This is a genomic window from Arthrobacter sp. MAHUQ-56 (assembly GCF_019710585.1).
Taxonomy (GTDB): domain Bacteria; phylum Actinomycetota; class Actinomycetes; order Actinomycetales; family Micrococcaceae; genus Arthrobacter.
The window spans coordinates 226,393-340,748 of sequence record NZ_JAIFZQ010000020.1 but is presented as its reverse complement, the minus strand read 5'-3'; the positions used below and the strand labels follow the sequence as shown (position 1 = coordinate 340,748).

At 65.0% G+C, this 114,356-nt stretch carries 103 protein-coding genes and 3 pseudogenes (2 of these 106 only partly in view); 36 read left to right on the top strand and 70 right to left on the bottom strand.

The annotated features are described in order from the left end of the window. From K4G53_RS13930 to K4G53_RS13920, 3 genes are all read right to left on the bottom strand, one after another. A protein-coding gene (locus K4G53_RS13930) for a bacterial transcriptional activator domain-containing protein (RefSeq protein WP_308287888.1) crosses the window boundary here: on the bottom strand, positions 1-497 show its 5' portion. It extends 235 nt beyond the left edge of the window; the window shows 497 of its 732 coding nt (coding positions 1-497); it begins with the start codon at positions 495-497; its stop codon lies off the left edge, out of view. Between the two features lie 221 nt (positions 498-718). Then, positions 719-1,381, bottom strand: coding sequence for a hypothetical protein (locus tag K4G53_RS13925; RefSeq protein WP_221386279.1), 663 nt, complete (start codon positions 1,379-1,381; stop codon positions 719-721). A 2-nt stretch (positions 1,382-1,383) separates the two neighbouring features. Then, positions 1,384-2,352: a hypothetical protein gene (locus K4G53_RS13920; protein ID WP_221386278.1), complete on the bottom strand. Its 969-nt coding sequence runs from the start codon at positions 2,350-2,352 to the stop codon at positions 1,384-1,386. Between the two features lie 239 nt (positions 2,353-2,591). On the opposite strand from K4G53_RS13920, the gene K4G53_RS13915 reads away from it, so the two are divergent. Further along, positions 2,592-2,885 carry a hypothetical protein gene (locus tag K4G53_RS13915; RefSeq protein ID WP_221386277.1) on the top strand — a complete coding sequence of 98 codons (294 nt, stop codon included), beginning with the start codon at positions 2,592-2,594 and terminating at the stop codon, positions 2,883-2,885. Here K4G53_RS13915 and K4G53_RS13910 read toward each other — a convergent pair. The 5 genes from K4G53_RS13910 to K4G53_RS13890 form a co-directional block, all read right to left on the bottom strand. Beyond that, complete coding sequence (locus K4G53_RS13910) at positions 2,882-4,111, bottom strand: acyltransferase family protein (protein WP_221386276.1); 1,230 nt, start codon at positions 4,109-4,111, stop codon at positions 2,882-2,884. The genes K4G53_RS13915 and K4G53_RS13910 overlap by 4 nt on opposite strands. 240 nt (positions 4,112-4,351) lie before the next feature. Beyond that, positions 4,352-5,839: a dihydrolipoamide acetyltransferase family protein gene (locus tag K4G53_RS13905; protein WP_221386275.1), complete on the bottom strand. Its 1,488-nt coding sequence runs from the start codon at positions 5,837-5,839 to the stop codon at positions 4,352-4,354. A 2-nt stretch (positions 5,840-5,841) separates the two neighbouring features. Next, positions 5,842-6,969, bottom strand: a complete 1,128-nt coding sequence (locus tag K4G53_RS13900) for an alpha-ketoacid dehydrogenase subunit beta (protein WP_221386274.1) — start codon at positions 6,967-6,969, stop codon at positions 5,842-5,844. Next, positions 6,966-8,198, bottom strand: coding sequence for a pyruvate dehydrogenase (acetyl-transferring) E1 component subunit alpha (gene pdhA, locus K4G53_RS13895; protein ID WP_221386273.1), 1,233 nt, complete (start codon positions 8,196-8,198; stop codon positions 6,966-6,968). The genes K4G53_RS13900 and pdhA (K4G53_RS13895) overlap by 4 nt, the downstream gene beginning before the upstream one ends. A 192-nt stretch (positions 8,199-8,390) precedes the next feature. Further along, entirely contained in the window at positions 8,391-9,650 is a 1,260-nt protein-coding gene (locus K4G53_RS13890) for a polysaccharide deacetylase family protein (protein ID WP_221386272.1), read from the bottom strand. A gap of 419 nt (positions 9,651-10,069) precedes the next feature. On the opposite strand from K4G53_RS13890, the gene K4G53_RS13885 reads away from it, so the two are divergent. Further along, entirely contained in the window at positions 10,070-10,486 is a 417-nt protein-coding gene (locus K4G53_RS13885) for an Hpt domain-containing protein (protein ID WP_221386271.1), read from the top strand. 33 nt (positions 10,487-10,519) lie between these two features. On the opposite strand, the pseudogene K4G53_RS13880 reads toward K4G53_RS13885, so the two are convergent. Next, a pseudogene (locus K4G53_RS13880) lies at positions 10,520-10,888 on the bottom strand (response regulator transcription factor); the annotation flags it as partial. A 245-nt stretch (positions 10,889-11,133) separates the two neighbouring features. On the opposite strand from K4G53_RS13880, the gene K4G53_RS13875 reads away from it, so the two are divergent. Then, positions 11,134-11,598 (top strand): Lrp/AsnC family transcriptional regulator, encoded by a 465-nt coding sequence (locus K4G53_RS13875; RefSeq protein WP_221386269.1) that lies wholly within the window; start codon positions 11,134-11,136, stop codon positions 11,596-11,598. Between the two features lie 159 nt (positions 11,599-11,757). Here the strand turns inward: K4G53_RS13875 and K4G53_RS13870 are convergent, their stop codons facing one another. Continuing rightward, positions 11,758-11,904: a hypothetical protein gene (locus tag K4G53_RS13870; RefSeq protein ID WP_221386268.1), complete on the bottom strand. Its 147-nt coding sequence runs from the start codon at positions 11,902-11,904 to the stop codon at positions 11,758-11,760. A gap of 72 nt (positions 11,905-11,976) precedes the next feature. Then, positions 11,977-13,692 carry a cell wall metabolism sensor histidine kinase WalK gene (locus K4G53_RS13865; RefSeq protein WP_221386267.1) on the bottom strand — a complete coding sequence of 572 codons (1,716 nt, stop codon included), beginning with the start codon at positions 13,690-13,692 and terminating at the stop codon, positions 11,977-11,979. 152 nt (positions 13,693-13,844) lie between these two features. On the opposite strand from K4G53_RS13865, the gene K4G53_RS13860 reads away from it, so the two are divergent. Continuing rightward, the gene (locus K4G53_RS13860) at positions 13,845-14,573 is read left to right on the top strand and encodes a response regulator transcription factor (RefSeq protein ID WP_308287887.1); all 729 of its coding nucleotides are present in this window, start codon (positions 13,845-13,847) and stop codon (positions 14,571-14,573) included. Between the two features lie 245 nt (positions 14,574-14,818). Further along, a complete protein-coding gene (locus tag K4G53_RS13855; protein WP_221386265.1) occupies positions 14,819-16,147 on the top strand; it encodes an EAL domain-containing protein in 1,329 nt (442 codons plus the stop codon). A gap of 229 nt (positions 16,148-16,376) precedes the next feature. Here the strand turns inward: K4G53_RS13855 and K4G53_RS13850 are convergent, their stop codons facing one another. Beyond that, positions 16,377-17,309 (bottom strand): lipid kinase, encoded by a 933-nt coding sequence (locus K4G53_RS13850; RefSeq protein ID WP_221386264.1) that lies wholly within the window; start codon positions 17,307-17,309, stop codon positions 16,377-16,379. A gap of 136 nt (positions 17,310-17,445) precedes the next feature. Here K4G53_RS13850 and K4G53_RS13845 point away from each other — a divergent pair, with 136 nt between their 5' ends. Then, positions 17,446-18,027, top strand: coding sequence for an NADPH-dependent FMN reductase (locus K4G53_RS13845; RefSeq protein WP_221386263.1), 582 nt, complete (start codon positions 17,446-17,448; stop codon positions 18,025-18,027). Between the two features lie 31 nt (positions 18,028-18,058). Here the strand turns inward: K4G53_RS13845 and K4G53_RS13840 are convergent, their stop codons facing one another. The 7 genes from K4G53_RS13840 to K4G53_RS13810 form a co-directional block, all read right to left on the bottom strand. Further along, on the bottom strand, positions 18,059-20,542 hold the full coding sequence (locus tag K4G53_RS13840) for a hypothetical protein (RefSeq protein WP_221386262.1): 2,484 nt from the start codon (positions 20,540-20,542) through the stop codon (positions 18,059-18,061). Positions 20,543-20,548: 6 nt separating this feature from the next. Continuing rightward, a complete protein-coding gene (locus K4G53_RS13835; protein ID WP_221386261.1) occupies positions 20,549-21,232 on the bottom strand; it encodes a peptidoglycan-binding protein in 684 nt (227 codons plus the stop codon). A 177-nt stretch (positions 21,233-21,409) separates the two neighbouring features. Then, positions 21,410-21,808 (bottom strand): hypothetical protein, encoded by a 399-nt coding sequence (locus K4G53_RS13830; protein WP_221386260.1) that lies wholly within the window; start codon positions 21,806-21,808, stop codon positions 21,410-21,412. After that, positions 21,805-23,040 (bottom strand): serine/threonine-protein kinase, encoded by a 1,236-nt coding sequence (locus K4G53_RS13825; protein ID WP_221386924.1) that lies wholly within the window; start codon positions 23,038-23,040, stop codon positions 21,805-21,807. The genes K4G53_RS13830 and K4G53_RS13825 overlap by 4 nt, the downstream gene beginning before the upstream one ends. Before the next feature lie 86 nt (positions 23,041-23,126). After that, positions 23,127-24,476: a MinD/ParA family protein gene (locus K4G53_RS13820; protein ID WP_221386259.1), complete on the bottom strand. Its 1,350-nt coding sequence runs from the start codon at positions 24,474-24,476 to the stop codon at positions 23,127-23,129. Between the two features lie 535 nt (positions 24,477-25,011). Then, a complete protein-coding gene (locus K4G53_RS13815; RefSeq protein WP_221386258.1) occupies positions 25,012-25,839 on the bottom strand; it encodes an MBL fold metallo-hydrolase in 828 nt (275 codons plus the stop codon). 164 nt (positions 25,840-26,003) lie between these two features. Continuing rightward, on the bottom strand, positions 26,004-26,921 hold the full coding sequence (locus K4G53_RS13810; RefSeq protein ID WP_260323602.1) for a M23 family metallopeptidase: 918 nt from the start codon (positions 26,919-26,921) through the stop codon (positions 26,004-26,006). 253 nt (positions 26,922-27,174) lie between these two features. On the opposite strand from K4G53_RS13810, the pseudogene K4G53_RS21335 reads away from it, so the two are divergent. Then, a pseudogene (locus tag K4G53_RS21335) lies at positions 27,175-27,249 on the top strand (transcriptional regulator); the annotation flags it as partial. A gap of 138 nt (positions 27,250-27,387) precedes the next feature. Here the strand turns inward: K4G53_RS21335 and K4G53_RS13805 are convergent. The 10 genes and pseudogenes from K4G53_RS13805 to K4G53_RS13765 all read right to left on the bottom strand — a co-directional run bounded on the left by K4G53_RS13805 (position 27,388) and on the right by K4G53_RS13765 (position 39,212). Then, the gene (locus tag K4G53_RS13805) at positions 27,388-28,581 is read right to left on the bottom strand and encodes an acyltransferase (protein WP_221386257.1); all 1,194 of its coding nucleotides are present in this window, start codon (positions 28,579-28,581) and stop codon (positions 27,388-27,390) included. A gap of 80 nt (positions 28,582-28,661) precedes the next feature. Next, positions 28,662-28,893, bottom strand: a pseudogene (locus K4G53_RS21330) (IS3 family transposase); the annotation flags it as partial. Positions 28,894-29,986: 1,093 nt separating this feature from the next. Then, on the bottom strand, positions 29,987-30,223 hold the full coding sequence (locus tag K4G53_RS21535; RefSeq protein ID WP_374226174.1) for a serine O-acetyltransferase: 237 nt from the start codon (positions 30,221-30,223) through the stop codon (positions 29,987-29,989). Positions 30,224-30,521: 298 nt separating this feature from the next. Beyond that, positions 30,522-31,640 carry a hypothetical protein gene (locus tag K4G53_RS13795; protein ID WP_221386255.1) on the bottom strand — a complete coding sequence of 373 codons (1,119 nt, stop codon included), beginning with the start codon at positions 31,638-31,640 and terminating at the stop codon, positions 30,522-30,524. 181 nt (positions 31,641-31,821) lie between these two features. Then, positions 31,822-33,045 (bottom strand): glycosyltransferase family 4 protein, encoded by a 1,224-nt coding sequence (locus K4G53_RS13790; protein WP_221386254.1) that lies wholly within the window; start codon positions 33,043-33,045, stop codon positions 31,822-31,824. Beyond that, on the bottom strand, positions 33,045-33,857 hold the full coding sequence (locus K4G53_RS13785) for a glycosyltransferase (protein WP_221386253.1): 813 nt from the start codon (positions 33,855-33,857) through the stop codon (positions 33,045-33,047). The genes K4G53_RS13790 and K4G53_RS13785 overlap by 1 nt, the downstream gene beginning before the upstream one ends. Beyond that, positions 33,793-35,049 (bottom strand): hypothetical protein, encoded by a 1,257-nt coding sequence (locus K4G53_RS13780; protein WP_221386252.1) that lies wholly within the window; start codon positions 35,047-35,049, stop codon positions 33,793-33,795. The genes K4G53_RS13785 and K4G53_RS13780 overlap by 65 nt, the downstream gene beginning before the upstream one ends. Before the next feature lie 85 nt (positions 35,050-35,134). Next, complete coding sequence (locus K4G53_RS13775) at positions 35,135-36,625, bottom strand: polysaccharide biosynthesis tyrosine autokinase (RefSeq protein ID WP_221386251.1); 1,491 nt, start codon at positions 36,623-36,625, stop codon at positions 35,135-35,137. A 583-nt stretch (positions 36,626-37,208) separates the two neighbouring features. Further along, positions 37,209-38,354 (bottom strand): glycosyltransferase family 4 protein, encoded by a 1,146-nt coding sequence (locus K4G53_RS21470; RefSeq protein ID WP_221386250.1) that lies wholly within the window; start codon positions 38,352-38,354, stop codon positions 37,209-37,211. A 9-nt stretch (positions 38,355-38,363) separates the two neighbouring features. Next, positions 38,364-39,212 (bottom strand): glycosyltransferase family 2 protein, encoded by an 849-nt coding sequence (locus tag K4G53_RS13765; RefSeq protein WP_221386249.1) that lies wholly within the window; start codon positions 39,210-39,212, stop codon positions 38,364-38,366. Positions 39,213-39,676: 464 nt separating this feature from the next. Between K4G53_RS13765 and K4G53_RS13755 the strand changes: the two genes are divergently transcribed. The 8 genes from K4G53_RS13755 to K4G53_RS13720 all read left to right on the top strand — a co-directional run bounded on the left by K4G53_RS13755 (position 39,677) and on the right by K4G53_RS13720 (position 49,377). Beyond that, a complete protein-coding gene (locus K4G53_RS13755; RefSeq protein ID WP_221386247.1) occupies positions 39,677-41,137 on the top strand; it encodes a glycosyltransferase in 1,461 nt (486 codons plus the stop codon). Between the two features lie 42 nt (positions 41,138-41,179). Further along, positions 41,180-42,208 (top strand): GDP-mannose 4,6-dehydratase, encoded by a 1,029-nt coding sequence (gene gmd, locus K4G53_RS13750; RefSeq protein ID WP_221386246.1) that lies wholly within the window; start codon positions 41,180-41,182, stop codon positions 42,206-42,208. Then, entirely contained in the window at positions 42,208-43,182 is a 975-nt protein-coding gene (locus K4G53_RS13745; protein ID WP_221386245.1) for a GDP-L-fucose synthase, read from the top strand. The genes gmd and K4G53_RS13745 overlap by 1 nt, the downstream gene beginning before the upstream one ends. Positions 43,183-43,232: 50 nt before the next feature. Next, on the top strand, positions 43,233-44,669 hold the full coding sequence (locus K4G53_RS13740) for a sugar transferase (protein WP_221386922.1): 1,437 nt from the start codon (positions 43,233-43,235) through the stop codon (positions 44,667-44,669). 41 nt (positions 44,670-44,710) lie between these two features. After that, on the top strand, positions 44,711-46,024 hold the full coding sequence (locus K4G53_RS13735) for a UDP-glucose/GDP-mannose dehydrogenase family protein (protein WP_221386244.1): 1,314 nt from the start codon (positions 44,711-44,713) through the stop codon (positions 46,022-46,024). 154 nt (positions 46,025-46,178) lie between these two features. Continuing rightward, positions 46,179-47,903, top strand: coding sequence for a DUF4012 domain-containing protein (locus tag K4G53_RS13730; protein WP_308287886.1), 1,725 nt, complete (start codon positions 46,179-46,181; stop codon positions 47,901-47,903). A gap of 170 nt (positions 47,904-48,073) precedes the next feature. Further along, positions 48,074-48,664: an LPXTG cell wall anchor domain-containing protein gene (locus K4G53_RS13725; protein WP_221386243.1), complete on the top strand. Its 591-nt coding sequence runs from the start codon at positions 48,074-48,076 to the stop codon at positions 48,662-48,664. Positions 48,665-48,909: 245 nt separating this feature from the next. Beyond that, entirely contained in the window at positions 48,910-49,377 is a 468-nt protein-coding gene (locus K4G53_RS13720; RefSeq protein WP_221386242.1) for a VanZ family protein, read from the top strand. On the opposite strand, the gene galU is transcribed toward K4G53_RS13720, so the two are convergent. The 3 genes from galU to K4G53_RS13705 form a co-directional block, all read right to left on the bottom strand. After that, positions 49,374-50,264, bottom strand: coding sequence for a UTP--glucose-1-phosphate uridylyltransferase GalU (galU, locus tag K4G53_RS13715; protein ID WP_221386241.1), 891 nt, complete (start codon positions 50,262-50,264; stop codon positions 49,374-49,376). The two genes, K4G53_RS13720 and galU, sit on opposite strands and share 4 nt — an antisense overlap. Before the next feature lie 96 nt (positions 50,265-50,360). Continuing rightward, a complete protein-coding gene (locus tag K4G53_RS13710; protein WP_221386240.1) occupies positions 50,361-53,204 on the bottom strand; it encodes an FAD-binding and (Fe-S)-binding domain-containing protein in 2,844 nt (947 codons plus the stop codon). After that, positions 53,204-54,922 carry an L-lactate permease gene (locus K4G53_RS13705; protein WP_221386239.1) on the bottom strand — a complete coding sequence of 573 codons (1,719 nt, stop codon included), beginning with the start codon at positions 54,920-54,922 and terminating at the stop codon, positions 53,204-53,206. Before K4G53_RS13705 ends, K4G53_RS13710 begins: the two co-directional genes overlap by 1 nt. 163 nt (positions 54,923-55,085) lie before the next feature. Here K4G53_RS13705 and K4G53_RS13700 point away from each other — a divergent pair, with 163 nt between their 5' ends. Beyond that, positions 55,086-55,778, top strand: a complete 693-nt coding sequence (locus K4G53_RS13700) for a GntR family transcriptional regulator (RefSeq protein ID WP_221386238.1) — start codon at positions 55,086-55,088, stop codon at positions 55,776-55,778. Between the two features lie 5 nt (positions 55,779-55,783). Here the strand turns inward: K4G53_RS13700 and K4G53_RS13695 are convergent, their stop codons facing one another. The 3 genes from K4G53_RS13695 to K4G53_RS13685 all read right to left on the bottom strand — a co-directional run bounded on the left by K4G53_RS13695 (position 55,784) and on the right by K4G53_RS13685 (position 59,856). Beyond that, complete coding sequence (locus tag K4G53_RS13695; protein ID WP_221386237.1) at positions 55,784-56,509, bottom strand: FadR/GntR family transcriptional regulator; 726 nt, start codon at positions 56,507-56,509, stop codon at positions 55,784-55,786. A gap of 98 nt (positions 56,510-56,607) precedes the next feature. After that, on the bottom strand, positions 56,608-57,978 hold the full coding sequence (locus K4G53_RS13690) for an FAD-binding oxidoreductase (protein ID WP_221386236.1): 1,371 nt from the start codon (positions 57,976-57,978) through the stop codon (positions 56,608-56,610). Positions 57,979-58,080: 102 nt separating this feature from the next. Then, positions 58,081-59,856, bottom strand: a complete 1,776-nt coding sequence (locus tag K4G53_RS13685; protein WP_221386235.1) for an L-lactate permease — start codon at positions 59,854-59,856, stop codon at positions 58,081-58,083. Positions 59,857-60,086: 230 nt separating this feature from the next. On the opposite strand from K4G53_RS13685, the gene aceB reads away from it, so the two are divergent. Next, positions 60,087-61,703: a malate synthase A gene (gene aceB / locus K4G53_RS13680; RefSeq protein WP_221386234.1), complete on the top strand. Its 1,617-nt coding sequence runs from the start codon at positions 60,087-60,089 to the stop codon at positions 61,701-61,703. Between the two features lie 139 nt (positions 61,704-61,842). Here aceB and K4G53_RS13675 read toward each other — a convergent pair whose 3' ends face one another. From K4G53_RS13675 to paaA, 6 genes are read right to left on the bottom strand one after another with little or no spacing between them, the layout of a single operon-like run. Next, a complete protein-coding gene (locus tag K4G53_RS13675) occupies positions 61,843-62,631 on the bottom strand; it encodes an enoyl-CoA hydratase/isomerase family protein (protein WP_221386233.1) in 789 nt (262 codons plus the stop codon). Positions 62,632-62,655: 24 nt separating this feature from the next. After that, positions 62,656-63,882 (bottom strand): 1,2-phenylacetyl-CoA epoxidase subunit PaaE, encoded by a 1,227-nt coding sequence (gene paaE / locus K4G53_RS13670; RefSeq protein WP_221386232.1) that lies wholly within the window; start codon positions 63,880-63,882, stop codon positions 62,656-62,658. A 9-nt stretch (positions 63,883-63,891) separates the two neighbouring features. Further along, positions 63,892-64,437 (bottom strand): 1,2-phenylacetyl-CoA epoxidase subunit PaaD, encoded by a 546-nt coding sequence (paaD, locus tag K4G53_RS13665; RefSeq protein WP_221386920.1) that lies wholly within the window; start codon positions 64,435-64,437, stop codon positions 63,892-63,894. 5 nt (positions 64,438-64,442) lie between these two features. Continuing rightward, positions 64,443-65,345, bottom strand: a complete 903-nt coding sequence (gene paaC / locus K4G53_RS13660) for a 1,2-phenylacetyl-CoA epoxidase subunit PaaC (protein ID WP_221386231.1) — start codon at positions 65,343-65,345, stop codon at positions 64,443-64,445. Further along, entirely contained in the window at positions 65,342-65,749 is a 408-nt protein-coding gene (gene paaB / locus K4G53_RS13655; protein WP_221386230.1) for a 1,2-phenylacetyl-CoA epoxidase subunit PaaB, read from the bottom strand. Before paaB ends, paaC begins: the two co-directional genes overlap by 4 nt. Next, positions 65,746-66,753 carry a 1,2-phenylacetyl-CoA epoxidase subunit PaaA gene (gene paaA / locus K4G53_RS13650; protein ID WP_221386229.1) on the bottom strand — a complete coding sequence of 336 codons (1,008 nt, stop codon included), beginning with the start codon at positions 66,751-66,753 and terminating at the stop codon, positions 65,746-65,748. Before paaA ends, paaB begins: the two co-directional genes overlap by 4 nt. A gap of 445 nt (positions 66,754-67,198) precedes the next feature. Here paaA and K4G53_RS13645 point away from each other — a divergent pair, with 445 nt between their 5' ends. From K4G53_RS13645 to K4G53_RS13610, 8 genes are all read left to right on the top strand, one after another. After that, positions 67,199-67,882 carry an SGNH/GDSL hydrolase family protein gene (locus K4G53_RS13645; protein ID WP_221386228.1) on the top strand — a complete coding sequence of 228 codons (684 nt, stop codon included), beginning with the start codon at positions 67,199-67,201 and terminating at the stop codon, positions 67,880-67,882. Positions 67,883-68,048: 166 nt separating this feature from the next. Then, positions 68,049-69,017 (top strand): metallophosphoesterase, encoded by a 969-nt coding sequence (locus K4G53_RS13640; protein WP_260323600.1) that lies wholly within the window; start codon positions 68,049-68,051, stop codon positions 69,015-69,017. Between the two features lie 212 nt (positions 69,018-69,229). After that, positions 69,230-70,120 carry an aldo/keto reductase gene (locus tag K4G53_RS13635; protein WP_221386918.1) on the top strand — a complete coding sequence of 297 codons (891 nt, stop codon included), beginning with the start codon at positions 69,230-69,232 and terminating at the stop codon, positions 70,118-70,120. A gap of 2 nt (positions 70,121-70,122) precedes the next feature. Beyond that, positions 70,123-71,151, top strand: a complete 1,029-nt coding sequence (locus K4G53_RS13630) for an aldo/keto reductase (protein ID WP_221386227.1) — start codon at positions 70,123-70,125, stop codon at positions 71,149-71,151. A 32-nt stretch (positions 71,152-71,183) separates the two neighbouring features. Next, positions 71,184-72,014 (top strand): oxidoreductase, encoded by an 831-nt coding sequence (locus K4G53_RS13625; RefSeq protein ID WP_221386226.1) that lies wholly within the window; start codon positions 71,184-71,186, stop codon positions 72,012-72,014. Positions 72,015-72,208: 194 nt separating this feature from the next. Continuing rightward, positions 72,209-72,466 carry an SHOCT domain-containing protein gene (locus tag K4G53_RS13620; RefSeq protein WP_221386225.1) on the top strand — a complete coding sequence of 86 codons (258 nt, stop codon included), beginning with the start codon at positions 72,209-72,211 and terminating at the stop codon, positions 72,464-72,466. Continuing rightward, positions 72,466-73,947 carry a multicopper oxidase family protein gene (locus K4G53_RS13615; RefSeq protein WP_221386224.1) on the top strand — a complete coding sequence of 494 codons (1,482 nt, stop codon included), beginning with the start codon at positions 72,466-72,468 and terminating at the stop codon, positions 73,945-73,947. The genes K4G53_RS13620 and K4G53_RS13615 overlap by 1 nt, the downstream gene beginning before the upstream one ends. A 122-nt stretch (positions 73,948-74,069) precedes the next feature. Continuing rightward, positions 74,070-74,504 carry a hypothetical protein gene (locus K4G53_RS13610; protein WP_221386223.1) on the top strand — a complete coding sequence of 145 codons (435 nt, stop codon included), beginning with the start codon at positions 74,070-74,072 and terminating at the stop codon, positions 74,502-74,504. Between the two features lie 153 nt (positions 74,505-74,657). Here K4G53_RS13610 and K4G53_RS13605 read toward each other — a convergent pair whose 3' ends face one another. The 5 genes from K4G53_RS13605 to K4G53_RS13585 are packed head-to-tail and all read right to left on the bottom strand — an operon-like array spanning position 74,658 to position 78,060. Continuing rightward, a complete protein-coding gene (locus K4G53_RS13605; RefSeq protein ID WP_221386222.1) occupies positions 74,658-75,191 on the bottom strand; it encodes a DinB family protein in 534 nt (177 codons plus the stop codon). Between the two features lie 35 nt (positions 75,192-75,226). Continuing rightward, positions 75,227-76,591, bottom strand: a complete 1,365-nt coding sequence (locus tag K4G53_RS13600) for an FAD-dependent oxidoreductase (protein WP_221386221.1) — start codon at positions 76,589-76,591, stop codon at positions 75,227-75,229. A 13-nt stretch (positions 76,592-76,604) separates the two neighbouring features. Then, entirely contained in the window at positions 76,605-77,015 is a 411-nt protein-coding gene (locus tag K4G53_RS13595; protein WP_221386220.1) for an arsenate reductase ArsC, read from the bottom strand. Beyond that, entirely contained in the window at positions 77,012-77,713 is a 702-nt protein-coding gene (locus K4G53_RS13590) for an aquaporin (protein ID WP_221386219.1), read from the bottom strand. The genes K4G53_RS13595 and K4G53_RS13590 overlap by 4 nt, the downstream gene beginning before the upstream one ends. Next, positions 77,710-78,060, bottom strand: coding sequence for a metalloregulator ArsR/SmtB family transcription factor (locus tag K4G53_RS13585; RefSeq protein ID WP_221386917.1), 351 nt, complete (start codon positions 78,058-78,060; stop codon positions 77,710-77,712). The genes K4G53_RS13590 and K4G53_RS13585 overlap by 4 nt, the downstream gene beginning before the upstream one ends. Positions 78,061-78,179: 119 nt before the next feature. Between K4G53_RS13585 and map the strand changes: the two genes are divergently transcribed. Beyond that, entirely contained in the window at positions 78,180-78,953 is a 774-nt protein-coding gene (map, locus tag K4G53_RS13580; RefSeq protein ID WP_221386218.1) for a type I methionyl aminopeptidase, read from the top strand. Here the strand turns inward: map and K4G53_RS13575 are convergent, their stop codons facing one another. Further along, entirely contained in the window at positions 78,954-79,472 is a 519-nt protein-coding gene (locus K4G53_RS13575; RefSeq protein WP_221386217.1) for a GNAT family N-acetyltransferase, read from the bottom strand. A 134-nt stretch (positions 79,473-79,606) separates the two neighbouring features. On the opposite strand from K4G53_RS13575, the gene K4G53_RS13570 reads away from it, so the two are divergent. Then, entirely contained in the window at positions 79,607-80,056 is a 450-nt protein-coding gene (locus K4G53_RS13570) for a hypothetical protein (protein ID WP_260323599.1), read from the top strand. On the opposite strand, the gene K4G53_RS13565 is transcribed toward K4G53_RS13570, so the two are convergent. The 4 genes from K4G53_RS13565 to K4G53_RS13550 all read right to left on the bottom strand — a co-directional run bounded on the left by K4G53_RS13565 (position 80,025) and on the right by K4G53_RS13550 (position 86,313). Next, on the bottom strand, positions 80,025-82,001 hold the full coding sequence (locus K4G53_RS13565; RefSeq protein ID WP_221386216.1) for an amino acid transporter: 1,977 nt from the start codon (positions 81,999-82,001) through the stop codon (positions 80,025-80,027). The two genes, K4G53_RS13570 and K4G53_RS13565, sit on opposite strands and share 32 nt — an antisense overlap. A 141-nt stretch (positions 82,002-82,142) precedes the next feature. Further along, complete coding sequence (locus K4G53_RS13560) at positions 82,143-82,826, bottom strand: response regulator (protein WP_221386215.1); 684 nt, start codon at positions 82,824-82,826, stop codon at positions 82,143-82,145. Beyond that, the gene (locus K4G53_RS13555; RefSeq protein ID WP_221386214.1) at positions 82,823-85,396 is read right to left on the bottom strand and encodes a DUF4118 domain-containing protein; all 2,574 of its coding nucleotides are present in this window, start codon (positions 85,394-85,396) and stop codon (positions 82,823-82,825) included. The genes K4G53_RS13560 and K4G53_RS13555 overlap by 4 nt, the downstream gene beginning before the upstream one ends. Before the next feature lie 461 nt (positions 85,397-85,857). Continuing rightward, positions 85,858-86,313 carry a universal stress protein gene (locus K4G53_RS13550; protein WP_221386213.1) on the bottom strand — a complete coding sequence of 152 codons (456 nt, stop codon included), beginning with the start codon at positions 86,311-86,313 and terminating at the stop codon, positions 85,858-85,860. Positions 86,314-86,531: 218 nt separating this feature from the next. On the opposite strand from K4G53_RS13550, the gene K4G53_RS13545 reads away from it, so the two are divergent. Beyond that, complete coding sequence (locus K4G53_RS13545; RefSeq protein ID WP_221386212.1) at positions 86,532-86,999, top strand: Hsp20/alpha crystallin family protein; 468 nt, start codon at positions 86,532-86,534, stop codon at positions 86,997-86,999. An 80-nt stretch (positions 87,000-87,079) separates the two neighbouring features. Next, complete coding sequence (locus tag K4G53_RS13540) at positions 87,080-88,465, top strand: MBL fold metallo-hydrolase RNA specificity domain-containing protein (protein ID WP_221386211.1); 1,386 nt, start codon at positions 87,080-87,082, stop codon at positions 88,463-88,465. 29 nt (positions 88,466-88,494) lie between these two features. Here the strand turns inward: K4G53_RS13540 and K4G53_RS13535 are convergent, their stop codons facing one another. Then, positions 88,495-90,717, bottom strand: coding sequence for a PKD domain-containing protein (locus K4G53_RS13535; protein ID WP_221386210.1), 2,223 nt, complete (start codon positions 90,715-90,717; stop codon positions 88,495-88,497). Positions 90,718-91,013: 296 nt separating this feature from the next. On the opposite strand from K4G53_RS13535, the gene K4G53_RS13530 reads away from it, so the two are divergent. Further along, positions 91,014-92,336 (top strand): TrkH family potassium uptake protein, encoded by a 1,323-nt coding sequence (locus K4G53_RS13530; protein WP_374226173.1) that lies wholly within the window; start codon positions 91,014-91,016, stop codon positions 92,334-92,336. A gap of 84 nt (positions 92,337-92,420) precedes the next feature. Here K4G53_RS13530 and K4G53_RS13525 read toward each other — a convergent pair whose 3' ends face one another. Further along, positions 92,421-92,966: a YceI family protein gene (locus K4G53_RS13525; protein WP_221386209.1), complete on the bottom strand. Its 546-nt coding sequence runs from the start codon at positions 92,964-92,966 to the stop codon at positions 92,421-92,423. A gap of 145 nt (positions 92,967-93,111) precedes the next feature. Here K4G53_RS13525 and K4G53_RS13520 point away from each other — a divergent pair, with 145 nt between their 5' ends. The 3 genes from K4G53_RS13520 to K4G53_RS13510 all read left to right on the top strand — a co-directional run bounded on the left by K4G53_RS13520 (position 93,112) and on the right by K4G53_RS13510 (position 95,507). Beyond that, a complete protein-coding gene (locus K4G53_RS13520) occupies positions 93,112-93,537 on the top strand; it encodes a hypothetical protein (RefSeq protein ID WP_308287885.1) in 426 nt (141 codons plus the stop codon). A 77-nt stretch (positions 93,538-93,614) separates the two neighbouring features. Next, a complete protein-coding gene (locus K4G53_RS13515; protein WP_221386208.1) occupies positions 93,615-94,361 on the top strand; it encodes a CDP-alcohol phosphatidyltransferase family protein in 747 nt (248 codons plus the stop codon). A gap of 18 nt (positions 94,362-94,379) precedes the next feature. Next, the gene (locus K4G53_RS13510) at positions 94,380-95,507 is read left to right on the top strand and encodes an FAD-dependent monooxygenase (RefSeq protein WP_221386207.1); all 1,128 of its coding nucleotides are present in this window, start codon (positions 94,380-94,382) and stop codon (positions 95,505-95,507) included. A 204-nt stretch (positions 95,508-95,711) separates the two neighbouring features. Here K4G53_RS13510 and crcB (K4G53_RS13505) read toward each other — a convergent pair whose 3' ends face one another. The 14 genes from crcB (K4G53_RS13505) to K4G53_RS13440 all read right to left on the bottom strand — a co-directional run bounded on the left by crcB (K4G53_RS13505) (position 95,712) and on the right by K4G53_RS13440 (position 108,165). Beyond that, positions 95,712-96,089 carry a fluoride efflux transporter CrcB gene (gene crcB, locus K4G53_RS13505; protein WP_221386206.1) on the bottom strand — a complete coding sequence of 126 codons (378 nt, stop codon included), beginning with the start codon at positions 96,087-96,089 and terminating at the stop codon, positions 95,712-95,714. Further along, a complete protein-coding gene (gene crcB / locus K4G53_RS13500) occupies positions 96,086-96,586 on the bottom strand; it encodes a fluoride efflux transporter CrcB (RefSeq protein WP_221386205.1) in 501 nt (166 codons plus the stop codon). Before crcB (K4G53_RS13500) ends, crcB (K4G53_RS13505) begins: the two co-directional genes overlap by 4 nt. Next, positions 96,586-97,134 (bottom strand): universal stress protein, encoded by a 549-nt coding sequence (locus tag K4G53_RS13495; protein ID WP_221386204.1) that lies wholly within the window; start codon positions 97,132-97,134, stop codon positions 96,586-96,588. The genes crcB (K4G53_RS13500) and K4G53_RS13495 overlap by 1 nt, the downstream gene beginning before the upstream one ends. An 82-nt stretch (positions 97,135-97,216) precedes the next feature. Then, on the bottom strand, positions 97,217-97,888 hold the full coding sequence (locus K4G53_RS13490) for a haloacid dehalogenase type II (protein ID WP_221386203.1): 672 nt from the start codon (positions 97,886-97,888) through the stop codon (positions 97,217-97,219). 181 nt (positions 97,889-98,069) lie between these two features. Beyond that, positions 98,070-99,107 (bottom strand): alpha/beta hydrolase, encoded by a 1,038-nt coding sequence (locus tag K4G53_RS13485; RefSeq protein WP_308287884.1) that lies wholly within the window; start codon positions 99,105-99,107, stop codon positions 98,070-98,072. Between the two features lie 9 nt (positions 99,108-99,116). Continuing rightward, complete coding sequence (locus tag K4G53_RS13480; protein WP_221386202.1) at positions 99,117-99,359, bottom strand: acyl carrier protein; 243 nt, start codon at positions 99,357-99,359, stop codon at positions 99,117-99,119. A 46-nt stretch (positions 99,360-99,405) separates the two neighbouring features. Continuing rightward, positions 99,406-100,815: a dihydrolipoamide acetyltransferase family protein gene (locus tag K4G53_RS13475; protein ID WP_221386201.1), complete on the bottom strand. Its 1,410-nt coding sequence runs from the start codon at positions 100,813-100,815 to the stop codon at positions 99,406-99,408. Next, the gene (locus K4G53_RS13470; RefSeq protein WP_221386200.1) at positions 100,812-101,789 is read right to left on the bottom strand and encodes an alpha-ketoacid dehydrogenase subunit beta; all 978 of its coding nucleotides are present in this window, start codon (positions 101,787-101,789) and stop codon (positions 100,812-100,814) included. The genes K4G53_RS13475 and K4G53_RS13470 overlap by 4 nt, the downstream gene beginning before the upstream one ends. Next, a complete protein-coding gene (gene pdhA / locus K4G53_RS13465; RefSeq protein WP_221386199.1) occupies positions 101,786-102,856 on the bottom strand; it encodes a pyruvate dehydrogenase (acetyl-transferring) E1 component subunit alpha in 1,071 nt (356 codons plus the stop codon). Before pdhA (K4G53_RS13465) ends, K4G53_RS13470 begins: the two co-directional genes overlap by 4 nt. Further along, complete coding sequence (acsA, locus tag K4G53_RS13460; RefSeq protein WP_221386198.1) at positions 102,853-104,709, bottom strand: acetate--CoA ligase; 1,857 nt, start codon at positions 104,707-104,709, stop codon at positions 102,853-102,855. Before acsA ends, pdhA (K4G53_RS13465) begins: the two co-directional genes overlap by 4 nt. Before the next feature lie 36 nt (positions 104,710-104,745). Further along, a complete protein-coding gene (locus K4G53_RS13455; protein ID WP_308287913.1) occupies positions 104,746-106,017 on the bottom strand; it encodes an erythromycin esterase family protein in 1,272 nt (423 codons plus the stop codon). Positions 106,018-106,100: 83 nt separating this feature from the next. Then, positions 106,101-107,441 (bottom strand): phosphoribosyltransferase, encoded by a 1,341-nt coding sequence (locus K4G53_RS13450; protein WP_221386913.1) that lies wholly within the window; start codon positions 107,439-107,441, stop codon positions 106,101-106,103. 5 nt (positions 107,442-107,446) lie between these two features. Then, a complete protein-coding gene (locus tag K4G53_RS13445) occupies positions 107,447-107,794 on the bottom strand; it encodes a CU044_2847 family protein (protein ID WP_221386196.1) in 348 nt (115 codons plus the stop codon). Positions 107,795-107,808: 14 nt separating this feature from the next. Next, positions 107,809-108,165 (bottom strand): SPW repeat protein, encoded by a 357-nt coding sequence (locus tag K4G53_RS13440; protein WP_221386195.1) that lies wholly within the window; start codon positions 108,163-108,165, stop codon positions 107,809-107,811. Between the two features lie 243 nt (positions 108,166-108,408). Here K4G53_RS13440 and K4G53_RS13435 point away from each other — a divergent pair, with 243 nt between their 5' ends. Further along, positions 108,409-109,557 (top strand): alkaline phosphatase family protein, encoded by a 1,149-nt coding sequence (locus tag K4G53_RS13435; protein WP_221386194.1) that lies wholly within the window; start codon positions 108,409-108,411, stop codon positions 109,555-109,557. A 77-nt stretch (positions 109,558-109,634) separates the two neighbouring features. Continuing rightward, positions 109,635-111,263 carry an alkaline phosphatase family protein gene (locus K4G53_RS13430; protein WP_221386193.1) on the top strand — a complete coding sequence of 543 codons (1,629 nt, stop codon included), beginning with the start codon at positions 109,635-109,637 and terminating at the stop codon, positions 111,261-111,263. 6 nt (positions 111,264-111,269) lie between these two features. Here the strand turns inward: K4G53_RS13430 and K4G53_RS13425 are convergent, their stop codons facing one another. After that, a complete protein-coding gene (locus K4G53_RS13425) occupies positions 111,270-112,418 on the bottom strand; it encodes a glutamate--cysteine ligase (protein WP_221386192.1) in 1,149 nt (382 codons plus the stop codon). Further along, on the bottom strand, positions 112,399-112,635 hold the full coding sequence (locus K4G53_RS13420) for a hypothetical protein (RefSeq protein WP_221386191.1): 237 nt from the start codon (positions 112,633-112,635) through the stop codon (positions 112,399-112,401). Before K4G53_RS13420 ends, K4G53_RS13425 begins: the two co-directional genes overlap by 20 nt. 249 nt (positions 112,636-112,884) lie before the next feature. Here K4G53_RS13420 and K4G53_RS13415 point away from each other — a divergent pair, with 249 nt between their 5' ends. Further along, on the top strand, positions 112,885-113,142 hold the full coding sequence (locus tag K4G53_RS13415) for a hypothetical protein (RefSeq protein ID WP_221386190.1): 258 nt from the start codon (positions 112,885-112,887) through the stop codon (positions 113,140-113,142). Between the two features lie 126 nt (positions 113,143-113,268). Here K4G53_RS13415 and K4G53_RS13410 read toward each other — a convergent pair whose 3' ends face one another. Continuing rightward, positions 113,269-114,356, bottom strand: the 3' portion of a protein-coding gene (locus tag K4G53_RS13410; protein ID WP_221386189.1) for a phenylacetate--CoA ligase family protein. 295 nt of this gene lie beyond the right edge of the window; 1,088 of the gene's 1,383 nt are visible here — the last part of the coding sequence; its start codon lies beyond the right edge, outside the window — the gene reads right to left on this strand; the stop codon is at positions 113,269-113,271.

Here is a 114,356-nt window from a genome sequence, read left to right as displayed (position 1 = left end):
GACACTCCGCCCTCGTACAGCGGCTCGATTTCCAAGGTGGCGCGTGCAGCCTCCGTCGCTGTTTCGGGGTCACCGGCGGCAAGGGACTTCCGTGCCACCATGGCGAGGGCCTGGAGGCGGTCCTCCGTCAGGCGGTTCTGGGCGAAAACCACCCAGTCCTCGTACCAGCCCGGAAGCAGTTCAGCGTCGCGCAGCTCACGCAGCAGGGAGGCGGCGCTTCCGCTGTACCGGTCGTCCTGCAGCGCCTGGATCTGGGACCGGATCCGCTGCACGTCCACCTCAACCCGCTCGTCAAGCGACAGCGTTGCCCCGCCGTTGACGATCAGCCCGGGCACCTCGCGGGAAATGAGGTGGACACTGACCCGCAGGCTTTCTAGGGCCCTGGCGTCCGGGTACTCCGGCCACAACAGACCACTGAGATGGGCCCGCAGGCTCGGTCCCCGGATAGCCAGGGATGCAATGAGCCGCTGCTGCCGTGTCGCAACGTGGAGAGTCACATCGTCCCGGCGGAGCCGCCAGGACCGAAGTAAGTCCAGTTTCAGTTCCCCATAATCGACCGTGCCCATCGAAACCTGATTTCCGATTTGTCAAAAAGATGGAGGAGGTATGAATGAGGATCCACAGTACGAACGGTACTGTCAATAAGCTATTTCTTCTTTTCCAAAGGAGAGAGCGCGCTCTCCTATAGCGGTAAAAAGTGTCATAGGGGGCCCGGGGTTTACTTCACCGTTGGGACCAGGGGTTTCAGGGGTGTGCCAACAGCAGGTCCGGGCAGGGGTTTGAGGGTAGACGGCGTCGGAAGTGGCGGTGTTGCGGTCCCGGAAGTTCCCGACGGAGTGGGTGGGGGCGGCGTCGTCGAGGTCGACGGCGAGGGCTCCGCCGTCGAGCGTGTGGTGGGTGGCAGGGTTGCTTCGGGGGCGACGCCGGCAGCCATTCCCAGCGGGACTGAAATGCCCTTTTTGGGGGATGCCGTAGCAGCACCCGGCGCGGCGACGGACACTTCCAGGTTTGCCTCCCGCACCTTGGTGGCGGTCCATTCACCGCGGACAATACAGGCTTCGCCCGGCTTCAGGATGCCGGTGCAGCCGTTGAAGATGACGCGGAAGGCGGTGTTGTTGATGCCGGCGTCGGGCACGGTCACGTCGGCATCGGTGCCGTTGGTGATTTCTATCGACTCGACCGTGCCGGCTTCAGCGAGGGCGCCTGCCTGTCCGGGCTGGACGATCCAGTTCTCCTCGCCGATCCGCACGCGGTTCTCAACGACTGGTTGGGTGTCCCCGGTCTTGGCGCTCCCCGTGCCGCCCGGAGTCCCTGTGCAGGATGACAGCACTCCCAGGCCAAGCAGGCAGGCAATGCATTTTCCTATTGCTGGATTTCCCATTTTCAGCCTCCCGGAAGGAATTCCACCCTGTATTCCGGATTGTCGTCCAGAATAATGGCCACCCCGGTATCGCGCCGCCAGCCTTCGGGAAGGAGAAAGAACTTGTCGGCGCTCCTGGTGACGAATTTCAGCCCTGTGTATTTGAAGTGGTACTTCGCATCCGGGTCGGAAATCCTGTCCTCGCGGACCGGGCTCGCGAGAGCCAGCGACTGGACGCTGTAGACCACCACGGAGGGGCGTTTTGCCAGCTCACGGGCATATTCCCGGGATCTGCCGGTGCCCAAAGCCCCTGCGTACAGGGAGCAGGCCCAGAACAGTGCCAGGACCACCAGCAGCACAGCGCACACGTAGCCGAGCTTTTCCCACAGGGGCAGGCGCCTGGGCCTGTCGCCGTCGGACGTGGCCAGCCTGCGGAGCACCCAGAAAGCGTAGGCGCTGACCGCAATGCCGCTGCCCAAAGCCGCCGGTTCGAAGAGGAACGGGGTTGCGAAAGGCGGTTCCTCGAACATCACCCACACGGCAAGCGCGGTGATGAGGACGCCGGCGCAGAGGATGGTCCACGCACCGAAAAGAAGGTACCGGTAAAGGCTGGAACGGCCGATGATGCTGGCCGTCAACGCGTGGATGCCGATGCACGCCAAGGTGATGAGAAGGATGGATATCGCAGGGACGATGATCGCGTCGGCGCTGCGCAGCAGGTAGTCGACGGTGGAGTATTCGAGAATGCTTTGGTCTATCCCGAAATAGGCGGTGCGGGTGGCCGTCATGGTCCAGCCGAACCAGAACGCCAGCGCCGTGGCCACAGTGCTCAGGGGCGCGATGATCGCGAACCACTGCACTATGGAGTGGCTCAGGTCCGCCCCCGTGGTGGCTGTCGCACGCCCCTTCCGCCGGGCAGCGCCGGACCGCGCGGTCCATGCGCGGCTGCGGCGCGCGTCCGGCCGGCGTGCCGGACGCCTGCCCGGGTTCACTGCTGCTCCTCGTGCCTGGTGGGCATCTCGCATTTGCGCACATCGGCCGTTACTGCGGCGTTACTGCCCTGTGCCCCCTCAGAAAGGAGGCGTACGACGGCGGCGCGCGGCCGCCGTCGTACGCCCTAGTTTGGGAGGTGAGAGAAGGGTTGCAGAAACGTAACCAAAGGGTCGTTCCTTGCCCGCACTCCAGCCACTACTGTCAGGTGCACCATCCGGGGAACAACGGAAGAGGCACGATGAGCATCGACATCGAAATTGGTAGCGGCCTCAGCGACGGGGACGCGGCGCATTTTGCGGCCAAGACTGAAGTAATCACCACTGCGATGCAACGAGTACAGGAAAGCCACCCCGCCTACAGCTGGGTGTGGACGGACGAGATCCGCTGCCGGGGCTGCAATGCCAGCCTGGACATACCGTTTATCGCCAGCACGAACGCCAACGCGGACAGGGCCTTCAAGGCACATCAGTCAGCGCAGCTGGACTACCTGCTGGGAGTGGACGGGTTGCCGGGCGGGAGAAGCCTGCCCTAGGCGGGATGCGGCGCAGAAGTACCGCCGGCTGCCGGGGGCCGCTCCCTTCGCGTACCCAGCACCAGGCCCAGCCCGGGCACGGTGCGCGAAAAGTGGCCGATGCCGAACGAGAGGGCCACGCCCGCCACTGCCACCGCGAGGAACTTCACCCCTGCGGGCCATGGGTACTGGAGGACGGCAACCTGCAATCCCACCACTATGTAGACGTGGAGAATGTAAGCCGCATAGCTGGCTGTCGCCATGGCTGCCAGCAGCCGCGAGCCCCGGTGCCACACCTCGCGGAACAGCACGATCAGTCCCACGGACAGGCCGATGCACACCAGCGTCTCCAGCGAGACACGCACCAGAGAGGGCCAGCCGAACCCGCCGGTTGCCGTCAGGGTGAACCAGAGGTTGAAGGCCTGGAGCGAGAAAATGGCCACGGTGGCAAGGAACCCCACAGCCAGCCAGAGCAGGCCCACGGCTCTGGGGATGCGCGTGAACCAGTGGTTCCGGTAGGCCAGGATGCCCAGCGCGAACAGGCTCACGTACTGCGCGAAATTCGCGGGCTCTGCGGGCACCACAAAGAAAAGCGGCAGCCAGGAGTCAACGGGAAACCACCACCTGATAATCCAGGTGACCAGGATCAGGACCACCGCGAAACCCAGGAGTGCAGCATGGCCCGGTGGCGGCAACAACCCCCGGCTCTCCCCTCCCCCGGCAGCAGGTACCGCCGCGGCGCGTGATCTCCTCCGCCCGGCCCACAATGCATAAACGGCCGTGTAGATCAGGAGGTGTCCCAGGAACCACAGGTGGAAGTAGGCGCCCTGCCATGCATCCCCGTAAAGCCCTTTGATGAATGTCCATGGTTCCGGGCGCCCGGAGGCCAGGTAGGCGAGCGGAATGTTCACAAACACCACAAAGACCACCAGCGGGATCCCGATCCGGGTCCACCGCTCCCGCAGGAACCGGCGCGGACCCTTCCGCCCGTAGGAGGCTGGCGTGAAGTAACCGGCGATCAGGAACAGCATCCCCAGGCCGACGGCGGCGTTCACCGTATAGAACGGACGGAACCATTCGCTCGTGGCAGCATCCTCCACCGGCCAAAAGCCGCCAGTCGGCCCATAGGCCTGCGCGGCGTGGTGGATGATCACCATGGAGATGATCAGGATCCTCAGGACATCCAGGAAAACCAGGCGCCCCTCACCGGTCGCTGCCGGCAGTCCTGGCCTTGCTGCATGGGGCATTTCAGGGCCTCCTTGCGGTGCTGGTGGTCACCCCTTTGTTTGATCGTCTTGTTTGATCGTCGTCCGGACCCGGCCCGCCCTCCAGAGCCGAAAGACCCGCCTGAAACGGGTCAGGCGACCGCCGTTCTGGATTTTCGACGCGCAAAGTGGATGACGCTACCGATATATGGGTGGCGCCATCCACTATGCGCGTCGGGAATGGATTTGCGCGTCGAAATGACGGCAGCCCGACGCCCCGGGCTAGATGTCCGTGAGGAGGCTGGTGGGGTTTTCGATGGCGTCGGCCACGAAGCGGAGGAAGCCGCCTGCCGTGCCGCCGTCGCAGACGCGGTGGTCGAACGTCAGGGTGAGCTCGGTGACCTTGCGGACGGCCAGCTCGCCGTTCACCACCCACGGCTTGTCGATGATCCGGCCCACCCCCAGGATCCCCACCTCAGGGTGGTTGATGATCGCCGCGGATCCGTCGACGCCGAACACGCCGTAGTTGTTCAGCGTGAACGTTCCGCTGCCCAGCTCAGCCGGGGTCGCCTTGCCGTCCCGGGCCACATTCGTGAGGCGGCGGATCTCCCTGTCGAGTTCGCGGGCACTGAGCTTCTCGGCGCCGCGCACGGAGGGCACCACCAGGCCGCGGTCGGTCTGGGCGGCGAAGCCGAGGTTGATGCCGTCGAACGCCACGATCTCCTGGGACCCGTCCTCCGCTGTTTCAATCCGCGTGTTGAGTTCCGGGTATTTCTTCAGGCCCGCAGTGACGAACCGGGCAATGAACGCCAGCAGGCCGGGCACCTCAGCGCCGGTGGCCTTGAGCCCTTCGCGCAGCTCCACGAGCGCCGTGGCATCGACGTCCACCCACACCGTTGCCTCCGGGATCTCCGAGCGGCTGCGCGCCATGTTCGCGGCCACAGCCTTGCGGACTCCCCGGACTGGGGTACGGGCGGAGACTGCGAGGCCGGTGCGGGAGTCGCGTCCCTGGGCTTCGACAGGCTCAACCACCGGACTTGGCTTGGCTTCGACAGGTTCTACCACCGGGGCAGAGATGGCAGCCTCGACGTCGCGGCGCATGATCAGTCCGCTGTCGCCGGAGCCGGAGATGTCGCCCAGGTCCACGCCGTGCTCCCGCGCCATTCGACGGACCAGCGGCGAGATGACGGCCCCCAGTTTGCCGGGCACCCGGGTGCGCAGGAGCGCGAGCTCGTCCTCCTTGGACTCAACAGGCTTGGTTTCCTGCGGCTCCAGCACCGATACCGAAGCTTTGGGAGCACGGGTCCGCCGCGCCTGGCCATGCCCGCCCGGAGTTCCATAACCGATCAGAACATTTCCAGATCCGGCCTTCTCTTCTTCCCGGTAGGCCTCGGCCTCAGGGTGCGAAGCAGGCTCGGCCCCTGACTCGCCAAGCTCGGTCTCGGTGGGCTCAACCTCGGGCTGGTCCGGCGAAGGGGCGGGGGCGGCATCATCCGCGGCAGCCACGGGAGCGGCGGCGCCAGTAGAGAGAGGCATCACCGAGATCAGCGGTTTCCCCACGTCCAGGGTCTCCCCCGGCTTTCCGTGCAGCTCGGCCACAATCCCGGCATAGGGAGACGGCACCTCCACCGCGGACTTGGCGGTCTCAACCTCGGCGATCGGCTGGTCGACAGCGATCTCGTCACCAACGGAGACATGCCAGGCCACCAGTTCGGCTTCGGTCAGGCCCTCGCCCAGGTCGGGCAACAAAAACACGCGTGGTTCGCTCATGGTCAGTTCTCCCACTGAAGGTCGTCAACGGCGTCGAGGATGCGGTCCACGCCGGGCAGGTAGTACTTCTCGAGTTTGGGCGCCGGGTACGGGACGTCGAACCCGGTCACGCGGCGGATCGGCGCGGCCAGGTAGTGGAAGCAGCGCTCCTGCACCCGGGCCACGATCTCGGAGGACACGGACGCGAACCCGTGCGCCTCGGCGATCACCACGGCCCGCCCGGTCTTCCGCACGGACTCGCAAACAGTAACGTCGTCGAACGGCACGATGGTCCGCACGTCGATCACCTCCAGCGACCGTCCCTCCAGGGCAGCCGCCTCCGCGGCAGCCAAAGCGGTGGGGACGGACGGACCGTAGGCAATCAGGGTGGCGTCGGTGCCGGGACGCGCGACGGCGGCACGCCCCTCGGAGCCAAGTCCCGCCGTCGTGCCTTCCGCACGAAGCCCTTCCTCATGAAGGCGCCGCAGCTCCGAAAGGTCCACGGAGTCCTTGGTCCAGTACATCTTCTTGGGTTCCATGAAGATGATGGGGTCGTCCGAGTCGATGGCTTCGCGGAGCATCCGGTAGCCGTCCGCCACGGTGGCCGGGGTGTAGACCTTCAGGCCGGCGGTGTGGGCGTAGTAGGACTCGGAGGAGTCGCAGTGGTGCTCCACTCCCCCGATGCCGCCGCCGTACGGGATGCGGATCACCAGGGGCAGCTTCACGGCGCCCTTGGTCCGGTTGTGCATCTTGGCCACGTGGCTGACGATCTGCTCGAAGGCCGGGTAGGCGAACGCGTCGAACTGCATTTCGATCACCGGGCGCATGCCGTTGATGGCCATGCCCACTGCCATGCCCACGATGCCGGATTCGGCCAGCGGCGTGTCGAAGCAGCGCTGCTCGCCGAAGGTGGCGGTGAGGCCGTCGGTGATGCGGAAGACGCCGCCCAGGGTGCCCACGTCCTCGCCGAAGACCAGGACGGAGGAGTCGGCGGACATGGCGTCGGCGAGGGCGGTGTTGAGGGCCTTGGCCATGGTGACCGGCTGGGGTCCGGCGGCCTCGGCGGACGCTGCGGCTGAGGCGGCGGCCCGGGCGGTGGCGGCGGACACGTTGCCGTTGGCCTCGGACGAGGTGGTGATGGTAGGGCTCACTGGCCGGCCTCCTTCGAAGCTGGGTTCTGCCCAGACGAGGCGTCGCGGGCGAGCTCGTCGGCGAGCATGGCGGACTGTTCCTTCAACTGCGGTGTCTGGCGGGCGAAGACGTGGCGGAAGAGGTCCTGCGGGTCCACGGGCACGTCCTCGCCGAGGCCTTCGCGCAGCTGCGCGGCAACCGCTTCCGCGTGCTCACGGATCCGGGCCTCGCCGTCGTCGTCCAGCAACCCGCGGTCGGTGAGGTAGGTGCGCATCCTGTTGACGGGGTCCTTGGCCCGCCACTCGGCAACTTCGGCGCTTTCCCGGTAGCGGGTGTCGTCGTCGGCGTTGGTGTGGGCCTGCATGCGGTAGGTGTTGGCTTCCACCAGCAGCGGGCCGGAGCCTTCGCGGGCGAGTTTCACGGCGCGGTCCAGGACGGCGAGGAGCGCCACCACGTCGTTGCCGTCCACGCGTTCGCCGGCCATGCCGTAGCCCACGGCTTTGTGGGCGAGCGACGGCGCCACGGACTGGTGTGCCAGCGGCACCGAGATGGCGTACTTGTTGTTCTGGACGAAGAAGATGACGGGCAGGTGGAAGACGGCGGCGAAGTTGAGGGCTTCGTGGAAGTCGCCTTCGCTGGTGGCGCCGTCGCCGCACATGGCCAGCACCACGGTGTCCTCGCCGCGCAGCTTCGCGGCGTGGGCAACGCCGACGGCGTGCAGCAGCTGGGTGGTGAGCGGGGTGCACTGGATGCCCACCTTGTATTTCAGGGGATCGTAGCCGCCGTGCCAGTCGCCGCGGAAGATGGTCATCACCTGCACGGGGTCCACGCCGCGGGTCATCACGGCGACGGCGTCGCGGTAGGTGGGGAACATCCAGTCGCCCTCGGACAGGCAGAGGGCGGCGGCCACCTGGCAGGCTTCCTGGCCGTGGCTGGAGGGGTAGACGGCCATGCGGCCCTGCCGGACCAGGGCGGAGTTCTGGTCATTCACGCGGCGGCCGACGACGAGCTGTACGTACGCTGCCAGCAGTTCGGCGTCGCCGGGCACGGGGTATTCGTGGCCGGGCTGGGTGCCCTGCTCAGCCTCGGGCTTGAGCCTGCCGTCCGGGTCCACCATCTGGATCTGGTGCCGGGCGGGGAGCATGTAGTCCTCCACCGTGATGCCGAACTTCTTCACAGCTTCCGTGAGCGCATCCTCTGCGGGCGCGGGGCTGGTGTGCGGCGCGGTGTGGTCTGCGGAGATCGTCATTGGTCCGTCCTTCGGTAGCCACTATTCCCTCCCAGTATTGTCCCGGGGCTGGTTTCGTATCCAGCTTCTGCGCAAATCGTGGAGAAGCTGTTCCGATCTGCCCAGGATGGGAGACGAATTGTCACTGTGATGTGGATTACCGACGGGAGCCGTGGACGAAATGGCGGGCACGCATGCTGCAGCCGCAGGCCGTTACCTACGTTCTGGCCGTGACCGGTAGACGTGGCCTGCCACTAACGGTGTTCCCTCGAAGATCTGCGGGACTGTCACGAGTGTGTAGCCCTGTGTCTGCAGGTTGGTGATTAGTTCCTGCTGGCCTGCGATGGTGGTGGGGTCAACATCGTGCATGAGCACCACGGCGCCGGGTGTGATTTCCTTCAGCACCTTGGGCACGAACACCGCTGGATTCTTGCTTTGCCAGTCCAGCGAATCGACAGCCCAGAGGATCAAGGGTTTGCCCACGGCCCTCTGCACGGCAGCGTCGGCTGCCCCGTAGGGCGGGCGCATGAATGACGGGGCCGAACCGACGGCGGCACGGATGGCGGCATCGGTCCGGTCCATTTCGCTCCTGACCCCGGCCGCGGACAGCTTGGTCAGGTACGGGTGGCTGAAGGTGTGGTTGCCGATGGCGTGACCGGCCTCGGCGACCTGCCTCGCGATGGCTGGATTGGATGCGGCGTTGGACCCGGTCATGAAGAACGTTGCGTGGACGTTCTTCTCTTTCAGAATGGCCAGCAGTTGTGGTGTTGTCCTGGCGTCCGGACCGTCATCGTAAGTAAGTGCCGCACACGGGACGAGGTCGCAGTTGACGTGCCTGAGGGGCGAGGCCGCCGCCGTGGCAGGGGCAGGCGACTCAGCAGCCTGTAGCTGACCCAGCATTTTGCGTCCCATGTCACTCAGCATGGCTTCGGCGTCGCCGGCGGAGATGGTTGCTTTCTCCTGATCTGACCGGCCGCCTCCAGCAGGGCGGTGTGCGGTGATGTGAAGCTCTCCCGAGGGGGTCAGAACAACGTCTGACAGCGCAGGCTGCTGCGCGGCAGGCCCTGCGATCCCGGCCGGAACACCAGCAGCCCGTGCCGGGAGGGCATCCAAGGCCTCAGGCCTCAGCAACTCTGCAGCACGGTGCACCTCTCCTGAAACCGTGTCGGCATAGATCGTCTCCGAACTCGCGGCACTGGTTCCGTCCGCGCCGGTACCGCTCACTTTTTCCCTGACCACAATCACCGTCCCGGCAGCCTGCACAGGCTGGGCCGAGACCGTGAGGCCGGGATTCGCAGACTGTGAAGCGTTCACCGCCATTGCCGGGCGGTAGCGGCCGCCGGAAGGGGTGGCCGCCGCATCCAGGATGCCCAGCAGCCAGGAATCCAGGTGGGAGTTCAACCCTGGCAGGCCGTCCACGTAGGTCCAGGAAGCCTTCACCTGGTGCGCCCCGACAACGGCGGTCAATGACATGGGGTACCCGCCCGGCACTTGAACCGGAGTCCAACGCGCATCGGACAGCGGCGGCCGCAACACAGGCACGTCGACGTTATTGACGGCCGCGGCTGCCCGGGGTTGCTGCAGGGACACAGTGGACCCATTCAATCCATCGCCGGCGCAGATGAGTACGAGCACACAGAACCAGCCCAGGACGATCCGCAAGATCACACCGGTCCTCCCGCCCCCCGGGAATAGGGATTGCCTGGTCAACGAAAACAAACTCCTCGAGGCATCATAATCAAAGGGCAGGAACGCGGAACAATGCCACGACGGAGCACTACTGTGCTGGGAAGGGTTCCCCGAATCCCAGTAACCGCAGGGAAAGCCTTGGATTGTGAAAGGATCCGCCCAAGCCTGGGCCCACCCGGGAGGACGTGGCATAGCGTTGAAGCATGCCTCCTGTACCTCCTCCGAACGCTGACGTAGCTGCCGCGGCCGCCCATGGCCATGCGGGTCCGCTTCCCTTGCTGGACTTGGCTGTTCTTCGTGATCTCGAGGACCATCTTGACGTGCCGTTGGTCCGGAATTTCGCGAGCGATTACGTGGGCATGTGGGAGTACCGCTGCCGGCGCCTGGCGGAGGCAGTGGCCCGCCCTAATGGCAAGGATGAGGCGTTGGACGCTGTCATCAGCCTCAAGGTCACCTCCCACATGATCGGAGGCCTGCGCCTTGCCGGTCTTGCCGGGACACTGGAAGCCCAAATCCGGAAAGGGGCCCTGCGGGAATCCGGGGTGCTGCTGAGTGAAATACGGGAATGCGGGCAAGGGACCGTTCAGGCGATCAGGCGGCGCTATTCCGGCCAGGCCTGAAAGCCATTGTCAGTTGGCCACCGGCCGGGCGCTCCTCGGCACTTGCATCATCGCTTCGATCCGTGCGCGCATCTCTTTGGGCCGGAAGGGCTTCGTGATGTATTCATCCGCTCCAGCCGTCAAAGCCTTCAACAGATCAGATTCGGCAGTCCGCCCCGTCAGCATGACGATGTAGGCATCACTGAGCCCGCGGATGCGGCGCAGGAGCTCATACCCGTCGATGTCCGGCAGCCCCACGTCCAGGGTGACGAGGGCAGGCTGCGTGGCCCGTACCGCCTGAAGTCCGGAGCGGCCGTCGACGGCGGTGCATACGTCGAACCCGGCCTGGGACAGCACACCCTCAAGAAGGTTCCGCACGTCCTGATCGTCTTCGACAACCAAAGCGAGGCCTAAAGTGCTCATGGCTCCCCCAGAGAATCCATAGTTCCGTGGACCCAGCGCCCACGGCCATTCACACCCCCGCCCCAACCGTATAGCGTGTCGGCAATTTTTGCATTCCATTTACTGGATTCAACGCCATCCAGGTCAGCTGCCTGCTATTCCGTATGGGGATTCGGCGAAACCAGCGGGAAGTTGCTTCGGTCCACCCTAGGATGGGAGACAAATTGTCGTTCTGATGGGCATTACCGGCAGGAGGCGTACACGAAATGGCTGGCAAAGATGCCGGCACTGGAGAAGTGCCATTGGACGAGATCGACCGCGCCATCATCGCCGAGCTCACCCGGGACGGCCGGATGTCCGTGACTCAGGTGGCCGAAAACGTCCATATCTCCCGCGCGCACGCCTACACACGGATCGCCCGGCTGACCGGCGACGGGGTGCTGACCCGGTTCACGGCGCTGGTGGACCCGATCAAGGCGGGACTGAAATCCTCGGCCTACGTGACGCTGAAACTGAAGCAGGACTCCTGGCGGGAACTGCGCGACCAGCTGGGCGCGATCCCGGAGGTGCACCACATTGCCCTGGTGGGCGGGGACTTCGACGTGATCCTGCTGGTCCGCGCGGTGGACAACATCGACCTGCGCCGGGTCATCTTCGACCAGCTGCAGACCATGCCGGGGGTGCTGGACACCCAGACGTTCCTGGTGTTTGAGGATGTGGATACGCGGTAGGCGCCGGCGCCGCGGCAAGCCAGAATCCATCAACTGCTCAGTAGCGCAGAAGCGCGGCAACAACAACGGCCACTGTGAGGACCAGGAGGACGGCGAGGATGGCGTACCCCTGCCACTTGGGGCGGCCTTTGTGGGGATTAATGTCTACGTAGGGCATGTTCAGTGCTCGATGCTGTGAGGGGTGGGGCGGGCAGGGAACCGGAGTGCACGGCGCTTCCGGCGCAGCAACTGGCAAAGGACAACGAAAGGAACCAGCAGCGTGCCCATCAAGGCGCACAGCGCCAAGACGTAATCGGTAATAGCCAAACCTGCCTCCATTGGTACCGCGGATCTCACCGCCACGACCTAATCACGCAAAAGTTTAATTGACAAACTATGTCAAATGGTTGTCAAGGCATCAGTTTCCGCTGCATCGTGGTCCGTCCCCTTCGGCAGAATTACGGTAAAGGTGCTTCCCACGTCGATCCTGCTGCTCGCGGTAATCGATCCTCCGTGGTTTTCCACGATCCGCTTCACGATGCCAAGTCCCAGGCCTACCCCGGGTATTGCCGATTCGCGCACAGCGTTGGACCGGAAATACCGCGTGAAAATCTTTGGCAGGTCTTCCTGACTGATCCCGATCCCGGTATCGGTAACAGATAGCGTGATTTCGCGTCCTGTGTCCCACGCGCGGATCGTCACGGTGCCTCCGGGCCCCGAGTACTTGATCGCATTGGACAGCAGGTTGTCCAAAACCTGGCCAACACGGAACGGATCCGCTGTCAGCCAGAGCGGTTGTGCTGCTTCATTGATGATCTCCACACCGCGGCTTCCTGCCCTCGGTGAAGCGGAAACCACGGAAATGCGGATCAGGTCCAGGAGGTCCATTTTCTGGGGATGGACTCCCATGGAATCGGATGAGGCCGAGAGGAGATCTGAAACCAGATTGAGGAGCTTCTCGGCGTTGCTTTGGGCAACCCTCAGGAACTCCCTGTGCTGGCCTGCCCGGTCTTCGGGAGTGTCCAAAACGAGATCCAGGTATCCGATGATAGACATCAGCGGACTCCTGAATTCATGGGAGATATTGGCAACGAAGTCGTCCTTTATTGCCAGGGCGTTCACAAGTTCCGTTACATCGCTGAAAGCCAGGACAGATCCGGCAAAATTCCCGTCCTTGTCCGTCATTGCCCTGGCCGTGGACGAAAGTACCCGGTTGTTCGTGGGGCTGCCCAGCCGGACGATGTAGTCCGAGAAGGACTGCCCCCGGGCCGCACGGGCAACCGGACCATGTTCAGGAGGAAGCGGGGTACTGCCATCACTCGCCAAAAGGTTCAGATCCTGTTCCTTCCCCGAGGGGTGGGACAGCGCACGGTTGCGGCGGTGTTGCCGGTTGACCAGGATGTCATTGCCGGCGGCGTCCACGGCGTGGACTCCGACGCCCACGACGTCCAGCATTGTGTCCAGCAGGCGCTGCCGTGCCAGGCTTTCCTCATAGGCCTTCCTGAGTTCCTCGTCCTGGCGTTTGAGCTTGGCATCCTGGCTGCCAAGGCTGCTTACCAGGATGTGCACGGCCAAGGCGATCACCGTCATGATCAACGGAAGCAGGAAGGGGCGCGCTATATCGGACGGCGTGGCCGATGCGCCGGCAAAGAGCGGCACCGCAGCGGTCAGGAGGCTTGCCGAAAAAGACAGGACCACGCCCATCTTGCCTTCCCGGGCAGCAAGCCAGATGACGGGAAAGACCAGCAACAGGCCAAGGCTGCTAAAAGAAGAGGCAGTAGCCTCACGTGCCAGCCCGACAACCACAAAGTCCAGCAGTGGAACCGAAAGGTATGTCTTCGCGGGCAGGAGGTTCCAAGGAAGCAGCACGCACAGGACAGTGATGACCAACGCCAACATGAGCGAGAGCTGCAGGCCGGTATCTCGTAGCGCTGCCGGGCGAACAAAAGCCAGCATGACAGCAACCGTCAGCAGGGAACCTGTTAACGGAAGTTGGCTAACGAGCATGCTCCGCCGTTGCGTCGCATCGCTGAAGAATCTGCTTTTGACCTGGTGGGCCAGGTCCTCAACGTCTTCCTTGATGGCCCTGTGGGCTGACGTGGCCGTTGTCTGCATTATTTCCCCCAGTTTCGGATAATAGACGCGGCTTTGAAGGCGTACCCAAAGAATCGCACCTCAATCGTGCGTTTATTGCTAATCCGGATGGGGAACAGTTCTTGTACTGGGTAAAGAACAGGGGGAAATCCGTGGAACGGTCTCGCGTTGCTGTGATTATTGAGGACGAGGAAGACGTCCGGGAGCTCATCGCGGTGGTATTTCGGCAAGCCGGGTTTGTGACGCACGGCGCGCCAAGCGGGGAAAAGGGCGTGGAACTGGTCCGCCAGCATGATCCGATGATTGTCACTCTCGATATTGAGATGGCAGATATGGACGGGTTCGAAGCGGCGCGGCGCATTCGCCTGTTCAGCGACAGTTACGTCATCATGCTGACGGGTCGGGACGATGAGGCGGACGCGATGATGGGGCTGGACAACGGCGCGGATGATTACATAGTCAAACCCTTTCGTCCGCGTGAATTGCGCTCCCGGATCAACGCACTGCTTCGGCGTCCCCGTTGGCAGGAGAGCCCAACGCCCGCGCTCAAGCATCGCGCGGGAGGCAGCGGCCGCCGTTCTGCCGAGCGGCTGGAGCACAACGGCTTGGTACTAAATGTCCGGACGCGGAAGGTGGAGGCGGACGGAATTGAACTGGATCTCACGGGCCGGGAATTCGACCTCCTCCACACGCTCATGGAAAGCACTTGGGTTTACCGCAGCAAGGCCGATTTGGCGCAGAAGCTCCGTTCCGTCCACTACGAAACCGGAGAGCCTGTGACGCGCAGGGAGGAGTGGGCAGTCGATTCCCTGATAGCCAGCCTGCGCGAGAAGATGGGTGACACCGAGCGGCCGTACCGTTGGCTTCGCGCGGACCCCGGGGGTTACTCCTTGGTGCTTTAGCGACCCGACCGGGGCGTCCGTGCATTTATCCCGGGGACGGCCAACTTGTTGCAACGCCGCTTCATTGATCAGTTTGCGTGGCAATATGGATGACGTTACTAGTCAAGTTTAGTAACTGATGTTCGGGGGAATCATGGTTCGACCTGGAGTAAATGCGTGCCCTTCGTTTTCGACGCTGTGGCGCCTTTGCGATTTCAAAGAGAATGCAGCCCGGCCCACAAGGGGCATGCGGAAGCGCTCCATCCATGACGCCGAAAGATAGGCAGAGCGGCTCACGCCGCACGCCGGAGGACGACTCTTCCCGGCACGACATGACCCGCGGCCACTGGTCCTGGCCCATCCTGTCGCGGTGGTGGGCACTGCTGCGCAGGCAGCGCCGTCAATCCCCCCAAGCAACTGAGGCGTCCGGCCTTCTGGACGTGGTGCTGGCCACCAGCCGGGAATGGTTGTGGACGATCGGACCGGAGGGCACGTTCACTTTCTCGGGTCCGATGTCCCAGGAACTTGTCGGGTATCACCCATCCGAACTGATAGGGCAGCACTACAGCCAGGTCATCGGGCCCGAGGACCTGGCTGAAGCACTCCGCAATCGGGCAAAAAGGGAAGGTGCTGACGCTTCCTGGTCCGGCCTGGTGACCACGTGCCGGCACCGGGACGGCAGCCGGGTCCTCGTTGAGGTGTCCGGCCGCCCAGTCCTCGACGGACAGGGCCGTGTCCGCGGCTTCGAGGGAACCACCCGCGCCTTGGACGTACCCACAGCCAGCGACCTTGCAGAGCAGGAAACCCGTGCCGGGGTTGAGGCGATGCTTACCTCCCGCACGCTGTTGACAGCTTTCCAGCCCATCCGCGCCCTGGATACTGGCACCGTGATCGGGGCGGAAGCGCTAACCAGGTTTTTGAGCACCGATGATGGCCGCATGTCCCCCGACGCATGGTTTGCCGGGGCCGCGGCCGTGGGTCTTGGGGAGGACCTGGAACTGCTGGCGCTTGAGGCCGCCCTGTCCGCTGCGGCGCACCTGCCGGAAGACCTGTACGTGGCCCTCAACCTTTCCCCCAGGACGTGCCTGAGCGGCCGGGTGGCCCCTCTCCTTCGGAATTCCTCCATTCCGCCCGAACGCATTGTGCTGGAGCTGACGGAGCACCATGAAGTGGGCGACTACGGCCACCTGGAAAGGGCACTCGCACCGTTGCGGCGAGAGGGTTTGAGGATTGCTATAGACGACGCCGGCGCCGGCTTCGCTTCCATGCGCCACATCGTCGAGCTTAGGCCGGACGTGATCAAGCTCGACCGGAAAGTCATCACCGGCATCAATGCCAACACTGGCCTGCGGGCCCTTGGCGCAGCAATGGTCCGGTTCGCCCGGGACATCGGGGCTTCGCTGGTCGCTGAAGGGATTGAAACCGAGGCTGAACTCGATGCGTTGCGAGCGCTGGGGATGGACGCCGGCCAGGGCTACTTGCTCGGCCGCCCCACTGTCTCCATGGAGGAATGGAAGCTTTGGTCCGGCACAATCCACCTGGAAAACCCGTCCGCCGCTACACCAAAGCCGAACCACGGGCCCGCGTCGCATTAGCGGGGGCCGGGCCGCGTCTGCGACGACGAAGATGCCGGCACCTCAAGTGGGAGTGACTTCCACTGGCCGTGACAAAACGAACTATCGGCTCCGTGCACGTCGTGGTAGTCCGTCATCTTTATGGCTAGGGAAACCGCAGCAGGGCGAAGTGTCTGCAGCGTCCACTTGGCAGGATCGGTCTAGGCGGGGTGGATACGCGGTAGAAAAGGCTCCCGAAGAGGGGAAGGCGTTAGCCGTCGAGCGAGGCAGCTGTGCTGTACCGCGGCACCACGACGTGCACCGCGTTGCGGTCGACGGTGAAGTCCGCGGGCGTGACCGTGGCGATCTCGCCGTCGAGGTTCACCGGCATCGGCGGCTCGGTCACCAGCCGGACACGTTGGGTGGTCAGGTGGTACACGCCGTCGCGCTCAACGAAGCTGCCGTCTTTGAGGAGCCGGGCGATCCTCACGTGCTCCCGCAGCGGCGCCCCGGGAATGGCATAGATATCGAGGGTGTGGTCATCGATTCCGGCCGTGGGCGAAACCGCGTTGCCGCCCCCGTAATGCCGGCCGTTGCCTACCGCGACCTGCAGCATGTCCTCCAGCTCCAGCACTTCATGGTCCCCTTCCGGGAACTCGAGCCGGGCACGGAAAGGCTTGTGTTTGGCATACGCGCGGACGGCGGCGACTCCATACGCCAGCGGCCCCAGACGCCGCTTCAGCCGCGGGCTCAGGCTTTCGGTAACACCGACCGACAGGCCAACGGACGCGACGTTGAGGAACGGCTGGCCATTCGCCCGCCCCAGATCGATGTCCACCACCTTCCCGTCGGCGAGCGCAGCACACGCCGCGTCAAGGTTGCTGGGGATTTCCAGCGTGCGGGCAAGGTCATTGGCTGTCCCCAGCGGAAGGACCCCCAGCACGATCCGGGTTCCGGCGAGCCTGCCGGCCGCAAAGGACACGGTGCCGTCGCCGCCGCCCACTACCACCAGGTCATGCCCGTCGGCAGCCACCCGGTCGAGGGTCCCGGCCAGTTCCGCGCCCGACCGGATGTGGTGCACGGCGGAGACAGGAAGGCCGGCCCTTTCCAGCTTGTCCAGAACGAGGTCCGGCGCTGCCGCTGCCCGGCGCGCGCCCGCATTGATCACCAGGGCAGCAGAGTCCGCGTCTCGGGCAGCTTTCATGGTGACCATCCTAGGTGGATGAACCTGCGAGAACCCCGGGGCCGACGGCGGCAGGCCGCCGGAGACGGTGAAATAACGGCGGCGGTGGGTGCGTTTTTCCATCAAGGGTTTAGCGGTTCACCTGCAGGAGGACTCCATGACCAGGATCCAGGTCATCATGGGAACAACCAGGACCGGACGCTTCAATGAACGGGTGGTCCCCTGGGTGCTCAAGCGGCTGCAGGACTACGGGTTCGAGGTGGAGCTGGTGGACCTGCGCGACTACCCGTTGCCCTTCTTCGACCAGAAGCCGCCGTCCGTGACGAAACGCAACTACCCCAATGAGGACGTGGCACGGCTGGGCCGCAAACTCGATGAGGCCGAGGGGTTCGTCATCCTGACCGGCGAGTACAACCACGGCTACCCGGCTGTACTGAAGAACGCCATCGACCACACGTTCGTGGAATGGCAGCGCAAACCGGTGGCTTTCGTCGGCTGGGGCGGTGTGGGCGGGGCCCGCGCCATAGAGCAGCTGCGGATGGTGGCTGTGGAACTCGAGATGGCTCCGGTGCGCCATGCCGTGCACATTCTTCCGGAGATCATCCGCCCTGCCATGCAGTCGAAGGATCCCTCCGACTTCAGCGTGTTCGAGCCGATCGAGCCGAAACTCCAGGCCCTCGCGGAAGGGCTTGCATGGTGGGCGCAAACCCTTTCCAAGGGGCGGGCGGCTTCGGATTAGGCGGATTGTTCCCGTGGTCCGGAGTGACAGATCAGCCGGCACCTGACGTTGGCGCGGGAGCAAGGGTTTCCCCGTCCCCGGAAGCAGCAGTGGGCGCGGGCGTCGCCCCGTCAACGGACGACGACGGCTGGCCGCCTTCCGGATATTGGCCTGCCGGTGCGGTGGCTTCTTCGGTAGCAGCTGGGGAAGTCACGATGGTTCCGGTGGGTGGGGCGGCAGGGGCGGACGGGCCGTCCACCTCGGATGACGCGGTCGGCTGCGGGGAAGCAGCGCCGCTGGGACCCGCCGTCGCGGCAGAACTTGCCGGGGACGTCGCGGCTGAACCGGCCGAGACCGAGGTGCCTTTGACGATGGCCGTGATCTGCTCCTTGAATCCGTTGAGGGCGGCCTGGATGTCGGAGAGCGGCACGTCCTGGATGTTCCGGCCGTATTCCGCGATCCGGGCCCACAGCGCCTCGAGCTGCTGCTTGCTGTCCCCGTCCAGCGGCCCGTCGAGGGTGAGGACCAGCTGGCTCGCCACCGCGTAGGCGAGGCAGTCCAGGCAGTTGTAGTTCGCGGCCGCGGAGAGGTTCTGCGGGACAATCACATCTGTCTGCCCGACTATCAGGACCACCTGGAAACCAACGGCCACCGCGGCGCAGCCCGTGCAGTTGGCGAAGGCGTAGGCCTCGTTGGTGCTGGTCACCGGTTCCCCGTCCTCGGCCCACACCAGCGCAAAGGCCACACTGTAGGCCACCGAACCGTCGGTGGTGTTGACGGCGAGCGCCTGGTTTCCGTCCGCCTCCGGGGCGGCAGGCCGGTCGAACGGGAACACCCAGGACGGCGCCGTGCCAGCAGAGGTGCCAGCAGGAGCAGCATCACCGCCGGTTGGGGTAGCACCGGATGCAGCCTTCTCCACCGGTACCAGCACCATGCTCAGCTGCGGGTTGTCCCGGGTGGGCTTGGTGGCTCCGGCCGGCCACAGCGCAACAGTCTGGCCGGTGGCGCCCTCCCGCAGGACACCGGTCTTCCGCTGCGGAAGGATGGCCCGGGTGGCGTCACCCAGCGTCCCGCGTTCGTACGCCTGCACCGGACGGTACGTCCCGCCGTCGGGCCACCATGCCCAGGCGAGCCCTGCCAGCAGGGCCGCAACGGCGCCCATGGCAACGGTCCGCTGCAGCGCCTTGCCGCGGGTCTTCTGCCACAGGCCTGCCACCAGTTGCCGGAGGAGCCGGACCACGATGTAGACGATGCCGAGCAGCGGCACGGCCACCACAACAATCGCCAGTGTCCGCACGGCCGCGCCCGCAAGATCCCCGGCGGAGAGCGAGGCCGAGAGCATCTCCTGCTGTTTCCCTGCGCTGGCCCAGCCCGTCGCGAGCAGCCGAGGGAGGGACAGCACCATCATCACCATGCTGAACAGCAGCACAGGCACCGTGACCAGGACCCAGGCGGTGACCACGGCGCGCGCCCAAGGTTTGAGGACCTTGCTTTCAGGGTTGCCCCAGCGCCACGGCAGGATGCCCAGCAGGGTGGGCTTGATGCGCTGGAAGAGGTCCGGCACGCCGGTGGCGTCGGCCAGGATGTGGTAGCCGTCGTACTTCACCAGCGGGATGAGCTGGCGGACCATCTGCAGGATCTGCGTGACCACCACCAGCAGGAGCGCATCGAAGCCGGTGGCCCACCACAGGCCCATGATGGCCACCGCCACGATGGCGTTGAAGTACAGGCCGCCCAGGTCGGTGCGGATCCTGCCGCCGCGGCCCAGCCGGTAGGAGTCGGTCACGTCGGTAAAGAAAGCCGGCCACAGCAGGTACAGCCCGGCGCCCATGGCCCCCGGCGTGGCCCCTCCCCTGCGGGTGGCGGCGGCATGGCCGAATTCGTGGAAGCCGGCGGAGAGGATGGTGACGGCGAGGATCAGCAGCAGGAGGGCCGGCTGCGCGAATGCCTCGTGCGTGGCAGAGCCGAGGCCCTTGACCATGAGCACCCACCAGCAGGCGGCCAGGAACGTGGCCGTCACGGCCACCACGATCAGCGGGTTGAAGAGTACGGCGAACGGTGCCGTGATCCTGCGGGTCCGCTCGGGGTCGGACACGATGTACCGGAACCGCAGGCCCAGCAGCGGGTTGGACTTCTTCACCTCTGGCTGGGTGCCGTGGGCGAGCCGGAGCACGCCCATCGGCAGCAACTGCGAATCCATCAGGGTGCGGACGTTGTCCGGGCTGACCAGCCGGCCGGACCCCTCGCTGGCGTGCCGGGCGATGCCTTCGAGGTCCCGCGTCCCGTCGGCGGCCTCCAGCACCAGGTACAGGAGGCGGGTCAGCTGGAGGGTCTGGCCGTCGGCCCGGCGCACCAGGGCGGGCGGCTCGCGGTAGCCGGACCCCTCGGCGGTGCCCAGGAGCTGGACACCGTCGGCGCGCGCGGGAAGGTGGGCACCCGGCGTCGTGCTTTCCTGTGCACGGGGATCCTGGGCGGGGGTGGCGCGTGACGACGGCGGGGCCGCCTCGGGAGGCGGCCCACCGTGGGTTTGGGTCATCTGTGGTTACTGCTGCAGGTCGGACTGCTGATCGGCCGTGGCGTTGGCCTCGCCGTCGATGTGCTGCGAGATGGTGGCGCTCTGGTCCGAGATGGCGTACGCCTGGCTGTCGATGGAGCCGATGTTCGCGGCCACGGCGGCATCGATGGGCGCGGCCACGTTGGCGTTGGCGGCAACGGCGCCGTTGATGGGGGCGGCGATGGCGGCGTCGGCGTCCAGGTTCACGTCGACGTTCAGGAGGTTGCCGTTCAGTGCGCCGCCGACGGTGTCCGTGAGCCCTCCGGTGCTGGTGGGATCGGTGACCGTCCCTGCCGTTCCGTCCGTGGTTCCGGAATCGGTGGTGCCTGCGTCGTTGGTGCCGTCCGTGCCGTCGGCCTGGCCGATCACGCTGTCCTGGGTGGAGTCGGCGTTGGCGTCGGCGGTAATGCCCTGGTCGATCGTGGCGTCCTGGCTGGACAATGCCTGCGCGTCCGAGCCGAAGGAGAGGATGTTGGCCGAAGCGGCGGCATCGATGGGCGCGGCCACGTTGGCGTTGGCGGCGACGGCCAGGTCGATGGGTGCTGCGGCGTTGATGCCCAGGTCCAGGTCCGCGTTCAGGTCCAGGACGGACGCCACTTCCTTGTCCGGCAGGGCGGTGGCCTGCTCCGCCATCAGTTCTTCATCGGTGAGAGGACGCATTTCGTTGTCCATGCTTGAGAAACCTCCGGTGCGGCGCGGGTGCTCTGCCCCCAGCGGACAGCCCGCGCCCCACAATAGTAAGCATGATTAGTAGTTCTGCGTAGCCCTTGGCCAATGTGGCAGTGTCCTAAGGAGGCATTTTTGAGCCGCTGCTGCAGGCTCCCCGCTGCGGGGCGCTGGTTCCGACGTTCAGTCGTCCTTGTCTTTTCCCTTGCCCCTGGCAGGCGGCTTGGGTGCTGCGGGGGCGGGCGTCTGAACAGTCGGCGTGGGGCTGGGGGGCTGGGTCATGGCGGCCAGGTCGGCGTTGACGAGGTCGATCGCCGTCTCGATGTCCTGGCGGCGTGCCGGTGAGATGTCCCCGTTTGCGGCGGCAGCGGAAACGTCACTGGCGAGCAGGTCCAGTTCGGCCTTGGCGGCAGCCAGGTTGTTGTCGGCGGCGGCCTGGGCCACTGACTGGAGCCGGGCATTGAGCTTCTCCGCGGCACCGGGCTGCAGATCAGGAGGAGTGTTCGCGCACCCGGTCAGGATGCCCGCCGTCAACAGGGCCGCGGCCGCGATGCTGGAGAACCTGGCTGGTGTCTTGATCATGGTGTGATGCTTCGCTTCAGCTGCTCGATGTGCAGGCCCAGGTCCCCTGGGATGCTTGGCAAGGGTTGCGGCGCCTGCGGCGACGGGGCCTGGACATTGAGAACGGCAACAACCACGAGCGCAAGCACAGCCAGTGCGACGCCTCCGGCGGCGAACACTTTTACCTTGCGGGATATGCGGTTCAACAGCTTCCGTACCCGCTGGCCCCCGGCCGACAGACCTGGCGCTGCCGCCACGCTCGCGTATTCATCGGTGTCGCCGGGGAGGCTGGGGATCAGGACCCGTGTCCGGCCCGGGGATGCTCCGATACGGGGCGGACGGTCCGGCATGCCAGGCATTCTCTGTGTCCCCTGCCCGGGGGTGACGGGCAGCACCCCGGGCGTGCCGGATCCGGCTGCGGCCCGAAGCGCTGTTTCGACTTCGCTCGCAGTGGGGCGGGCGGAGGGTACGGTTGCGGTCATGGCGGTGAGGAGGGCACCCCACCGGGGGCCGAGACTGGCCGGAACCCGGGGCGGGCGGTTCATGCGTGCAACGGCTGATTCGATGCCGGTCCCGGGGTACTCAACCGCCCCGGTGAGGCACTCGAGCAGGACGAGTCCGAGAGAGTAGATGTCGCTTTCCACCCCGAGACGGGTCCCGGAGACTTGTTCCGGGCTCAGGTAGGCGGCGGTGCCGACAGTAGTTCCTGTGGCAGTAAGCCGGGAGCCTTCGAGCAGGCGGGCGATCCCGAAATCCGTGAGTTTGGCGTGGGCAGGGCCGCCTTGCATGGACCCTGGCAAGAGAATGTTGGCCGGTTTGATATCCCGGTGGACTACCCCGCGCCCGTGGATGTAGTCCAGGGCCGAGGCCAGCTCGGCCCCGATCCTCGCAACATCGGCGGCGGGCAGCGGGCCACGGCCCAGCCTGGTGTGCAGGTCGGGTCCGTCGATCAACTCCATGGACAGGAAGGTCCGGGGCATGCCCGGCGCCGTGGTGTCCGTCCCGGCGTCGTACAGCGTTACCAGGGCCGGGTGGTTGAAAGTGGCCAGGAGGCGCATTTCCGACTCGACCCGTTCCCGGCCGCCGACGGCGCCGGGCTGGGCCTGGAACAGTTTGAGCGCCACCTCACGGCCCAACTGCTCATCCCGCGCCCGGTACACCGCTGCTGTTGCCCCCTGCTCGATCAGGTCAAGGAGCCGATACCTTCCAGCAATTGGAAGATCCGCTTGTCCAGGAAAGGAATGCTCCGGCACCGCCACTCTCACCTCCTGTTCCTGGACCCGGGCAAAAACATAGGCACGGCTTCGCCCAGGTTTTCACAGCTTCTGCTTTGCGCGGTCTATTGGTACCCGTCCACAATAGCGGCGGCGATCTCCTTGTAGGCCCGCCGCGTCTCCGGCTTCAGCACATCAAGGGTCACCAGGTCCCCGTCGGCCACGCCCCGGTCGTGCGGCACGGCGATGAGTTCGCGGCAGATCCCCGACAGGTGCTCCTGGATCGCATCCTTGTCCACCCGGGAGGACACCTCGTCCTTGTCCGTGATCACCACAATGGCGTTCCGGGCCAGGTCCTCGTAGCCGTGGCTGGCCAGCCAGTGCAGGGTGCTGCGGGCACGCTTGGCGCCGGACACCGCGTAGCCGGCAGCGATCACCAGGTTGTCGGCCGACTGCAAAATCCCGCTCATCGCGTTATGGGTCACGCCGGTGCCGCAGTCGGTCAGCGCCACGGAGTAGTAGCTGGAAATGAGCTTCCGGATGCGCAGGTACTCCTCCGCGGTCAGCGAGTCCGAGACCTCCGGGTCCTGCTCCCCCGCGATCAAGTGCAGCCGGCCAGCGTGGTGCATATAGCGCGCCAGGGCCGTCAGCGAATCGATGGATTCGATGTTCCTGAGCAGGTCCGTGATGGTCCGCGGGCTGGACTGCTGGTAGATCCCCTCGCCCAGCGCGCGCTCCACCAGGTCCCCCGAGTCCGGGTTGGCGTCGATGGCGCAGGGCGCATCGCCACGGTATTCGGCCAGGGTCAGGCCCACGCCCACCGTGGTGGAGGTCTTGCCGATCCCGCCCTTGAGGCTCAGGATGGCGGTGTTGTAGCTGCCCTGCAGCTGCCGCGAAATCCTGCGCCCCAGCTCGTCCTCCTGGCGCTGCTTGGGACCGGGCCCCAGGTTCCACGCGCCGCCGGTCAGGTTGTACAGCGCACCGCGGAAGCCGCCCACGGGACGTGGCTTCTGCTCCTTGACGAACAGTCCGGGCGAGCTGATGAAGTCCGGCATGGGGCTTTCGGAGATCGGCTCGGCCACGGTGGGCCGGCTGCGGCGGAAGGAAGGCTCCTGGGCGGGGGCCTCCGGGACCACCGGGTCCCTGGAACCAGATTGATCGCCAAAGGCAACAGGCACAGGCACGCCATCAGCCGGAGCGGCATCCACGGCAGGGGCAGCGGATGCAGACGCAGGTGCGTGCGACGGCTTGGTGGCATCGGCTGCCGCGGCCGCTTCCGCCCAGGACGTGCGGCGCGTGACAGGCCCTCCGGCCGCGGTGGAACTTGAAGGGGAAGGGTTTACGGTTGACATGGTTCCTGTCCAGGCGTCCTGAACTGAACCGTCGGCGCGACGAAGGTCGCGGCGTCGGCGCAGCTCGGGCTGCCCTGCATCCTCTGCGTGGGCGCCTGCATTCTGCTCCGCCGGATCTGGCATGTTTGTCCCCCCGGACGCTCGGCAAACTGTTTCTGCGGCACTTGGTTCAAACAGTAAGTCTAAGTGCTGGAGCCGGGTTGCTCAGCCGGGCTGTCTATTCAGCGGTGGGTAAGTGCGGCCGCGACCACCGCAACCGTTAGCACCATGAGGACGGCAAGCACCGTGTAGCCCACCCACTTGGGGCGGCTTCTGTGGGGGTTGATATCGATGTACGGCATACTAGGAGTTGGTACCTCGGGGTGCGGAACGGACTGGAATCCGGAGCGCGCGGCGCTTGAGCCGCAGCATCTGGTAAAGGACCACAAAGGGAAACAACAGGGTGCCGAGCAACGCGCAGAGCGCAAAAGCATAGTCTGAAAACGCCACAACAGCCTCCGTTGGTGATAGTGGACCCCTCATACCAAACCACGCGTCAACGAAATTGACAAATTTGGTCAAGTACCCTGCAGCCTGCAGCCTGCAACGCCAATGTTACAAACACAAGGGCCTCCCAGCAGTGGTTTTAGCCTGCGGCTTTCCCTGGCGCAGGCTCCTGTTACTGAACGCCTTGGCTTGCGCGCCAGTTCTCCTGCAGGCGCTTAATGAACCAGCGCGATTGTTCCGGACCGTACGGCAAGACAGGGATGGCCTTCGTGGCATCGCTGGGCATGTCGCGGATGGACTGCCGGGCCTGTCGGACGGCAGTGGTCATGGTGTTGGCCATGGTCTTAACGAATTGGTCGCTGCAGGGCGTCCCGTGACCCGGGATCAGGAACTCATAGCGGTGGCGCAGAGCGGAGATGTGCCGGAGCACGTCCGCCCACTCCTCCGGGTAGGAGTCCTCGAAGGATGGGTGTGCGCCCTGCTCCACCAAGTCGCCCACGTAAAGAGTGGTGGAGGTACCCACCAGGAGGTCGCCATCTGTATGGCCCCTGCCAAGGTAGAAAAGGGTTGCGGTGAGTCCGCCCAAGTCAACCAGGACGGGCTGGTCCTTGACTATGGCGTTGGGCACCACGAGTTCCACGTTGCGCCCCTCCCCGGCGGACATCTCCGGTTCAAGCGTTCCCACAAAGCGCCGCTGCAGGTCACCGCGCTCGTCGATCTCGGTGGCACAGTTCCGGTGGGCCCAGAATTCGGTGACACCAGCCTCTGCAAACACCGCATTACCGAAAAAGTGGTCGTAGTGGGCATGGGTGTTGACGACGACGAGCGGCAGCTGGGTTTTTGCCCTCACCGCGTCCAGGATTTCGCGTCCCTGCCGAGGGCCGCAGCCCGTATCGATGACCATTGCCCGCTCCGCACCGATAACCAAACCGGTGTTCAGCAGCGAACCCTCCGTAACCAGAACGTGGTTGTCTTCACCGACTTCGAGCCATTCCGACATTGTTTCTCCATACCTCCGACAAGCAGTGCGTTCCGACTGGGCTCGATTGTACCTGCGCGGTGTTGGAGTTCCGTGGACGCAGGCGGGCGTGGGGCATGGATGTGGCGGCTGTACGGCCGAGACAGACCCTGCTCGGACGGTCCCGCGCTCGATGGGGGTACGGGCTACTTGTTTGCCTTGCCCTGTTCCTTGGCGGCACCCGTTGCTTTGCTCTGTGCGTCCGCCGCGGCTGCGTTGCTGTTCAGCGGGGAGGCGCTCGGCACGGTCCAAGAGACCGAATTCGCGGCCGGGTTTTCCTTCTGGTAGTCCGTCATCTTTGTGTCGCTGGAGATCGAAGCGGGGTGGAGGGGCTGCAGCATCCATTTGGCTGGGTCGGTGTAGGTGCCGTTGAGGATCGTTTCGAAGTGGAGGTGGCACCCTGTTGACGCACCCGTAGTCCCTACTTGGGCGATAAGTTCCGAGGCCTGCACGGTCTGTCCGCGACGGACCGCGATTCCCGCAAGGTGGTTGTAGGTGGTGATCAGCCCATTGCCGTGGTCGATTTCCACCCTGTTGCCGCCGCCCCAGGGGTGCCAGCCCACTGCCCGCACCACTCCGGCGTCCGCGGCGTAGACCCCCGTTCCGCAGGCTGCGGAGAAGTCAAGTCCCCAGTGGAACTCTCCCGCAGATCCGGTGATGGGACTGGTCCGGAGACCGAAAGGCGAACTTGGCGCAAGCGATTCCAGCGGCGCCTCCAAAGTCCCAGCAGCCGGCCGCACCGGGGTGGAGGACACTTTGATTTTGGCGGTCTCTTTCCTGGCTTCGGTGCGCACCATCGGACGGGTGTAAGCCAGCCGCGCCTCCGCCGAAGCGGACAGGGCAGCGGAGGTTGATTCGGGATTCTGTCCAATCCCCGTGGCGGCGGCTGGTGCGGTCCCAGTGCTGCCGGGCGCGTGGCCGGAAGCGGAGACGGAGCCGTCCGCCTGGAGCCCGACGGCAAGGACGGCGAGAACAGCGGTGCCTGTGCTGATAACCAGGCGTGCGGCACGGCGACGGTGCTGCTCCTTACGGCGGACAGCAGCCCGCGCCAAATGTTTTGCCAATATGAATCCCCCAATAGTGGCCGCCCGAGTGCCAGGAACTCGGCAGCGTTTTAACCATGGGAACATGGCCGGCAAGCAGGGAATCCGGATCTGCGGATAACCTATGTAAACCCTCGCGTGGGTCTTGCCGAACTGCGCCAGTCCTTGCGGAAAGTTGGGGTCAGTCGAGGGAGAGCGGTGAGCGCCTTCATGCCCGGCACGGCGGGGTCCACGCCGGAGGTCCTGACGACCGCCACGGCGTCGCGGTAGGTGGGTGGGCGGCGACTTCGACGTGATGCTGCTGGTCCGCTCCGTGGACAACATCGACCTGCGCCGGGTCAACTTCGACTAGCTGCAGCTCCATGCCCGACTGCCGGGAGTGACATGGCCTACCCGTTCGCTGCCGCTTACCTGCCGGCGGGGGGCGGAATCAACCTCGCCTGGGCGATCACGAATGTGTAATTCCTGGTCCCGTACGACCTGCCCATTACCGGCCGCTGATGGTGGTGGCGATAGCCTTGCTGGCGCTAAGCCGTTTGATCAGACCATCTCGCAAACGTTTAGTGTGCGTCTCGGTAACTAAGGACATTCCGTATGCGGAGGCCGCGACTACGGAAAGGACCGCGACAAATCCCACAGCAGAGGCGCCCGTGACCTGCCAGCGCGCCTCGGAAGCTGGAACAATGAAGGAAGCTAGGAAGGCTAGCACCGGAACGTGGATCGCGTACAAGGAGTACGACCACTCGGCTGCCGACGAGAGCGGCTTCAGCACGAAACTGCGGGATGGCTTCACAGAGAACAGGGCCACCATAGCAGCGGCAGGCAGTGCGACGATAAGCTCCAACCCGTGGACACGGCTGCCAAAGGCAACGACCGCGATACTGGTAAAAACCACAGAGGACACTGACGCCATACGAGCCAGGGCCAGGGACCGAAGTTTTATGGCAAAGACACGGGCTGCGACCCGTTCCTGCTGCCATCCAACGCCGGCGCCCAGCAGCCAGGCGGGGAACATCAGCAGAACGTCCGGTCCAGCGACGATTCCGCCAACCACGACGAAGATTCCAGAAGCAATTCGGCTCCTAGTCTCAAACCTTCGGGAGAGCGCGACGAGTATAGCGGGGAACAGGGCATAGTACCAGAACTCATATGCGAGCGACCAGAGCGGTGAGTTGGTGCCAAGCGTGGGCACGTGGATCGACTGCACGAAGAACAAGTTTCCGAGTGTTTCGGCTACACCCAGCGTTGGAACCGGCCCGTCTGCCGGGATAACCGTGTGGTAATCGGGTGATCCGGAGTAAACCATGCTAGACCCGTTGACCTCCGAGCCGAGCCTGTCCAGCAGTTGGGTAAGGATGATGGCCGGGGCCAAGACCAGCCACAAGCGGCTCAGTCGCGCAATGCCATATCTGGACCAACTGAACGAACCAGCTGAGACGCTCCTGGTCGTTGCTCCGCCAACCCAGTATCCGCTGAGAACGAAGAAGACAATCACCGCCGGATGCCCCAGGGATCCGGCCAAGTACACCGCTTGCACTAGGACTGATTTGGACTCGGCGTCGCTGAAATCCACGAAGAACAACGCCCGCAAATGACTGATCACGACGAGAAAAGCGGCGATTGTTCTGACGGCGTTCAGCGAAATATTGACACGCTGGCGCGCCCGATCCCCCATTATCATGCGAACAGTATCCCACGCTTAGGTTCGGGACTGCCGCGGCTTTTGTTGACTCTGGGTTTCAGGCCGCTGTAAGCGCGGTCAGTCCGGTTGATTGTTTCATATTTCGATATGGATGGTTTCCCCAGCGGTTTTTGCCTACGCTGGCGGTGGTAGGTCCGCTCGGTCCAAGTCGTGATGGCCCGTCCGAGGTATGTATGGTGAGCCACCAGTGACGGTCCCAGACGTTCTTTTGCAGCAGCGAGAAGAAGGACTCCATCGCGGCGTTGTCCCGCACGCGCCAACCATTCCCATCGATCCTGTTAGCCGGGAGCGATTCGAGGAAGCCGTGGGATCGGAACTCCGCGCTGATCCCCACCATGTGGAGCTGCATCCTAGCGTCGCGTTGCTAGGACTTGCATATAAGTTCGTTTGATATAGAGGCATACGGGATGCAGCCGCTTGCACCAGCAACAGAACCGGCAACGAGGAAATGGGGCATCCTCTGGGCGAGCGACATCGGAAATGCAGACTGCGCTAGAAGCTTACAATAAGGAAGTCCAGAAGAGTGAGCACTACCAACCGACCGGGCCCGTAGCCGGCCACTAAAAGAGCGTCGGCAGCGCGTCTTGAAGAAAAAGTGTCCCCCCAACACAATGAGGTAACCCGCGAGGTTCTTGCTAGCGGACGGCCCATTGCCGTAGTTTCGTCACCGACAGCCCCAGCAGCTTCAGTATTGTGGTCGGAGCCTTGGGGCGGAATGCGACAGGTGTTATAACGGCGACTTTCCTTACAGGGCCAGCCTCACAGATGAGTGCGAGGATGTCTTGGATATCCTCGTCCGTAACTCTGCCAACCTCTTTCTCAAACCGTCTATTTCGTTGCGCCATCCTCCGAGGTTAGGAAGAACTGGCATTCGGCACACGGGTACCCGATACCTGTATTTCCGCTCATGGACCACTTGGTATCGTTACAACGGCTGATTGAGCGGAGCGGAATAGAAGCCTCAGCCACATCCACCCACAATCGCTGCGATGATCTCCTTCTATGCCCACCGAGTCTCCGACTTTGACACGTCTAGAGATACTAATTCACCTCGACACTGCCAGAGCACGCGGAGCAGCGATGACATCGCGGCAGATCCCGGCTAGGTTCTTCTCAATAGCATCCCTGTCCACTCGCGAGGACACTTCATCCTTGTCCGTAGTCACTACGACGGCCTCCCGAGCTTAGTCCTCATAACCACCTCTCTCAGTACCTCGAGCGAGAAAACCTTGCGCTCGTTTTGGACCTAAAGTCCACCTATTGAAGTCAGGCCGGCTCCAACAGACAACAAACCACTGCCGTAATAATGGTCCTAGGGGCAATTTCAGGACGTCGATGTGCGTGCCGCTTTCAACATGAAAGTTAACGCCAACACGACAACCCGTCAAAATCCTTGAGGTCCAACAATTCTCGCTGGAGCACCCACAGCAGTAACTCCAGAGGGAAGATCCGAAATGACCAATGTATGGGCGCCGATTTGCACATCATTTCCAACGGTGATGGGTCCCAATAGGGTCGCCCCGGTCCCGATCGTGCAGTCATCTCCGACGGAAGGGTAGCGATTCCCGCTCTCAGCACACCTTGGCCGCAGCTCACCCAGGGTCACCTTTCCAAGGATCATGCAACGAGAGCCGATCCGGCTCCCGCCCCCGATAACGACCCCCAGAGGATGTTTGACTACAAGACCAGGACCAACAGTGCACCCGTGGCCGACTTCGCCGCCAGTAATCCGAAGGTTGGCTAAATGAATAAGCCGTGCAATTAAGAAGATCCCCCGCGACTCCAACTCGGCTTGAACCCGCATCAGCAGAACAAAGATAAGCCCCGGCTCGGAGAGAACCTTGCTAGCAAGGCGAAAACCCGAAGGACGTTGTCCTACCCCAATGAACTGTTCTACATCAGCTAAAAAACTTTCCCGATTAGACATCATACGAGCGACTCTTCCTACTTTGGATAGATACGAAGACTAACAGCGCTAGGCTTTGCAAAGAGGTAACAACGGGAAATGTTTCAATAGAGAATGGGGACGAGAAATACAAGACCAGAACAGTTATAAGAGCGACAGACGCATAAAAAACAGAATATTCAAAATGACAATTTTGCGAAAGAAGCTTGACTGCGATGAGAACCCATAAGGAATCGAGTAACACCTGAAGAATCATAAGCGCCAAAAATGCATGAGAGGGGGCGATAGCGCCGAGGGTCCAGACGGAGATAATCCACTGTCCACCGAGGAGTAGGGCAATAGAAGCCGCACAAAATACCACAGAAGAAGCGAGAACGACCCGGCGCAGAAAGCGATCGGCCTGGCGTTCAAGCCCAAGTGCATACTGCTGCGTCATATGTGGCATTATGCCATTCGAAACGACATTGCTAAGTTGTCGAACAGTGCTAACCATCGTGCGTGTTGTCGAATAAAGGGCAACTGCATTCGCGCCCAAGGAGGCGTGAACTGCGAGAACCACTCCCTGGTTCAAGACGGCATTACCTAAAGGCAGGGCCGCAGATCCGATTGTCGGTTGCAACATCCCCCGCATTCCGGAAGAAGTAGGCCTAAGCGGCAAGAAACTTGTCCACGGCGCACGTCTTCTAGTCGTTCGGTATAAGAAGAAAACCCCCGTCAAGCGACAAACTAGCATTCCAGAGACCGCAAGAGCCACTGACCGAGTCAAATACAGAAACGTCACTCCAGCCGCAAAATCCAGAATTCTCAATGCCGCAAGCCTAATCCACGCATCGGCATACGCATTCGAAGCCCTCATTGCAGCCTCCAGCGCAGAGGAAACGATGAATAATAAAGAATAGCACGTATATTGAATGACAATAAACTTTGTCTGGACCTGATCAAAGGGCGCAAATTGCAGTGAGGTCAGCCCGATAAAGATGATCACCGTGACTAAAATGAAGACTACAAGTGAACCAACAATAAAGACGCCCATGCGAAACAACTGAACCGCCTCTCGCACCTCACCGGCCGCAATCAATCTTGTGAGCCGTGTTGAGAGTGCACTGAGGAGACCAAAATCTGCCAGGGTCAAGGCGCTAGGTATAGCAATAAGAACCAGAAACGATCCATATTCCTCCGCAGTTAACACATTTAGATAAGTGGGTACCTGAAGTAGTTGGACACCCATCACGGAGAAAAGCGTAAACCCCTGTCCTAAAAGTCCCCGCCCGGGACCACTGCGAAAAAAACCGCGAAACCGCACGTCACGGCTCCTAGATCTGGCGAGCCGAGTAAGCACTAGCTACGCTGGATGAATAAGCGGCCTCATTTAGGCGGCTCCGCGCATACACCTTTGTGGATTCTGCTCTTCTAGCCCGTTCTTCTATTCCAAGAGCCAGATACTCCGCTATGGCCATCTCAATGCCGTGGTGATCCCCGACCGCCACGACCCGGCCATCGATGCCATCCCTAACGATAGACCCAGCATTCTTTGTGGTAATCACATAGCATCCGGCACACAGGGCTTCCGCCACAACGCGGGCAGATCCTTCTGCGCGGCTGGGAAAAACGAATATAGCGCTCGCTGCCAAGGTGGCTGCCAGCTTCATCCGACCTGCCCGAGGAACGTGACGGATGTATCCGCCCACTTCATTTTCCAGGTACCGAGCATCCGGTTCCCAATTGCCCATAAAAAGCCAAGGTAACTCAGGGCTATTCGTGCCCTTCGCGGCAGCTATGGCGACGTCAACACCTTTTCGCCTCTCCAGTGTCCCCGCGAAGAGAACCTGCGGCGTGTCCAAGCGGTTGGATTCGGAAGCAGCAGCGTCCAGGCTGTCAAGGAAGAGAGGATCCACCCCGGTATAGGCAACAGAGATCTTCGCGGCATCGAATCCCACCTCAATGCATGTATCTGCCACAAAATCACTGTTTACCAGCAAATGATCCGCCTGCTCCATGTCTGACTCAACTCGACGCCAAAGTTGAGACAACCTTGCAGCTCGTTCACCGGTTCCGTCGATCATCCCCTTCAGTAGGCGCGGATGAACGATACTGTGGTCGCAAATGAGAAATGCGCCATTCCTTCTAGCGACGTCAAGACTCGATCCTCCCATTCCAGCACGGAAGTGATATATGTCCGGCGAAGTGTGCCTTAGCGCATGTCCCGCAAAGCTTCTATAGGAATCCAAAGCTATAGCGGTAGAAGACTCGGAAATACCAGTCAGACCCTTATGGCGGGCTATCTGTGCAATCTGGTGTGGGCCCTCACCCAACCAAAAGGATTTCACCTTACGATCCGGCACTTCTATTCTTCGGGCATCGAGTCTCTGAAGAGCCGGAAGCCTTGACTTAGCCAGAGCAGCCGCCAATTTTCTTCTAGGGTAAGCTCCTGTCAAGAAGAGCCTGAGCGCTCCTCTTGCTTCCAAGTTTTCAGCTAAACGAGCCAGATGAAACTGCCCAAAGCCGTTATTTATGGCAACGTTGTATGAATCAAACACTAAAATTCCTTTTGAACGCGACTTAGTCCAGGAAAGACGGGCCGACTGACGGCATTATAAGCTGTGGTCCTCGATTTCTTCGCTATTCGAGCTAAAGGCGCCAGCAACCGACCGCTCAAATAGGCAGGAAGCCCCGCGTTTAGTTTTATCAAGCTCTGCCTTTTCGCGGTGAGTTGTGCCGCGTAACGTCCACTGACAGTAATAGAGTCATCCTGAAGCCGGAAGTAACCCAGGCAGTCGCGGACGTTACTTATGGTTAGCCTTGCACCGAGGGCATCAAACAAGAACTCGGTATCCCAATTTACCCTATTCTCTTCATTAAAGCGCAGGCCCGTAAGAGCCTGACGCTTAAAAGAAGTCGCTTGCTGAAGAACGGTGCCAACTGAAAGTGCGTACCGATAGGGAGTAAACTTGTCACTCATCACATAAGCAATGGGCCTACCCTCATCGTCAATAGTCCAACCGTTGCCTATTAATATGGCCGATCCGCTGTGCTCTTCATGAAGATCGCTGAGGCGCTGCAATGCACGGGGGGGCAACTCATCGTCCGCATTCAAATATATAAAGATATCACCGGTAGCGGCCGCAAGCCCCTTGTTGAGTCCGTCCGCAGGCCCCGAATCCGCCTCGAATATCAACTTAATTTTTGGATCAGCGCGAGACCGGGCTATTTCACGGGACCCATCAGTTGAACCGGGGTCCACGATTATGTGCTCATAGTCTTGAAAACCTTGTGACCTGATGCTCTCAAGGCAATATGGTAGGAAGGCGACTTGGTTGTAGCTTATTGTGACGATAGAAATTCGTGGCACGACTTTGCATTCCTTCTTTTCGAACTACAAGTGACATTACGGTTACAACCGACAATGCAAGCCACATTCTGCGTTCCGCACCAAACGGGCTGAATAGAAGATCCCAAACACCCGAAGTTGATAGTACGGCCACAAGCGCAGGAAGGCGGCACTCCCGGTAAAGAACACTAACCAACCCTCGTATGAAAATTGCAAACACGATCAGCCAAAACGGCAGGGCAAATAATCCGTTCTCAGCCCAGCTACCCAGGAGCGTCGAATGATATGCAGGAACATCTGAGAGCATTCTGGACGCAACGCTTGTGTAGCCCCAAGAGTTGTAAAGTGAAGATGCGTTTTCAACCACTTCTGCCGAAGCTACTGAATATGATCCACCACCAAATAGTGGTTGCTTCAATATGGTTCCGACCGAAAGAAAAAACTCGCTCCTACTGCTAAGCAGAGATCCATAGTCACCGCCACTTTGAAACTGGGCCTTCTGCTGGGCGATGCGCCCAAAGGTGCCGGCTATCGAGAGACGATCGTACAGGTCGATCATAAAGACCCCAGCCAACGATCCGCCGAAGCCAATGATGAGTGGGCGCCATCTTCCTAAATGATCTCCACTTGGTATCGCGGATCGCCTTCTGACCAGGAGTATGAATGCCACAAGAAGCGTTATGACTGCCATACTTCTAAAGCCGAGAGCGAAGTGAACAGCAGTGAGTAAAAGGAAACAAGGAATGGACCATCTCATTCGAGAATCCTTTAGCCCGATCCACAAGGCGAGCAAGATCGTAGCAGGAACGCCAAATTCGAATTTCCAAGGAAGCGCTCGGGCAAAACTTGAGGGCTGAAAAATAAAAGAAAGTGCTGCAGATATACATAGCCCAGTCCATGCGATACGGATTAGCTTAGTTCGATCGCGAATTAGCAAATATAGTCCGATAAGATCGGTTGTTAGGAACACTATACGAGCAATACCTTTTACAGACTGTAGCCCCTCTACCCCGAGGGCAAAATCGCCAGTAACCGTGCCTAGCAGCCATAAGAGCAGTGTCCACAGCATCCAGGGTGGAATCTGCACAGGAAATATCTGGGAACTTGCAAGTCTATGCAAGACATACAGCGACATGAAAAGCTCTGCAATGTAAACCTGTCCCGCAAGGCCGATAAATACGAAGGACAGGGATGTCACAAGCAGAAGAAACATGGAGCCACTTTGATCGCTGCTTTGGCCGAAAATTGATCGTAAAGCCGGCCTGCGTTGAGTCGGTAACAGCAGCACCTTTTTGCTTCTAGTGCTTTCTAGCTTCACTTTGGGGAAACCTTCGTGCCGGTCTTGGCCTAACAGCGGCTTGGGCTATCCCAATAGCATGACTGTCAAGGAGTGTCCTGTCCTCAAAGCGCGGCAAGGCAGGCGCAGGCTCCCTCTTATTCATAGTAGATGCATAGTATCCGTAGGTATTTGCATCCGGGCCTTTGGACGGAAGCCGATTTAGGACAACCCCAAGAATATTCGCCCCCACCAGGTTCAGCGCATTCAAAGATCGTTCTAAATCCTGTTGCTTGACGACATGCGAACCGATAACAAGCACGATGCCCCCGACGTGTTGGGATAGAACGGCTGCGTCTGTAACAGGCAGCAAGGGTGGCGCGTCGATTACTACTAAGTCAAAGAGCTCCTCTAAGCCCAATACGAGCTGACTCATCTCCGTGGATCCTAGGAGTTCGCTCGGGTTGGGTGGGATCATTCCGGAAGTTAGAACAAATAGCTGGTCATCACCCCAAGGCTGAAGCAACGTCTTCACGTCCGCTGAACCAACAAGGGCCGTTGTGAGGCCTGCACTGCGGTCCAACCCAAGATACTCATTTATCATCGGCCGCCGGAGGTCCGCATCGATCAAGCAAACCGACTGACCTGCTTGAGCGAGGGAAATAGCCAAATTTGCTGCGGTAGTACTCTTGCCCTCGCCGGGCAGTGAAGAAGTCAGCAGCACAGTCTTGGCGTGCCCGGAGACGTTTGCAAACTGCAGATTCGTCCTCAGCTGCCTAAACGATTCAGCCCGAGGACTTTGGTGCGCGGCTTGCGTGAGCAAGGGCATCTCGCTGGCTTCCTGGTCGAAGGCAATCCCCCCGAGCACTGGAGCGTCCGTAATCCTTCTGACGTCCTCTTCGCCTCGTATAACCGTATCGAGCGTTGACCGCAATACTGCCAGGGCGACGCCTGCTACCAGTCCGATCAAAAGCCCGACGATGAGATCCATCTTGGTGTTGGGGGATGTAGGCGATGGCGGCGCGGTTGCAGGCTTTATTACCGAAAGGCTGACGGGCGAAGCACCACCAGTCGTTGGCTTCTCTAGTGTGTCTACGACGTGAATCAAGCTACTAGCTGTAGCTTGCGCTATGGCAGATGCCTGGACCGGAGACTCATTATTGACAGAAATGTTGATTAGCACCGTATTGAGCTCTGTCGTAGCTTTGACGTTCTGCGCTAAATCGTGGGCAGTGATCTGCAGCCCCAACGAATCAATCACTGGCTGTAGCACGGCCGGTGACTGCACCGTCTTCACGTACGACTGCACCCTCGCCTGACTGAATGAATTGCCTTGTTGGAGTTCCGAGACACTCCCGGACCCTTGTATAGCCACGAAGAGCTGAGTCTCTGCCGTATAAATGGGTCGCGTAAGGAAAGTGGCACCGGCGCCCACAATTAGCCCTGCCAAGGTAACGGCCGTGATTAGGATCCAACTTCGGCGCAGGATACGAAAGTAGTCGCGTATTTGCAAGCGAGGATCCCCCTGAGTTGATGACTGGAGACAGACCTCGGCCAATCCCCAGGACGGCAATGTCTGTGCGGTCCTGGCCAATTGTACCTGCCCCGTCATTCCCGCTCGGCCGATGGGCAATGCGGGTATTCGAAGTGTCGGCGGCGCGGCCGGCAGACCAAACCCACAAGCGACCGACTTCTGGTAACGGTCCAGGAAGCGGTGCGACTACGCTTGCTTCCTCTCACGGGATCAATCGGCGCTTCGGTAACGCACCCGGTCTTGCTAAAACAGACAACGGACGTCCGCACTTCAATCAGTGGAGAGAGCTCATATGGAGTGCGAAGATGTCTTGGAGATCAGAAGTTAACTGCCGCACCGGGATTCCCACTCAGCTGGCGAACGCTCTGAAACCCACGCTCTCGTGTCTGGAGATGAAACCACGGCGGATCTAGGGCTAGAGCTGACCCGACCCTTATACGGTCAACAGAAACGATCGCCTCCCGGCAGTAACCAGAAATCTCCGCATTTACCTTGTAATCATCTCGAGGCTAGTTCAAAAATGGACGATAAAGGCAACACTGTTCGAGAACGGATCCTAAGACTACTTATTTTTGCAGCCGTTTGTTTCCTCTACTGCTTTTACCCAGCGCTCTACCGCGGCAGACCAAGACAGGGACTCGACGGCAAACTGCCGAGAGGCAGACTGGGCAGTTCGGTAAATCGTTGGACTCAGCATTTCTCTTACCGCAGCCGCCAGCGTTCTTCCCGTTGGATCTGGGACTAACCTTCCAGCCTGGTAAGGGAGATGCCTAGCAGCCGCAACGTTTGTGCTAACTACGCACGGAAGGCCGTGAGAAACCGCTTCGGCAAAACCAATACCGAAGTTTTCATCCTCACTCGGGAGGAGGAAGAAGTCGGCGGCTAGAAATGCCGCGGTCTTTGCGGTACCTGCCAGCTGCCCGACAAATTCTACGGAGTCCAGCACGCCTTTGCTGCGGGCATGGGCCGAAAGACGTTCCATCAGGGGCCTGGGGCCTTCCCCGGCGATGGTCAATACAGCATCAATGCCTTCACTTCTCAAGTGGCTAAGCGCATCAATGGAAAGGTCAATCCTCTTCTTATCAGCAATACGAGAAAGAGACAGGAGACGAATAGGCTCGTGTGGCGCCGGGTCTCTCTTCGTTTCCTTTGGCATTGGTACCCCAACACCAGCTACCTGAACTGTGGACCTGGGGAATTTACTCGTTAACTCGTCAGCCTCTATAGCGGAGCCAGTCACGAATGAGCACAGTAATACCCTAGTAATAGATCCTCCGCCTAAGTCGAAAATGAACTTCTTGAGGCGCCCGTAACGCTGCTGTCTTGCGGTCAAGGCCCCATGAGGCATGATGAACACTCGACAACCGAAAATCCGACCTAGGATGGTGGCAATGGGGACCCAAGGTAGGTAGTAACCATGAAGGATTAGGACATCTGCTGACTGAAGCGAACGCAGAAGTGATAAGAGGCCAATTCTTCTACCACCTTCGTTGGTGGTAAAACCAAGTTTTCGGGGGCCCGGTGAGGGTAGTTCGCCTACAATTTTTCCCTCCTCGAAGATAACCGAATCGCGGATATGCCCGCCTAGCCATACCAAATCAGCAGCACACGCGGGCAGGCGATTGAAAGCCCTATTGAGTTCAAACGAGTTCCTTGCAGGTCCACCATCACCTACTGCTAGCGTATTCACCAGTTGGATAATCTTCACGATTTCGCACTAGCTCTTTTCTTTGCTTGATGCTTCACGACGAGCTTCACGGACCTTCAAGCCAATTTGCCAATAGTAGGACGCAAGGGCGAAGGCGTAATCAAAACCGGCTTGTCCATCCCTGAAGCCTTGCTTAAAAAGATACGAGTACAGGAAGAAGAGGAAGGGTTTAAAGGGAACAACATCAAAGATTCGCCCTTGGCGTGTACGCCGATTTGCCGCCGCTTCGCGCACGGCTGGGTTTGTTCGTAGATACGCTTCCCAATCAGAATATCGATTGTGTCTATCGAACCAGGTTCTCACAGGGTCATGGTCATTATGGAGCAATCGACTGTCAAGTCGACAGACACTTCCACTAACTGCTGGCTGGTAGTGTCCTTCCAGCTCTCCCATCCCTGGCGCATCTAGATCGTTTATAACCGGGAAACTTACTTTCTCACGTTGAACCAGTGCACGCTTGAAGACTCGATGTCCGTGCTTCAGAACCCTTCCAGAAAAGACATAATCTAGTGGAATGTCGTAGGCGGAGTAACGCTGAGTATCGAGCTCGATAAGCCTGCTTCGAAGTTCTTCGATTAGTTCGGGCGTCGGCGTTTCATCCGCATCGATAAAAAGCACCCACGGATATTGCGTAGTCACGTTGTCAAGTTGCCATTGCTTTTTCTTCGGATACTTTCCGTTCCACGTGAAGTTTATGACCTTAATACCACGGTCTTCTACGATTTGCACCGTGCTATCTGAACTATTTGAGTCCACGACAATAACTTCAGCAAAGTCAGAAAGTCCGTCAAGACAGAGTCCGATTCCGATCTCTTCATTCTTCGTTTGAACCAGCACGCTTACCGGTAATTTATCCATCGCACGATTCTTTTCTGCTATCTCTCATTGGGCTTTAAAGCGCTGACCGAGCACACCCGCTGACGGCTGTCCGAAAACAATGCCCGCGTCGACGTTCTTGGAAACTACTGTCATTGGCGTAATGAGCGCAGAGTCACCGATGACCACCCCTCCGGTCACTAAGCATCTTGTTGTGATCCATACGCCGTTGCCAATTACGACAGGCTTGGTTAGCAGCGCCATGTCCCGTCTATGAGCGTGGCTCCCAGTCGTGATAAACGTCTCTTGCGAGATAACTGTGTCGTGACCCACTTGGACGTTGTCCTGGTTATGAATCCAGACGCCCTCACCAATCCACGAGCGCGCTCCGACGCGAAGCTTCCACGGAAATTTCACTCGGGTGCGGGGGCGGAAGATGACACCCTCACCTATCTGGGCTCCGAAGGCCCGCAGTACGGCGATGCGCATCCGGGAGCTCACTTGCCATGGATTACTCACAAAAAGGAGTTCCATGGCTGCCCAAAGATAGACCACGGGTTTTGGTCTGTCCCAGGCTTCGCCCTGTCCCGGCGCTATTGAGAGGTCTATTACAGATTTTGACAAACCGTGTCCCCCATCCCCTTGTGTTGTCCTGGAAAGCGTCCAAGCCCGGACGGCCTGTCTCGGGATTCGGCAAGGACATTGAACACTATTCTTACACTGTGACTAGAACCGTTTTGCGCATAACCATCATTGGCCTTAACTACGCACCCGAACCTTCGGGTAACGCCCCCTACACCACGAGTCTGGCTGAAGGGCTGTCGGCCGCAGGCCACTCCGTTCAGGTCATCACGGGTTATCCTCACTATCCGGAGTGGGCCGTCCGGCCTGGCTACTCCGGATGGGCAAAGGACGAAACGGTCAATGGCGTGCGTGTGAAGCGGCTTCGCCATTACGTTCCACGCCATCCGACAACGGTCAGTCGTCTACACATGGAGTTGAGCTTTGGTCTGCGGCTCATGTTCACAAAGTGGCACAGGCCCGACGTGGTGCTTACCGTTAGCCCAGCTTTATTCTCAAGTGCACTAGCAATCCTACGGGTCCGGTTGTGGCCCAAGAGGCCTGCCGTGGGCATCTGGATTCAGGATCTGTACAGCCGGGGAGTGAGTGAAACCGGTACCGGCGGACGAAGTGCCACGGAACTCGCTAGTTCCGTGGAGTCGAAGATTTTAAATGCGGTAGATGGAGTCGCTGCGATCCATGAGCGATTCAAAAGACACATAGTGTCGTCCCTGGGGGTGCCCGAGAAACGTGTCCAAGTCATCCGGAACTGGACCCATCTTCCATCCGCCCCAGCCTTAGACGTCGTCGAGGTCAGGAAGAAGCTCGGTTGGGCTTCCGAGGACATAATCGTGCTTCATGCAGGAAACATGGGTAAGAAGCAGGGTCTAGAAAATGTTATTGAAGCGGCGCGGGTCGCTGGGTCGCGAGGCAGCTCGGTACGCTTCGTCCTTATGGGAGACGGCAATCAAAGACAGCAGCTCGAAGATCAAGCACGCGGCTTACCACGAATATGCTTCGTGGATCCCCTTCCCGATAACGACTTTCAACTCGCTCTCGCTGCTGCCGATGTCCTCTTGGTGAATGAGTTACCAGGCGTCAAAGAGATGGCGGTCCCAAGCAAGCTGACTTCGTACTTCAATGCAGGAGTGCCCGTCATAGCGGCGACCGACGAAGGAAGTGTGACTGCTTTCGAAATTGAAAGCTCTGGCGGAGGTATCAGAGTTGATCCTGCCGACCCAGCTGCGCTGGTCGAGGCTGCCGAATTCCTTTCCGGAGAAGCCGCGCTAAGGGCGCAACTGTCTGAGAATGCGCTACGGTACCGCCACGAAACATTGGCAGAGTCCACCGCCGTTGCCCATTATGATGAATTCATTACGAGTCTGGCATTGTCGCGCGGCCGGTAGGTCGCGCGACCTTTTTCTTACAACAACATCATGGGGGATAGCATGACCAAGCGCGCGTTAATCACGGGTATCACAGGTCAAGATGGCTCATACTTGGCCGAACTCCTGCTTCGCAAGGGTTACGAGGTACACGGACTTATCCGCCGTGCGTCGACTTTTAATACCGGCAGGGTGGATCATTTGTATGTTGACCCGCACGATCCCGAGGCGAAGCTCTTCCTGCACTATGGTGATCTTAGTGATGGGGCAAGATTGGTGACTCTTCTGGCCGACATCCGTCCACACGAAGTCTACAACTTGGCTGCCCAATCGCACGTGCGCGTTTCGTTTGACGAACCAGAACACACCGGTGACACCACGGGGATCGGAACGATTCGACTTCTCGAGGCTGTGCGGATGTCTGGTATTGACACCAGGTTTTACCAGGCGTCCTCATCAGAGATGTTCGGTGCCACTCCTCCACCGCAGAATGAGGAGACACCTTTTTACCCCCGTTCTCCCTACGGAGCGGCCAAGGTATACAGCTACTGGATCACGAAAAACTATCGTGAGGCGTATGGCATGTTCGCAGTGAACGGCATTCTGTTTAACCACGAATCCCCCCGCCGCGGTGAAACTTTCGTAACCCGAAAGATCACCCGCGCCGTAGCAGCGATCAAAGCAGGAAAGCAAGATCTACTTTATATGGGCAACCTGGATGCCGTTCGCGACTGGGGCTATGCAGCTGAGTACGTGGAGGGCATGTGGCGGATGCTGCAAGCCGACGAGCCGGACGACTTCGTGCTGGCTACTGGCGGTAACTACACCGTGCGTGACTTCCTGCAGATCGCCTTTGAGCATGCAGGACTGAATTGGGAGGACCACGTCCGATTCGACGAGCGCTATCTACGCCCCACAGAAGTGGACGCTCTTGTGGGCGACGCGGCAAAGGCTCAGGACAAACTTGGTTGGAAGGCATCTGTCCACACGCCAGAATTGGCTCGCATTATGGTCGACGCCGACATTGAAGCTTTGAAGCACGCTGGTAACCACTGGATTGACACCGTCAATCTTGAAAGTTGGAAGAACTAGTGTCCGACGACGTCAGGTTCGAGCCCTCCAGCCTCGACAGGAGCGCCCCGTTTTACGTTGCCGGACACCGGGGGCTTGTCGGATCAGCTATTTGGCGAAAGTTGGACGGTGAAGGGTTCACGAGCCTTCTTGGCCGCACCTCCTCAGAGTTAGACCTCAAGGACCGGGAGGCGGTGTTCGACTTCTTCGAGCAAACGAAGCCTCGCTATGTAATCCTTGCAGCGGCAAAGGTGGGGGGCATTCTTGCCAATAACACCTACCCAGTAGATTTCTTGAGCGAGAATCTTCGCATTCAAGTAAATGTCCTTGATGCTGCACGGCAGTATGGAGTCCAACGTCTACTCTTCCTCGGTTCCTCATGCATCTATCCAAAATTTGCTGAGCAGCCAATCAGGGAAGACTCCTTGCTCACTGGGCATCTGGAACCGACGAACGACGCCTATGCCATAGCCAAGATCACTGGAATCATGCAGGTTCAGGCCGTACGCCGACAGTACGGGCTGCCTTGGATCTCTGCGATGCCGACCAACCTATACGGACCAGGCGACAATTTTTCACCGCAAGGGTCCCATGTACTGCCTGCGCTCATCCGCCGCTACGATGAGGCGGCAAAGTCAGGCGAAACGACCGTTACGAACTGGGGTACTGGATCCCCTATGCGCGAGTTCCTGCACGTGGACGACATGGCAGATGCTTGTCTCCATCTTCTCGAAAATTACGATGGCGCTTCCCAGGTAAACGTAGGTACGGGATCTGATGTCTCCATCAAAGAACTAGCGTCTATTGTGGCGGCTGCCGTCGGCTATAGGGGAGACATCGAATGGGATGCGTCCAAGCCTGACGGGACGCCGCGAAAGCTTCTGGATGTCTCAAAGCTAGCTGAGGCCGGATGGAAGTCGTCAATAAGCCTTGAAGAGGGTATCCGTACCACGGTGGAGTGGTATCGCGGCAACATCGAGAGCATTCGCAGCTAGCTCTTCAAAGTAAGTTGGTGACCGGAAGCTCAATTCTTGGGGGAGTTTTTGTGAAAGAGGTGCGCGACTGGCGGTCCAAATGCAGCCGTCAGCTGCGGATTATCGACGCTTTCGTAATCGTCTGGGCAGTTGTGGGTGCCTACGTCATCCGCTTCGGTTGGACATCGGACTTCGTAATTGCAGGGCAGGAGTCTATTTACCTATGGCTTTCCATTGCACTGGCCGTGATTTGGTGGATCATGCTCGGAGCTTGGAATAGCCGGCAAAGCCGTATCCTCGGTGCTGGTCCAGACGAGTACAAGAGAGTGGCTGCTGCATCATTGTGGCTGTTTGGCCTAGTTGCCATCGTGTCGTACGTGCTGCGTTTTGACACTGCCCGGGGCTATGTGGGGGTTGCACTGCCTGCGGGGCTGTTCGGGCTCCTACTTGCACGCTGGCTAATCCGCCAACATCTAAATGTGAACCGACAGATGGGACAGAGCATGTCCCGTTTGCTGTTGGTGGGAGGCCCAAGCGCAGTTGCACACTTGGCCCGTTCTCTTAGAACGGCAAAGCACGCTGGATACCTGCCCGTTGCGGTCTACACGCCAAACACTTCCGTGGTTCCGTCCGTCGAACCGGAGTCAGGACTTCCAGTAGTTGGGAATTCTCCTGACGCCGAGTCGATAGTGGCAGCAATCCGAGCTTGCAGGGCTGACGCGGTGGCTGTTTCCGCCGGGGTCCAACTACACCCGCAAACGCTGCGACACCTCGGTTGGGAATTAGCGTCACGGAACATTGGACTGATTATGGCTCCCGCACTTACAGACATCGCTGGGCCACGCATTCATACCCAGCAGGTTGCGGGCCTGCCACTGATCCACGTCACCACCCCCACTCTCGAAGGCGGTCAACGCGTGGCAAAGCGCCTCTTTGACGTAGTGGTCTCCGCTTTGCTTATCCTGGTGAGCTTGCCTGTAATGGCAATAGTGGCGATTTTGATCAAGGCGCAGGATGGGGGTCCAATCTTGTTCAGGCAACGTCGCGTCGGTATCGAGGGCGCTCAATTCCAGATGTTTAAATTCCGCTCGATGGTAGTCGATGCGGAGGAGAGACTTGACTCACTAAGAGTGAGCAATGACGCAAGTGGGCTGCTTTTCAAGATGAAGACTGATCCCAGAGTCACATCCATCGGGCGCGTGCTCCGCAAGTTCAGTCTTGATGAGCTCCCCCAACTCTTCAATGTCTTTGCGGGATCAATGAGTCTTGTTGGTCCCCGGCCGCCCTTGCCTTCTGAGGTAGAAGCTTACGAGCAAGACGTTAGGCGAAGGCTCCTGGTTAAACCTGGCCTGACCGGCCTTTGGCAGGTCAGCGGCCGTTCTAATCTTTCTTGGCAGGACTCCGTGCGTCTGGACTTGTATTACGTTGAGAACTGGTCGATGGCCGGTGACCTACTTATCCTCATGAAGACCTTCCGCGCCGTTTTCCAGAGCGCCGGGGCTTACTAATTATCTGGCGAGCACGTCACCACCTCGGTAAGGAAATATAAATGCGAATAACGGTTATAGGTTGCGGCTACCTTGGTGCGGTCCACGCTGCATGCATGGCAAAGCTAGGGCACGAAGTTGTCGGCATCGATGTTGATGAGCGAAAAATCGCAGACCTATCTGCCGCGCATGCGCCGTTCTTCGAGCCTGGCTTAGAAGACTTACTTGGAGAAGTCCAGCAAACGGGAAGGCTTTCTTTTTCCACTGACATGGCCGCAGCGAGAGGAAGCTCCGTCCACTTCATCTGTGTTGGAACTCCGCAGAAGAAGGGAGAGAATGCGGCTGATTTGACCTTCGTCGATGCCGCTACGATTGGGCTCCTCCCGTACCTCTCACCCGGAGATGTAGTGGTTGGTAAGTCGACCGTTCCGGTTGGAACTGCAGCGCGACTGGCCGGAATGATTAATGAAGCCCAGCCTGAGGCCCACTTGGTGTGGAACCCAGAGTTTCTTCGAGAGGGTCATGCAGTCGCAGACACCCTTCGCCCGGACAGGCTGGTATATGGCATTGATAGGGGTTCAGAGGAGCACGACGCCGTTCGAGTCCTGGATCAGGTTTATGCGGCTCCCCTGGCGTCTGGCACACCTCGCCTCGTTGCGGATCTGCCCACAGCTGAATTGGTCAAGACAGCAGCAAACTCATTCCTCGCCACTAAGATTTCCTTCATCAACGCCATGGCCGAACTATGCGATGCGGCCGGCGCCGACGTGACGTTACTGGCTGACGCCATCGGCCTCGACGACAGGATCGGCCGTAAGTTCCTCAACGCAGGAATAGGTTTCGGCGGTGGCTGCCTTCCGAAAGACATCAGAGCCTTTATGGCGCGGGCGGGAGAGCTTGGGGCAGACCAAGCCTTGACATTTCTTCGCGAAGTGGACGCCATCAACATGCGCCGCAGGACGCGTGTGGTAGAGCTTGCCCGAGAACTTTGCGGCGGTTCACTCTTGGGGCAGCGGATTACTGTACTGGGGGCTGCCTTCAAACCTGAAAGCGACGATGTGCGGGATTCGCCAGCACTGAGCATCGCAGCACAGTTGCAGCTTCAGGGAGCAGTAGTGACCGTGACAGACCCGGAGGCACTTCACAACGCAGCTCGGCGCTTCCCCGAGTTACATTACGAAGCCTCCACCGAGGCCGCCCTCCAGCGAGCTGACGCCCTCCTCCTTTTGACCGAGTGGCGGCAGTATCGCGATTTGGACCCCTACGAGGCCGCAGCCCTTGTCTCCTCGCCCAAGATTCTCGATGGCAGGAATTCCCTAGATGCCAGTAAGTGGCGTGCTGCTGGATGGACCTACCGCGGGCTAGGGCGTCCTTGATATGGACACTGCGAATCCGCTAAATACACAGGTGTCGGGGCAACAAAATATGGCGGCGACTCGGCGCACGGCGCGAAAGCGGCCAAGAAGGCTCCTGAGAATCGGCCTTTCAGTAGTTGTCCTGGTCTTACTGTTCGGGGGCGGAGCAGTCTGGGTGGGGTTGAAGGCCTATGCAATCAAGAACGACTTGGAGGCAGCCGCAAGCCTGATTCCTCAGCTCAAACAAGACATCATGGCCTCCGATGCAGAATCCGCCAAGGAGACTGTCGCAAAACTTCGCACTCATACTTCGGCGGCCCGACAGGCCTCCGAGGACCCCCTATGGACACTTACATCTGGCTTGCCTCTGATGGGGCCAAACGTCAGCGCAGTTTCCGAAGTATCAAGATCAGCTGACGACGTCGCCAGTCTCGGACTTAGTCCACTGGTCAGTGTGTACGGGTCTCTCAACTGGGACGCGCTTATGCCCAGCGGCTCGGGAAGCAACTTGGACCCCCTCAAGGCTGCGGCTCCAAGTGTCGCCTCGGCCGCTTACAGCGTACGGGCTTCCGCCGAACGTTTACAGGGAATAGAGACCGACCGGCTCCTGCCGGAAGTGGCTGGCCCTCTGCATGATGCGACACAAGAGCTGAACCAAGCGACGAGCGCACTCAATTCGGCGGCGGACGCAGCATATATTGCGCCTGCAATGCTCGGCGCGGATGGCCCAAAGAATTACCTGCTCATGATTCAGAATAATGCGGAGGCGCGAGCCTCGGGCGGCATACCGGGAGCGCTGGCAGTTCTAACGTTGGACCGTGGAAGACTTTCCCTTGGGACGCAGACCAGTGCCAGCAATCTTGGCAGTATGTCCCCCAACGTGCCAGTCGATCAGCAACAGCAACAGATATATACAACCCGGCTAGGCAAGTACATGCAGGATGTGAATCTCACGCCGGATTTCCCCACCGCTGCCGCCACCGCCCAAGCGATGTGGGAGAGAAAGACCGGACAACGGGTTGACGGAGTCCTGTCGATTGACCCTGTCGTACTGAGTTATATCCTCCAGACCACGGGGCCAGTTACGATCAGTGGCCCCGAGCTAGCTGCCGTCCAAGCAGCCGGTCTGCCGACTCAACTCACGGGCAGCAACGTTGTGACTACCTTACTCTCCGACGTCTATGCAAAAATTCCAGAGCCCAAACTGCAGGATATGTATTTTGCAGGAGTTGCTAAGGAAGTATTTTCCGCGCTTTCCACCGTTAAGGGAGAGGCAAAGGGTCTCATCGCCGGAATCACTCAAGGGGCGGAGGAAGGACGTGTTCTAGTTTGGTCTGCTGACTCTGCTCAGCAGTCAGTCCTGAACAAATACTCCCTCAGCGGATCCATTTCCGGACCGAGCGTCAACCCCGCACAGTTTGGCGTATATTTCAACGACGGCACCGGCGCCAAGATGGACTACTACGTCAAGCGCACGGTCCAGTTGATCAAAGAGTGCCCGGCTGACGGCTATGAACAAACCAGGGTTCGGGTTACAAGCACAAACAATGCACCTGCCAACGCCGCCACCTCCCTGCCAGCCTACGTCACCGGCGGAGGCGCTTTCGGAGTAGCGCCCGGAGCGGTGCAAACCAACATCATCGCCTACGGGCCTGTGCAGGCGAATGTGGAATCAGCAATGAGCGGCGGCCAGAAGATCCCGTTCGCCCCTTACATCCACGCGAACAGGCCGGTGGCTGTCGTGGCCCAGCAACTTGGCCCGGGCGAAAGTAAAACAGTCGACTTCACCTTTGGGAAAATAGTTCAGCATACAGAACCTAACCTCGTTGTCACGCCGACTGTCCAGCATGTAAAGGACGTTCTTCTTCCGACAGAAAGCCCATCCTGCGACGCTGGCTAGTGACAAGTGGGTAAATACTATGTAAACCGACTGGACTGAGATTGCCCGCACTGAAGAGCAGATGGTACCGTCTCTTTTGGGATATCTATCCGTAGTTCTGCACACGGTCTCGTGCAGAGGGGACCTTCCCCAAAATCGGGTAAAAAACTTAAACGTCTCCGGGGGGACACATGAAGAAGACTTTCGCTGCACTCGCTCTTGCAGGCTCTATCGCACTTATAGGCTCGGCACCCGCCATGGCCGCAACCTACCCGGCGCTTCCACCGGCAGCCGGCGTTTCGGACGGTACTGTCGCGCCGGGTGAGACCTTCATCTTTACCGCGCAGGGCTTCCTTCCCGGTGAGACCGTGACCATCACCATCACCTTGGTCACCACTGGTGGCGCGAATACCGGCGGTGCAGCCGTTTCGGCCAAGATCCCCGTATTCCAGGCTCCGCAGACCCTGACCGCGCAGGCTGATGCCCAGGGCAAGATCTCGGTCCCGCTCGCTATCAACGAACCCGGGACGTACTCCATCACCGCCACCGGCAATACGTCCGGCATTACTGTTGGTCCGGTGATCGTGAGGGTCGGAACTGCACTGGCCAACACCGGCGGCAACGCAGGTGGAGCTCCACTGGCCAACACCGGTGGCCTGGCAAACACCGGTGCCGACTCCGGCCTGGTCCTTTGGACCTTGGTTGGCGCTGGCGCACTCGCCGCCGGTGCAACCTCGGTAGTGGTGGTCCGCCGCCGCGCCAAGGCCGAGGCTGCCGCCTAAGGGCAACGCTTTCTAGCACCAATGAAGGTGGGTGCTCCTCCGGAAACGGAGGAGCACCCACCTTTTGCTTTGTGTGGTATCTATTTGATCTATGGGGAGACATTGGCGCAGAGCACCACGGGAGTACGACCTATCAATCCCACTCCCCCGCCCGCAGGTGTTGCATTATGCCTTCCTCATCCTCCTGGCCGCCGTAGCCTTGGGGACCGCAGCGTTCGCCCTCCTGCGGACGTCTTGAGGCCCTTTTGAGCATCCTTTACGAGCAGCGGCTGTGGCGCCTCGTCCTCGCTGCCATGATGGTTCCCCTCGCATTGATCGCATTCTGGCCCAGCCCGGTGGACCAGCCTGTCGCAGGGCAACTCGCAAGCATCCTGGAGTTTCTCCACAGCCATGGCATTCCCAACTGGGTCAATTACAAATTCGTGGAAGCATCCGCCAACGTCGCACTTTTTATCCCCCTGGGAATTGTTAGTGCACTCGCATTTCCCAAAAAAACTTGGTGGCAAATCGGAGCATTGGGGCTCCTGGTCTCGGGTTGCATCGAACTGGGGCAGTTCCTGTTTCTCCACGACCGCATTGCAAGCCCGTCAGACATTGTGACAAATACGTCAGGAGCCGTCATCGGGGCGCTGCTGGTCGCCTATTCTGTCAAAAAAGAGAGGCCCGCTGCCTTCCGGCAACGGACCTCCCCAAGCAATAGAACCCGGGATTAGCCCACGAAGCTCTTCATCCAGGTCTTCAGGTCCTCGCCGAATTCCACGCGCTCGGACGCCAGGGTGATGACGGCCTTGAGGTAGCTCAGCTTGTCGCCGGTGTCGTAGCGGCGCCCCTTGAAGACCACGCCGTACACGCCGGAGCCTTCGCCTTCGCCGGCGGCCAGGGTCTGCAGGGCATCGGTCAGCTGGATCTCGTTTCCGCGGCCGGGTTCGGTGTTCTCCAGGACGCCGAACACGGAGTGGTGCAGCACGTAGCGGCCGATCACAGCCAGGTTGGACGGTGCCTCACCGACGGCGGGCTTCTCCACCAGGCTGTTGACGCGGACGTAGTCCTCGCCTTCTACAGCCGTGATGTCAGCGCAGCCGTAGGCGCTGATCTGCGACGGATCAACTTCGATCAGCGCGATCACCGAACCACCGGTCTTCTGCTGCACCTCCATCATGGTGCTCAGCAGGTCCTCAGCCTCGTCAATGAGGTCGTCACCCAAAAGCACCGCGAACGGTTCGTCCCCCACGTGCTGTTGGGCGCAGAGCACCGCGTGCCCCAGCCCCTTGGCCTCACCCTGCCGGACGTAGTGGATGGGCCCCAGGTGGGAGGCGTGCTCCACCATGCCCAGCTTGTCCTTGTCCCCCTTGGCCTCCAGGGCGCTTTCCAGGCCCGGCTCGCGGTCAAAGTGGTCCTCAAGGGCGCGCTTGTTGCGGCCCGTGATCATCAGCAGGTCCGTGAGGCCGGCGTCCACCGCCTCCTCGACGACGTACTGGATGGCCGGACGGTCGACCACCGGCAACATTTCCTTCGGCATTGCCTTGGTGGCGGGCAGGAAACGTGTCCCCAATCCGGCAGCAGGAATGACGGCTTTGGTGATAGTTTTCCCCGTAGTCATAGCTGAACCTTAACAAATTTGGTGGGCTAACCGGCAATCGGATCTGGAGCCGGACAAGGCTGAACGACTCCCGGTGGCTGTCCCGCCACCACTCCCCTACCGCGTAACTTCCTCCAGCAGTTCCAGGACGTGCCGGTAGTCCTGGCCCGTGGCGCGGGTCATGCCGAGCTCGCAGGTGCGGTTGCAGGAGGCGTGCACGGACGCGTCCAGCTGCCCCACTTCCGCGGCCTGCTTCCGGGTGGCGGACTCCGTGAGCTCGGGGTGGAGCATGCCGCGGTCCCCCGCGAACGCGCAGCAGCCCCAGTTCACCGGCACCTCCACCTTCTCCGCCACGGCCTGGGCCACCGATTCCAGGGCACCGTTGATCCCCATCCGTGTGGAGGAGCAGGTGGGGTGCAGGGCCAGCGACTTAAGCTTTGCGTGCTCCGGCAGCCTGGGCAGGATGTGCTCGGCGGCGAAGTCCACGGCATCCACCATCCGCAGCGGCCGCTGGCCCACCCCCAGGTCATCGGACTCCACCACCTGCCGGAGGCCCTCGGTGCAGGACGACGCATCGCAGATGATGGCCAGCTCGCCGTCCCGGGTTGCCTCCCGCAGCGCCGCCAGGGTCTTCTCCTTCATGGTTGCCTGGCCGGCCGCCATGCCCTTGGAGGACCACGGCGTCCCGCAGCACAACGAATCAATACCTTCCGGCACCAGCAGCGTGATCCCCGCCCGTTCACAGAGCTGCTCGAAGCTGTACTGGACGCCACGGCCCGCAGCGGGCCCAGAAGGGGATTCGCCAGGTGACGTACCCGACCCAGCCGGCCCGAACATCGTCCCCACGCACGCGGGGAAGTAGACGGCGTCCGGTGCCCGGTCCGGCGTCGGACGCTTCCGTGCGGAACCGCCGCCGGGCAGCTCCGACGAGTACAGCGGCACCGTGTCCGTGCCCAGCACCGCCCGCGCTGCCTTGTTGGGCGCCACCACGGCCGGGGCCGGCAGTTTGTTCACCACGGTCAGGGCCAGCGAGGCCCCGCGGGTCACGCCGTCCCAGTGCTTGGCCGCGGCGTTCCAGGCGCCGTTGGCCACCGGACCGGCGTCGGAACGCCGGATCCGCTTGACCAGCAGCCCGGTGTTGATGTCCACGGGGCAGGCCGTCTGGCACATCCCGTCCACGGCGCAGGTCTGCACCGACTCGTAGTCGTAGTCCTTTTCCAGTTCCTTCACCAGCGCGGTGTCGCCGGCCAGCCGTGCGGCCTCGATGGCGCGGAGGGTGACGATGCGCTGGCGCGGCGTCAGGGTGAGGTCCTTGCTGGGGCACACCGGCTCGCAGTACCCGCAGGAGACGCAGCGGTCCACTTCCTCGGCCACCGGCGGCGCGGTCTTGATATGCCGCAGGTGCGCCTGGGGATCGTCGTCCATGAGCACGCCCGGGTTGAGCATGCCGGCGGGATCGAACAGCTCCTTGATCCGGCGCATCACGCCGTACAGCTCGTCCCCGTACTGCCGCCGCACATACGGCGCCATCACCCGGCCGGTGCCGTGCTCCGCCTTCAGCGAGCCGCCCTCCCCCAGGACCAGGTCCACCATGTCCTCGGTGAACGCGCTGTACCTGTCCAGTTCCTCCGCCGTGGCAAAACCGTCCGTGAGCATGAAGTGGACGTTGCCGTCCTTTGCGTGCCCGAAGATCACGCTGTTTTCGTACCGGTACTTGTCGAACAGCCGCACCAGTTCACGGCACGTGCGACCCAGCACCGGGACCGGCACCACAATGTCCTCCAGCAGCGCGGTGGTCCCCTGCGGCCGGGCACCGGCCACCGAGGCGTACAGGCCCTTGCGCAGGTGCCACAGCTGCGCCCGGGCGGACGCATCAGCGGTGAACTGCGCCGGGGCAGCCAGCGCCAGGCCGGCGAGGGCGCGTTCGCCCACCTCCCGCAGCGCCACAACCTCGTCCTGCTGCCCGGCAGAGTATTCCACCAGCAGCGCCGCGTGCTCGCGCACCGCCAGGTCTCGTACGACGGCGGGAGTCCCCTTCAGCGTCTGGCCCACCTTGAGCGAGAGCGCGTCCAGGAGTTCCACCGTGGCGGCGCCGGTGTCCACCAGCGCCGGCAGGGCCGCGTTGGCGGCCTGCAGGTCCGGGAAGACGAGGAGGCCGGTGGCGGCATGCGGGAGGCGGGGAATTGTCCGGAACACCGCCTCCGCCACGAAGCCCAGGGTTCCTTCGCTGCCCACGATCAGGTGCGCCAGCATGTCCACCGGGCGGTCGTAGTCCAGCAGGGAGTTCAGGCCGTAGCCCATGGTGTTCTTCATGCTGAACTGCTGCCGTATGCGGTTCACGGAATCGCTGTTGCCGCGCACCCGTGCCGCGAGCTGTACCAGGCCTTTGTAGAGCTCCGGTTCCAGCGTCCGCAGCCGGGTGTCCGCGTCCGGGGCCCCGGTGTCGATGACCGTGCCGGACGGCAGCACCACGGTGAGGGACTCCAGGGTGCGGTACGCGTTGTCCACCGTGCCGCAGTTCATGCCGGAGGAGTTGTTCGCCACCACGCCGCCGATGGTGCACGCGGCCTCGCTGGCCGGGTCCGGCCCGAACTTGCGCCCGTAGGGTGCAAGCCGCGCGTTCAGCGCCCGCACGGTAACCCCCGGCTGCACGCGGACCCGCGCGCCGCCGTCGAGCACTTCAACGTCCCGGAAGTTGCGCCGCACGTCCACCAGCACACCGTCCGTGACCGCCTGCCCGCTGAGGCTGGTGCCGCCGGAGCGGAGGGTGAGCGGGACGCCCTGCGCCGCACTGGCCCGGAGCAGGGCGCCGACCTCCGCGGCGTCCTTGGCCATGACAACGGCCTGCGGGATGAGCAGGAAGTGCGAGGCGTCGTGGGCGTTGGCGTGCAGGTCGATGGCGCGGGTCTTCACCTGCGCCGGATCGGCCACGGCCTGCCGGAATTGTTCGAGGTTCTGCATCAGGGCACCATCCAGCCGAGGACCGGGGTGGACTGCAGGACGATCAGCACCGTGATGAGGGCCAGCAGGCCCAGGCTCCAGCCGACCAGCTTGCGGAATAGCGTTCCTTCCGAGCCTTCCAGCCCCACCGCTGCCGAGGCGACGGCAAGGTTCTGCAGCGAGAGCATCTTGCCCATCACGCCGGCGGAGGAGTTGGAGGCGGCCATCAGCACCGGCGAGAGTCCGGTCTGCGCGGCGGCGGTGGCCTGCATCTGCCCGAAGAGCGAGTTGGACGAGGTATCCGAGCCGGTGAGCGCCACGCCGATCCAGCCGATCAGCGGCGAAAGGAAAGCGAAGAAGCCGCCGGCCGAGGCAAGCGCGAATCCCAGCGTGGTGGTCTGCCCGGACAGGTTCATGACGAAGGACAGGGCCAGGACGGCGGTGACCGTGACGATAGTCCAGCGCAGCTGCTTCACGGTCTCCCAGTAGATGCGCAGCCCCTTGCCGGCAGAGATCCTGTACAGCGCCATGGTAAGCAGGCCGGAGAACAGAAGCAGCGTCCCGGTGGACTTCAGGTGGTCCAGCTTGAACTTGGTGGCCGCCACCGCCTTGCCGGCCGAGTCCTCGATGTGCAGGCCGGGCCAGGCGAACGTCACCGTGCCCACCTGCCCCAGCCAGGCTTTGATGAACGGGATCTGGGCGATGGAAAACACGGCGATGATGATCAGGTAGGGCGCGACGGCGAGCCACACCTCGCGGGGTGCCGGGCGGGTATTGTCCGTGGGGACTCCGGAACGGTCCGGAACGCTCCCCTGCCGGCCTCCCGCCGTCGTGCTTTCCTGCGTGCCGTTGCCGCCCGCACTCTTCCCGCCGGCCATGGCCGGAACGGACATCTCCTGGACCGATCCTTCCACGCGCACCGACTCCTTGGGCTGCCAAACCTTCAGCATCAGCAGCACCGCCGCCACGGTGACCACCGCGGCCACCACGTCGGTCAGTTCCACGGCCAGGAAGTTGGAGGTGACGAACTGTGCGGCGGCGAATGCTGCGCCTGCCACCAGCGCGACGGGCCAGGTCTGCTTCAGGCCGCGCCTGCCGTCCACGATGAAGACGAGCAGCAGCGGCACGATGAGGGCGATGAAGGGGGTCTGGCGGCCGGCCATCGAGGACAGGTCGTGCAGCGGCAGGCCGGTGACGCCGTTCAGGGCGATGATGGGCGCGGCCATGGCACCGAAGGCCACCGGCGCGGTGTTGGCGAGCAGCGAGACGACGGCGGACTTGAGCGGTTTCATGCCCGCGGCCATCAGCATGGCCGCCGAGATGGCCACCGGGGCGCCGAAACCGGCGAGCGATTCGAGGAGCGCGCCGAAGCAGAAGGCGATCAGGATCGACAGGACCCGGAGGTCGTTGGAGATGGAGCGGATGGTCCGGCCCAAGGCATCGAACCACGGCGTGGCCACGGTGAGCTTGTAGATCCAGAGCGCGTTGACGAGGATCCACAGGATGGGGAACAGGCCGTAGAAGATGCCTGCCGCGGTGGCGCTGAGGGCCTGGTCCAGGGGCATCCGCCAGCCTGCGACGGCCAGGACGAAGGACAGGACCAGGCTGGCGATGGCAGCTTTGGCGGCCTTGACCCGGAAGACGCCCAGCAGGACGAACAACAGGGCCAGGGGAAGGGCCGCGCACAGGGCGGAAAGCAGGAGGGACCCGGCGATGGGGTCGAGGATCTGCTGAAACATGGGACTCCAGATGGTGAGCAGCGCCACACCGGCGTGACGACTCATCGATTGTCTAACAAGTACACATGTAGGTCAAGCGACGTGAATACTTGTCTGGCAAAATGGGAGGACACGCCCCTTGTTGGTATTTGTTTGGTGGAACTGTTTGGTGGAACGGAGATCTGTGGCCGGCCGTATTGCAGCTGTCTCGATTGTGGAAGCGGTGGCTTCGGACCTGCGGCTCCGCATTTTCTCCGGTGAGCTGCCCTCCGCCCACGCGCTGACGGAGACCGAGGTGGCCACGTCCTACGAGGTGGCACGCCCCACCGCCAAGGCCTCCATCGAGAAGCTGGTGGCCGAGGGGCTGCTGGTCCGCGGCGTGCACAAGACCGCGCGGGTGGCGGACCTGGGCCCGGAATCGGTGCGCGACATCTACCTGGCCCGGGCGTACCTGGAGAGCGAAGTGCTCCGCCGGCTCGCGGCCGCGCGCACCGTGCCCACCGGGGCGGTACAGGCCAACCGGGATATCGCTGCATTGGCCACCGGAGCGCCGCTGGATGTGGTGGAACCGGACATGCGGTTCCACACCAGCCTGATCGACGCGGTGGGGAATGAGCGGATCAGCAGGATGTACTCGTCCCTGGTGGCCGAAGTGCGCCTGTGCATGTCCCGGGTGCAGTCACTGCACCTCCTCGACACAGCCCTGATCCAGGCCGAACACCAGAAGCTCCTGGAGCTGATCGAGGCCGGGCGGGGTGAAGAGGCAGCCCGGCTGCTCGACCAGCACCTGGGCCGCGCCCGCGAACGGCTGGTGGCCGCGATGGGCGGCGAAGCGGGCCCGGAGGCGGACCTGCCGTCCGGGCTGGCCAACCAGTAACCGGCTCAGCGGGCCTTGTTTGCCGCCTGCTCGTACAACCACACAATGTGGCTCCGCAGCAGTTCCGCGGCCCGCTCGGCGTCCTTCGCCTCCACGGCATCGAAGATCGCATGGTGGTGGGCCCTCAGCTGTTCGAGCACCACGGGCCACTCTCCCAGGGCATCGAGGGCGTCCTTGATGTAGCCGCGGATGGAGCCGCGGAGCGAATCCATGATTGTTTCAATCACCGTGTTGCCGGCCAGGGCGCTGAGGGCCAGGTGGAACTGTGCGTCGAGGGCGTGGAAGGCTTCGGGCTCTATGTCCGGGGCATCCATGGCCTCCAGCAGTTCCCTGGCGCGCTGGATGCCGGCCGGGTCGTCATGCTGGGCCGCGGTCCTGGCTGCCCACGTTTCCAGGAGGATCCGGGCTTCGACAATCTCCGCCACCGGAAGCCTGCTGCTGGCAATGTGCAGGCGAAGGGTGGCGGACAAGCCCGCCGACGGCTCGGAAACGATGACCGCCCCCGACTTGGGGCCGGACCTGTTATTACTCCGGAGGACCCCCATCGCATCCAGCAGGCGCATGGCCTCACGGACTGAAGCGCGGGAGATACCGTAGCTTTCCGCCAGTATCCGTTCACCGGGGAGCTGGTCCCCGATTTTGAACCGGCCTGAACGCAGGCCCGCCTCAATGTCCTCCACTAGGACGTCATACGTCCGCTTGGATGCCGGTTCCTCCGAAGGTGTGGTCATGGATCCATCCTGCCCTACCAACCGGCGCCTGCGTCCTGTCCTGCCGCGCCACGGAAAACCGGCGCAGCAGGACAGAAGCGGATGACTGCTTGTCCGGCTCAGATTGCCTTGCCGGGGTTCAGGATTCCCTGCGGATCGAACACCTTGCGGATGGAGCGCTGGAGTTCCACCGAGATGCCGCCGAGTTCATCCTCGAGCCAGTCGCGCTTGAGCAGGCCGACGCCGTGTTCCCCGGTCAGGGTGCCGCCCAGTCGCTGTGCCAGGTAGAACATGTCGCCGAGGGCCTTTTTGGCCGGTCCTTCCGTGATGGACTGGTCGGGTTCGACGACGATCATCGGGTGCAGGTTGCCGTCCGCCGCGTGTGCCACGTTGAAGATCCGTACCCCCGTCTTCCGGGAGATGTCCTCCAGTCCCGCGAAGACGTCTGCCAGCCGGTTCCGCGGCACGCCGATGTCGCAGATGGACACCCGGCCCATTTTCTCAAGGGACGGAATCGCTTCCCGCCGGGTGGCCACGAGTGCATCCGCTGCGGCCGGATCCACGGCTTTCTCGACGTGGCTGGCGAAGGGTGCAATGGCCTTGAGCAGGACGTCCTGCTCAAGGAACGCGCCGTAGCCGTCGGTCTGCGCCAGCAGGAAGGCCCCGCCCTTGGACCGGTGGTTGGTGCCGTGCACGGTATCGACGGCTTCCAGCGTGGGGCCGTCCATGAGTTCGAGCACCGAGGGCTGCAGCCGGGCCGCGATGATGGCGGAGGCGGCCAGCGCGGCGGCGTCCACATCCGGGAAATAGGCGGCGACGGTGGCGGTCTGGACGGGCCTGGGCCGCAGACGGAGCGTTGCTTCCACCACCACGCCCAGCGTTCCCTCGGACCCGATCATCAGTGCATTCAGGTCGTATCCCGTGACGCCCTTGATGGTGTTCCGCCCGGTCCGCAGCACCCGGCCGTCGGGCAGGACCACGCGGAGGGCGAGCACGGATTCGCGGGTCACCCCATATTTTGCGCACCACATTCCGCCGGCATTGGTGGCGATGTTGCCGCCGATGGAGCAGATCGCCGTGCTGGCCGGGTCCGGCGCATAGAAGAGTCCATGCTCCCCCGCGGCAGCATTCACCTCCGCGTTGAGGACGCCGGGTTCAACCACTGCCAGCTGCTCCACGGGGTCGATGTGCAGGATCCGGTTCATCCGGGCCAGGTCAAGGACCACTTCGCCGGCCTGGGCCGACGCTCCGGCGGCAAGGCCCGTTCCGGCTCCCCGGGGAACCACCGGGACGTTGTGGGCCGCGGCAAGCTTCATGGTTGCCACCACCTCTTCGGCACTGGTGGCATACACGACGCCGTCGGGAAGGCTGGGTGGTACGTACCCGGAACGGTCCGTGCTGACCCTGGCCCGCTCCTCCGGGTCCGTTGAGGCGTGGGTGCTTGCAGCGAGGAGCGCGGCCGATGCTGTGACAGCTGTAATTGTGCTCATGGGAAGGAAACCTCTTTGTGTTCTGGGGTGGGTTCTCGGGGCACCCGGTCCGGCGGAACCGCTCCGCCCGGCCGGGTGCCCGGTGTGCAAAGGTGCCGCCGGCTAGGGGACCATCCAGCCGAGGACCGGGGTGGACTGCAGGACGATGAGCACCGTGATGAGGGCCAGCAGGGCCAGGCTCCAGCCGATCAGCTTGCGGAACAGGGTGCCCTCGGCGCCTTCCAGCCCCACCGCGGCGGAGGCGACGGCCAGGTTCTGCAGTGAAAGCATCTTGCCCATCACGCCGGCGGAGGAATTGGAGGCGGCCATCAGGACCGGGGAGAGGCCTGTCTGCGCGGCGGCGGTGGCCTGCATCTGCCCGAAGAGGGAGTTGGACGAGGTGTCCGAGCCGGTGAGGGCCACGCCGATCCAGCCGATCAGGGGTGAGAGGAAGGCGAAGAAGCCGCCGGCGGACGCGAGGGCGAGGCCCAGGGAGGTGGTTTGTCCAGACAGGTTCATGACGAAGGACAGGGCCAGGACGGTGGTGACCGTGAGGATGGTCCAGCGCAGCTGCTTCAGGGTTTCCCAGTAGATGCGCAGTCCCTGGGCTGCCGACAGGCGGTACAGGACCATGGTGATGAGGCCGGAGACCAGAAGCAGGGTGCCGGTGGCTTTGAGGTGGTCGAACTTGAACTTCTGCGCGGCAACATGCTTCCCGCCGGCGTCCACGACGTCCAGGCCCGGCCAGGCGAAGCTCACGCTTCCGTTGGCGCCCAGCCAGTCCTTGATTCCAGGCATCTGGGCGACGGAGAAGATGGCCATGATGATCAGATAGGGCGCTATGGCCATCCAGATTTCCCGGCGGTCCGGCCGCTCCGCGGTGCTGGGCGGCACCGCGAGCCGGGTGGTCGCAGCCGCGGAGACGGCCTCGGTCACCGACGCGGATGCCGGTACCCTTGCCGATCCGCGGCCGGATGATGACGGGCCGGATGGGCGGTCTTCCTCAAGACGGTCTTCCTCGAGACGTTCTTCCTCAAGACCGCCTGATCCGCCGGCCTGCCCGGACATATCGATGATCTCCCGCGGCTGCCAGACACGGAGCATCAGCAGCACGGCGGCCACGGTAGCCACAGCAGCAACGACGTCGGTCAGTTCCACGGCGATGAAGTTGGACGTGATGAACTGGAAGATGCCAAAGACTGCGCCGGCCACCAGTGCAACGGGCCAGGTCTGCTTGAGGCCGCGTTTGCCGTCCACGATGAAGACGAGCAGCAGCGGCACGATGAGGGCGATGAAGGGGGTCTGGCGGCCGGCCATCGAGGACAGGTCGTGCAGCGGCAGGCCGGTGACGCCGTTCAGGGCGATGATGGGTGCGGCCATGGCGCCGAAGGCCACCGGCGCGGTGTTGGCCAAGAGCGAGACGATGGCGGATTTCAGCGGCTTCATGCCCGCGGCCATCAGCATCGCAGACGTGATGGCCACCGGGGCACCGAAACCGGCGAGCGATTCGAGGAGCGCGCCGAAGCAGAAGGCGATCAGGATGGACAGTATCCGCAGGTCGTTGGAGATGGAGCGGATGGTCCGGCCCAGGGCATCGAACCAGGGCGTGGCCACGGTGAGTTTGTAGAGCCAGAGCGCGTTGATGAGGATCCACAGGATGGGGAACAGGCCGTAGAAGGCTCCTTCGGCCGTGGCGCTGATGACCTGGTCCACAGGCATGCGCCAGACCATCAGGGCCAGGATGATGGACAGCGCCAGGCTGGCGATGGCGGCCTTGGCCGCTTTCACCCGGAAGACGCCCAGCAGGACAAACAGGAGAATCAACGGCAATGCCGCGCAGAGTGCGGACAGGCCGAGTGAACCCCAGAGGGGGTCCACGACTTGCTGGTAAGTGCTCACAAAAAACTCCTTTGTATTTGGAGCGGGGAGGGTGGGGCGCGATGGAGAAGGGGGTCGAACGCCGAACGGGAAATTCCACAATGTGAGATAGAGATATTGCCTCGTGGACCACACTGTATGTATTGGTCTGACCGATAGTCAACGGTCTGACCGATTTATCTGAAACCCTTGTTTTTTCATCTTGCAGAACCTAATGTCCGTATCGTGAAACTTCCCGAAAGGACTATGCAATGCCCCTGACCCGAACTGCTGACCTGCCCTTTGACCGCGCCGCGGAGATCCTGACCCCGGAAGCCCTCGAGTTCCTGGCCGCGCTCCATGGACGTTTCGCCGCCGAACGCGATGCCCGCATTGCTGCACGGCAGGAGCGCCGTACAGCAGCAGCAAAAACCGGAACCCTGGACTTCCTGCCGGAGACAGCAGCCGTCCGCGAGGGCGACTGGACCGTTGCCTCGGCGCCGCCGGCCCTCCAGGACCGTCGGGTGGAAATCACCGGCCCCTGTTCCCCGGCCAAGATGGCCATCAACGCCCTGAACTCGGGTGCGAAAGTGTGGCTGGCAGACCTGGAGGACGCCAGCTGCCCCACATGGTTCAACGTCATCGACGGCCAGCTCTCGTTGTACGACGCCGCACGCGGAACTTTGGCCTACACGTCCCCCGAGGGCAAGACGTACGCCCTTCGCACCGACGAGCCCACCGCCGTCGTCATCATGCGCCCCCGCGGCTGGCACATGGAGGAGCGGAACCTGGAATTCGACGGCAGGCCGGCCATCGGCGCCCTGGTGGACTTTGGACTGCACTTCTTCCACAACGCCAAGCAGCTCCTCGAGAACGGTCACGGCCCCTACTACTACCTGCCGAAGATGGAAAGCCACCTCGAAGCCCGGCTGTGGAACGACATCTTCGTTTTCGCCCAGGACGCCCTCGGCATCCCGCAGGGAACCATCCGGGCCACCGTCCTGGTGGAAACCATTCCCGCGGCCTTCGAGATGGACGAGATCCTGTATGAGCTCCGGGACCATGCCTCCGGGCTCAACGCCGGGCGCTGGGACTACCTGTTCAGCATCATCAAGTACTTCCGCGATTCCGGTTCACGATTCACGCTGCCCGACCGTGCAGCGGTATCGATGACCGTTCCCTTCATGCGTGCCTACACCGAACTGCTGGTCAAGACCTGCCACCAGCGCGGCGCCTTTGCCATGGGCGGGATGGCAGCCGTCATTCCGAACCGCCGCCAGCCGGAAGTCACCGAACAGGCGTTCGCAAAGGTGAAGGCTGACAAGACCCGCGAGGCAAACGACGGCTTCGACGGCTCCTGGGTTGCCCACCCGGACCTCGTTCCGATCTGCATGGAGGTCTTCGACGAGGTCCTGGGAGACGCCCCCAACCAGGTGCAGCGGACCCGGCCCGAGGTCCACGTCACCGCCGAACAACTGCTCGACATCGAGTCGGCTCCCGGCGACGCCACCGAGGCCGGTCTCCGCGGGAACCTGTACGTTTCCGTCGCGTACACCGCAGTGTGGCTGTCCGGAAACGGGGCCGTGGCCATCCACAACCTGATGGAAGACGCCGCGACGGCGGAAATCTCCCGGTCGCAGGTCTGGCAGCAGATCCACAACAGGGTGGTCTTCGCAGACACCGGAAACACGGCAACCCGCGAACTGGTGGAGCGGTTGCTGGCCGAGGAAACGGAAAAGCTCCGGGGCGAGGTGGGCGAGGAACTGTTCAGCCGGTACTACGCGCCGGCGTCCCGCATCATCTCGGAGATCTGCCTTTCCGAGGACTTCACCGACTTCCTCACCACACCGGCCTACGAGGTACTGGAATCAGAAGTGGCGGCCCGGTAGGGGCACCTGCCCCAACGGTTAAGCGGCTGGAGGTCCGGCGCCCATGCGGCGGCGGACCTCCAGCCCCATCGGTTGCTCCGTAGATGCCGTTTTAAGCAACGAAAAGGACAATTAGGGAGCAATCGATGATCAGACGGGCTCACTCAACTCGGCCGGTGAACTTCGGCTGCCGCTTCTCCTGGAACGCCCGGAAACCCTCGGCGTAGTCCTCGGTCCTGCAGAGGCGCGCCTGCTCCTCGTTCTCCTCCTGCATGGCCTGCCACAGGCCCAGGCGCTGGTCGCGAATGTGCGCCACCAGCTCCTTCGACGCCACGAAAGCGCCGGTGGCACCGGCAGCAACCCGCGAGACGATCTCCCGCGTGGACTCCAGCAAAGAATCGGCAGGCATCGCCCGGCTGAACATCCCCTGCGCCACGGCCTCGGCTCCCGAGATCAGGTCCGCCGTGTAGATCAGGTCCAGCGTCCGGTGCATTCCCAGCCGCTCCGTGAAGTACCAGTGCGCGCCCGAATCCAGCGTGGCCCCCAGCTTGGCGAACGGCGACCCGAACTTCGCGTTCTCCGCCACGTACACCACGTCCGTGGCCAGCAGCAGCCCCAGCCCCACGCCCAGGCACGCGCCCTGCGCGGCCGCAAACGTCGGCGCCGGAAAGGCAGCCATCTTCTTCAGCAGCGGCTCCACCAGCCCGCCCAGGTACGCCGCGGCGTCGTCGTTCTCCGGGGTGACCCCCGCGATGTCCCGGCCCGCGCAAAAGGCCCTGCCCTCTCCCCTCAGCAGCAGCGCCCGCACCTCACCGCGGAAGGCGGCGGCAGCAGCGTCGTCGTACGCCTTGCCCAACTCCTTGAGCGCCTGCTCATCCAGCGAGTTCAGCTTCTGCGGTGCGTCCAGCACTACCTCGGCGATGCCGTTGCTGATGGAAAGGGAAATCATGAAGCTCCTTCTTGAAGAAAAGACTTAGACGTCGAAGTCGACCGTGACTTCCTTGCTGGTGGGGTGGCTCTGGCAGGTCAGCACGTAGCCCTTGTCCAGCTCATCCTGCTCCAGCGCGTAGTTTTCGTCCATGGTGACGCTGCCGGTGACCACCTTGGCCCGGCAGGTGCCGCACACTCCCCCGGCGCACGCGAACGGCACGTCCGGGCGCACCCGCAGCGCCGCGTTGAGGATGGACTCGCGGGCGTGCGTGGGGCTGGCCACCTCGCCCTGCAGGCCGTCCAGCTTGAACGTGATCTTGTACGTCTCCTTGGACTCGTCCACGATGACGGGCCGGCCGGCGTGCCCTTCCGGGCGGTCCGGCTTGCCGGACGTGAACAGCTCGAACCGGATGTTCTCCGGCTTCACCCCGCGCTCGGCCAGGGTGTCCCGGCACAGCTGCACCAGCTCGAACGGCCCGCACAGGAACCACTCGTCCACGTCGTCCGCGTGCAGGGCGGTGCCCAGGAGCTGCTGCAGCTTTTCGGCGTCGATCCTGCCGGACAGCAGCGGCGCGATCCGCTGCTCGCGGCTCAGCACGTGGTGGATGGCCAGGCGCTGCGGGTACTTGTCCTTCAGGTCCGCCAGCTCCTCCAGGAACATCACGTCCATGGCGGCCTTGTTGGCGTAGATCAGGTCGAACCGGGTGTCCGGGTTGGCTGCCAGCAGCGTCCGGGCGATCGCGATCACCGGGGTGATCCCGGAACCCGCGGCGATGGCCACGAAGTTCCCCGGTTCACCCGCGAGATCTTCCGGGTGGTTCATGGAGTTCATGACGTTCTGCTCCACAGCCACCCCGTCCCGGCCGTGCTTGGACACGAACGCGCCCATGGGGCTCATCACGTCCAGGGTGTCCCCCGCCTTCAGCTCGGCGTTGGCCCACGTGGAGAACAGCCCGCCCAGGTCCTTCTTGATGGCCACGCGGATCTCGCTGGTGCCATCCGCGAAGCTGCGCGGCTCGGCGCAGATGGAGTAGCTGCGGCGGATTTCCTTCGGCTCGCCGGTCTCATCCGGCAGCGTGGTGCGCAGGGCCACGTACTGGCCGGGCAGGTAGTCGAACTTGCCGGCGAGCTCGGCCGGCACATGGAAGCTGACCTCGATGGCATCGTCGGTGAGCCGGCGCACCTCCTTCACCTCGAGGGTGTGGAAGGACGGACGACGGCGGCCGGTTGCCTCAGCCTCTTCGGCGGCGGTCTGGCGGACAACAGTCATGGTGGTTCCTTACAGGACTTTGAAGTAGTCGAACGGTTCCTTGCAGTCCTGGCACACATAGAGCGCCTTGCAGGACGTGGAACCGAAGCGGGTGAGTTCCTTGGTGTTGAGGCTGTTGCACTGCGGGCACTTCACGGCCATCGTCAGCCGGATGGCACCGGTGTGGCCGCCGGCCCGGGAGTGCCCGGTGGGGGGCGCGATGCCGTACTCCTGCAGCTTGGCCTTGCCGGCCTCGGTCATCCAGTCGGTGGTCCAGGCCGGCGAGAGGACGAGGTCCACCTGGACGTCCTCGTAGCCTTCTTTGGCGAAGGCCTTGTAGAGGTCGTCGCGGATGGCGTCCATGGCGGGGCAGCCCGAGTACGTGGGGGTGATGGTGACCCGCACGCCTCCGTCCGTGCCGACGTCGACCTTCCGCAGGATCCCCAGGTCCGCGATGGTGAGCACCGGGATCTCCGGATCCACGACCGTGGCCGCGATGTCCCAGGCCTGCTGCTCGGCCGACTGCTGCGGCGCCGCCGCAGCCTTCACCTCGAAGTCGCCCACGTAGATGTCCATGACGGTCACCAGCTCGCTCCGGGATGCTCGCGGGCCAGCACCTGCATCTCCGCGAGGATGTAGCCCAGGTATTCCGAGTGCTTGCCGTACCGGCCGCCGCCCGGGGCTGCGGGCACGTCCGGGACCTCCAGCTCGGCCTCGTTGAGGACGTCCGCGATGAGTCGGTCAAAGTCTTCGCGCAGGCTGGAGGGCGCGACGGCGGCACCCGCCTGGGCGAGGCGCTGCGTCAGGTCATCATCCTGGAACAGTTCGTTGACGTACGGCCACATGAGGCGCAGGCCGTGGATCATCCTGGTGCGGGATTCCTCGGTGCCGCCGGCCAGGCGCAGGATCCACTGGGCGCTGTGGTCGCGGTGGTAGTCCACTTCCTTCACGGCCTTGGCGGCGATCGCGGCCAGGGTGGCGTCCGTGGATTCGGTGAGGCGGCGGTACAGCTCGTACTGGTAGTAGCTCACCACGAACTGGCGGGCGATGGTGGCCGCGAAATCGCCGTTGGGCTGCTCGAACAGCTGGACGGAGCGGAACTCGTGCTCGCGGCGGAAGTAGGCCAGGTCGTCCTCGGACTTGTCCCATGCTGCTCCCGCGTAGGTGAGGAAGCTGCGGGCGTGGCCCAGCTGGTCCAGGGCGATGTTGCCCAGGGCGATATCCTCCTCCAGCTCCGGGGCCCGGGAGATCCAGTGGCCCAGCCGCTGCGCGAGGATCAGGGCGTCATCGCCGAGCCGCAGGGCGTACTCAGCAATATCTTCTGTCGGCTTGACGAGGCCGGTCTTGACCTCGAGGGCGATGTCCTCGGGGCGGAGGGCGTTGCCGGGGGTGATGCGGGTGGCGGAGGCGTTGGAGTCGCCGCCGGCCACGCCGGTGGAGATGTCGCCGTGGCCTGTGGTTTCTGTTGCTTCGGGGGTGCTCACAGGTGCTTCACTCCCTCGCTCTTGGTGTAGTACGTGGCGTGGCGGTAGTCCTTGCCCTGCGGGGACTCGAAGAAGGAGCCCTTGGAGTCGGGGTCGCTGGCGGCGATGGCGTCAGCCGGGACCACCCAGATGGAGACGCCCTCGTTGCGGCGGGTATAGAGATCGCGCGCATTGCGGAGCGCCATGGCGGCATCCGGCGCGTGCAGGGACCCGGCGTGGACGTGGCTCAGGCCCCGGCTCGACCGGACGAAGACCTCCCAGAGGCCCCAGGTGGAGCGGTCGTGGTGGTCCACCGCCGGGCCTGCCTCGGGGGCTGCCTCCACTTTGGGGCTGGCGTTGGGGGCTTCGCGGTTGATTTCGGTGGCGGAGCTTGCGGGTGCGTCCGGGTTGCCGTGCGGGCTCATGCTGCGTATTCCTTCTGCTGCTTTGCTGACTGTTTTGCTCGCTGCTTGTCCGCATACGCGGCGGCTGCCTCCCTAACCCAGGCGCCGTCGTCGTGCGCTGCCCTTCGCCGCTCAAGGCGCTGGGCGTTGCAGGGACCGCGGCCGGCGAGGACTTCGTGGAACTCGTCCCAGTCCAGCGGGCCGTGCTCCCACTTCCTGGTGTCCTCGTTGAAGCGGATCTGGTCGTCGGGGAGGGTGAGGCCCAGGACGCGGACCTGCTCCACCATCATCCCGACGAAGCGGCTGCGGAGTTCGTCATTGCTGAACCGCTTGATGTTCCAGGCCATGGACTGCTTGGAGTTGGGGGAATCGTCGTCCGGCGGGCCGAACATCATCAGGGCCGGGGCGTACCAGCGGTTCACGGCGTCCTGGGCCATCTGCTTCTGCTCGGGGGTGCCGTTGGAAAGTTCCAGCAGGATCTCGAAGCCCTGGCGCTGGTGGAAGGACTCTTCCTTGCAGATGCGGACCATGGCGCGGCCGTATGGGCCGTACGATGCCCGGCAGAGGGGGACCTGGTTGCAGATGGCTGCGCCGTCCACCAGCCAGCCGATGGCGCCCATGTCCGCCCAGGTCAGAGCCGGGTAGTTGAAGATGGACGAGTAGCGGGCCTTGCCGGCGATGAGGTCGTCCATCATCTTGTCCCTGGACTGCCCCAGGGTCTCGGCGGCCGAGTAGAGGTAGAGCCCGTGGCCGGCCTCGTCCTGGACCTTGGCCATGAGGATGGCCTTGCGCTTCAGGCTGGGGGCGCGGGAGATCCAGTTGGCCTCCGGCTGCATGCCGATGATCTCCGAGTGCGCGTGCTGGGAGACCTGGCGCAGCAGGGTCTTGCGGTAGGCGGCGGGCATCCAGTCGCGGGGCTCGATACGGGAGTCCTCGGCGATGATCCGGTCGAAGTGCGCCTGGCCTGCGGCGTCCTCCTCGGGGGTTAGCTCAGCCGGCACTGACTGCAAGTTCTGCGCTGCCATGGTTGCTCCTATGCAAAGACCTGTCGGGCGGCTCGGAATTATTTACCGACCGTTCGTTCAGGATATGCGGAGCCGCGGGCGGGCGTCAAGCTTCCGTGTTCCTGTTCTCCCCCCTCCTCCTGGTGCGCGCTTGCCTCTCCGCGCCCCGCACCTTCGATTTCGACGCGCATGTTCCTCTCCGCAGCCCATATATCCAGGGCGGGAACGAACATCCGGGTCGAGGAGGAATTTGCGCGTCGCCATCCTGCTCTCCGCCGGACCGCCGTCGCCCGTTCCTGCCGCCCCTCCTCCCCTCCTCCGACGCCCCCTCACGTCCAGCGGGTTTTCCACAAACGGGCCGCATCTCCCGCAGCTTTCCCACAGAGCTCCCCGGACTCCCCCATTTGCTGCCGGACGGCGGCCTAGCATGGGCCCCGTGGTTCCCGGCTTCCAGGTTGGAGGAATGGTGGACGGACGAGTTGCGCTTGCGGGCATGGCCGCCGGTGCCGCCCTGCTCCTTTGCGCGGCCACCGGGTGCACCCCGAACGGAGCCAAGGAGCAGGTTGCAGGCGGCTCCGTCAGGGTTGTGGTGATCGGGGACTCGCTGAGCACCGGGTTCGGAACCTCCGCGGATGAGGCCTGGCCGGCCCTGCTGAAGTCGGTGCCGCTGCTCAACAACCGGACCATGCAGGTCACCAATGCGGCCGAGAACGGCAGCGGATACCTGGTGACCGGCGAGCACGGCGACACGTTCAGGGAGGAGGTCCAGGACGCGGTTGGGCCGGACACGGACGTGGTGGTGTTCTTCGGGTCCGACAATGATGAGGGGACAGATCCGGAGGCGCTCCGGGCGGCCGCAGTCTCCACCTTCGCCGCCGCTTCCGCCATTGCTCCGAAGGCGGTGCTCGTGGCTGTGGGTCCGCTGTCCGGCAGCGACGAGCCGGATCCGGAACTGACCGGCGTCCGCGACTCAGCCGCTGCCGCCGCACAGGACATGGACGTGCCGTTCATCGACCCCATCGCCGACGCGTGGCTGGCTGGCCGCGCCGACGTTCTGTTGGGACCTGACCGGGAACATCCCAGCGTCGCCGGCCAGGAGCTCCTGCGGGACAAGATGCGGGCAATCCTGAGCTCGGCGGTCCAGGGCTGAGCCGTCCAGGGCGGAACTGCGGATGACCTGCGGGAACCCCTCTTGCCCGCGCTGGAAGCCCGGCGCTAGCTTGGTGCTACCTAAAGCAGACTTGGGCATGGGGGGAAATTTGGCAGGCTGGTGGCGCAGTTCGCGGATGTTGCCCGGGCGGAGGAAAGCCGCCGCCATGGCCATTGCCCTTCTCACGGCCACCGCGCTCGCCGGCTGCATCCCCGGGCCCAAGCCCCCGCCTGAGCGGAGTGTGCACTTCACCGCCGTCGGGGACATGGGCATGCAGGACGGCGCCAAGGCCGTGCTGGACAAGATCAAGGAGCTCCAGCCCGAGTTCAACTTCCACCTGGGCGACCTCTCCTACGGACAGGGCACCGAAGAGGAGTTCTGCAAGATGGTCACCGACAAGCTCGGGGACCTCCCCTTCCAACTCGTGGCCGGGAACCACGAAAGCAACGGCGAGGGCGGCCACATCCGCAACTACGTCAAGTGCCTGCCCAACAAAATGCCGGGGCTGGAGGGCGAATACGGCACGCAGTGGTACATCGACATTCCGCAGGAGAAGCCCCTGGTCCGACTGATCGCGGTGTCCCCGGGAATTGCCTTCGACCAAGGCGACCTGGACTACTCCGAGGACAGCAAGCGCTGGCAGTGGACCGAGGACGCGATCGACGGCGCCCGCACGGATGGCATCCCCTGGACCGTGGTGGGGATGCACACCGTGTGCTTCAGCATGGGCGAATACAGCTGCGAGGCCGGCCGGGCGCTGACCGACCTGTTGATCGAAAAGAAGGTTGACCTGGTCCTCACGGGCCACGAGCACATTTACCAGCGGACGTTCCAGCTGGGCATGCCGAACGACTGCTCCAAAGTCCTGGCCCGGGGGAAGTGCGCGGTTGACGACGACGACTCGTTCGCCAAGGGCGCGGGAACGGTCTTCGCCACCTCAGGCCTGGGCGGCAAGAGCATCCGGGACATCAACACCCAGGATTCGGACAGGCCCGTTTTCGCGGCGTGGTCCGGGAGCAACAAGGATCCCGCCTACGGGACCCTTGACATCAAGCTGACCGGCTCCCGGATGGACGTGAAGTTCGTTCCCGCGGAGGGGTACAGCTTCACGGATTCGTTCAGCATCGCGAAGTAGGCTGCCGGTTTCCACCCGTCAGCTTCTGCTTCGTGCATTCCTGCCCAGTTACTGCTCCAACCCGCCACGAACGACGGCGGGCCACCGTTTTTTGATGCGAACGGCGGTAGGTAACTGGGCCGGAACGCACACCGGGTGCGCCCTGAAACCAAGGGAGGGACTCGCAAACCCTCCCTTAAACGCCCAGACCCACATAGCGTGAGGGCATGGTTATGGAACTCACCCTCAACAACGGCGTCACGATGCCCGCGCTCGGCCTCGGCGTCTTCCAAAGTCCGCCGGAAGAGACGACGACGGCCGTCCAGACCGCGCTGGCCACCGGCTACCGGCACATCGACACCGCCGCCGCGTACGGCAATGAGCGCGAGGTGGGCGAGGGCATCCGCCGGTCCGGCCTGCCGCGCCAGGACGTGTTCATCGAGACCAAGGTCTGGGTCAGCGACTACGGCTACGACGAGGCACTGCACGCATGGGACAAGGCCGTGGGCAAGCTCGGTGTGGAGCAGCTGGACCTCTTCATCCTGCACCAGCCGGCGCCGGACCGGTTCGACAAGACCCTCGAAGCGTACAAGGCCCTGGAAACCCTGCTGGAGGACGGGCGAGTCCGGGCCATCGGCGTCAGCAACTTCATGCCGCACCACCTGGAACAGCTGCTCCAGGCCACGGATGTGCTCCCCGCCGTCAACCAGGTGGAGCTGCACCCCTATTTCGCCCAGCCCGCAGTCCAGGCGGCGAACGCCGAGTACGACATCCTCACCCAGGCCTGGTCGCCGATCGGCGGCATCACGTTCTACCCCGGCTGGGGCGAGAACCGCAAGAACGTCATGCGGGACCCGGTGATTGCCGGCGTCGCGCATGCCCACGGCAAGACCCCCGCCCAGGTGATGCTGCGCTGGCACCTGCAGCAGGGCCGCTCGGCCATCCCCAAGTCCACGAACCCGGCGCGCATCGCGGAGAACTTCGACGTGTTCGACTTCGAGCTCACCGCCGCGGAGCTCGCCGCCATCGACGCCCTGGACACCGGCGTCCGCAGCGGGCCGGACCCGGACGTACCCCGCCCGGAGCGGTTCGCCATGGTCATCCCCGAAGCCGAAGGAGAGTAGCAATGGAATACCGCCCGCTTGGCCGCACCGGCGTGCAGGTCAGCCCCCTCTGCCTCGGGGCCATGATGTTCGGCCCGTGGGGCAACGACGACCGGGCCGACGCCACCCGCATCATCCACCGCGCCCTCGACGCCGGCATCAACTTCATCGACACCGCGGACGTCTACTCCGGCGGAGCCTCGGAAGAGATCGTGGGTGCGGCGCTGCAGGGAAAGCGCGACGACGTCTTCCTGGCCACCAAGTTCTTCATGCCCATGGACGACAAGGACCCCAACCAGCGCGGCGGATCACGCCGCTGGATCATGCGCGAGGTGGAGAACTCGCTCCGCCGGCTGGGCACGGACTACATCGACCTCTACCAGGTGCACCGGCCCAGCCCGGACACCGACGTGGAGGAAACCCTCGGCGCCCTCACCGACCTGGTCCGCCAGGGCAAGGTCCGCTACATCGGCTCCTCGTCCTACTCCGGCTCGCAGATCGTGGAGGCGCAGTGGGCGTCCCGCGAGCGCAACATGGAGAGGTTCGTCACCGAGCAGCCGCCCTACTCCATCCTGGTCCGCGGCATCGAGGAGGACGTGCTTCCCACCGTCCAGCGCCACGGCATGGGCACCCTCACCTACAGCCCGCTGGCCGGCGGCTGGCTTTCCGGGCGGTGGCGGAAGGACTCGGCGTCCCGGCCTACCTCGTCGGCACGCCCCAGCGCCCGGTTCGACATGAGCCAGCCCGCCAACCAGCGCAAGCTGGACATCGTGGAGGAGCTGGCGCAGGTGGCCGAATGGGCCGGGGTCACGCTCATCGAGATGGCCATCGCGTTCGTCATCAACCATCCAGGCGTCACCTCGGCCATCGTGGGCCCGCGCACCATGGAGCAGCTGGAGTCCTACCTCCCCGCCGCGGACACCAGGCTGCCCCACGAGGTGCTCGACCGCATCGACCAACTGGTGGCCCCCGGCGTCACCGTCAACCCGGACGACAACAGCTACGGCGCCCACGAACTCACACCAAACGCACGACGGCGGCACGCGGCTTAGGCGCCGGGCGTAACCCTACGAAAGGAAAACCAATGGCAACATGGCTCATCACAGGCTGCTCTACCGGACTCGGCCGGGCACTCGCGGAGGCCGTGCTCGCATCCGGGCACAACGCCGTCGTCACCGCCCGGAACGCCGAAGCCGTCCAGGACATCACCGCCGGCTTCCCTGACACCTCACTGTCCCTCCCCCTCGACGTCACGGACAAGGCGCAGATCAGCGCGGCGGTGAAGCAGGCGGAGGAGAAGTTCGGCGGCATCGACGTGCTGGTGAACAACGCCGGCTATGGCTACCGGGCCGCCGTGGAGGAAGCTGACGACGCCGACATCCGCCGCCTGTTCGACACCAACTTTTTCGGCGCGGTGGACATGATCAAGGCAGTGGTGCCCGGGATGCGGGCCAGGAAGTCCGGTTCCATCCTCAACATCTCCTCGATCGGCGCCCGCATCACGCCGCCAGGCTCGGGGTACTACGCGGCCACCAAGGCGGCGCTGGAGGGCATGACCGGATCGCTTCGCAACGAGCTCAAGCCGCTGGGCATCAACGTCACCGCCATCGAACCCGGCGGCTTCCGCACGGATTTCGCCGGCCGCTCGCTTACGCAGTCCGCGACGGCGATCGGAGACTACGCGGACACCGCCGGCAAGCGCCGCAAGGAGCACGACACCGCGCACGGCAACCAGCCCGGCGACCCGGACAAGGCAGCCAGGGCGATTCTCGCCGTCGTCGAATCCCCCAACCCGCCGGGGCTGCTGCTCCTGGGGACGGACGCGTTCGGTGCCTTCGGCAAAGTGGCGGACGCGCAGCGCGCGGAACTGGAGCAGTGGGAGGAGCTGAGCACCAGCACCGACATCACGGACTGACCCCTCCGTGCGCTCCCGCCCACTTACTTTTCCCGCATCACCGTGGCACGCCGCGCACTCCGGCGCGCCGCGGACCTAAGAGCCGGGCCGCCGGAAGTAACTGGGCTGGAACGCACGCCGCGGGACCTCGGACCCTACCTCCCGCCCCGGCACGGGCCAAGAATCGGAAGTACCAACGAGGAGAGGCTCCGGCCATGATGTGGGGTTACGGACAAGGCGGCGGGTGGTGGCTCTGGGGCGTTCTGCTGCTGCTCGGGATAGCGCTGCTGGTCGTGCTGGCGGTGTGGGCGTTTGTCGGGGGCATTCGCGGCGGCGGTACCCGCGGCTGGCAGGGACACGGCAGGCCGCCGGCATCGACTGCCCGGCGGATCCTCGATGAGCGCTTCGCAAGGGGCGAACTCACAGCCGATCAGTACCGCGAACAGCTCAGGGTGCTCGGCGAGGGCCCGTAGTGCGCCCCATCAGCCGCCGGCAGGCACTGCTGCTGGGTGGCGTAGGGGCTGCCGCAACGGCGGCCGGCGGGGCGGGCCTCATCTGGTCGCTGTCCTCCCGGCCCGGCCCCACCGGCGGCGGCGAGCTGGTCCAGCCGGACGAACTGCGGAGCGACGCGGGCCAGCTGCAGGTGCGGCTCGAAGCCGCGCCCGCGCAGGTCCAGCTGGGCGGACGGCAGGTCTCAGCGCTTGGCTACAACGGCAGCGTCCCCGGTCCCACGCTTCGCCTGAAACCGGGCGACACCCTGAAGATCGGCCTGGCCAACAACCTGTCCCAGCCCACCAACCTGCACGTACATGGCCTCCACGTGTCCCCGGAGGGCAACGGCGACAACGTGTTCGTCGCCGTCGGCCCCGGCAGTACGTTCGATTACGAATACAGGCTCCCGGCCGGCCATCCGCCGGGGGTGTACTGGTACCACCCCCATCACCACGGCATGGTGGCCGACCAGATCTTCGCCGGGCTCTTCGGCGCGATCATCGTGGAGGACCCGGAGCCCATCGAGGCCAGCACGGAGCGGGTACTGGTGGTGTCGGACACCGCGGTGGACGGGCTGGGAAATATCCGCCCGGCCTCGGCCATGGACCGGATGGCGGGCCGGGAGGGCGACCTGCTCCTGGTCAACGGCCAGAGCAGTCCCCGGTTCAGTGCCCGTCCCGGGCAGCGGGAGCGGTGGCGCATCGTCAATGCCTGCGTGGCCCGGTACCTCCGGCTGCGGCTGGACGGCCAGCAACTGCAGCTGCTGGGCATGGACTCCGGCCGTTTCCAGGAACCGCGGCAGGTGGAAGAGCTCGTGCTCACCCCCGGTAACCGGGCGGACCTGCTGGTCACCACGGCAGCCGGCGAGTCCGTCCTGCGCGCCTTCCGGTACAACCGGGGAAACATGGGCGGGATGATGGGCCAGGGGCCGTTTGGCCCCCCGTTTGGACCCCCGTTTGGACCCACGGAGCAGGCCGACGGCGCTGCGCTGGCTTTGTTCCGCGTGTCCGGCGAAGCTGCCACTCCCCCGGGCGCACTCCCGGCCCAGGCCGCACCCGGGGACCTGAGGCTGGCAACGGTGGCGGCGCACCGGCAGATCAACCTGGCTGCAGGGATGGGAATGGGCGCGGCGGGCATGATGCGTTTCACCATCAACGGCAGGGAATTCGACCCGGCCCGCACCGACACCACCGCCGCGGCCGGGACGGTTGAGGAGTGGACGCTCACCAACTCCAGCACCATGGACCACCCCTTCCACCTGCACGTCTGGCCCATGCAGGTGATCCGGGACAACGGCGTCGACCTTTCCCTGCCTGACTGGCTCGACGTGGTGAACGTTCCTGCAAATGGACGGGTCACGGTCCGGGTGGCCTTCACGGATTTCCGCGGGCGCTCCGCGTACCACTGCCACATCCTGGACCACGAGGACCTCGGCATGATGGGTGCCATTGAGGTCCGCTGAAAACAGCTGCCGGCCCGGGCACCGCCAAGGCCGCAAAATCGAGTACTGGATACTCATGACATGGCCCGTTCCCGGTGCGAGAGTGGTTCCTAACGCTCCATCACGTCGCAAGAGGAACCAGCATGGCAGCAAAACGGCGTCGCTCAGGCAGCAAGGGCGGCGGCACTATCGGGTGCGCCCCCTTCCTCATCCTGATCGTCATCGCCCTCATCATCCAGTACTGGTGGGTCCTGCTCATCGCTGCGGGCCTGGTGGCAATGACGGTGGCCCTGGTCCGCACCGCGAATGCCCCGGCCCGTCCAGCCAGGGTGCCCCCACCCAAGCCGCAACCCGCCGTGGCTCCGCCTCCACCGGTCCTTAGCGGCGACGACCTGACAGCCCACGTGCGCGCCAAAAAACGGGCCGGCCGTGTACGGGACATGCAGGAGTGGGACTACGAGTGGATCCGGCTGAGCCACCCGGGGAAGAGCCTCCACGAAGTGAACGACATAGCGAACGCCCATTTCGCCAAGGGACGTTCCATCGGCATCGACGGGGAGGACCCGCCCGCCCCCTAGGTCCGCAATGTGCGTTCCTGCCCAGTTACTCTTCCCGCCCGGCTGCGGCGCGCCGTCAGAACCGGCGCGCCGTGGCTCCCACCCCGGGGAAGGCCGGAAGTAACCGGGCTGGACCGCACGCCGCGTTGGGCAACACTCTGTTGGGCAACACTCTCAGGACGGCAATGCGGTCAGGCTCAGCTGGGCCCGGTGGTGGCGGTAGTGCTTGGGCGCCCACTCCATGATGTCCCGGCGGTTCATCCAGGGGGCGAAGTAGGGATCCCACCGCGTCGGCATCGCCATGCCGCGCCCCAGCGCCCGGCTGTCCGCGCGGTCATACCAGGCCACGATGGTCCGCGTAGTCCGGTCCATCATGCCCAGCATGGCCCGTGGCGTCAGGACCTTGCCGCCGGCGGCGCTTCCGGCCCAGTTCACCCAGTTGTAGGGCCCGGCGCAGGCATCGAGGAGCCGGCTCCAGTTGCGCGACGCCGACGGCGGAAGGTGCGAGAACAGGCCGAGGAGGGGTATCCCGGCGAGCGCGATGTTCTGCCCCAGCGCCATGTGGAAGAGGAGCTGCCGGTTGGTCCACCGCGTCCCGGTGGACGGCCGGTCCAGTTCGTCATGCGGAACAGCCAGGATGATCTTCCGGAAGTCGTCCGCGATCCACAGCAGGTCCTCCCGCACGGAGTCCTTCCCGGAAGCGTCCACCAGAACCTCCTCTCATTGCCAGCCCCTTGAGACGGTTATACCCCAGCCGTTTCGCCCGTGCGCCCGTGCTGGAAGCCGGTGGCGAACCCGATCGTTACCGGCACCGGGCCAGGGCTTCCGCAGCACGTGTCCCCGGCGTCTTCGGCATCGGCGGGAATGCTGGTGGAGCAGACGCCGGTCTCCGGGAGTTCGAGTTCGACGGCGTCAGCGGCCTCGGCGTCTCCGGCCAGGGCGGCGGCGATGGACCGGACCTGTTCGTAGCCCGTGGCCATCAGGAACGTCGGTGCCCGGCCGTAGGACTTCATGCCGGCGAGGTAGAAGTCCTTTTCCGGGTGCTCGAGGATCCTGGCGCCGTGGGCGGGGACCGTTCCGCAGCTGTGGAAGTCGGGGTCGATGAGCGGGCCAAGGGCCTTGGGCGCGTCCACCGCGGGGTCCAGGTGCAGGCGCAGCTCCGAGAGCATGGCCAGGTCCGGGCGGAAGCCGGTGGCGGGAATGATGCGGTCCACCGCTACGGACCGGCCGTCCGCCGCGTGCACGGTGGCGGCGCCGCCCTGCACGTCGATGGAAGCGGTGTGGAAGTTGGTCAGGAGCTGGACGGCCCCGCTTTCGACGGCGGTGCGGAGCCGGGCGCCGAGCTGGCCGCGGGCAGGCAGCTGGTCGGCGTCCCCGCCGCCATATGCGCGGGCAGGGGAAGCGGCGCGGATGGCCCACAGGACCTCGGTTCCGGGGGTGGCGCGGGCAACCCGCGCCAGGTCCAGCACCATGTTCGCCGCCGAGTGCCCGGACCCGACAACCAGGGTGCGGCGGCCGGCGAACCCGTCCCCGGAAACGTCCGGCAGCGGGCCGGTAACCAGCCCGGCGGCACGGGCTTCCGCCTCCCCCGGAGCAGGCAGCCCCGAGGATCCCAGCGGCGCCGGGGTGGTCCAGGTTCCGGACGTATCGATGACGGCCCGCGCCGGGAGCTCGGTGACCTTCCCGCCGTCGTGCTCTATCCGCAGCAGGAACGGCGCCTGGTCCCGGCCCTGGCTGCGGCCCTTGTCCATGCCCTGCCGGGAAACGGCCACAACCTTGGCGCCGGTCCTGATCCGGCCCCGCAGCCCAGGCGTTGCCGCCAGGGGTTCCAGGTAGTCGGACACAATCTGGGAGCCGTAGGGCAGCGCGGTGGGCCGGGGCGCTTCCCAGCCGTTGCGCTCCAGCAGCCGCACGGCGGCGGCGTCGAGGTTGTACTTCCAAGTGGAGAACACCCTGACGTGGCCCCATTCGCGGATGGCAGCACCTACCGCTGGGCCGGCTTCGAGGATGAGGGGTTCAAGGCCGCGTTCAAGCAGGTGCGCGGCCGCGGCCAACCCCACCGGACCGGCGCCGATCACGGCAACGGGCAGGGATTCCTGTGGTGTCATCGCGTTCTCCGGTTCAGATCTGCGCGGGGATCAGGGAGGTGATCAGGGCTTCGACGCGGCCCTTGATCTGGTCGCGGATGGGCCGGACAGAGTCGACGCCCTTGCCGGCGGGGTCCTCCAGGACCCAGTCCTCGTACCGTTTGCCGGGGAAGTAGGGGCACTCGTCGCCGCAGCCCATGGTGATCACGACGTCCGAGTCCTGCACGGCTTCGGTGGTGAGGATCTTGGGAATTTCGGCGGACATGTCGATCCCCACCTCGGCCATGGCTTCGACGGCGGCGGGGTTGACCTTGTCCGCGGGCTGGGATCCGGCGGAGCGGACCTCGATGGCGCCCTTGGAAAGGGTGGTGAGGAACGCTGCAGCCATCTGGGAGCGGCCGGCATTGTGCACGCAGACGAACAGGACGGAGGGCTTGCGGCTCATGAGAGCACCTTTCGGTCGGCCGTGGCGACGGCGGGAGTTGCGATGGTTGGGTAAAGGAAACGGACCAGCACGTACCCGGCGGCGCCGCCGAGCAGCTGGGCCAGGATGAAGGCAGGGGCCGACGGCGGTGCGATGCCGGCGAAGGTGTCCGTGACGGTCCTGGCGATGGTCACCGCCGGGTTGGCGAAGCTGGTGGAGCTGGTGAACCAGTACGCGGCCGTAATGTAGCCGCCGACGGCAAACGCGACGCGGTCCGCCCTGCCGGACCGGACGGTGCCAAAGACAATGAGCAGCAGCCCGATCGTGGCGATGACCTCGCCCAGCCAGAGTCCCGCGCCGGTGCGCTGGTGGGTGGAAAACGTGACGGCGTCCAGGCCGAACATCAGGTTCGCGGCCACGGTACCGGCCAGGCCGCCGGCCAACTGCGCGGCCACCAGGCCCGCCGCCGTCCTGGTATCGATCATCCCCAGCGCACGCTCCACCAGGGTCACCACCGGATTGAACGACGCCGACACCGGCTGCAGTGCCAGGATCAGCGCCACCAGGGCGGCACCCGTGGCGAGGCTGTTCTGCAGAAGCTGCAGCCCGGCGTCGTCCGGGGACAGCCGGGACGCCATGACACCGGAGCCGACCACCGCCATGACCAGGAAGGCGGTGCCGAAGAATTCCGCCGCCGAGCGGCGGCCCAGCAGACTCACGCGGCCTGTCCCCCGATCAGGGCCGCCAGGTTCTGCAGCGCCTCGGTCCGGGCGCGGTAGTAGACCCAGACGCCCCGCTTCTCCCGGTCCAGCAAACCCACCTCGTGCAGGATCTTCAGGTGGTGGCTGATGGTGGGCTGGGACAGCTCGAAGGCGTCGTTCAGGTCGCAGACGCAGGCCTCGCCGCCCTCATGCGAGGCCACCATGGACATCAGCCGCAGCCGCACCGGGTCCGCCAATGCCTTCAGCAGCGGGGCGATTCCTTCGGCATCCGGCAGGGACAGGGGCTCCCGCGCCAGCGGCGAACAGCAGGCGACCGCCTGGACCGGGGTGAGTTCCAAAGACATAGACATATGTAAATATTTACACTTATCTATGTCTCCCGCAAGAGCCCTCCTTGCTGCCGCGTCATGGACTCCGCATAGGATGGCCCCTAGAGCAACTGGCCGCGAAGGAAGGGTGCCCCATGATCGAAATCCTGAACGCCGCCGAAGTGGAGCGCGCACGGGAGACCGGCGCCCTGGTGGCGGACATCCTGCAGGCCATGAAGAGCCGCGCGGCGGTGGGCACCAACCTGCTGGAGATCGACCAGTGGACCAAGGAGATGATCGCCGAAGCCGGGGCCGGGTCCTGCTATGTGGACTACGCGCCGTCCTTTGGCCGGGGCCCGTTCGGCCACTACATCTGCACGGGCGTCAACGATGCCGTGCTGCACGGGCTCCCCCACGACTACGCGCTGGCCGACGGCGACCTGCTGACGCTGGACCTCGCCGTCGTCAAGAACGGGGTTGCCGCGGACGCCGCCATCAGCTTTCTCGTGGGCGAATCACGGCCCGCGGAGAGCGTGGCGATGATCGAAGCAACCCAGCGGGCACTCGCCGCGGGGATCGCCGCCGCCGGTCCGAATGCCAAGATCGGCGACATCTCGTACGCCATCGGCCGCGTCCTCACCGACGCCGGCTACCGCATCAACACCCAGTTCGGCGGCCACGGCATCGGCTCCACCATGCACCAGGACCCGCACGTGCCCAACATGGGCCGCCCCGGCCGCGGCTTCAAGCTCCGGCCCGGGCTGCTCCTGGCGCTGGAGCCGTGGATCATGGCTGACACCGCCGAGCTTGTCACGGACGACGACGGGTGGACGCTCCGGAGCGCCACCGGCTGCAGGACGGCACACACCGAGCACACCATCGCCATCACTGCCGACGGCGCCGAGATCCTGACCCTGCCCAGCCGCTAGCTATTCCGTCCCGGCCACGGTGCTGCGGCGTTCCAGGAGCAGGGTGTCCTGCCAGTGCCCGGCCTTGGGGCCCTGGCTGATGCGGGCGATCCGTTCCCGGGTTCCCACCACCCGGAAACCGAGCTTACGGTGCAGCGCCAGGCTGGCCGTGTTTTCGGGGAAGACACTGGACTGGATGGTCCAGATCCCCGCGGCTTCAGTGGAGTCAACCAGGGCGGTCAGCAGCAGCCGGCCCACACCCCTGCCCTGGATTGCCGGGTCCACGTAGATGGAGTGTTCGACGACGCCGCGGTACACCTCCCGCGACGAAACCCGGGACACCGCGGCCCATCCCATGACCCGGCCCGCGTCCTCGGCGATGAGCCGGTGCTCACGCAACCGCACGGCGTCGAACGCTTCCCAGGTGGGCGGCTCACTCTCGAAGGTGGCCTCCCCCGTGGCGATGCCGGCGGCATAGATGGCGTGGACGGCCTCCCAGTCTTCCGGGCACATCGGACGGATTCTCACGGGACTGGTCATGGGCCCATTATGGCCGACGCCCCTGGTCCGCCCGGCCAGCCAGCTGCGTAAAGAATCCGTCAATTAACAGCACCTGCTGCCCCGCCCGCGCCGTTCCGGTCCTTTGATGAATGCATCAGAAGCAGGGAGTGCAGATGCGTTGGGATGAGGCACCTGAGAACCGCGGCAGGGTGCGGTTCGCCGCCGCGGCCGAATCCGTGGAGGGCTACGGCGGCCGCGGGCTGAACGGCCGCGCCCTGCATCCAGCCGCCGGCTACCTTTTCCCCGACCGGTACGGCGAGGGGTGGTGGGTCATCTTCCAGCCCTCGCCCGACCAAGGCGGCCAGGGGCACAAGGTCCCCGGCGACATCCTCGCCTGCAACGACTCCTACGGCGACATGGTGCGCGTCCTGGTGCTGGCGAGAAGCGTGTGGGAGGACGACGCCGAGGCGGCCTTCCGCGCGAACGCCCCGGTCAGCCTGGCGGACGCAGCGCGGGTGGCCGCCACGGTTGCGCACGTGGCCGCCCCGGCGGCACCCAGCCCCGCGGAGGCGCCGGCCCCGCGGCCCCCGGTCAGCCCACGTGGACCCAGGGCCGCTGGGTGACGTCCGGTACGGCTTCGCGGAGCACCTCGCGGGTCACCGGCGCAATCTCCCCTTCGCCCAGGAACAGGAACCGCACCAGGTTGGTGATCGGGTTGCCTTCGGTCCAGCGGAAGTAGATGTGCGGCATGAGCCCGGTGACGTCCCGAATGTGCAGCAGGACCGAGGCGATGGTGTTGGGGACCACCGGCCCGTGGACTTCGAGGATGTGGTAGCCGTGCCGGTTCACGCCGCGCACATGGAGTTCGGTTTCGAAGTCCGAAGAGTCATCCACCACCACCTCAAGGAACAGGGCCTCGCCCTCCAGCGGGAGGTGGCTGACCTCCACGGCCGATTCGAGCTTGTCGCGGTACGCCTGGGCAGACATCCGCAGCGGCTCGTGGGCGATGATCGCGATGGGCCCCTCCAGCGTGCTGGACATGAACTCCAGGGCCTGCTGGTCCAGGTGCACCCGGGTTGCGTGCAGTTCAAAGGAGCGGCGCACCCTGGAGAGCAGTGAGATGACGATGATGCCGAGGATGAAGATCCCGGCGATCCTGATGCCTTCGGGGCGTTCGAAGATGTTGGCAACGGTGGTGTAGGCGAACACCACGGTGATGGCACCGAAGCCCCAGGTCAGGTTCCGCTGGCCACGCCGGCGCGCCGAGAGTGTCACGGCCACGGCGGCGGAGGTCATCAGCACCAGGACGCCGGTGGCGTATGCACCGCCCTGCGCGTCGACGTCGGCCTCGAAGATGAACGTGATCAGGAAGCCGATCAGGGTGAAGACCAGCACCAGCGGCCGGACCGCCTTGGCCCAGCCCGGCGCCATGCCGTAGCGCGGGAGGTACCTCGGGACCAGGTTCAGCAGGCCGGCCATGGCCGAAGCGCCGGCGAACCAGAGGATGGCGATGGTGCTGATGTCGTAGACGCTGCCGAACCCGACGCCGAGGTATTCGTGTGCGAGGTAGGCCAGGGCGCGGCCGTTCGCCTGGCCGCCGGGCTGGAATTCCTGTTCCGGGATGAGGACAACGGTGATGAAGCTGGTGGTCAACAGGAAGCCGCTCATGATCACCGCGGCGGAGGTGAGCATGCGCCGGGCACCCCGGATGCGGCCCTGCGGATGATGTTCGGTATCGTCCGCCGCTCCCCGGACCTGCGGCATCACCGCGACGCCGGTTTCGAAGCCGGACAGGCCCAGGGCCAGTTTGGGGAACACGAGCAGCGCGATGGCCACGGCCATCAGGGGGTCGCCGTGGGATGTCCAGAGGTTCGTCCACCAGTCCCCCATGGCCGCCGGGTGCGCCAGGACCTGCATAAGGGTGGCCACCACCACCACGGCGTTCAGGCCTAGGTAGAGGACCACCAGGAAGACGGCGACGCCGATCGCTTCCCGGAAGCCGCGCAGGAACACTGCGGCCAGCAACGCAAGCAGGATGAGCGTGACGGGGACGTTCTGGTCCTGCAGCCATCCGGGAGCCACGGGGTTGTGGATCAGGTGCGCGGTGGCGTCGGCCGCCGAGAGGGTCATGGTGATCATGAAGTCCGTGGCGGCGAACCCGAGCAGGACCAGCACCAGGAGCTTGCCTCCCCAACGGGGCAGCAGCCGTTCAAGCATGGCGATGGAGCCTTCGCCGCGGGGGCTTTCGCCGGCAACCCTGCGGTAGACCGGCAGGGCGCCCAGCAGGGTCACCGCCACCAGCACCAGGGTGGCCAGCGGCGAGATGACGCCGGCGGCCAGCGCGGCGATGGCCGGCTGGTAGCCCAGGGTGGAGAAATAGTCCACGCCCGTCAGGCACATGACCTGCCACCAGGGATGCTTCTTTTCGTGCTGGGTGGGCACGCCGCCGGGGCCGGGGTGGGCACCCTTGCTGTCCTGCAGCCCGAACAGCAGCCAGTCCTTCAGCGCCTCCCTGCCATGCGGGTGGGGCGCGGACGGATCCGCCGGGGGCCTGCTCAACGTGGTCATGTCTGCCTTTCCGCGCTGCCCTTTGCACCGCGACCACTGCGAAGCTAGCACCGGCCAAAACGGCTGCCCCGCGGAAAGGGCCTTTATTGACGAATCCTTTACGCGTGATTTACGACGGCGGCCCGGGCCTTCCGCCGCACGTCAGGGCTCGAAGCGGTAGCCCATGCCGGCTTCCGTGAGCAGGTGCCGGGGCCGGGCCGGGTCCGCCTCCAGCTTGCGGCGCAGTTGCCCCATATAGACGCGCAGGTAATGGGTTTCGTTGTCGTAGCCCGGCCCCCAGATTTTCGCCAGCATCTGCTGCTGGGTGATCAGCCGTCCCGGGTTGCGCACCAGCAGCTGGAGGATGGCCCACTCCCGCGGGGTGAGCCGGACCGGGGCTCCCCCTCGGGTCACCTTGCGGTTGGCCAGGTCCACTTCGAAGTCGCCCACGTCGATGGCGGGCATGTCCTCCCCCACCTCCGGCGTGCCGCTGCGGCGACCGGCGACGCGGAGGCGGGCGAGAAGTTCGTCGAGCCCGAACGGCTTGGTCACGTAGTCGTCCGCGCCGGCGTCCAGGGCCCGCACCTTGTCCACGGACCCGTGCCGGGCGGAGAGCACGATGATCGGCGTGCTGCTGGTGCGGCGGATCCGGGTGATTACGTCCACACCGTTGATGTCCGGCAGGCCGAGGTCCAGGACGATGGCATCCGGGTGGCCGCCCTCCGCGTGCTTGAGCGCACTCGTCCCGTCCAGCGCGGTGAGCACCTGGTACCCCTCCGCCTGAAGGTTGACCTGCAGGGCGCGCAGCAGCTGCGGCTCGTCGTCGACGATCAGGATGGTTCTCATACGGTGCTGCTGCCTGCTTCCCGGCGGAGGGTGGACACTGCCGGTCCGGTGGAGAGCGGCAGGCGGATCACCATGGTAAGCCCGCCGCCCGGAGTGGGTTCGGCCAGCAACTGGCCGCCCATGGCCTCGGTGAAGCCTTTCGCGACGGCAAGGCCCAGCCCCATGCCGAGCCCTTCCGGCGCATCGTCGAGCCGCTGGAACGGCTGGAAGATGCCCTCGACGGCGGCAGCGGACACACCCTGCCCGTGGTCGACGATGCGCAGCTCGCCAAAGGGAGTCCCGCCGTCGGCCGCTGCGTGCGACGCACCGGAGACGCCTACGATGACGACGTCCGACCCCGGCGCGTATTTCAGCGCGTTTTCCACGATGTTGGCGATGACCCGCTCCAGCATCCCCACGTCGGCATCCACCACCGGCATGTTGGGGGCGAGCTCAACCCGGATGCGGTCCGCCGGGAGGCCGCGCAGCGCGTCCTCGATGGCATCGCGCCAGGTGACCGGGCCCGTCAGCGGCGCCGTCGAACCGCTGGAAATCCGGGACATGTCCAAAAGGTTGGAGATCAGGGCGTCCAGCCGCTCCGTGTAGGACTCGATGGTGGCGAGCATCTCGGCCTGCACCTCCGCCGGCAGCTTGCGGCCCTGGCGCCGCAGGGCCGTCACGGCCAGCTTTATCCCGGCCAGCGGGGTGCGCAGGTCATGGCTGACGGCCCGGAGGATGGAGGTGCGCACGCTGTTGCCCTCGGCCAGTTTCGTGGTGCTTTGCAGCGTGCGCTGCAGGGCATGGCGCTGCAGCAGCAGGAGCAGGTGGGCTCCGTGCGCCGTGAGGAGGAGCCGGTCGCCCGCCGTCAGGGTCCGGCCGGAGAGGACCAGCGCCGTGCGCGGGTCTGCCAGTTCCACGCTGTCCGCCATGGCTGCCGCATCCGGAGGGGCTGGCGGCCGGTCCCCCGAGAAGGCCTGGAGCTCCCAGCCGCCTTCACTGTCTCCCGGCCTGGTGAAAAGGCCTGCAGAGGAAACCTGGAACGTCTCCCGGACCTTGGCCACGAAGGCCGCGACGGTGTCGTCGGCGAGGAGGGCGTCGTTTGCCAGGTCCGCAAGGGTGGCGGCTTCGGCGCGTGCCCGGGCCGCGGCGCTGGCACGCCGGGCGGACAGGCCCACCACGAGCGACACCGCCACCGCCGCGCTGAGGAAGACCAGCAGCGCGAAGACGTTCTGCGGATCGCTGATGTTGAACGTTCCCACCGGGTCGGTCTGGAAGTAGTTGAGCAGCAGCGAACCCAGGACCGCCGCCAGCACCGCCGGCCACAGGCCGCCGATGAACGCCACCGCCATTACCCCCGTGATGTGGACGAGCGCGTGCGTGGCGAGATTGAGTTCCGGGCTGGCGGACATGGCTGCCGTCAGCAAGACCGGAAGGACCACGGCCAGGATGAAGCCGGCCGTGGTCCGGGCACGGCTGAGCGCGGCGGGTGCCGGCCGGGGCAGGCCGCGGCCGGCCTGCGGATGGGACACGATGTGCACGTCGATGTCACCGGATCCCCGCACCACTTTGGCGCCGACGCCGGCACCGAGGACCCGGCTCCACAGCCCGCCGGGCGAGGCGCCGATCACGATTTGTGTGGCGTTGACGCTGCGGGCGAATTCCAGGAGTGAATCCGCCGGGTCCTCCCCGGACACGGTGTGGCTGGTGCCCCCGAGGCCGGTGACCAGGCGGCGCTGGGCTTCCAATGCCTGGACGGACTCGGCGGCGCCCGTATCGGCACGGCGCACATGGACGGCGAGGAGGTCGCCGCCGTTGACGCGTGACAGGATCCGGGACGCCCGCCGGATAAGCACATCCCCCTCGGGCCCTCCATTGAGTCCCACGACCACCCGTTCCCGGGCTGGCCACGTTGCCGTGATCCCCTGGCTTTCGCGGTAGGTGGCCAGCCCTTCATCCACCCGGTCCGCCAGCCAGATCAGGGCGACCTCGCGCAGCGCAATAAGGTTGCCCAGGCGGAACTCGTTGGCCAGGGCGGCGTCAATCCTGTCCTTCGGGAAGATCTTTCCCTCGGCCGCCCTCTGGCGCAGGAGGTCCGGGGAGATGTCCACCAACTCGATATGGTCCGCCCGGCGCACGATGCCGTCCGGGACCGTATCCCCGCCCGGTTCCCCGGTGATGGCGGCGACCGCATCCTGCAGCGAGGCCAGGTGCTTGACACTAAGGGTGGAGAGCACGTCCGTCCCGGCCGCCAGGAGTTCCTCGATGTCCTGCCACCGGTGTTCGTTCCGGCTGCCCGGGGCGTTGACGTGGGCGTATTCATCGACGACGGCAACGTCCGGGCGCCGCTCCAGCACCGCCGCAACGTCGAGCTCGGGTACCTCCGCCCCGGCGGCGTCCCGCACGAGGCGCGGCGCCACGGCGTCGAGCCCTTCCAGGAGCTGCCGGGTGTCCTGCCTGCCGTAGTCCGCGGCGATGCCGATGGCCACATCCCTGCCGCCGGCCAGCAGCTGGTGGGCTTCCTGCAGCATGGCGTAGGTGGTGCCCGCCCCGGTGGCGGCCCCCAGGAAGATCCGAAGCGTTCCCCGTGCCATACCCACAGTCTTATCCCGTTCGGCCACCCGGACAAACCCGCCCCCGAACGGGCTGTTCACTGAACGCAGCGTGGCCGCACATAGGGGAAGCCCCACCAGCAATGCTGAAGGGGCTTCGACTGTTTTGATTCCGTTATGACGAACATCATCTCCCGAACTTGCGGGAATCCCGGTGCTTCCTGCCTCGTCACCGGCAGACCACCGTGGATCAGATCCATGGTGCGTTCCAGGGTTCCCTGTTTGTTCGTTCCCGTCCTTCTTTCGAAGAACGTATTAACAGTGGTACGCCGGATTTTCCGGGGATGCAAGAGGGTTTTTAAACTCAGAACCTGCAGGTACCTTCGCGATCTCGCTAAGAGAAGGCTCGGACATTCGCATGTCCTGAACAACCCGGCGTCATCTGATGGTTACCTGCAGGCGGTTTAATTCTACGTCCCATCCGCCGCGTGCAACAGGGGCACTTATGCCTTGGAATGGACTACCAGCACAGGACACTGCGCGTGGTTGACCACCTGGGTGGAGACCGAGCCCAGGCGCAGCCCGGGGAATCCTCCGTGCCCCCTGGAGCCAACGATGACAAGACCCGCATCCTTGGATGCGTCGAGGATCGCGGAAGCAGGCGAGTGGGTTTTAACCAGCTGCGCCGTTGCCGTGACGCCCCCATCTGCAGCGGATTGCAGCGCCTCGGCCTGGAGCAGCCGGGCGGCCTGCTCCGGAGACTCCTCGGTGACTATTTCGCCTGCCGCCGTTTCCAGGACCGCGGGGTACCACGCCAGCTGGGGTTTGTCCCAGGCCGTGATGAGGCGGAGTTGGCCGTGGCGCCGGCGGGCCTCATCCATGGCCCAGTCCAGTGCTGCGCGGGAATGCTCGGACCCGTCAAAGCCAACGACTATCAGGAACGAATCGGTGCTGGTCATGGTCTTCCCTTTCGCTGGCAAGACTACGGCACGTTTTCCGCGCGCCGGCAGGGGCGAAAGCCCCTCTTTTCGGGACGGCACCTCCGGATCCAGCCCGTCTGCGAACCATCCGGCAGGAGGGTCTTTTGTCTCTATCCGCCCCGCCTGCACGGGTATTAACTGGACTGGCACCGGTCCCGACGAGGGCCTTCGCCTACATCGAATGCGGAGAATCTGTCATGTCTGATCTGCTCAAACGGTCCCCGTTCGCAACCACCCGGTGGACCTCCCCCTTCAACACCATATTGCGGTCCCCGGCGGAGCTGCTGGACTCCATGGAACGCATGTTCGACTCCGCAGCCGGCCCTGTCCCCATCCGGGTCGAAGAGTACGTCGATGGTAAAACCCTGGTGGTCCGCGCCGAGATGCCCGGCGTTGATCCGGACAAAGACATTGCAGTCACCATGGACGACGGGTTCCTGCGGATCCGCGCCGAACGCCAGGAAAAAGAAGAACACAAGGACAAAGGCAGCTACCGGTCAGAGTTCCGTTACGGATCCTTCAGCCGCAACATCCCGCTTCCCGACGGGGTCAAGGAAGAAGACATCAAGGCCACCTATACCAACGGCGTCCTGGAAGTCCGCGCCCCGCTGCCCAGCGAAGCCCAGCCCGCCGAACCAAAGAAACTTCCCATCAGCCGCGGCTGATCTGGCCAGTCCCGTCCGGCACCTTTGACATCCCGCGCGGATTGCCGCGCTGCCGAAACCGCAGTGTGTAAGGAGCGGCCATGAGGGAACAGCATCCTGCCACACTGCGGTTTCTTGGCGCAGCGGACACGGTGACGGGTTCCAGGTACCTGATCCAGTCGCAGGGCCACCGGATCCTCATCGAGTGCGGGCTGTTCCAGGGCTATAAGAACCTCCGGGACCGTAACCGCGTGCCGTTCCAGATCAGTCCGGCCAACATTGACGCCGTAGTCCTCACCCACGCCCATCTGGACCACAGCGGATACATCCCCGCACTGGTTCGGGACGGTTTCCGCGGGCCCGTCTACGCGACGCCGGGCACCGCGGAACTGTGCACGCTGCTGCTTCCTGACAGCGGCTACCTCCAGGAGGAGGAAGCCCGCTACGCAGACCACAAGGCGTCATCAACCCATCATCCGCCCCTGCCGCTCTACACCGCGGAGGACGCCGTCCGGTCACTCGACAGTTTCAAGACCCTGGACTTCGACTCCCCCTTTCCGCTGCCCGGGGGCATAGAAGCAACGTTCCTCCCTGCCGGCCACATCCTCGGCGCGGCGCAAATACACCTCCAAGTCGCCGGCCGGACCATCCACTTCACCGGCGACCTTGGACGGGCCGATGACCCCCTGATGTTCCCGCCCCGGGCCCTGGAACGGGTCAATGTGCTGGTCGCTGAGTCCACGTACGGCAACCGGACCCATCCGGTTGGCGACCCCGAAGCCGAACTCGGCAGCATCATCACCCGGGTGGCAAAACGGCACGGTGTCATCATGATCGCCGCCTTCGCCGTCGGCCGCGCCGAAACGGTGCTGCTGCACCTCTCGCGGCTTCTCGCCAAACACGCAATCCCCCCGATCCCTGTCTTCCTGAACAGCCCCATGGCCATCGACGCATCCGACATGTACCAGCGCCACCGCGAGGAACACAGGCTCCAGGAGCACGAGTTCAAGGCCCTGTACAAAGTGGCCACCCCTGTCCGCAGTGCCGACCAATCCAAGCTGCTCAACCTCCGCGGCGGGCCCATGATCATCATTTCCGCGAGCGGCATGCTCACCGGCGGCCGCATCCTGCATCACCTCGCGGCGTACGGGCCGGACCGGCGCAACGCGATCATCCTCAGCGGATACCAGGCCGGGGGAACCAGGGGCGCCTCCCTCGCCGCAGGCGCAAAAGAGCTCCGCATCTACGGGCAGGACATCAGCATCGAGGCCGAGGTCATCCAGATGGAAGGGCTGTCCGCGCACGCCGACTCGGACGAACTGATCCAGTGGATGAAGACCGCCCCTGCCGCCCCGGCCATGACCTACGTAACGCATGGAGAAGCCGACGCCTCCGACGCCCTGAGGGCGCGCATCAAACGCCAGCTCGGGTGGAAAGCCCGCGTCCCCGAGCACTTGGAAACCATCTCCCTCGAAAACCCGCACTGAAGAAACCCCCGAAGGGGCGCCGGCGGGAATTAGCCCGCCGGCTTCAATGCCGTCCGCCAGGCCGCCGCTCCCCTGATGGCGCTGAAAGTCCAGGTGGCAGTGCCAGTGGCGCCGGCCGTCGCCTGCAGCACGTCCGCCTGATCGGCGATCTGGCCGCCTGCCGACTGCCAGCGCTGGATCCAGCCGCTGGGCGGGGAGAACACCGGCGAGGCGCAGTCGCAGATGATCGTGCTGATCTGCATGGCCCCGTTGGTGGCCGTGGTGATGCTGCCCACCGTGAGGCTCGACTTCGTCCAGCTGGTGTCCGTAGCCGTGGCCACGGTGCTGTCCAGTGGCGTGGCGTTGTTGACGCCCCGGTAGGCCGTGATGCCGCCGCCCCACTTCACGGAGGTGTTGAACGTCCACGTGTAGCTCGCCGGGTCGGAGGCGCCCACCACGTGGTAGTAGCTGAACAGTCGCGCCCCGGTGCTGACCGAGAGCCCGCTGACGATGGGCGTCCACCCGGCGGGAGGGGTCATCGCGGGGTTCAAGTCGGCCGCAACGGAGGCCACCAGCACGTCGCCTGCGGCGGTGCCGGCCGGGACCGGCAGCGGAGCCGTGAGCGTGGCCGTCCCCGAGTAGGTAGTGCTGGAGTTCACCACCGTGATGCCTCCGGTGGCCGGCGGCGGCGTGGTGGCGCTGACGGTGATGGTGGCGCTGGCGGTGCTGGACCCGGTGCTGTTGCCGGCCGTCAGCGTGGCCGTGTAGGTGCCGGCCGCGGCGTAGCTGTGGGTGGGGTTCTGCACGGTGGAGGTGCCGCCGTCGCCAAACGCCCAGCTCCATGAGGTGGGCGAGCCGGTGGAGGTGTCCGTGAACACTACGTCCAGGGGCGCCGTGCCCGAGGTGGGTGTGGCGGTAAAGGAAGCGGCGGGGGCCGCCGGCGGCGGCGTGGCCGTGCCGAGCGGGCGGTCCGAGAACCAGTACCGCTTGGCCACATGGTCGCTGGCAAGCACTACCAGCCCGGTGGAGCTGTCCACGCTCTGCTTGGTGGTGGTGGCGTTGTTCATGTTGGACGACGAGGCGCTCTGGATGATGGGCGTGCCCCGGCCGGACCCGAAAACGGGGTTGTCCATGGATGCTGTCTTCTCATAGATCGCGCCCGCCGCCCCCGAGTAGGAGCACCCCGTGACAGAGGTGGGCGGCGCCGTCTGGAAGGCGTGGACCATGTTGTTCTGCGTGTCCAGCAGGATCTGCGGGCGCGTGACGCAGTCGCCGGCCACGGAGATGGTGGACTGGGTAAAGGCGGCGGTGCCCGGCTTGAACACCAGGAGCACCAGCTGCGGGACGGTGGGGTCCGGGGAATAATCGTTCAGGCTGGTTTTCACCGCGGCGAACACGCGCCCAGCGGTGTCCGACTGCAGGGATTTGAGGTTGAGGTGGTCGTCGGCCTGGCCTTTCCCGCGCATGGCCGGCTGCAGCTGCCAGTTCGAGTCGGCCGCTTTGCCGTCCGGATGCGTGGCCCACCAGACGGTATTGGCGAGGTGGTCGCTCCACATGACGCCGATCTGGTTGTGGTTGAAAGCCACGACGGCGGAAATATCGTCGGGGGCCGGATGCGGGCTGGCCACCGGGAGCACGAACGGCGCGTCCCAGGTGGCCCCGGCGTCGGCGGAGTGGTTGACATAGACCGTGTTCGTGTAGCCGGAGGTGGAGTTGCCGGCCACCTGGGTCCAGGTTGCCCAGATGCCTCCTAGCGAGTCCTGGTCAATGGTCATGGATTCGCTCGAGTTGTTGGTGACCGTGGTGGGGAAACCTGGATCGAGGGCGTAGGAACCGCCGCTGTAGCTGTACCGGTAGAGCTTCGCGGGCTGTCCGGACTGGGAGGGGTTCGGGGTTCCGTCCCCCGTCACGGTCACCACGTGGGACGCGATGTACAACTTGCTGCCGTCCCAGAGGACATCGGCAAGGGTGTTCGCGCGGGTGTCATTGACGATTCCGGTGTTGACCCACGTCTCCGTGGAGCGGTCCAGGCGGTAGATGTTCCAGCCCGTCCCCGTGGTCCACATGTCCGCCCACCAGGACCCGGCATTGAACCACAGTTTGCTCTGCGGCTTGTCCGATGTGGGCGGGTTGCTGACCCCCGAGTAGGCGATGCTCTGTGTGCCGTAGACCGGGTCCGCCTCAGCCCGGCCGGGAGCGCTTAGGACGGCGCCGGCCAGGACCAGGAGCAGGACCAGGAACTGGCTGGCACGGGTGGACGGGGTGGTTTTCATCGCGCAACTCCTGGGCACAATCGCTTGCGGCACCCTGTCCGCCGTCACCGGACGGGCCATTACTTCCACCCATTTACGCGCAAGCGTAGGCCCGGTTTTAACGTAGAGGCAATGCCCGCCCGGTACTCGACTTTTAAAGCAGCCACTACTCCCGCGGCCCCGGCCTCTCCGGGCGCCCTGCCTGCTGCACTACTCTGGGGGCTGTGCAAGAACCGCTGAAAGCCGCGTCCGGAAGTACCCGCAGCAGAAACCTCCCCCGGCTCCCCGAAAGTGGCGGCGGAAGCGCCCTGAGCCGCGTGCTGCTGCATCCGGTGCGGCTGGTGCCCCTGGCATTCCTGACCGTGATCCTCGTCGGCGCCGGGCTGTTGATGCTCCCCGCCGCACGCACCAACCCGGGGCCGGACCCGCTGCTGCCCGCCCTGTTCACCTCCGTTTCCGCCGTCTGCGTGACTGGCCTGACCACCGTGGACACCGCGACGTTCTGGACCCCCTTCGGCCAGGCCGTCATCATGGGGCTGATCCAGGTGGGCGGCTTCGGCATCATGACCCTGGCTACGCTGCTGGCGTTGCTGGTGCGGAAAACCATCGGCCTGCGCGGGCAGCTGATCGCCCAGTCCGAGACCCATACCCTGAACTTCGGGGACGTCCGCTCGGTGCTGTTCGGCGTCGCCCGGATCATGCTGTTGTTCGAAGCCGGCACCGCCCTCGTCCTCACGGTCCGGTTCTGGATCACCTACGACCACAACCCCGTCAGTGCCCTGTGGCACGGCGCCTTCCATGCCGTGTCTGCGTTCAACAACGCCGGCTTCGCCCTTTACAGCGACAACCTGATCAGCGTTGCCGGCGACCCCTGGATCATCGTCCCCATCTGCGCTGCCATCGTGGCCGGCGGCCTGGGTTTTCCCGTACTTATTTCGTTGATCCGCGGCGGCGTCCGGGTGAAGGACTGGACGGTCCACATGCGCCTGACCATCTACGGAAGCCTCTTCCTCCTCGTCGCCGGCGCGGTGCTGTTCGCCGCGTTTGAGTGGAACAGGGAACAGACCCTGGGCGCGATGCCGGCTGGCGGCAAGATCCTGGCCACGCTGGCTGGCACGGTCTTCCCCCGCACGGCAGGCTTCAACAGCATCGACTACGGAGCCGCATCGCCGGAGACCCTGCTGGTGACCGACATCCTGATGTTCATCGGCGGCGGCAGCGCCGGAACCGCCGGCGGCATCAAGATCACCACTTTCCTGGTGCTGTTCTTCGCGATCTGGAACGAGGTCCGCGGCCGGGACCACGTGACCATTGCGCACCGGTCCATCAGCTCGCCTTCCCAGCGGCAGGCCCTGTCCGTTGCACTCCTCGGCGTGGCCGCAGTGATGGCCGGCACCCTGCTGCTGCTCATGTTCACTGACCTGCCCCTGGACAAGGTGCTGTTCGAGAGCATCTCGGCATTCGCCACGGTGGGCCTGAGCACCGGAATCACCCCCGGCCTTCCCCCGAACGCCCAGTGGGTGCTGATGGTGCTGATGTTTACTGGGCGCATTGGAACCATCACGGTGGCTTCCGCCCTGGCGCTCTCCTCACGTCCCCGCCTCTACCAGCTCCCGGAAGAGCGCCCGGTCATCGGATAGCTGCTGGCGGTTTGAGGGCACGACGGCGGTGCCCCGCCCTGGCTTGCCATGGTCGCCATGGGCGGGGCTGGTTTAGGCGGCCGCTCAGCCCTGCTTGACGAGGGCCGCCTCGAGGTTGATCTTGACCTTGTCGCTGACCAGCACGCCGCCGGCCTCCAGCGCAGCGTTCCAGGTCAGGCCGAACGCCTTGCGGCTGATTTCGGTCTCGGCGGAGAACCCGGCACGCGTGGCGCCGAACGGGTCCACGGCAACACCGGTGAACTCGACCTCGAGCTCCACGGGCCGGGTCACCCCCTTGATGGTCAGGTCACCGGTGAGGGTGTATTCCTCCCCGTCCCCTTCGATGTGCGTGCCGCGGAACGTCATTTCCGGGTAGTGTTCGACGTCGAAAAAGTCGGCTCCGCGCACGTGGGCGTCCCGGTTGGCGTCCCCGGAGTCGAAGCTCGCCGTCGACACCGTCGCATGCAGGGAGGAGTCGGCCAGCGACTGGCCCACCCGGGCCTCGGCCTGGGCCTCCTTGAACCGGCCCCGCACCTTGCTGATCCCGGCATGGCGGACACTGAAGCCAATCTCGCTGTGCGCCATGTCCAAGGTCCATGTTCCCGGCGTTAGTTCCTTCGGAAGGGTCATTGCCATACTCCTCACTGGTAGGTCCGCAGGCTCCGCTGCCCGCTAACGGCGCAAAGTCTGCGCGGCACCTAAATATTCCCCATCAAGCCCGCATTTCAACCACAAAACATGAACCAGAGACCCGCATTTGGGCGTATACATAAGCGTGGCTCTTCGACTGCTGACTGCACTGGCCCTGTTCATCGACGCCGGGGTCCACCTCTTCCTGGCGCCCGGCTACAACAACGCCCCGCCCGGAGGCATCAGCCAGGGCACGCTGTTCCTGCTCGAAGCGGCAGCGGCGCTGGTGGTCGGCATCTATGTCCTGGTCCGCGGCAGCAGGGCCGCCTACGCCTTGGCATTGCTGGTGGCGGCAAGCGCGTTCGCCGCCGTCATGCTCTACTACTTCGTGGACATTCCGGCCATCGGGCCCATCCCGGCCATGTACGACCCCGTTTGGTTCTTCTCCAAGACCCTCAGCGCGGTCGCCGAAGGAATCGGGACCCTCCTGGCCATCGCGGGCCTGGTCCGTACGGCACCCCGGCGCCGGGGCGCCGTCGTCGAGCGTCCGACGCCGCGTCCCGGCACGTGAGGCCATCCTTCGGGCCCTGGGGTGGGCTGATGGCCGCGGCCGGGTGCCGTTGTTAGCATGCGGAAGGGAGGTGGCACATGGACAGCGCAGCTGAACGGGCCGTGCCGGACACGCTGGTTGCCGTTGCCGTGTTCGGGGTTTCGGCGCTGTGGCTTTCGTCCCTGTCCTCCCCGGCGCTGGGGTTGCAGTTGGCGGGGCTGTGCGCGGGCGCCTTGGTGGCCGGAGCCGCCGTCGCCTCTCTCCTGCGGCGCATCCCGCGCTTCTCCACGCCGGCGGACCGGGTGACCTTGGCACGCGCCCTCCTCGCCGCCCTTTGCGCCGTGCTGGCGGTGCCGCAACTGCTCACCGGCCGCCCACCGGACCTCCTTCTCGTGGTCCTGGGCGGCGTGGCCTTCCTGCTCGATGCGCTCGACGGGCCGGTCGCGCGGCGCACCGGAACGGCATCGGCGGCAGGTGCCCGCTTCGACGCCGCCACAGACGCTGCCCTGGTCCTCGTCCTGTCCACGGCGGCGGCCGGCGTCGTGGGTCCCTGGACCCTGGTGACCGGGGCCATGTATTACGCCTTCGTGGCCGCCGGGTTCTTCCGGCCGCACCTGCGCGCACCGCTGCCGCCCAGCGCCGCACGAAAGGCGATCGGGGCCTTCCAGCCGTTCGCCCTGCTCGTTGCCTTGCTGCCCGGCATCCCCGTAGCCGCCGCAACCGCCGTCGCAGCGGCGGCCCTCGCGCTGCTCACGTATTCGTTCGGCCGCGACACCTTCCTGCTGGAACAGCGCCGCCGCACGGGGCCCGTGGAATCGGTGCGCATCCGGACCGATTCGCCGTAGCTGCAGTACGCTGGCGCTGTGAAGCAGCCCACCGTGCTCATCTCCGGCGCAGGCATTGCCGGACCCACACTGGCGTTCTGGCTGGCGCGCCACGGGTTCCGGCCCACCGTGGTGGAACGGGTACAGGTTTTGCGCTCCAGCGGCAACCCCGTGGACGTCCATGGACCGGCCACGGACATCGCCCGCCGGATGGGCATCCTGCCGCAGCTTAGCGAGGTGGCAACGAACGCTCCGGGCCTGACGTTCGTAACACCCTCCGGGCAAAGGCTTGGCCCGTTCCGGCTGGGCCGCCCCCGCGGTGACGACGTAGAGGTGCCCCGGGCAGACCTGGCAGCGGTACTGTGCGGCGCGGCGGCGGACGACACCGAGTTCCTCTTTGGGGATTCGGTTGCCGCACTGGACGCGGATCAAGCCGGCGTAGACGTCTCGTTCGAACATGCCACCCCGCGCCGCTTCGACCTGGTGGTCGGAGCTGACGGTCTGCACTCCACCGTGCGCAGCCTCGCATTCGGCCCGGAGTCCACCTTTGTCCGCCCGCTCGGGCTCTATATCGCGACGTTCTCCCTGGCGCGCCCGGCCGATGATCCGGCAACGGTGGTCATGTACAACCGGCCGGGATTGTCACTTACGGTCCACCCCGTCCGCGGAACCGCCGGCGCCGGCTTCATCTTCCGCGGCCCGGGCAACCCCGGTTTGGGGAGTCCGGGCACGGCTTACCGCGACCCCGCGTCCCAGCGCGCCCTCATCCTCAGCGCCTACGGGCGTTACGACTGGCCGGTCCCCGAACTGCCCGACCTGCGCGGGCAGGTGGAAGGCGCCGGGGACCTGTACTTTGACGTTGTCAGCCGGGTCGCCGTGCCGAACTGGTCACAGGGGCGCGTGGCCCTGCTTGGTGACGCGGCCTCCTGTGTGTCCCTGTTCGGCGATGGATCCAGCCTTGCCATGGTGGGTGCCGCCACACTCGCCGAATCGCTGGCCGGATCCCCCGGAAACGTCCCCGCCGCCCTGCGCCGCTACGAATCGCAGCACCGCAAGCTGGTGCATTCCCGGGAACGCGGTTATCGTGCCGGGGCCGCGCTTCTCGTGCCGGCATCGCCGCGGGGACTGGCCGTCCGCAACGCCGCCGTCCGCCTGCTGCCCCGCTAAAGCAACCAGCAGGTGGTGGTGCCCGCCGTCGTACTTTTTCCTCGAACGCCTTCCTTTCCTGCGGGCGATCAGTTCACTGCAACCTCTCCTGCCCGTAGCTAGCGGGCTTCTGGTACACCCCGGCAGTTCGCAGTCCGGCCTCCACGCGCAGAAGACACGGCGAAATCCGGCTGATGCCGGCCAGGACCGGCCGGCACGCCATGATCAGAACATGCCGCCCAGGACCAAGCCTGCGGCCGCGGCGCCCACGGCAACAACGGCGGTGCCGATGCCGTTCAACAGCGCGAGGCCTGTGCGCCGGGACTGCACCAGGCGGACCGTCTCGAAGCTGGCCGTGCTGAAGGTGGTGTAGCCGCCGAGGAATCCGGTGCCGGCGATGGCCTGGAGTTCCGGGGGCGCGGCGCGGACGATGACGGCTCCTGCGAGCAGGCCCAGGAGGAAGGAGCCCGTGACGTTGATGGCGATGGTGGCAACCGGGAGGGCGGTGCGGAACCTGGCGCGGATGAGTCCGTCGACGACGAACCGTGTCCCCGCGCCGAGCCCTCCGGCAAGTCCGACCAGGACGATGACCAGGGCGTTCACCGCTTTCCTCCCGCGCGGCGGTGATGTCCTGCGGCCAGCGCGATTCCCGCCACCGTGGCTACTGCCCCGCCCACCAGGGTGGCGGCGATGTACAGCAGCGCATCCGTGCTCCGTCCGGCCGCGAGCAGGGTGTTCGTTTCCAGCGCCAGGGTGCTGTATGTGGTGAAGGCCCCCATGAAGCCCGTGCCGGCGAGCAGGCGGATGACCCTGCGCCGTCCGGCGTCCGGGCCCCGGCGCACCAGGGCCTCGAGCAGGGTGCCGAGCAGGAAGGCGCCGGTCAGGTTGATGGTCAGGGTGGGCAGCGGCCACCCGTCCGGGGCGGGCAGGACGGTGCCGAGTCCGTAGCGCGCCAGGGCGCCGAGGATGCCGCCGAGGACGACGACGGCCACGAACCCCGGGCGCAGATGGACCGGGCGGTGGGTCCTTGCTTCGCCGAGCGTCCCGGCGTCGGCGTCCTTGGTTGCGGGCTCGGCGGCGTCCTTGTCGGCTGGGAGCATCAGCGGCCCTCCTGCCGGCGGGGTTTGGGATGCGCTTTGGGGTGGGGGGCGAGCGGAACCACCAGCACGGGCCGGTGCTGGCGGTGCGTCAGGTGGACTGCCACCGATCCCACCAGCAGTTCCTCAAGGCGTGCCCCGAGGCCGCGTTCACGCGTTCCGACCACAATGACCGATGCGTCCCGTGTCTCCGCCAGCTGGCCCAGCGCCCGGGCAGGGTCGCCCGCCAGGGTCATGAAGGACCAGCGGATTCCGGCGTCGTCGAGTGCTCCCTGCAGCCGTTCCTGGAGGTCTGCGCTGATGCCCTCGATGTCGTCGTCGATGCCGTCCGGATCGATCGGCAGCGCCTCGACCCGTCCGTCGGGTTCTTCGGCGAGGTACGTGGTGACGTCCACGTAGGCGCAGACAAGCTCCACGCCCAGGCTGAAGGCCAGTTCCGCGGCCCGGTGCGCAACGGCAAGAGGCTGGCCGGGCACCACACCCATCAGTACCGGTCCGGTGATCTTCCGCGGCACGTACGCTGCGCCGGGGTGATCAGCTGGCTGGTTCATGGGCTCTCCTGTCGGATCCGTGCAGTCACCGTTACAAGGCTAAGCCCGCCGTCTGCCCCGCGTTACCTGGAAGGGATTTCTTTTATGCGGCGAGAGCCGGGGGCAGGGCGGTCAGTGCGGGGATGACGATGTCCGGGGACCGGAAATAGGAGGGGTAGCGGGCGCCGGTCCGGTTGATCCAGGCCGTCCGCAGGCCGGCTTTGGCTGCCCCGTGGATGTCCCAGGGGTGCACGGCCACCAGCAGCATGCCGGACGGATCTGAACCGGCAGCGGCGGCCGCGTATTCGTAGGCTGCCCTGGCCGGTTTCCATGCAGGGGCGTCCTCAACAGAGAGGAGCAGTTCGAATTTGTCCCTGATGCCGCCGGCAACCAGCAGTTTGTCGGAATTTGCCTTGGCGCCATTGGTCAGGGTGACCAGCCGGTGGCCGGCCGCGGCCAGGGCGCGGACCCCGTCAGGGACGTCCGGGTGGAGGGACAGGTTCTGCATGGCAGCCATGACGCGTTCGACGGCGGTGTCCAGGTCCCCGGCGATGCCCTCGGCTCCCAGCAGGGTACGGAGGGCGCCGGCGGCGATAGTGGCGAAGGGCTGCTTGTCGCCGCTGGCCGTGAGGGCGAATCCGTCCCGCAGGAGCGTGGCAAACCAGAGCCTGGCCAGCCCGCGCGGTGCACCAACCTGGGCGAACGCTTCGCCGAGCGGGGCCATGTCGGACAGGGTCTCGTTGACGTCGAAAACGATGACCAGGGGGTCGGACATGTTCTCCCTTTCGATTCCGGAACCAGACCGGCGTGGCATGCGGCGGGTCACTGGATGACTGGTCCCATGATTTCCTCAACGAGGATAGTCAGCCTACTTCGTAGTAGAGCACAAAGGCCCCGCCGGAACCACGGGGGCCAGCCGGGACGCAAGGAGGCCGCAACGCCGCCGGCGCTGCGGCTTATCCGGCCGCAGCAAGGAACTGCCGGACCTCCGCAGCCATTCGCGCGGACTGCGTCCAATGAAGGTAATGATGGCCCTCAAGGGTCACGACCTCGTGCCGTTTGACGTTCTGCAGCAGGTCCTCCGCCGCCGCCGTCTTGGCAGCAGTCCTGTCATTCTTCTCGTCGGCGATGAAGGCCAGGACGGGCAGGTCATTGGGATACCTGGCTCCGCGAAGGGCGGCCGCGTTGTTGGCTAGGCGCGCGGTCTCGTCCGCTACGGCGGAATTGCCGAAGTTCCACAGCATCATGGCGCGCATGCGCTGCAGCTCCTCATCGGAATAGGCCGTGCTGTCCGGGTCGACGAGCCCCGGCGCCACCGCCACCACGTCGCGAAGCAACCCGGTGGAGGCCAGCAGCTTGACCCAGTTGATGCCGGCCTGCGGCTCCTCCACGGGCCGCTCTCCGGGCTTTGGGATGGTCGCGTCGATGCCCACCACCGCTGCGAGCTCGGACCGGTACCGGTTGGCGTAGTCCAGCATGTAGAACCCGGCGATGGAGTGGCCCGCCAGGACGTACGGCTGCCGCACCTGCAATTTGGAGAGCACTTCGTGCAGCTCATTGCTGATGTGCTCATTGGTCCGCGGGCCTGCCGCCAGGTCGCTGTAGCCGTAGCCGAACCCCTCCACCACTATGGTTTCGAAGCCGCCGAGTTCCCTGACCAGCGGGGCGAAGTCCAAGCCGGGTGCCGCTGTTCCAAGGCCGCTGAGCAGGACGATCGGCGGGCCCGGCTGTTCACCGCCAGCCGCGTTCCGGACCACGTTCAGCGAGCCGCCCGTCACCGCAACCCGTTCGCCATACGGTGCGGTGGCTGCCTTCTCCCGCGACTCCAGTACCAGGTTGGCGACGGCGGAGGCCACCACCAGCCCGAGGACCACCAGCAGCGCAATGCCGAAGCGGCGGCGCCAGCGCCGTGGTTTCCGCCGGGGTCCGGACCCGGCAATTTCACCGGTGGGAGTCCTACCGCCCGGGGCACGCCGTGGGTTCAACGCACGCACCGCCACTCCTCAGCCGTGGCCGGCGACGTAGCTGACCAGCCCGTCCACGGTGGCCACAGCTGGGTAGTCTGCCTCCGGAATGTCCACTCCGGTGGTCTCCGCGATGACCTCCACCAGACGGAGGAAGTCCAGTGAGTCCAGTTCCAGGTCCTGGCGCAGCCTGGCGCCGCCGTCGAGGTCTTCGGGCCCGACGTCGGGCGCCACCTTGCCGATCGCCGCCGCCACCGCCTGGCGTGCGTCCTGTTCGTTCACGGTTCCTCCTCGGCTGCGGTTTCAAGGCTCAAAAGGGTTTCAAGGCTCACAGCTTGTCCGGGGCCTGCAGCAGTTCGTCGATGCGGGCCAGGAAACGGCCGCCGCGCAGCCCGTCACTCACCCGGTGGTCGGCCGACAGCGTGGCGATCGAAGCATGCCGGATCCCGAGCATCCCGTTGTGCGCCCATGGCTGCTCCAGCACCTTGCCGAAGCCCACCATCGCCACCTGCGGCGGATAGATCACGCCGAACACGCTCTCCACGCCGAGGTCGCCCTGGTTCGTCACGGTGATGGTGGGATCCGCCATTTCCGCACGCTGCAGCCTGCCGGCACGGGCCCGGTCCACCAGGTCGCGCAGCTGGTCCATCAGCTGGTCCAGGGCCAGGGTGTCGGCGTCGTGCAGGGCAGGCGCCACCAGGCCGCCGTGCCGCAGCGCCACCGCCACGCCCAGGTGCACGGCGCTGCTGGGCTGGAAGGCACCCTTGGCGAAGAAGCCGTTCATCTCCGGCACCTCCTTCGCGGCGAGCGCGGTGGCCTTCAGGAGCAGCGCCGACGGCACCAGCCGCGACGAGACGGGCCGTTCCCGGTTCACCCCCTGCATCCACGCCATCGCTGCCGCCAGGTCCAGGGTTGTGGACAGGTAGTAGTGCGGGATCTCCTTCTTGGAGCGGGACATCAGCGCGCCGACCGCCTGCCGCAGGCTGTCCGCCTTGCCGCCGGCCGCCGTCGGCTGCTTCCGCCTGGCTGCCGCTTCCTCGGGTGCCGCTTCCTTGGGTGCCGGCGCGGGTTCAGGTCCCGGCGCTTCCGACGGCGCTGCTGCCGCCGGCGTTTCCGTCCGGGTTTCCTTGGGCGGCACCGCGGAAAGCACGTCGTCCTCCGTCACCGCGCCGCCGGGACCCGTCCCGCTGACACCCCTCAGGTCCACGCCGAGTTCCGCGGCCAGCCGCCGCGCCAGCGGCGAGGACCGGACCCGTGTGGCTTCAGCGGGTGCCGGCGCCTCCGGTCCTTCAGCCGGCGCTGCTGCCTCCCCCGCCGCTTCGGTGGCGTGCGCTGCGGCGGCGCGTTCGACGTCCGCCCTCACCACTTCACCGCCGGGCCCGCTGCCGCTGATGCGTCCGACGTCGACCCCCAGTGTGTGCGCAAGGTGCCGGACCGGCGGCGGAACCTTTGCGCCCGGCTCACGGTGCCGGGCGGGAGCTTCGGGTGGCGGGACTTCAGCGGGGGTCGCGGTGATGCGGGCGATGGGGGTGCCGACGTCCACGGTGTCCCCGACCTCCACCAGGAACTCGGCCACCACGCCCTCTTCGAAGGACTCGATGTCCATCACGGTCTTGTCCGTGTCCACGGCGGCCACCAGGTCCCCCTTGTGGACGTAGTCCCCCGGCTTGACCAGCCATTCCACCACCTTGCCGTGCTCCATGTCGGCGCCCAGGGACGGCATCCGGAACTCGGTCATGAGCTGCCCGCAGCCCGCCGTGCCGCGGCCACCACCCGCTCCACGGACGGCAGCGCCGCCTGCTCCAGGTGCTTGGCGTACGGGACGGGCACCTCCAGGCTGCACACCCGCTCCACGGGTGCGTCCAGGTCGAAGAACGCCCCCTCGCTGATCCGGGCGGCGATCTCCGCCGAGATGCTGCCGCTGCGCCAGCCCTCGTCCACCACCACCGCGCGGTGCGTCCTGCCCACGCTGGCCAGGATGGCCGCCCCATCCAGCGGGCGGAGCGTCCGCAGGTCGATGACGTCGGCTTCGATGCCGTCCGCGGCCAGCTGTTCGGCGGCCTCCAGCACCATCGGCAGGGTGCCGCCGTACGTGATGAGGGTCAGGTCGTCCCCCTGCCGCAGGACCGCGGCCCTGTCGATGTCCACGGCGCCGGCGTCGTCGTCGAGCTCCCCCGCCACGTTGTACAGCGAGCCGTGCTCGAAAATCAGCACCGGATCCGGGTCCTGCAGGGCGGTCCACAGCATGCCGCGGGCGTCGGCCAGGGTGGCCGGGGCCAGGATGCGCAGGCCCGGAATGTGCGCGTACCAGCCCTCCAGGCTGTGCGAGTGCTGGGCGCCCAGCTGCCGGCCCGCGCCGGTGGTCATCCGGATGACGATCGGCACGTTGAACTGCCCGCCGGACATGTGCAGCAAGGTGGCGGCGTTGTTGATGATCTGGTCCAGTGCCAGCAGGCTGAAGTTGACGGTCATGATTTCGACGATGGGCCGCATCCCTCCCAGCGCCGCGCCGATGCCCGCGCCCACGAACCCGGATTCGGAGAGCGGGGTGTCGCGGATCCGCTCCGGCCCGAATTCCTCCAGCAGGCCCAGGCTCACGGCGAAGCTGCCGCCGTAGCGGCCCACGTCCTCGCCCATGAGGAAGACCCGGTCGTCCCGCTGCAGAGCGTCCCGGAGGGCGGCGCGCGTGGCTTCGCGGTACGTGGTTTTCATCCTGCTCCCCCTTCTTTCCTGGCGCCTTCTTTCCCGGCACCGTGGCCGGCACTGCTGTCCGTGCCTGGGTTGCCGCCGTCCGCCGTGTCGCTGTACACGAACCGGGCGAGTTCGGATACCGGCTCCGGGGTCCCGGCCTCGGCGAATCCGACGGCGGTGCTGATCTCCGCGTCCACGTCCTCCTGCAGTGCCGCCCATTGTTTCTGCGGCAGCTGCCCTGCCGCTTCCAGGACGGACTGCAGCAGGCGGATGGGGTCCCGTTCCATCCACTGCGCCACCTCGGATTTCTCCCGGTACAGCTCGGGATCGAACATGGAGTGCGCGCGGAACCGGTAGGTGCGCAGCTCCAGGAAGTGCGGGCCGCCGCCGGAGCGGACCCCGTCCACGGCGCGGCGTGCGGCCTGCTCCACCGCCAGCACGTCCATGCCGTCCACAGCCCACGCCGGCATTTCATAGCCGGCGGCCTTGAGCGCAATGTCGGTCTGGGATTCCGATCGGCCCAGCGCCGTCCCCATGGCGTAGAGGTTGTTCTCGCAGCAGAACAGCACCGGCAGCTGCCACAGGGCGGCCAGGTTCATGCTTTCGTGGAACTCGCCTTCCGCCACGGCACCTTCGCCGAAGAAGCAGACGGTCACCCGCTGGCGCCCCGCCATCCGGTCCGCGAGCGCCAGGCCGACGGCGAGCGGCAGCCCGCCTGCCACGATCGCGTTGCCGCCGTAGAAGCGGGTGGCGGCGTCGAAGAGGTGCATGGAACCGCCGCGGCCGCGGCAGCAGCCCTCGGCGTGGCCGTACATCTCGGCCAGGATGGACCCTGCGGAGACGCCGCGCAGCAGGGCGTGGCCGTGTTCGCGGTAAGTGGCCACCACGGCGTCCTCCGGTGCCAGGGCTCCCATCACCCCGGCGGCCACGGCTTCCTCGCCGATGTAGACGTGCAGGAAGCCGCGGATCTTGGCGGCGCTGTACAGCTCGATGCATTTTTCCTCGAGCCGGCGCACCCGCAGCATCTGCCGCAGGAGGTGCAGGGCGTGCTCCGGGTCCGGGACGCCCTGGCCGCGCACGCTGCTCATGGCTGCCCTCCTTCGCGTGGTTCCGGCTCGTGTCCCTGCGGGGTTTCCAGCGTGGAGAGGTCGCCTTCGGGCAGGCCGAGTTCGCGGGCCTTCAGGAGCCGGCGGAGGATCTTGCCGCTGCGGGTCTTGGGCAGGTTGGCGGTGAACTCCAGCAGCCGCGGTGCCACCGCGGCGCCGAGCCGTTTCCGCGCGAACCCGATGATGTCCAGCTGCAGGTCCTCGGTGGCTTCGTTGCCGGGCCTGAGCTCCACGAAGGCTTTGACCACTTCGCCGGCCACGGCATCGGGCACGCCGATCACCCCGGCTTCTGCCACCGCCGGGTGCTCCATGAGGCAGCTTTCCACCTCGAAGGGGCCGATCAGGTGGCCGGAGGATTTGATGACGTCGTCGCCGCGGCCCACGAACCAGAAGTAGCCGTCGGCGTCGCGCTTGGCCAGGTCCCCGGTGAGGTACCAGCCGCCGGCGAAACAGCGGCGGTAGCGCTCCTCCTCGTTGAGGTAGCCGCGGAACATGGACGGCCAGCCCGGGCGCAGCGCCAGTTCCCCCATTACATCCGGTTCTGTGACCAGCTGGACCCCGCCGTCCCGGACCACCGGTTTGCCGTCCGCGTCCCGGGCCACCAGCGCCGCTTCGATGCCGGGCAGCGGGCGTCCCATGGAACCGGGGCGGATGGGCATGGCCGGGTAGTTGGCAATCATGATCCCGCCGGTCTCGGTCTGCCACCAGTTATCGTGCACCGGGAGCCCGAAGACGTCCTTGCCCCACACCACGGCCTCGGGGTTCAGCGGTTCCCCCACGCTGGCCACGAAGCGCAGGGCCGAGAGGTCATGCCCGGCGGCGCGTTCCGCCCCGGCCTTCATGAGCATCCGCAGCGCCGTGGGGGCGGTGTACCAGACGGTGACGCGCTGTTCGGCGAGGATCCGGTACCAGCGGTCCGCGTCCAGTTCCTCCTGGTCCACGATGGCGGTGACGCCGTGCACCAGCGGGGCGATGATGCCGTAGGACATGCCGGTCACCCAGCCGGGGTCGGCGGTGCACCAGTAGATGTCGTCCGGGTGCAGGTCCAGGGCGAAGCGTCCGGTGGCGTAGTGCGCGGCCACCGCGTCGTGGACGTGGATGGCTCCCTTGGGCGTGCCGGTGGTGCCGCTGGTGAAGTGGAGCAGTGCCATGTCCTCAGGCTGGGTGTCCGCGATGTCCCCGGCCAGATCAGCCCCTGCCGGATCAGCCCCTGCCAGGAGTTCGGCCAGGTCCAGGGTTCCGGGTTCGGGGGCACCGGCGGCGTCCACCAGCAGGACGAAGCGCAGCTCCGGAAGGGTATCCCGGACGGGTGCCACCTTCTTGCGGTACAGCGCCTTGGTGGTCACCAGGGCCCGGCCCGCGCCCAGGTGCAGCCGCTGGCGGACGGGTTCGGGCCCGAAGGCGGAGAACAACGGGCAGAAGACGCTGCCGGTCTTGAAAGTGCCCAGGACGGCGGTGTACAGCTCCGGGCTGCGGCCCAGGAGCGAGAATACGCGCTCACCGCGGCCCACCCCCAGGGAACGCAGGACGGCGGCGAACCTGCCGGACTGCACGGCCAGGTCGCCGTAGCTCAGGGACGTGGTGGAGCCGTCGGCACGGACGAAACGCAGGGCCTCTTTGCCCGCGTTCGGTCCGGCCGCGTGCCGGTCCACAGCTTCATAGGCGATGTTCAGCCCCCGGCCGCCTGGCAGGCCGGACAGCGCCTGCCGGGCCTGGTCCCAGCTGAAGTCGCGCCGGGCGGCCTCGTAGTCCAGCAGGTTGGGCTGCACGGGGAAGGCGGCCACATCCTTGGTGATGGTGGGCCAGCGGGTGGCGCCCTCGACTCCGGTGGTCATAACGCTCCTCTGGTCATCATGTTCCTTCGGTGTGGGCTAGAAGCCGGTGGGCTCGGTTTCCAGTTCCGGCTCGCCGGGGACGTACTCGTGGTGCAGCGGGCGCAGCGCTTCGGTCCGGGGGTGCCAGAACAGCGCGTCATACCGTTCCCCCATGCGGGTGGGCACGTAGTTCCCCCGCTCCCGGTGCGGGTTGTACACCACCCCGATGGCCCGGTGCCCGCGCCAGGATCCAAGCCACGGGCCGGACCGTTCCGCCCCGAACACCAGCAGCGAGGGCTCCCCCAGCGCCTGGTTGAGGAGTTCCTCATGGCTGCCGTGTGCGGCGGCCGGGACGTCCATGGTCCATTCCGGCGAGCCCCACGATTCCGCGGCCGTGACGGATCCGGCGAAGGATGCGAACCCGGCCAGCACCACTTCGCCCGGATGGCGCTGGCGCACCAGCTGCCCGATGTTCACCATGCCGTCGTGCGCCATGTCCGTGGCCCGGGCATCGCCCACGTGCGTGTTATGCGCCCACACCAGTCCTTTGGAACCGGGTCCGTGGTGTTCGGCGAGGCGGTCGATGGTGTCGCTCATGTGGTGGTCGCGGATGTTCCAGGACTGCCGGTCACCGCGGACCATGGTGCGGTAATAGCGTTCGGCGTTGGTGGCCACGATGGCGTTCTGGACGGCGTCGAAGGCGGCGGGATCGTCATGCACCCGGCCGAGTGCCCGGCGTCGTACTTCTGCCAGCAGGGACACCACGTCCGCTTCGCAGGACTGCGGCACCAGGCGGTTGCTCCAGGCATAACGCTGCGGGTCTTCGCGGAACGGCACGAAGCAGCGCCAGGCCTGGTGGGCTGCCGGAAGGGCGTCGGCTGCGTTGGCCTCGAGCCAGGTGAAGATTTCGCGCAGCGAATCCCAGAGGGAGTAGACGTCCAGGCCGTAGAAGCCGGTGCGCTGGTGTTCGGGCAGGCGCAGGTTCCAGCCGCGCAGCCAGGTCAGGAATTCCGCCACCTCGTGGTTGGCCCACATCCAGGTGGGCCAGCGTTCGAAGCCCGCCAGGAGCCGGCGGGCGTCCAGGTCCTGCCCGGCCTCGCCGCGGACCCAGCGGTTGATGCGCCAGCAGTCCGGCCAGTCGCCCTCCACGCCGATCCATGTGAAGCCGTATTCCTCGATCAGCCGGCGGCTCAGCAGCGCACGCCAGTGGTAGTACTCCTGGGTGCCGTGGGACGCCTCGCCCAGGCAGACGAAACGCGCCGGCGCGGCGAGGCGGACGAGTGGTTCAAGGTCGTCAGCGGAGGCCAGCGGGTGCGCCAGGGAGCGGATCTGCCGGGTTTCCGCCGCGCGCTCCGCGCCGTGTTCCGCCCAGCGGCGGGCGCCGCCGTTGCCAGGGCCAGTGTTTCCGCCGCTCACGTCCGTGCCTCCGGGGCGGACCGCACCGCGTGAGCCGGCAGCAGGTACTGCCGGAACCAGTCCGCGGCCAGGGTGGCGGCCATGGCCAGGGTTCCCGGTTCTTCGAAGAGGTGCGTGGCGCCCGGGACCACCTCCAGCCGGGTGGGCGCCGTCATCTGCGCCATGGCCTGCCGGTTCAGCGCCAGCACCTGCGTGTCGGCGCCGCCAACGATCAGGAGGGTGGGGGCCCGTACATCGGAGAGCCGCGGGCCTGCAAGGTCCGGGCGCCCGCCACGGGAGACCACCGCCGCAACCCGCGACCCTGGTTCGGCCGCGGCCCACAGCGCGGCGCCGGCGCCGGTGCTCGCCCCGAAATAGCCGACGCGTCCGGCGTAGGTGTCCTGCCGCGATTGCAGCCAGTCAGTGGCGCGCACCAGCCGCCGCGCCAGCAGGCCGATGTCGAACACGTTGGCCCGGTTGACCTCCTCCTCGGGAGTCAGCAGGTCCAGCAGCACCGTGCCGAGGCCGGATCCGTGCAGGACCGACGCCACGAAACGGTTGCGCGGGCTGTGCCGGCTGCTGCCGCTGCCGTGGGCGAACAGGACCGTGGCCTCGCAGCCGGGCGGCAGGTACAGGCTGCCGCGCAGGGCCACCCGTCCCGCGGGAATCTCCACGTCCTCCTCCACCGCGCCGTCGCCCCCGTCCTGCCGCTGGTGGTGCGCGGGCCGGGCGGCGGCGTCGAGCAGCTGCACCACCTCGCCGTCCTCCGTGGGCGAGAAGTCGTGGTAGTAGTACCCCACGGCCTGGAAGTTCTGCGGCGACAGCAGGCAGACGACGTCGTCCGGTTCCTTGAGCTCCACGACAGCGCGGGCGGGGGCAACGGGCACTGCCAGGATCACCCTGGCCGCGCCGAGCTGCCTGGCCACCAGGCAGGCAACCCGCGCTGTGGAGCCGGTGGCGATGCCGTCGTCAACGATGACGGCAGTGCGGCCGGCGAGGTCTACCCGCCGGCGTCCCTGGCGGAACCGCGCCACCCGGCTTTCCAGGAGCGCGCGCTCCTGCCGTTCCACTTGCCGCAGGTCCGCTTCGGTGACGCGGGCCAGGGAGATGGTCCGCGGATCGATGACCCGCGTGTCCCCTTCCCCGATGGCCCCCATGGCCACTTCCGGCTGGAACGGGACGCCAAGCTTGCGCACCACGATCACGTCCAGCGGCGCGTCGAGGGCTTTGGCCACCTCGTACGCCACCGGGACGCCGCCGCGGGGCAGGCCCAGCACCACCACGTCCTGGCCGCGCAGGCCGGCTAGCCTCTTGCCCAGCCGCCGGCCGGCGTCGGCCCTGTTGAGGAACGCAACCATCCCCGTCACCCGCCGTACGTATCTTCTTCCCCGTGCGGGGCGGCCGCCTCGGGGGTCCAGGTCATGCGGAGGATAAAGTGGGCGTCCGAACTGCTTTTGGCAATCACCGCCCCCGCATCCCCCGCGAGTTTTACGCCGAATTCAACTTCGATCTGTTCGGGGGTGAGCTCCGCCATGGCCTCCAGTGCTGCGCGGGCGGCGGGGCGAACGCTGGCAAGTGCATCTTCCAGGCGCCTGCCCGTGTCCAGGATCCCCTGTTCGTTGCGGGCCGGATGGTCCACGCCGTAGCTGTTGTCCGCAGCCTCGACCAGAACGGTCCCGGAACCCACTTCATAGCGCATCACTTCGGTCATGGCGGATCCCCGTATCAATGCGAGACGCGGTAGGTGTGGCGGAGGTCGGTGCTCGGCTTAATAGCCACCGCTGTGACCACGAGCGCCACTGCCCCTGCGATCCATGATGTCCAGGCGGCCCCCGTCGCGCCCGTGTACGTCCCCAGCCAAGGCGAGAGGACCAGAGCAGCAGCAATGACAGCCTGGACGTATTCCATGGCCGGCGTGCCGGGCATGGCCAGGTTGATGATGCCGCTGACAATCAGCAGCCCGCCGAACAGCAGCATGAGCGTGGTGGACATGCCTTCCTGCCGGGTGAACAGGACCGCGACGGCGGTGAAGAGTCCGGCGGCAGCCGCTACATAGTCCTGCCACCGATACCACTTTTTCACTGACTTTCCTTTCTGTCGGGGCGGGAGCCGCCTTCTGCGGCTTCCCGTCCGGCGGGCCTTACTGCCCGCAATTCAAGTCAACTCCCGGGGAGCACCGCCTTCTAGGGCAGAAAGACCTACCGCATGCGGCGCCCGGATTCATGGTGAATTCACAGGCGTTGCCGGTGGCAAGGCAGCGGTCCGTGTGCGATAGTGGCCACAACGCTGGGGCGTCAGATGGTGATGAGCAAGCAAAGGCCGAAAATGTTGCGAAGACCGGGCCCAAGACCAACTGGTGAAGGGTGGGCCGGCGGCCGCCTGCTGCCGGTCCTGGCCCTGCTGCTGTCGCTGCTGACCGCCTGCCAGCCCGCCGGTCCCGTGATCGGAAACCCCAGCCAGGCAGGGGTTGGGGACGCAGCGCAGCCCAGCCCGCACCGTGGCCGCACGCCGGGGCACGTGTTCGTGATCAACCTGGAAAACAAGGGGTACGACAAGATCTGGGGCGACGGCTCCCCGGCCCCCTATCTCTCCCAGACGCTGCGGAAGCAGGGCGTGCTCCTGGAGAACTACTACGGCATCGCCCACAACTCATTGCCCAACTACCTGGCGCAGATCTCCGGCCAGCCGCCCAATCCCAGCACCAAGAAGGACTGCCACACCTACACGGAGTTCATGGCGCGGTCCACGGACAACCTGGGCAGGATGGACGGCGACGGCTGCGTCTACCCGGCCGATGTTCCCACGGTGGCGGGCCAGCTGTCCGCGGCGGGGAAGACGTGGAAGGGCTACATGGAGGACATGCAGCACCCGTGCCAGCACCCGTCCCTCGGCTCCGACGACACCCACGTGAAGGCGACGGTGGGGAACATGTACGCCACCAAGCACAACCCGTTCGTCTACTTCCGCTCCATTACATCAACGCCGGCGTGCAGCCAGAACGTGGTCCCATTCACCGACCTGGCCCGGGACCTGGCCTCGGTAGACACCACACCCAACCTGGCGTACATCACCCCCAACCTCTGCCACGACGGGCATGACCGCCCCTGCGTGGACGGCACCCCCGGCGGCCTGCCCACCTCCGACCAGTGGCTGAGCGCGGAGGTGCCGGCCATCCTGGCCTCGCCGGCCTACCGGCAGGACGGGATGCTGGTGATCACCTTTGACGAGTCCGACGGCGGCGCCACCGGCCCGGAGGAAGGCACCCCCGGCAGCGTCCCCGGCGGAACGGGCGGCGGCAAGATCGGGACCCTGGTCCTCACGCCCTTCAGCACCGCCGGGGCAACATCCGTCCAGCCCTACAACCACTACAGCCTGCTGGCCAGCATCGAGGACTACTTCTCCCTCCCCCGGCTCGGCGGCGCCCGGGACCGCGGCGTCACCGCCTTCGGCGACGACGTCTACCAGGGCTCATAGGGCTGGCAAACACGGTGGCACGACGGCGGCCGGCGGCTCCCTGGCGGCCGGTGACCCGACAGCGTCGTTGGCGGCCGGTGACCCGACAGCAGCTGCTGGCCGCGGCTGCGGCGGTTGCCGCCGTGGTGACGGTGCTGGCAGTAGTGGTTGCCGGCGTCGTACGCTCCGGCCCTGACGCCGGCGGTGCACCGGCAGCCACCGGGATCCACAAGATCAAGCACGTAGTGGTCATTGCCCAGGAGAACCGGTCGTTCGACAGCTACTTCGGCACCTATCCGGGAGCGGACGGGATCGCCATGCAGGACGGCCAGCCGGCCGCATGCCTGCCGGACCCCTCCACGGACGGCTGTACGCGGCCGTTCCACAACCCCGCCGACAGCAACACCGGCGGCCCGCACAGCCACGCCGACGCGCTCAAGGACATCGACAACGGCGCGATGGACGGGTTCGTGGCCCAGGCGGCGAAGGCCCTGTCCGGCTGCAAATCCACTGACACCGCGTGCCTGCACAACGCCAAACCCACGGACGTGCTGGGCTACCACGACCGCAACGAGCTGCCCACCTACTGGGCCTACGCGGACAACTTCGTCCTGCAGGACCACATGTTCGCGGCCACCGCTTCCTGGAGCCTGCCGGCGCACCTGTATCTCGTCTCGGAATGGTCGGCCAGATGCACCAAAGCCGGGGACCCGTCATCGTGCGCCAATGCCATCCAGGATCCTGCCGACGCGCCCTACAAGGTCACCATCCAGGACACCCTGATCGGCAAGTGCCAGGACAGCCTGCACCTGGCACCGTGCCAGGCCGCGCTGTCCGCCGCCGGCATCAGCCCGGACCTCGCGGCGCAGATCGACCAACTGGTCGCTGCCAGCTGCAAGCCCGGCGATACCTACGCCGCCTGCAAAGCCGCCGTGGACGCCGCCGATGTCCCCGCGGACCTGAAGCAGAAACTCGCCGACGCCGCCAGGAAGCTGGACGTGCCCGACTACGCCTGGACGGACCTGACCTACCTGCTGCACAAACACTCGGTGCCCTGGGCCTACTACGTGTTCAGCGGCACCGAGCCGGACTGCCGGAACGACGCCGCCACCTGCGACCCCGTCAGGCAGGACTCCAAAACACCAGGCCACTGGAACCCGCTGCTCTACTTCGACACCGTCAAGGAGGACGGCGAACAGGGCAACATCAAGCCGCTGGACGGCTTCTACGACGACGCCCGTGAGGGGCGGCTGCCTGCCGTCACCTGGGTGGCGCCCACCAACGAGGTCAGCGAGCACCCGCCGAGCAAGGTCAGCACCGGGCAGGAGTACGTGGCCGGGCTCATCAACGCCGTCATGGCCGGGCCCGACTGGGACAGCACCGCGATCTTCCTGACCTGGGACGACTGGGGCGGGTTCTACGACCATGTGGCGCCCCCTGTGGTCGATGGCAACGGTTACGGCATGCGCGTCCCCGGCCTGGTGATCAGCCCCTATGCGAAGCAGGGCTACATCGACCACCAGGTCCTCAGCCACGACGCCTACAACAAGTTCATCGAGGATGACTTCCTGGGCGGCGAGCGGCTCGACCCCGCCACCGACGGCCGGCCCGACCCGCGTCCCGGGGTCCGGGAGGACAGCCCCGCGCTGGGAAACATCGCCGCCGCCTTCGACTTCAGCCAGTCCCCGCGGCCGCCGTTCCTCCTGCCCAACGCCACCACGTACTGACTGTCGTCACCCGGCTCCGCTGACTGTACATACGGCCGCGTCCGCCACCACTTCCTCGAGGTCCCCGGTGCGGTGCAGCACCTCCAGTTGCCGGGCGGCGCCGGTGCCGCGGGCCAGCGTGCGGTCCACCAGTTCCTCCACCCGGTGCAGGTCCCCGATGTCCGCCAGTGCGTCGTGGATATGGTTCAGCAGCGAATTGACGACGGCGAGTGCCGCGGCCGGGCGGTGGGTTTGCGGATCCAGCAGCTCACCACGCAGGCCCCAGCGGCTGGCCTTCCATCCGGCCAGCCGGAGCAGCGCCGCCGGGACGGCCACAGGTTCGATCCCCTCCCGCCATTCGCGTGCCGCGGTCTCCACCAGGCCCCTGGTGATCCCCGCCAGCAGCACCGTGTTCTCCGGCCACAGGCACACGTCCGCCACCCGGATCTCCACGGTGGGGTAGTGCCGGGAGAGGCGGGCGTCGAAGTAGATCATTCCCTCGTCCATGGCAACGCCGGTGCTCACCATGTCATGCACCAGCTGGTGGTAGGAGTCCGGGCTGCCCATGATCTCCAGCGGCCCGGCGGACGGCCACCGGTTCCAGACCTGGGAACGGTAGCTGGCGTAGCCGGTGTCCTGGCCGTGCCAGAACGGGGAGTTGGCACTGAGTGCCACCAGCACCGGCAGCCAGTTCCGGATCCGGTCAAGCACCCCCACCGCTTCCTCCGCCGATTCCACCGAGACGTGGATGTGGGAGCCGCAGGTCAGCTGCTCGCGCGCGGTAAGCCCGTACTCCTCCGTCATGGCCCGAAACCGCCGGAGCTGCACGGGGTGGGGATCGGCCGGAAGCGGTGAAGTGCCCAGCGCCGCCACCCGCACACCCACGTCCCCCGCAGCCTGGTGCGCGATGGACCTGCCCGCGATGATGTCCCGCTCCAGTGCGGCCAGGGTGGCGTGCGGCGGCGTGACCACCTCGATCATTTCCTGCTGGAACTCGGCCGTCAGGAGAGGGCCCGCTGCCGCCTCCAGCGGGCGGACGTACAGGTCCAGGAGTGCGCCGGCCAGGGGTGTGGCTTCCCCGGTGGCAGGATCCACCAGGAGCAGCTCCTCCTCGATGCCGAACGTCCGGCTGCCTGCTCCTGCGCCGCCGGTGCCGTTATTGCCGTAGGTGTCCATCGCCGTCGTCCTCTATCCCTTGCATCGTTGCAAGCTCGTCCCGGAAGCGTGCCAGTGCTCCTCCACCGGGCCCGGCGGACGTCCTCGGGAAGCGGCCAGACGCCGCCATGAAATTCAGCTCCCACTGCCGGAAGTGAAGGTAGGCACGCAGCTGGGCGGCGTCGTCGCGGCCGTTCCTGTTGCGGAAACCCGCGCTGTGCTGCGGTGCCTTGTTCATCCCGTCGTTCTCCATACTCTGTGCGGAGGGACATTATGATAAGCACCCTTACCAATTGGTGTGAAGGGCCTTGCCGGCCTGCCCGCCTGTCAGCCGGCCACCGCCCCTGTACTTCTGCGCTGCCCGCGCGTAGATTCAGGAATGTGGCGGGCATCATGGCCCGCCCTCCCGCGGACCTTCTGCACAGGTGCACCGGAGAAGCTGCTGTAGTCCGCCGGCGGCACCCAATGCAGCAGCGAAAGAGCCCCGATGGCGTCATCGCATATCCAGCAGTTCCTGGATGAAGCAACAACTACCGATCCCTCCCGCGATATTCCGTTAAGCCCCGATTGTCTCTACGGCCTGTACGTCAGCTGGTGCGCCCTGCGCGGATTTACCGCCAAGCCGGACCAGGCCTTCCGGGCCGGGATGCGGCGCTGCGGCGTCGATGTCCGGAATTCGCAGTTGCGGATGAAGGGCCCTGCGGCGGCCGACTATATCCTCAGCAGCTACCCCGACGTCGCCTGACGACTGCTCCTCAGGCGGCCACGGGTTTTGACCCTTGCCAGCCGGAGCAGCGCAGCCTGCAGGCCCTGGCGGCCAACGGGCTCATTGGCCGGGCTCCTGTGCAGTACGCGCCGTACGCGTGCGAGGTCAGCCGCCCGGGGGATGATTTTGCCCCTTGAGCGCCCGCACAAAAGGCGCCTTGCCTAGGGCTGTGCGCTGGAGCTCCGCAACGGGCTCCACGTCAACCGGAACTGCTGCCGCGCCTGCTGCTTCGAGGGCGGCGCCCACTGCGGAACGGATTCCCTGCACGGAATGCCCCGGCACCATGCCGGCCACGAGGACGCGCAGCCGTCCGGCCTCCTGGATCACTTGCCAGCCTGACGTGCCCACCTCGTCCAGTACATGGTGGAACACGTCAGGGTGGACGCTGACGTTCCCTTTTTTCCCCGGGAGCACCAGGACGTCCTCCACCCGCCCCGCGACGTCCTCGAGCAGCCGGAAGGAGCGTCCGCAGGGGCAGCCGCGCCCTCCCAGCCTGATGCTGTCCGACATCTCATAGCGGATCAGCGGCAGGGTGCGGGAGAACAGCACGGTGACCAACACCTTGGCCCCTGTTGTGCCCGGTTCCACGGGGTTGCCGGACTGGTCCACGGGCTCGACAAGCACCAGGTCCTCGTAGACGTGGCGGTTCCGGTGGGTGCAGGGTGAGGCGATGCCGGCTGTTTCCGTGGCCGCGTAAACATCGAACGGGTCCGTCCCCCACGCCTCCCGCATTTCGCTGGCCGCCTGCCGGGTGAGCACTTCGGAGGCGGACATCACGCCCTCGGGTGCGATGCGCAGCCGCCCCGTGAGCTGTTCGGCCGCCAAGGGTTTCAGGGCGGAGGCGTAGCCCACGAGGACCGTCGGCTGGAACGAATTCAGCGCGGCCACCATCCCGCCCATGGGCGCGGTGACATCCAGCCGCAGGGCAGGGATCAGGCGGGTGTCCAGGGACGCCGCCACCACGGCGGACTGGTGCGTGGGGTTGCGGGAGCTGACCAGTGCCATCTTCACTGGCCGTCCCGGCCCCGGTCCTGTCGAAATGCCTGCCCAGTCGTAGGCCCGCGCATACGAGGCCAGGACCCTGGCCCATTCGGAGCGGTTCCAGGCGAAGATTCCGCGCCTGCCCGTGGTCCCCGCAGTGGCGGCCACCCACCACCGTCCGTTCCACGCCCGCCCCGGGTCGCCGCCGCCTT

What these genes read in the sequence shown, in the direction of transcription:
- K4G53_RS13925 (WP_221386279.1), bottom strand. Translation starts at nt 1,381, where the DNA reads ATGGGAAATCCAGCAATAGGAAAATGCATTGCCTGCCTGCTTGGCCTG.
- K4G53_RS13915 (WP_221386277.1), top strand. Translation starts at nt 2,592, where the DNA reads ATGAGCATCGACATCGAAATTGGTAGCGGCCTCAGCGACGGGGACGCG.
- K4G53_RS13910 (WP_221386276.1), bottom strand. Translation starts at nt 4,111, where the DNA reads ATGCCCCATGCAGCAAGGCCAGGACTGCCGGCAGCGACCGGTGAGGGG.
- K4G53_RS13905 (WP_221386275.1), bottom strand. Translation starts at nt 5,839, where the DNA reads ATGAGCGAACCACGCGTGTTTTTGTTGCCCGACCTGGGCGAGGGCCTG.
- pdhA (WP_221386273.1), bottom strand. Translation starts at nt 8,198, where the DNA reads ATGACGATCTCCGCAGACCACACCGCGCCGCACACCAGCCCCGCGCCC.
- K4G53_RS13890 (WP_221386272.1), bottom strand. Translation starts at nt 9,650, where the DNA reads ATGTCATTGACCGCCGTTGTCGGGGCGCACCAGGTGAAGGCTTCCTGG.
- K4G53_RS13885 (WP_221386271.1), top strand. Translation starts at nt 10,070, where the DNA reads ATGCCTCCTGTACCTCCTCCGAACGCTGACGTAGCTGCCGCGGCCGCC.
- K4G53_RS13875 (WP_221386269.1), top strand. Translation starts at nt 11,134, where the DNA reads ATGGCTGGCAAAGATGCCGGCACTGGAGAAGTGCCATTGGACGAGATC.
- K4G53_RS13865 (WP_221386267.1), bottom strand. Translation starts at nt 13,692, where the DNA reads ATGCAGACAACGGCCACGTCAGCCCACAGGGCCATCAAGGAAGACGTT.
- K4G53_RS13855 (WP_221386265.1), top strand. Translation starts at nt 14,819, where the DNA reads ATGACGCCGAAAGATAGGCAGAGCGGCTCACGCCGCACGCCGGAGGAC.
- K4G53_RS13850 (WP_221386264.1), bottom strand. Translation starts at nt 17,309, where the DNA reads ATGAAAGCTGCCCGAGACGCGGACTCTGCTGCCCTGGTGATCAATGCG.
- K4G53_RS13845 (WP_221386263.1), top strand. Translation starts at nt 17,446, where the DNA reads ATGACCAGGATCCAGGTCATCATGGGAACAACCAGGACCGGACGCTTC.
- K4G53_RS13840 (WP_221386262.1), bottom strand. Translation starts at nt 20,542, where the DNA reads ATGACCCAAACCCACGGTGGGCCGCCTCCCGAGGCGGCCCCGCCGTCG.
- K4G53_RS13835 (WP_221386261.1), bottom strand. Translation starts at nt 21,232, where the DNA reads ATGGACAACGAAATGCGTCCTCTCACCGATGAAGAACTGATGGCGGAG.
- K4G53_RS13830 (WP_221386260.1), bottom strand. Translation starts at nt 21,808, where the DNA reads ATGATCAAGACACCAGCCAGGTTCTCCAGCATCGCGGCCGCGGCCCTG.
- K4G53_RS13820 (WP_221386259.1), bottom strand. Translation starts at nt 24,476, where the DNA reads ATGCCAGATCCGGCGGAGCAGAATGCAGGCGCCCACGCAGAGGATGCA.
- K4G53_RS13815 (WP_221386258.1), bottom strand. Translation starts at nt 25,839, where the DNA reads ATGTCGGAATGGCTCGAAGTCGGTGAAGACAACCACGTTCTGGTTACG.
- K4G53_RS13805 (WP_221386257.1), bottom strand. Translation starts at nt 28,581, where the DNA reads ATGATAATGGGGGATCGGGCGCGCCAGCGTGTCAATATTTCGCTGAAC.
- K4G53_RS21535 (WP_374226174.1), bottom strand. Translation starts at nt 30,223, where the DNA reads ATGATCCTTGGAAAGGTGACCCTGGGTGAGCTGCGGCCAAGGTGTGCT.
- K4G53_RS13780 (WP_221386252.1), bottom strand. Translation starts at nt 35,049, where the DNA reads ATGTTTCTTCTGCTTGTGACATCCCTGTCCTTCGTATTTATCGGCCTT.
- K4G53_RS13765 (WP_221386249.1), bottom strand. Translation starts at nt 39,212, where the DNA reads ATGGATAAATTACCGGTAAGCGTGCTGGTTCAAACGAAGAATGAAGAG.
- K4G53_RS13755 (WP_221386247.1), top strand. Translation starts at nt 39,677, where the DNA reads ATGGATTACTCACAAAAAGGAGTTCCATGGCTGCCCAAAGATAGACCA.
- gmd (WP_221386246.1), top strand. Translation starts at nt 41,180, where the DNA reads ATGACCAAGCGCGCGTTAATCACGGGTATCACAGGTCAAGATGGCTCA.
- K4G53_RS13735 (WP_221386244.1), top strand. Translation starts at nt 44,711, where the DNA reads ATGCGAATAACGGTTATAGGTTGCGGCTACCTTGGTGCGGTCCACGCT.
- K4G53_RS13725 (WP_221386243.1), top strand. Translation starts at nt 48,074, where the DNA reads ATGAAGAAGACTTTCGCTGCACTCGCTCTTGCAGGCTCTATCGCACTT.
- galU (WP_221386241.1), bottom strand. Translation starts at nt 50,264, where the DNA reads ATGACTACGGGGAAAACTATCACCAAAGCCGTCATTCCTGCTGCCGGA.
- K4G53_RS13710 (WP_221386240.1), bottom strand. Translation starts at nt 53,204, where the DNA reads ATGCAGAACCTCGAACAATTCCGGCAGGCCGTGGCCGATCCGGCGCAG.
- K4G53_RS13705 (WP_221386239.1), bottom strand. Translation starts at nt 54,922, where the DNA reads ATGTTTCAGCAGATCCTCGACCCCATCGCCGGGTCCCTCCTGCTTTCC.
- K4G53_RS13695 (WP_221386237.1), bottom strand. Translation starts at nt 56,509, where the DNA reads ATGACCACACCTTCGGAGGAACCGGCATCCAAGCGGACGTATGACGTC.
- K4G53_RS13690 (WP_221386236.1), bottom strand. Translation starts at nt 57,978, where the DNA reads ATGAGCACAATTACAGCTGTCACAGCATCGGCCGCGCTCCTCGCTGCA.
- aceB (WP_221386234.1), top strand. Translation starts at nt 60,087, where the DNA reads ATGCCCCTGACCCGAACTGCTGACCTGCCCTTTGACCGCGCCGCGGAG.
- K4G53_RS13675 (WP_221386233.1), bottom strand. Translation starts at nt 62,631, where the DNA reads ATGATTTCCCTTTCCATCAGCAACGGCATCGCCGAGGTAGTGCTGGAC.
- paaE (WP_221386232.1), bottom strand. Translation starts at nt 63,882, where the DNA reads ATGACTGTTGTCCGCCAGACCGCCGCCGAAGAGGCTGAGGCAACCGGC.
- paaD (WP_221386920.1), bottom strand. Translation starts at nt 64,437, where the DNA reads ATGGACATCTACGTGGGCGACTTCGAGGTGAAGGCTGCGGCGGCGCCG.
- paaB (WP_221386230.1), bottom strand. Translation starts at nt 65,749, where the DNA reads ATGAGCCCGCACGGCAACCCGGACGCACCCGCAAGCTCCGCCACCGAA.
- paaA (WP_221386229.1), bottom strand. Translation starts at nt 66,753, where the DNA reads ATGGCAGCGCAGAACTTGCAGTCAGTGCCGGCTGAGCTAACCCCCGAG.
- K4G53_RS13640 (WP_260323600.1), top strand. Translation starts at nt 68,049, where the DNA reads ATGGCCATTGCCCTTCTCACGGCCACCGCGCTCGCCGGCTGCATCCCC.
- K4G53_RS13635 (WP_221386918.1), top strand. Translation starts at nt 69,230, where the DNA reads ATGGAACTCACCCTCAACAACGGCGTCACGATGCCCGCGCTCGGCCTC.
- K4G53_RS13630 (WP_221386227.1), top strand. Translation starts at nt 70,123, where the DNA reads ATGGAATACCGCCCGCTTGGCCGCACCGGCGTGCAGGTCAGCCCCCTC.
- K4G53_RS13625 (WP_221386226.1), top strand. Translation starts at nt 71,184, where the DNA reads ATGGCAACATGGCTCATCACAGGCTGCTCTACCGGACTCGGCCGGGCA.
- K4G53_RS13620 (WP_221386225.1), top strand. Translation starts at nt 72,209, where the DNA reads ATGATGTGGGGTTACGGACAAGGCGGCGGGTGGTGGCTCTGGGGCGTT.
- K4G53_RS13610 (WP_221386223.1), top strand. Translation starts at nt 74,070, where the DNA reads ATGGCAGCAAAACGGCGTCGCTCAGGCAGCAAGGGCGGCGGCACTATC.
- K4G53_RS13600 (WP_221386221.1), bottom strand. Translation starts at nt 76,591, where the DNA reads ATGACACCACAGGAATCCCTGCCCGTTGCCGTGATCGGCGCCGGTCCG.
- K4G53_RS13595 (WP_221386220.1), bottom strand. Translation starts at nt 77,015, where the DNA reads ATGAGCCGCAAGCCCTCCGTCCTGTTCGTCTGCGTGCACAATGCCGGC.
- K4G53_RS13585 (WP_221386917.1), bottom strand. Translation starts at nt 78,060, where the DNA reads ATGTCTTTGGAACTCACCCCGGTCCAGGCGGTCGCCTGCTGTTCGCCG.
- map (WP_221386218.1), top strand. Translation starts at nt 78,180, where the DNA reads ATGATCGAAATCCTGAACGCCGCCGAAGTGGAGCGCGCACGGGAGACC.
- K4G53_RS13575 (WP_221386217.1), bottom strand. Translation starts at nt 79,472, where the DNA reads ATGACCAGTCCCGTGAGAATCCGTCCGATGTGCCCGGAAGACTGGGAG.
- K4G53_RS13570 (WP_260323599.1), top strand. Translation starts at nt 79,607, where the DNA reads ATGCGTTGGGATGAGGCACCTGAGAACCGCGGCAGGGTGCGGTTCGCC.
- K4G53_RS13565 (WP_221386216.1), bottom strand. Translation starts at nt 82,001, where the DNA reads ATGACCACGTTGAGCAGGCCCCCGGCGGATCCGTCCGCGCCCCACCCG.
- K4G53_RS13560 (WP_221386215.1), bottom strand. Translation starts at nt 82,826, where the DNA reads ATGAGAACCATCCTGATCGTCGACGACGAGCCGCAGCTGCTGCGCGCC.
- K4G53_RS13555 (WP_221386214.1), bottom strand. Translation starts at nt 85,396, where the DNA reads ATGGCACGGGGAACGCTTCGGATCTTCCTGGGGGCCGCCACCGGGGCG.
- K4G53_RS13550 (WP_221386213.1), bottom strand. Translation starts at nt 86,313, where the DNA reads ATGACCAGCACCGATTCGTTCCTGATAGTCGTTGGCTTTGACGGGTCC.
- K4G53_RS13545 (WP_221386212.1), top strand. Translation starts at nt 86,532, where the DNA reads ATGTCTGATCTGCTCAAACGGTCCCCGTTCGCAACCACCCGGTGGACC.
- K4G53_RS13540 (WP_221386211.1), top strand. Translation starts at nt 87,080, where the DNA reads ATGAGGGAACAGCATCCTGCCACACTGCGGTTTCTTGGCGCAGCGGAC.
- K4G53_RS13535 (WP_221386210.1), bottom strand. Translation starts at nt 90,717, where the DNA reads ATGAAAACCACCCCGTCCACCCGTGCCAGCCAGTTCCTGGTCCTGCTC.
- K4G53_RS13525 (WP_221386209.1), bottom strand. Translation starts at nt 92,966, where the DNA reads ATGACCCTTCCGAAGGAACTAACGCCGGGAACATGGACCTTGGACATG.
- K4G53_RS13515 (WP_221386208.1), top strand. Translation starts at nt 93,615, where the DNA reads ATGGACAGCGCAGCTGAACGGGCCGTGCCGGACACGCTGGTTGCCGTT.
- crcB (WP_221386205.1), bottom strand. Translation starts at nt 96,586, where the DNA reads ATGCTCCCAGCCGACAAGGACGCCGCCGAGCCCGCAACCAAGGACGCC.
- K4G53_RS13495 (WP_221386204.1), bottom strand. Translation starts at nt 97,134, where the DNA reads ATGAACCAGCCAGCTGATCACCCCGGCGCAGCGTACGTGCCGCGGAAG.
- K4G53_RS13490 (WP_221386203.1), bottom strand. Translation starts at nt 97,888, where the DNA reads ATGTCCGACCCCCTGGTCATCGTTTTCGACGTCAACGAGACCCTGTCC.
- K4G53_RS13475 (WP_221386201.1), bottom strand. Translation starts at nt 100,815, where the DNA reads ATGACCGAGTTCCGGATGCCGTCCCTGGGCGCCGACATGGAGCACGGC.
- K4G53_RS13470 (WP_221386200.1), bottom strand. Translation starts at nt 101,789, where the DNA reads ATGAAAACCACGTACCGCGAAGCCACGCGCGCCGCCCTCCGGGACGCT.
- pdhA (WP_221386199.1), bottom strand. Translation starts at nt 102,856, where the DNA reads ATGAGCAGCGTGCGCGGCCAGGGCGTCCCGGACCCGGAGCACGCCCTG.
- acsA (WP_221386198.1), bottom strand. Translation starts at nt 104,709, where the DNA reads ATGACCACCGGAGTCGAGGGCGCCACCCGCTGGCCCACCATCACCAAG.
- K4G53_RS13450 (WP_221386913.1), bottom strand. Translation starts at nt 107,441, where the DNA reads ATGGTTGCGTTCCTCAACAGGGCCGACGCCGGCCGGCGGCTGGGCAAG.
- K4G53_RS13445 (WP_221386196.1), bottom strand. Translation starts at nt 107,794, where the DNA reads ATGACCGAAGTGATGCGCTATGAAGTGGGTTCCGGGACCGTTCTGGTC.
- K4G53_RS13435 (WP_221386194.1), top strand. Translation starts at nt 108,409, where the DNA reads ATGTTGCGAAGACCGGGCCCAAGACCAACTGGTGAAGGGTGGGCCGGC.
- K4G53_RS13425 (WP_221386192.1), bottom strand. Translation starts at nt 112,418, where the DNA reads ATGGACACCTACGGCAATAACGGCACCGGCGGCGCAGGAGCAGGCAGC.
- K4G53_RS13420 (WP_221386191.1), bottom strand. Translation starts at nt 112,635, where the DNA reads ATGAACAAGGCACCGCAGCACAGCGCGGGTTTCCGCAACAGGAACGGC.
- K4G53_RS13415 (WP_221386190.1), top strand. Translation starts at nt 112,885, where the DNA reads ATGGCGTCATCGCATATCCAGCAGTTCCTGGATGAAGCAACAACTACC.